The organism is Streptococcus mitis (genome assembly GCF_013305725.1).
Lineage (GTDB): Bacteria > Bacillota > Bacilli > Lactobacillales > Streptococcaceae > Streptococcus > Streptococcus mitis_BO.
Map to the genome: position 1 here is coordinate 971089 of NZ_CP047883.1, position 115343 is coordinate 1086431.

111 protein-coding genes and 11 pseudogenes (2 of these 122 only partly in view) are annotated in these 115343 nt (G+C 36.0%); 100 read left to right on the top strand and 22 right to left on the bottom strand.

Annotated features, from left to right (window positions below):
* Positions 1–2271, top strand: the 3' portion of a protein-coding gene (locus M594_RS04805; RefSeq protein WP_173876110.1) for a VirB4-like conjugal transfer ATPase, CD1110 family. Its footprint begins 87 nt before the window's first position; only the last 2271 of its 2358 coding nucleotides appear in the window; its start codon lies beyond the left edge, outside the window; it ends in the stop codon at positions 2269–2271.
* Positions 2272–2282: 11 nt separating this feature from the next.
* Positions 2283–5096 carry a phage tail tip lysozyme gene (locus M594_RS04810; protein WP_173876111.1) on the top strand — a complete coding sequence of 938 codons (2814 nt, stop codon included), beginning with the start codon at positions 2283–2285 and terminating at the stop codon, positions 5094–5096.
* 34 nt (positions 5097–5130) lie between these two features.
* Here the strand turns inward: M594_RS04810 and M594_RS04815 are convergent, their stop codons facing one another.
* From M594_RS04815 to M594_RS04830, 4 genes are all read right to left on the bottom strand, one after another.
* Entirely contained in the window at positions 5131–5739 is a 609-nt protein-coding gene (locus tag M594_RS04815; RefSeq protein ID WP_173876112.1) for a hypothetical protein, read from the bottom strand.
* Position 5740: 1 nt separating this feature from the next.
* Complete coding sequence (locus tag M594_RS04820) at positions 5741–5905, bottom strand: hypothetical protein (RefSeq protein ID WP_000201399.1); 165 nt, start codon at positions 5903–5905, stop codon at positions 5741–5743.
* 55 nt (positions 5906–5960) lie between these two features.
* Complete coding sequence (locus M594_RS04825) at positions 5961–6224, bottom strand: hypothetical protein (protein ID WP_173876113.1); 264 nt, start codon at positions 6222–6224, stop codon at positions 5961–5963.
* A 653-nt stretch (positions 6225–6877) separates the two neighbouring features.
* Complete coding sequence (locus tag M594_RS04830; RefSeq protein WP_173876114.1) at positions 6878–7384, bottom strand: YbhB/YbcL family Raf kinase inhibitor-like protein; 507 nt, start codon at positions 7382–7384, stop codon at positions 6878–6880.
* A gap of 250 nt (positions 7385–7634) precedes the next feature.
* On the opposite strand from M594_RS04830, the gene M594_RS04835 reads away from it, so the two are divergent.
* The 5 genes and pseudogenes from M594_RS04835 to msr(D) all read left to right on the top strand — a co-directional run bounded on the left by M594_RS04835 (position 7635) and on the right by msr(D) (position 14075).
* Positions 7635–8504, top strand: coding sequence for a LysR family transcriptional regulator (locus M594_RS04835; protein WP_033680329.1), 870 nt, complete (start codon positions 7635–7637; stop codon positions 8502–8504).
* 965 nt (positions 8505–9469) lie between these two features.
* A pseudogene (locus M594_RS04840) lies at positions 9470–9980 on the top strand (group II intron maturase-specific domain-containing protein); the annotation flags it as partial.
* A gap of 738 nt (positions 9981–10718) precedes the next feature.
* The gene (locus M594_RS04845; RefSeq protein ID WP_000873143.1) at positions 10719–10889 is read left to right on the top strand and encodes a hypothetical protein; all 171 of its coding nucleotides are present in this window, start codon (positions 10719–10721) and stop codon (positions 10887–10889) included.
* A gap of 385 nt (positions 10890–11274) precedes the next feature.
* Positions 11275–12492: a macrolide efflux MFS transporter Mef(A) gene (gene mef(A), locus M594_RS04850; protein WP_000417519.1), complete on the top strand. Its 1218-nt coding sequence runs from the start codon at positions 11275–11277 to the stop codon at positions 12490–12492.
* A gap of 119 nt (positions 12493–12611) precedes the next feature.
* Positions 12612–14075 carry an ABC-F type ribosomal protection protein Msr(D) gene (gene msr(D) / locus M594_RS04855; protein ID WP_000420313.1) on the top strand — a complete coding sequence of 488 codons (1464 nt, stop codon included), beginning with the start codon at positions 12612–12614 and terminating at the stop codon, positions 14073–14075.
* A 117-nt stretch (positions 14076–14192) separates the two neighbouring features.
* On the opposite strand, the gene M594_RS04860 is transcribed toward msr(D), so the two are convergent.
* The 4 genes from M594_RS04860 to M594_RS04875 are packed head-to-tail and all read right to left on the bottom strand — an operon-like array spanning position 14193 to position 15437.
* Positions 14193–14492 (bottom strand): DUF5960 family protein, encoded by a 300-nt coding sequence (locus tag M594_RS04860; protein ID WP_001072467.1) that lies wholly within the window; start codon positions 14490–14492, stop codon positions 14193–14195.
* On the bottom strand, positions 14479–14847 hold the full coding sequence (locus tag M594_RS04865; protein WP_000567222.1) for a hypothetical protein: 369 nt from the start codon (positions 14845–14847) through the stop codon (positions 14479–14481). Before M594_RS04865 ends, M594_RS04860 begins: the two co-directional genes overlap by 14 nt.
* A gap of 12 nt (positions 14848–14859) precedes the next feature.
* Positions 14860–15195: a hypothetical protein gene (locus tag M594_RS04870; protein ID WP_000806926.1), complete on the bottom strand. Its 336-nt coding sequence runs from the start codon at positions 15193–15195 to the stop codon at positions 14860–14862.
* On the bottom strand, positions 15192–15437 hold the full coding sequence (locus tag M594_RS04875) for a hypothetical protein (protein ID WP_001813542.1): 246 nt from the start codon (positions 15435–15437) through the stop codon (positions 15192–15194). The genes M594_RS04870 and M594_RS04875 overlap by 4 nt, the downstream gene beginning before the upstream one ends.
* Before the next feature lie 406 nt (positions 15438–15843).
* Here M594_RS04875 and M594_RS04880 point away from each other — a divergent pair.
* The 7 genes and pseudogenes from M594_RS04880 to M594_RS04910 form a co-directional block, all read left to right on the top strand.
* A pseudogene (locus M594_RS04880) lies at positions 15844–16023 on the top strand (hypothetical protein); the annotation flags it as partial.
* A gap of 272 nt (positions 16024–16295) precedes the next feature.
* Complete coding sequence (locus tag M594_RS04885) at positions 16296–16859, top strand: DUF3990 domain-containing protein (protein WP_153209484.1); 564 nt, start codon at positions 16296–16298, stop codon at positions 16857–16859.
* Entirely contained in the window at positions 16856–17068 is a 213-nt protein-coding gene (locus M594_RS04890) for a hypothetical protein (RefSeq protein ID WP_033680325.1), read from the top strand. Before M594_RS04885 ends, M594_RS04890 begins: the two co-directional genes overlap by 4 nt.
* Before the next feature lie 353 nt (positions 17069–17421).
* On the top strand, positions 17422–17832 hold the full coding sequence (locus M594_RS04895) for a thrombospondin type 3 repeat-containing protein (RefSeq protein ID WP_173876115.1): 411 nt from the start codon (positions 17422–17424) through the stop codon (positions 17830–17832).
* A 47-nt stretch (positions 17833–17879) separates the two neighbouring features.
* On the top strand, positions 17880–24116 hold the full coding sequence (locus M594_RS04900; RefSeq protein WP_000452057.1) for a DEAD/DEAH box helicase family protein: 6237 nt from the start codon (positions 17880–17882) through the stop codon (positions 24114–24116).
* Positions 24117–24190: 74 nt separating this feature from the next.
* A complete protein-coding gene (locus tag M594_RS04905) occupies positions 24191–24475 on the top strand; it encodes a DUF5962 family protein (RefSeq protein WP_000969641.1) in 285 nt (94 codons plus the stop codon).
* A gap of 13 nt (positions 24476–24488) precedes the next feature.
* Positions 24489–24785 (top strand): DUF5966 family protein, encoded by a 297-nt coding sequence (locus M594_RS04910; protein WP_000998891.1) that lies wholly within the window; start codon positions 24489–24491, stop codon positions 24783–24785.
* 13 nt (positions 24786–24798) lie between these two features.
* Here the strand turns inward: M594_RS04910 and M594_RS04915 are convergent, their stop codons facing one another.
* Positions 24799–24996 (bottom strand): hypothetical protein, encoded by a 198-nt coding sequence (locus M594_RS04915; RefSeq protein ID WP_004249782.1) that lies wholly within the window; start codon positions 24994–24996, stop codon positions 24799–24801.
* A gap of 159 nt (positions 24997–25155) precedes the next feature.
* Between M594_RS04915 and M594_RS04920 the strand changes: the two genes are divergently transcribed.
* The 9 genes from M594_RS04920 to pezT all read left to right on the top strand — a co-directional run bounded on the left by M594_RS04920 (position 25156) and on the right by pezT (position 30191).
* Positions 25156–25797, top strand: a complete 642-nt coding sequence (locus M594_RS04920) for a hypothetical protein (protein WP_000933082.1) — start codon at positions 25156–25158, stop codon at positions 25795–25797.
* A 9-nt stretch (positions 25798–25806) separates the two neighbouring features.
* The gene (locus tag M594_RS04925; RefSeq protein WP_173876116.1) at positions 25807–26892 is read left to right on the top strand and encodes a toprim domain-containing protein; all 1086 of its coding nucleotides are present in this window, start codon (positions 25807–25809) and stop codon (positions 26890–26892) included.
* Positions 26893–26942: 50 nt separating this feature from the next.
* Positions 26943–27176 (top strand): DUF5965 family protein, encoded by a 234-nt coding sequence (locus M594_RS04930; protein ID WP_000152419.1) that lies wholly within the window; start codon positions 26943–26945, stop codon positions 27174–27176.
* Positions 27173–27556 carry a DUF5945 family protein gene (locus tag M594_RS04935; RefSeq protein WP_000159216.1) on the top strand — a complete coding sequence of 128 codons (384 nt, stop codon included), beginning with the start codon at positions 27173–27175 and terminating at the stop codon, positions 27554–27556. The genes M594_RS04930 and M594_RS04935 overlap by 4 nt, the downstream gene beginning before the upstream one ends.
* Before the next feature lie 40 nt (positions 27557–27596).
* A complete protein-coding gene (locus M594_RS04940) occupies positions 27597–27872 on the top strand; it encodes a hypothetical protein (protein WP_000495442.1) in 276 nt (91 codons plus the stop codon).
* Between the two features lie 81 nt (positions 27873–27953).
* Positions 27954–28586, top strand: a complete 633-nt coding sequence (locus tag M594_RS04945; RefSeq protein WP_000424174.1) for a DUF3990 domain-containing protein — start codon at positions 27954–27956, stop codon at positions 28584–28586.
* Positions 28577–28804, top strand: a complete 228-nt coding sequence (locus M594_RS04950; RefSeq protein ID WP_000301902.1) for a hypothetical protein — start codon at positions 28577–28579, stop codon at positions 28802–28804. Before M594_RS04945 ends, M594_RS04950 begins: the two co-directional genes overlap by 10 nt.
* A gap of 152 nt (positions 28805–28956) precedes the next feature.
* Positions 28957–29433 (top strand): type II toxin-antitoxin system antitoxin PezA, encoded by a 477-nt coding sequence (pezA, locus tag M594_RS04955; RefSeq protein ID WP_000579619.1) that lies wholly within the window; start codon positions 28957–28959, stop codon positions 29431–29433.
* Complete coding sequence (pezT, locus tag M594_RS04960; protein ID WP_173876117.1) at positions 29433–30191, top strand: type II toxin-antitoxin system toxin PezT; 759 nt, start codon at positions 29433–29435, stop codon at positions 30189–30191. The genes pezA and pezT overlap by 1 nt, the downstream gene beginning before the upstream one ends.
* A 395-nt stretch (positions 30192–30586) precedes the next feature.
* Here pezT and M594_RS04965 read toward each other — a convergent pair whose 3' ends face one another.
* The gene (locus M594_RS04965; protein WP_050088029.1) at positions 30587–31483 is read right to left on the bottom strand and encodes a tyrosine-type recombinase/integrase; all 897 of its coding nucleotides are present in this window, start codon (positions 31481–31483) and stop codon (positions 30587–30589) included.
* Between the two features lie 90 nt (positions 31484–31573).
* On the opposite strand from M594_RS04965, the gene M594_RS04970 reads away from it, so the two are divergent.
* The 6 genes and pseudogenes from M594_RS04970 to M594_RS04995 all read left to right on the top strand — a co-directional run bounded on the left by M594_RS04970 (position 31574) and on the right by M594_RS04995 (position 36127).
* Entirely contained in the window at positions 31574–32275 is a 702-nt protein-coding gene (locus M594_RS04970) for a hypothetical protein (RefSeq protein WP_254597242.1), read from the top strand.
* A pseudogene (locus M594_RS04975) lies at positions 32215–32616 on the top strand (C40 family peptidase); the annotation flags it as partial. The gene M594_RS04970 and the pseudogene M594_RS04975, both read left to right, overlap by 61 nt.
* Complete coding sequence (locus M594_RS04980; RefSeq protein ID WP_001224318.1) at positions 32613–33545, top strand: conjugal transfer protein; 933 nt, start codon at positions 32613–32615, stop codon at positions 33543–33545. The pseudogene M594_RS04975 and the gene M594_RS04980, both read left to right, overlap by 4 nt.
* 313 nt (positions 33546–33858) lie before the next feature.
* A pseudogene (locus tag M594_RS10200) lies at positions 33859–33906 on the top strand (hypothetical protein); the annotation flags it as partial.
* Between the two features lie 15 nt (positions 33907–33921).
* Complete coding sequence (gene tet(M) / locus M594_RS04990; RefSeq protein WP_173876118.1) at positions 33922–35841, top strand: tetracycline resistance ribosomal protection protein Tet(M); 1920 nt, start codon at positions 33922–33924, stop codon at positions 35839–35841.
* 118 nt (positions 35842–35959) lie between these two features.
* Complete coding sequence (locus M594_RS04995; RefSeq protein WP_000336323.1) at positions 35960–36127, top strand: cysteine-rich KTR domain-containing protein; 168 nt, start codon at positions 35960–35962, stop codon at positions 36125–36127.
* Between the two features lie 59 nt (positions 36128–36186).
* Here the strand turns inward: M594_RS04995 and M594_RS05000 are convergent, their stop codons facing one another.
* Positions 36187–36540 (bottom strand): helix-turn-helix transcriptional regulator, encoded by a 354-nt coding sequence (locus M594_RS05000; RefSeq protein ID WP_001227347.1) that lies wholly within the window; start codon positions 36538–36540, stop codon positions 36187–36189.
* 504 nt (positions 36541–37044) lie between these two features.
* Between M594_RS05000 and M594_RS05005 the strand changes: the two genes are divergently transcribed.
* Together M594_RS05005 and M594_RS05010 are read left to right on the top strand one after the other, a co-directional pair.
* Positions 37045–37467, top strand: a complete 423-nt coding sequence (locus M594_RS05005) for a sigma-70 family RNA polymerase sigma factor (protein ID WP_000804599.1) — start codon at positions 37045–37047, stop codon at positions 37465–37467.
* Positions 37464–37694 (top strand): helix-turn-helix domain-containing protein, encoded by a 231-nt coding sequence (locus tag M594_RS05010; protein WP_000857133.1) that lies wholly within the window; start codon positions 37464–37466, stop codon positions 37692–37694. Before M594_RS05005 ends, M594_RS05010 begins: the two co-directional genes overlap by 4 nt.
* Positions 37695–37918: 224 nt before the next feature.
* Here the strand turns inward: M594_RS05010 and M594_RS10105 are convergent.
* Positions 37919–38167, bottom strand: a pseudogene (locus M594_RS10105) (hypothetical protein).
* Between M594_RS10105 and M594_RS05015 the strand changes: the two are divergent.
* The 27 genes and pseudogenes from M594_RS05015 (at position 38151) to M594_RS05140 (ending at position 61995) form a co-directional block, all read left to right on the top strand.
* Complete coding sequence (locus M594_RS05015; protein WP_000814512.1) at positions 38151–38354, top strand: excisionase; 204 nt, start codon at positions 38151–38153, stop codon at positions 38352–38354. The pseudogene M594_RS10105 and the gene M594_RS05015 sit on opposite strands and share 17 nt — an antisense overlap.
* A gap of 81 nt (positions 38355–38435) precedes the next feature.
* Positions 38436–39470, top strand: a pseudogene (locus M594_RS05020) (site-specific integrase); the annotation flags it as partial.
* A gap of 225 nt (positions 39471–39695) precedes the next feature.
* Positions 39696–40313 carry a TetR/AcrR family transcriptional regulator gene (locus M594_RS05025; RefSeq protein WP_045611710.1) on the top strand — a complete coding sequence of 206 codons (618 nt, stop codon included), beginning with the start codon at positions 39696–39698 and terminating at the stop codon, positions 40311–40313.
* A 109-nt stretch (positions 40314–40422) separates the two neighbouring features.
* A complete protein-coding gene (locus M594_RS05030) occupies positions 40423–41133 on the top strand; it encodes an ABC transporter ATP-binding protein (RefSeq protein ID WP_173876119.1) in 711 nt (236 codons plus the stop codon).
* On the top strand, positions 41126–42685 hold the full coding sequence (locus tag M594_RS05035; RefSeq protein ID WP_173876120.1) for a hypothetical protein: 1560 nt from the start codon (positions 41126–41128) through the stop codon (positions 42683–42685). The genes M594_RS05030 and M594_RS05035 overlap by 8 nt, the downstream gene beginning before the upstream one ends.
* Before the next feature lie 18 nt (positions 42686–42703).
* On the top strand, positions 42704–42925 hold the full coding sequence (locus M594_RS05040; protein ID WP_173876121.1) for a DUF1648 domain-containing protein: 222 nt from the start codon (positions 42704–42706) through the stop codon (positions 42923–42925).
* Entirely contained in the window at positions 42922–43068 is a 147-nt protein-coding gene (locus M594_RS10110) for a GntR family transcriptional regulator (RefSeq protein WP_254597254.1), read from the top strand. Before M594_RS05040 ends, M594_RS10110 begins: the two co-directional genes overlap by 4 nt.
* Positions 43065–43262, top strand: coding sequence for a hypothetical protein (locus tag M594_RS10115; RefSeq protein WP_254597262.1), 198 nt, complete (start codon positions 43065–43067; stop codon positions 43260–43262). Before M594_RS10110 ends, M594_RS10115 begins: the two co-directional genes overlap by 4 nt.
* Positions 43263–43490: 228 nt before the next feature.
* Positions 43491–44381 carry an aminoglycoside phosphotransferase family protein gene (locus tag M594_RS05050; RefSeq protein WP_173876122.1) on the top strand — a complete coding sequence of 297 codons (891 nt, stop codon included), beginning with the start codon at positions 43491–43493 and terminating at the stop codon, positions 44379–44381.
* Between the two features lie 203 nt (positions 44382–44584).
* Positions 44585–45265 carry an RpiB/LacA/LacB family sugar-phosphate isomerase gene (locus M594_RS05055; protein WP_254597267.1) on the top strand — a complete coding sequence of 227 codons (681 nt, stop codon included), beginning with the start codon at positions 44585–44587 and terminating at the stop codon, positions 45263–45265.
* 203 nt (positions 45266–45468) lie between these two features.
* Entirely contained in the window at positions 45469–46239 is a 771-nt protein-coding gene (locus M594_RS05060; protein WP_173876123.1) for an alpha/beta fold hydrolase, read from the top strand.
* A gap of 47 nt (positions 46240–46286) precedes the next feature.
* A pseudogene (locus M594_RS05065) lies at positions 46287–47128 on the top strand (ADP-ribosylglycohydrolase family protein).
* Positions 47129–47237: 109 nt separating this feature from the next.
* Positions 47238–48119 carry a diacylglycerol/lipid kinase family protein gene (locus tag M594_RS05070; RefSeq protein ID WP_173876124.1) on the top strand — a complete coding sequence of 294 codons (882 nt, stop codon included), beginning with the start codon at positions 47238–47240 and terminating at the stop codon, positions 48117–48119.
* Positions 48120–48182: 63 nt separating this feature from the next.
* The gene (locus M594_RS05075) at positions 48183–48674 is read left to right on the top strand and encodes a phosphoribosylanthranilate isomerase (RefSeq protein WP_125385813.1); all 492 of its coding nucleotides are present in this window, start codon (positions 48183–48185) and stop codon (positions 48672–48674) included.
* Positions 48675–48849: 175 nt separating this feature from the next.
* Positions 48850–50589, top strand: coding sequence for a glycoside hydrolase family 13 protein (locus tag M594_RS05080; protein ID WP_173876744.1), 1740 nt, complete (start codon positions 48850–48852; stop codon positions 50587–50589).
* 85 nt (positions 50590–50674) lie between these two features.
* Positions 50675–51547 carry a DUF4300 family protein gene (locus tag M594_RS05085; protein WP_173876125.1) on the top strand — a complete coding sequence of 291 codons (873 nt, stop codon included), beginning with the start codon at positions 50675–50677 and terminating at the stop codon, positions 51545–51547.
* Positions 51548–51834: 287 nt separating this feature from the next.
* Positions 51835–52146, top strand: a complete 312-nt coding sequence (locus M594_RS05090) for a hypothetical protein (protein WP_173876126.1) — start codon at positions 51835–51837, stop codon at positions 52144–52146.
* A 3-nt stretch (positions 52147–52149) separates the two neighbouring features.
* Positions 52150–52865: pseudogene (locus M594_RS05095) on the top strand (alpha/beta hydrolase).
* A gap of 14 nt (positions 52866–52879) precedes the next feature.
* Positions 52880–52981 (top strand): annotated as a pseudogene (locus M594_RS05100) (type II toxin-antitoxin system death-on-curing family toxin); the annotation flags it as partial.
* Between the two features lie 576 nt (positions 52982–53557).
* Positions 53558–55018, top strand: a complete 1461-nt coding sequence (locus M594_RS05105) for an aminotransferase class I/II-fold pyridoxal phosphate-dependent enzyme (RefSeq protein WP_173876128.1) — start codon at positions 53558–53560, stop codon at positions 55016–55018.
* The gene (speE, locus tag M594_RS05110; protein ID WP_000366713.1) at positions 55019–55879 is read left to right on the top strand and encodes a polyamine aminopropyltransferase; all 861 of its coding nucleotides are present in this window, start codon (positions 55019–55021) and stop codon (positions 55877–55879) included. It begins immediately after the preceding gene.
* Positions 55876–57135, top strand: a complete 1260-nt coding sequence (locus M594_RS05115) for a saccharopine dehydrogenase family protein (protein ID WP_173876129.1) — start codon at positions 55876–55878, stop codon at positions 57133–57135. The genes speE and M594_RS05115 overlap by 4 nt, the downstream gene beginning before the upstream one ends.
* A complete protein-coding gene (nspC, locus tag M594_RS05120) occupies positions 57135–58262 on the top strand; it encodes a carboxynorspermidine decarboxylase (RefSeq protein WP_173876130.1) in 1128 nt (375 codons plus the stop codon). The genes M594_RS05115 and nspC overlap by 1 nt, the downstream gene beginning before the upstream one ends.
* Entirely contained in the window at positions 58259–59344 is a 1086-nt protein-coding gene (aguA, locus tag M594_RS05125) for an agmatine deiminase (RefSeq protein WP_173876131.1), read from the top strand. The genes nspC and aguA overlap by 4 nt, the downstream gene beginning before the upstream one ends.
* 9 nt (positions 59345–59353) lie before the next feature.
* Positions 59354–60229 (top strand): N-carbamoylputrescine amidase, encoded by an 876-nt coding sequence (gene aguB, locus M594_RS05130; protein WP_173876132.1) that lies wholly within the window; start codon positions 59354–59356, stop codon positions 60227–60229.
* Positions 60230–60418: 189 nt separating this feature from the next.
* Positions 60419–61120 (top strand): response regulator transcription factor, encoded by a 702-nt coding sequence (locus M594_RS05135; RefSeq protein WP_084953615.1) that lies wholly within the window; start codon positions 60419–60421, stop codon positions 61118–61120.
* Complete coding sequence (locus M594_RS05140) at positions 61117–61995, top strand: sensor histidine kinase (RefSeq protein ID WP_020902867.1); 879 nt, start codon at positions 61117–61119, stop codon at positions 61993–61995. The genes M594_RS05135 and M594_RS05140 overlap by 4 nt, the downstream gene beginning before the upstream one ends.
* A gap of 39 nt (positions 61996–62034) precedes the next feature.
* On the opposite strand, the gene M594_RS05145 is transcribed toward M594_RS05140, so the two are convergent.
* From M594_RS05145 to M594_RS05155, 3 genes are all read right to left on the bottom strand, one after another.
* Positions 62035–62787, bottom strand: a complete 753-nt coding sequence (locus M594_RS05145; protein WP_084953430.1) for an ABC transporter permease — start codon at positions 62785–62787, stop codon at positions 62035–62037.
* 10 nt (positions 62788–62797) lie between these two features.
* Positions 62798–63706: an ATP-binding cassette domain-containing protein gene (locus tag M594_RS05150; RefSeq protein ID WP_084953432.1), complete on the bottom strand. Its 909-nt coding sequence runs from the start codon at positions 63704–63706 to the stop codon at positions 62798–62800.
* Between the two features lie 141 nt (positions 63707–63847).
* On the bottom strand, positions 63848–64657 hold the full coding sequence (locus M594_RS05155) for a Cof-type HAD-IIB family hydrolase (protein ID WP_173876133.1): 810 nt from the start codon (positions 64655–64657) through the stop codon (positions 63848–63850).
* A 117-nt stretch (positions 64658–64774) separates the two neighbouring features.
* Here M594_RS05155 and rexB point away from each other — a divergent pair, with 117 nt between their 5' ends.
* From rexB to M594_RS05365, 42 genes and pseudogenes are all read left to right on the top strand, one after another.
* Positions 64775–68050: an ATP-dependent nuclease subunit B gene (rexB, locus tag M594_RS05160; protein WP_173876134.1), complete on the top strand. Its 3276-nt coding sequence runs from the start codon at positions 64775–64777 to the stop codon at positions 68048–68050.
* Positions 68047–71697 carry a helicase-exonuclease AddAB subunit AddA gene (gene addA / locus M594_RS05165; protein WP_173876135.1) on the top strand — a complete coding sequence of 1217 codons (3651 nt, stop codon included), beginning with the start codon at positions 68047–68049 and terminating at the stop codon, positions 71695–71697. Before rexB ends, addA begins: the two co-directional genes overlap by 4 nt.
* A 17-nt stretch (positions 71698–71714) precedes the next feature.
* On the top strand, positions 71715–72893 hold the full coding sequence (locus tag M594_RS05170) for a hypothetical protein (protein WP_173876136.1): 1179 nt from the start codon (positions 71715–71717) through the stop codon (positions 72891–72893).
* A 463-nt stretch (positions 72894–73356) separates the two neighbouring features.
* On the top strand, positions 73357–73935 hold the full coding sequence (locus tag M594_RS05175; protein WP_004261232.1) for a sugar transferase: 579 nt from the start codon (positions 73357–73359) through the stop codon (positions 73933–73935).
* Between the two features lie 38 nt (positions 73936–73973).
* Positions 73974–74675 (top strand): YveK family protein, encoded by a 702-nt coding sequence (locus tag M594_RS05180; RefSeq protein ID WP_125451979.1) that lies wholly within the window; start codon positions 73974–73976, stop codon positions 74673–74675.
* Between the two features lie 4 nt (positions 74676–74679).
* A complete protein-coding gene (locus M594_RS05185; RefSeq protein WP_125451981.1) occupies positions 74680–75333 on the top strand; it encodes a CpsD/CapB family tyrosine-protein kinase in 654 nt (217 codons plus the stop codon).
* Positions 75334–75368: 35 nt separating this feature from the next.
* Positions 75369–76469 carry an EpsG family protein gene (locus M594_RS05190; protein ID WP_173876137.1) on the top strand — a complete coding sequence of 367 codons (1101 nt, stop codon included), beginning with the start codon at positions 75369–75371 and terminating at the stop codon, positions 76467–76469.
* 16 nt (positions 76470–76485) lie between these two features.
* Positions 76486–77319 (top strand): glycosyltransferase, encoded by an 834-nt coding sequence (locus M594_RS05195; RefSeq protein ID WP_173876138.1) that lies wholly within the window; start codon positions 76486–76488, stop codon positions 77317–77319.
* Positions 77316–77714, top strand: coding sequence for a glycerol-3-phosphate cytidylyltransferase (gene tagD, locus M594_RS05200; RefSeq protein WP_173876139.1), 399 nt, complete (start codon positions 77316–77318; stop codon positions 77712–77714). The genes M594_RS05195 and tagD overlap by 4 nt, the downstream gene beginning before the upstream one ends.
* Before the next feature lies 1 nt (position 77715).
* The gene (locus tag M594_RS05205) at positions 77716–78795 is read left to right on the top strand and encodes a glycosyltransferase (protein WP_173876140.1); all 1080 of its coding nucleotides are present in this window, start codon (positions 77716–77718) and stop codon (positions 78793–78795) included.
* Positions 78792–79901 (top strand): CDP-glycerol glycerophosphotransferase family protein, encoded by a 1110-nt coding sequence (locus M594_RS05210; protein WP_173876141.1) that lies wholly within the window; start codon positions 78792–78794, stop codon positions 79899–79901. The genes M594_RS05205 and M594_RS05210 overlap by 4 nt, the downstream gene beginning before the upstream one ends.
* A gap of 14 nt (positions 79902–79915) precedes the next feature.
* Entirely contained in the window at positions 79916–80896 is a 981-nt protein-coding gene (locus M594_RS05215; protein WP_173876142.1) for a glycosyltransferase family 2 protein, read from the top strand.
* A gap of 25 nt (positions 80897–80921) precedes the next feature.
* Positions 80922–81929 carry a glycosyltransferase family 2 protein gene (locus tag M594_RS05220; RefSeq protein ID WP_173876143.1) on the top strand — a complete coding sequence of 336 codons (1008 nt, stop codon included), beginning with the start codon at positions 80922–80924 and terminating at the stop codon, positions 81927–81929.
* 55 nt (positions 81930–81984) lie between these two features.
* Complete coding sequence (locus M594_RS05225; protein WP_173876144.1) at positions 81985–82944, top strand: glycosyltransferase family 2 protein; 960 nt, start codon at positions 81985–81987, stop codon at positions 82942–82944.
* A gap of 13 nt (positions 82945–82957) precedes the next feature.
* Positions 82958–83932, top strand: a complete 975-nt coding sequence (locus M594_RS05230) for a glycosyltransferase family 2 protein (protein WP_173876145.1) — start codon at positions 82958–82960, stop codon at positions 83930–83932.
* A 1-nt stretch (position 83933) separates the two neighbouring features.
* Positions 83934–84929, top strand: a complete 996-nt coding sequence (locus M594_RS05235; protein ID WP_173876146.1) for a sugar transferase — start codon at positions 83934–83936, stop codon at positions 84927–84929.
* A gap of 5 nt (positions 84930–84934) precedes the next feature.
* The gene (locus tag M594_RS05240; RefSeq protein ID WP_173876147.1) at positions 84935–85897 is read left to right on the top strand and encodes a capsular polysaccharide synthesis protein; all 963 of its coding nucleotides are present in this window, start codon (positions 84935–84937) and stop codon (positions 85895–85897) included.
* Positions 85898–87463: a lipopolysaccharide biosynthesis protein gene (locus tag M594_RS05245; protein ID WP_173876148.1), complete on the top strand. Its 1566-nt coding sequence runs from the start codon at positions 85898–85900 to the stop codon at positions 87461–87463.
* Positions 87460–88569 carry a glycosyltransferase gene (locus M594_RS05250; RefSeq protein ID WP_173876149.1) on the top strand — a complete coding sequence of 370 codons (1110 nt, stop codon included), beginning with the start codon at positions 87460–87462 and terminating at the stop codon, positions 88567–88569. The genes M594_RS05245 and M594_RS05250 overlap by 4 nt, the downstream gene beginning before the upstream one ends.
* A 641-nt stretch (positions 88570–89210) precedes the next feature.
* Positions 89211–89384: a hypothetical protein gene (locus M594_RS05255; RefSeq protein ID WP_153014420.1), complete on the top strand. Its 174-nt coding sequence runs from the start codon at positions 89211–89213 to the stop codon at positions 89382–89384.
* Entirely contained in the window at positions 89381–90160 is a 780-nt protein-coding gene (locus M594_RS05260; protein WP_173876150.1) for a replication initiator protein A, read from the top strand. Before M594_RS05255 ends, M594_RS05260 begins: the two co-directional genes overlap by 4 nt.
* Positions 90161–90259: 99 nt before the next feature.
* Positions 90260–91618, top strand: coding sequence for a DNA (cytosine-5-)-methyltransferase (dcm, locus tag M594_RS05265; protein ID WP_173876151.1), 1359 nt, complete (start codon positions 90260–90262; stop codon positions 91616–91618).
* On the top strand, positions 91602–92051 hold the full coding sequence (locus M594_RS05270; RefSeq protein WP_042751129.1) for a hypothetical protein: 450 nt from the start codon (positions 91602–91604) through the stop codon (positions 92049–92051). The genes dcm and M594_RS05270 overlap by 17 nt, the downstream gene beginning before the upstream one ends.
* Positions 92044–92424: a hypothetical protein gene (locus M594_RS05275; RefSeq protein ID WP_002933252.1), complete on the top strand. Its 381-nt coding sequence runs from the start codon at positions 92044–92046 to the stop codon at positions 92422–92424. Before M594_RS05270 ends, M594_RS05275 begins: the two co-directional genes overlap by 8 nt.
* Positions 92425–92436: 12 nt before the next feature.
* A complete protein-coding gene (locus tag M594_RS05280; RefSeq protein WP_070481918.1) occupies positions 92437–92670 on the top strand; it encodes a transcriptional regulator in 234 nt (77 codons plus the stop codon).
* 2 nt (positions 92671–92672) lie between these two features.
* Positions 92673–93260 carry a CPBP family intramembrane glutamic endopeptidase gene (locus M594_RS05285; RefSeq protein ID WP_173876152.1) on the top strand — a complete coding sequence of 196 codons (588 nt, stop codon included), beginning with the start codon at positions 92673–92675 and terminating at the stop codon, positions 93258–93260.
* A 359-nt stretch (positions 93261–93619) separates the two neighbouring features.
* The gene (locus M594_RS05290; protein ID WP_173876153.1) at positions 93620–93883 is read left to right on the top strand and encodes a hypothetical protein; all 264 of its coding nucleotides are present in this window, start codon (positions 93620–93622) and stop codon (positions 93881–93883) included.
* Positions 93884–93915: 32 nt separating this feature from the next.
* Complete coding sequence (locus tag M594_RS05295) at positions 93916–94503, top strand: ATP-binding cassette domain-containing protein (protein WP_173876154.1); 588 nt, start codon at positions 93916–93918, stop codon at positions 94501–94503.
* A 3-nt stretch (positions 94504–94506) separates the two neighbouring features.
* Positions 94507–95691, top strand: coding sequence for a hypothetical protein (locus tag M594_RS05300; RefSeq protein ID WP_173876155.1), 1185 nt, complete (start codon positions 94507–94509; stop codon positions 95689–95691).
* A 396-nt stretch (positions 95692–96087) separates the two neighbouring features.
* Entirely contained in the window at positions 96088–96723 is a 636-nt protein-coding gene (locus M594_RS05305; protein ID WP_049544662.1) for a hypothetical protein, read from the top strand.
* 343 nt (positions 96724–97066) lie between these two features.
* Positions 97067–97657 carry a type IV toxin-antitoxin system AbiEi family antitoxin domain-containing protein gene (locus M594_RS05310; protein ID WP_049544663.1) on the top strand — a complete coding sequence of 197 codons (591 nt, stop codon included), beginning with the start codon at positions 97067–97069 and terminating at the stop codon, positions 97655–97657.
* Complete coding sequence (locus tag M594_RS05315; RefSeq protein ID WP_173876156.1) at positions 97657–98493, top strand: nucleotidyl transferase AbiEii/AbiGii toxin family protein; 837 nt, start codon at positions 97657–97659, stop codon at positions 98491–98493. The genes M594_RS05310 and M594_RS05315 overlap by 1 nt, the downstream gene beginning before the upstream one ends.
* A gap of 281 nt (positions 98494–98774) precedes the next feature.
* Complete coding sequence (locus M594_RS05320) at positions 98775–99074, top strand: hypothetical protein (protein ID WP_173876157.1); 300 nt, start codon at positions 98775–98777, stop codon at positions 99072–99074.
* On the top strand, positions 99064–99552 hold the full coding sequence (locus M594_RS05325) for a hypothetical protein (protein WP_004264119.1): 489 nt from the start codon (positions 99064–99066) through the stop codon (positions 99550–99552). The genes M594_RS05320 and M594_RS05325 overlap by 11 nt, the downstream gene beginning before the upstream one ends.
* Positions 99552–100886 (top strand): annotated as a pseudogene (locus tag M594_RS05330) (VirD4-like conjugal transfer protein, CD1115 family); the annotation flags it as partial. The gene M594_RS05325 and the pseudogene M594_RS05330, both read left to right, overlap by 1 nt.
* Before the next feature lie 808 nt (positions 100887–101694).
* Positions 101695–103605 carry a group II intron reverse transcriptase/maturase gene (gene ltrA, locus M594_RS05335; protein ID WP_173876158.1) on the top strand — a complete coding sequence of 637 codons (1911 nt, stop codon included), beginning with the start codon at positions 101695–101697 and terminating at the stop codon, positions 103603–103605.
* 103 nt (positions 103606–103708) lie between these two features.
* A pseudogene (locus M594_RS05340) lies at positions 103709–104248 on the top strand (TraG/TraD/VirD4 family protein); the annotation flags it as partial.
* Between the two features lie 20 nt (positions 104249–104268).
* Positions 104269–104511, top strand: a complete 243-nt coding sequence (locus M594_RS05345) for a hypothetical protein (protein ID WP_000627865.1) — start codon at positions 104269–104271, stop codon at positions 104509–104511.
* A gap of 16 nt (positions 104512–104527) precedes the next feature.
* The gene (locus M594_RS05350; RefSeq protein ID WP_001054256.1) at positions 104528–105382 is read left to right on the top strand and encodes a conjugal transfer protein TrbL; all 855 of its coding nucleotides are present in this window, start codon (positions 104528–104530) and stop codon (positions 105380–105382) included.
* A 53-nt stretch (positions 105383–105435) separates the two neighbouring features.
* Positions 105436–105795 (top strand): PrgI family protein, encoded by a 360-nt coding sequence (locus tag M594_RS05355; RefSeq protein ID WP_001097591.1) that lies wholly within the window; start codon positions 105436–105438, stop codon positions 105793–105795.
* Positions 105746–108103 (top strand): VirB4-like conjugal transfer ATPase, CD1110 family, encoded by a 2358-nt coding sequence (locus M594_RS05360; protein ID WP_173876159.1) that lies wholly within the window; start codon positions 105746–105748, stop codon positions 108101–108103. Before M594_RS05355 ends, M594_RS05360 begins: the two co-directional genes overlap by 50 nt.
* Before the next feature lie 11 nt (positions 108104–108114).
* Positions 108115–110928, top strand: a complete 2814-nt coding sequence (locus M594_RS05365) for a phage tail tip lysozyme (protein WP_173876160.1) — start codon at positions 108115–108117, stop codon at positions 110926–110928.
* Between the two features lie 34 nt (positions 110929–110962).
* Here M594_RS05365 and M594_RS05370 read toward each other — a convergent pair whose 3' ends face one another.
* From M594_RS05370 to M594_RS05400, 7 genes are all read right to left on the bottom strand, one after another.
* Positions 110963–111433 carry a hypothetical protein gene (locus M594_RS05370; protein ID WP_254597114.1) on the bottom strand — a complete coding sequence of 157 codons (471 nt, stop codon included), beginning with the start codon at positions 111431–111433 and terminating at the stop codon, positions 110963–110965.
* Positions 111434–111574: 141 nt separating this feature from the next.
* Entirely contained in the window at positions 111575–111739 is a 165-nt protein-coding gene (locus M594_RS05375) for a hypothetical protein (protein ID WP_000201399.1), read from the bottom strand.
* 55 nt (positions 111740–111794) lie between these two features.
* Complete coding sequence (locus M594_RS05380; RefSeq protein WP_173876161.1) at positions 111795–112004, bottom strand: hypothetical protein; 210 nt, start codon at positions 112002–112004, stop codon at positions 111795–111797.
* A 649-nt stretch (positions 112005–112653) separates the two neighbouring features.
* Positions 112654–113160, bottom strand: coding sequence for a YbhB/YbcL family Raf kinase inhibitor-like protein (locus M594_RS05385; RefSeq protein ID WP_033680331.1), 507 nt, complete (start codon positions 113158–113160; stop codon positions 112654–112656).
* Positions 113150–114253: an MFS transporter gene (locus M594_RS05390; protein WP_173876162.1), complete on the bottom strand. Its 1104-nt coding sequence runs from the start codon at positions 114251–114253 to the stop codon at positions 113150–113152. The genes M594_RS05385 and M594_RS05390 overlap by 11 nt, the downstream gene beginning before the upstream one ends.
* Entirely contained in the window at positions 114243–114893 is a 651-nt protein-coding gene (locus tag M594_RS05395; RefSeq protein WP_173876163.1) for an L-threonylcarbamoyladenylate synthase, read from the bottom strand. Before M594_RS05395 ends, M594_RS05390 begins: the two co-directional genes overlap by 11 nt.
* Positions 114894–114895: 2 nt before the next feature.
* Positions 114896–115343: the 3' end of a LeuA family protein gene (locus M594_RS05400; protein WP_173876164.1), read on the bottom strand. 677 nt of this gene lie beyond the right edge of the window; the window shows 448 of its 1125 coding nt (coding positions 678–1125); its start codon lies off the right edge, out of view — the gene reads right to left on this strand; its stop codon occupies positions 114896–114898.

The window sequence follows — 115343 nt, forward strand, 5'->3', positions numbered from 1 at the left end:
TTACCCTCAACGGCTAATACTCTTTCCTATCAAGCCCTGTATCAAAATGGTCTGATGCAGGTGAAAGAAGATTATTTCTCACAAAGCTATTTACTTGGTGATGTCAATTACCAGACCGTTGGTTTAGAAGATAAGGGCGCAATCATTGAGAAGTATTCTGATTTGATTAACTCCCTAGATGACCAAACCAACTTCCAATTGACCATCTTTAATAAAAGATTGAATTTAGAAAAGTTTAGACAAAGTGTTTTGTATGAGGAAAAAGAAGATGGATATGATACCTATCGTAAAGAATTGAATCGGATGATGAATCAGAATTTAGACAGTGGTGAAAATAATTTTTCAGCTGTGAAACTGATTAGCTTTGGTAGAAAGGATTCTAATCCCAAACAAGCCTATCGTTCCTTGTCCCAAATAGGAGAATATTTCAAGAGTGGTTTCTCAGAAATTGATGCACGATTTGAATCCTTGGCTGGAGAAGAGCGTGTCAACTTGTTGGCCGATATGCTTAGAGGAGAACACCATCTTCCTTTTTCTTACCGTGATTTAACGAGATCTGGTCAGACAACTCGTCACTTCATAGCACCTAATCTCTTAGATTTCAAAAACAAGAATTACCTACAAATCAATGACCGCTTATTGCAGATTGTCTATGTGAGAGACTACGGCATGGAATTAGGGGATCAGTTTATCCGAGACCTCATGCAAGGAGATTTGGAATTGATTGTGAGCCTTCATGCTCAAAGTTCGACCAAGGCAGATGCCATGAAGAAACTACGAACAAAGAAGACCTTAATGGAATCCCAAAAGATTGGGGAACAACAAAAACTTGCCCGTACAGGTATCTATTTAGAAAAAGTAGGCCATGTTTTAGAAAGCAATATAGATGAAGCTGAGGAACTCTTAAAAACCATGACCGAGACAGGAGATAAACTATTTCAAACAGTCTTCTTGATTGGTGTCTTTGGTCAGGATGAAGAAGAACTCAAACAAGCCCTAGACACTATTCAACAAGTGGCCGGCTCAAATGACCTAATGATTGATAAACTTCCATATATGCAAGAAGCAGCCTTTAATAGTTTGCTGCCATTTGGTTGTGATTTTTTAGAGGGAGTATCACGGAGTTTATTAACGTCCAATATAGCAGTGAACTCTCCATGGACTTCAGTAGACTTACAAGACCGTAGTGGGAAATATTACGGTATCAATCAAATCTCAAGCAATATTATTACCATTGACCGAAGTCTATTAAATACACCTTCTGGTCTGATTTTAGGAACATCTGGAGCTGGTAAAGGCATGGCAACCAAGCATGAGATTATCACGACAAAAATCAAAGAATCTGGTGAGAATACAGAAATTATCATCGTGGATCCAGAAGCAGAGTACAGTGTTATTGGACAGGCTTTTGGTGGAGAAATGATTGATATTGCGCCTGATTCCCAAACCTATCTCAATGTTCTTGACTTGTCTGAAGAAAATATGGATGAAGATCCTGTAAAGGTAAAATCAGAATTTCTTTTATCCTTTATCGGCAAGTTATTGGATAGAAAAATGGATGGAAGAGAAAAATCGATTATTGACCGAGTCACCAGACTGACCTATCAGTCATTTAAAGAGCCTTCTTTGGAAGAATGGGTCTTTGTCTTGAGCCAACAACCAGAAGAAGAAGCGCAGAATTTGGCACTTGATATGGAACTGTATGTCGAAGGTTCTCTTGATATTTTTTCTCATAAGACCAATATTCAGACAGGATCTAATTTCTTAATCTATAATGTTAAAAAGTTAGGAGATGAGCTGAAACAAATCGCTCTCATGGTAGTGTTTGATCAGATATGGAATCGTGTCGTTCGGAACCAAAAATTAGGGAAGAAGACCTGGATTTATTTTGATGAAATGCAGCTTCTCTTATTAGATAAATATGCCAGTGATTTCTTCTTTAAATTGTGGAGTCGTGTCAGAAAATATGGAGCTAGTCCGACTGGGATAACTCAAAACGTCGAAACCTTATTGTTAGATCCAAATGGTAGACGGATTATTGCAAATAGTGAATTTATGATTCTCCTCAAGCAAGCAAAAAATGATAGAGAAGAACTGGTTCAACTCTTAGGCTTGTCAAAAGAACTCGAAAAATACCTAATCAATCCAGAAAAAGGGGCAGGACTAATAAAAGCTGGTTCAGTTGTCGTTCCCTTTAAAAATAAGATTCCTCAAGGTACTCAATTGTTTGATATCATGAGTACGGATCCTGATAAAATGGCTTCTAACTAAGGGGAAGGTAAATGAAGGATAAAAGAGAAATCATACGTGCACGAAAGGCATTTAGAAGAAGTCTAAAAGATGAGAAGAAATTCTTGAAACAAGGAAAGAAGGAGGTGAGGAAACAGAAAAAAGATTCCGCTGTACTGGATGAAAAAGCATGGAAAAAAGAGATAAAAGAAAAGCTAGAGGAGATGAGAGAAGCTTCAAAGGAGAGAGTAAAACAAGCAAATGAAGACTACAATCATATTCTTCAAAATAGTCCTCCATCTCTTTTGAATCGCAAAGAATTAAGAGACAGACGATTACCTCATGCTAGGAAACGATTGAAAATAGCTAAGAAGCAATTTAGAGAAGCCAAGGTAGAAGCAAAAGAAGAAAGAAAAGAGAGTCGTAAAGAAAGAAAAACCAATCAAAAATTTCTTTATGGTCAGGAAACAAAAGCAAAATCCAATTTTTTCTTTCAAGGGAAGAGTTTAGAGGAATTAAAAGCTAAGAAAGAAGTCAAGGCCGCAAAAGAGAATCTAAAATCTACTAAACAAGCCTATAAATCTAAAAAAGTCAGTAGGAAAGCCAAAACTTTTCTTTATGTCCTTGGACGTGAAGGAGGAGAGTTAGCTTCAGAAAATGAAGATTTAGAAGGTTATCGCACACTTCAAGAGACAATTAGAAAAGGGAAACGCTACAGTCGGCTTTCTTATAACCTTGGAAAAGCTAGTGTCAAAACAGGACAAGCAACAGGTCGTTTTACCAAGAAAAGACTGACCAACACAAAAGAGCGATACCATCATTTTAAGGATGGGAAAGGATGGAAACTAGCGAAAGATAACCCAAGTTCCTTTAAAAATCGGTTTCGAAAATTAAAGAAACAAGGTCTTACAAGTGTCCGAAATATCTATCAAAAACTAAAAGCAGCCTTTTCCTTCTTTACATTTGCGGCTGGAAATCCTGCAACCTGGATAGTTGGAGGATTAGTCTTTCTTCTATTATTTATGATGAGCTTCTTTTTAGGATTTTCATCTGCTAGTTTGATTCAACAAGATGAATTTGAATTAACAAAAGCTTATACCCACCTAACTTGGGAAGACGCAGAACATACTCGTACAAATGACAAAGGCATTACCTATTACACAAAAGTTGATGATGTGATGGGGTATATGAACTTTAAATTCCATGACTATGAGTTACACAAACCAGTTCACTTATTTAGTTCAGAAACTTACAAGGATTATCTGTCTACTTTGTGGCATGATTTAAACGATGGGGAAGATTTGAAATCCATGCAAGACCTCTATGAAACTCCTAAGTATAAACTCTCGAAAGACGATCAAGAGGAAATAAAGGAACTAAAAGAAGAGGGTGTCTATGCTTCCATGCAGGAATTGGACAATCCATTTGAGGGGAAAAGCAACGAAGATAGTCTAACCATGACTTATCGTTATGGATACTATGATTTAGACGGAAAACCTACCCTTCAGGAGTACATTCTACTAGAAGCGAAGGCTCACCAAAGGATTGTCGCACCAATGGATGGAGTTGTATCTCTAGATGGCGACAATATAATTCTCACTAACGGAAAAGGAGAGAATGAGAGTCGATTGACCTTGTATTCCATTCATAATGGCCGTGCGATTGAGGGGATAAGAGTCCTAACGGGTGATATTATTGGTGAAACACCTGATGATACAGGTTTGAAAGTTTCCTATCAAAAGTATAAGAACAAGAAAGAAAAATTGGTGTATGTCAATCCGCAATTTTATTTTCCAAAAGTCATTCAACTTCAGACTACTATCTTACCAGCTATTGGTCAGTTTGGTGGGGATGAGTTTGAACGAGCAAAACATATTTATGAGTTTTTGAAATCTCAAGGGGCAAGTCCTCAAGCCATTGCGGCAATTTTAGGAAATTGGTCGGTAGAGTCTTCTATTAATCCTAAACGTGCTGAAGGGGATTATTTATCTCCTCCTGTTGGCGCTACCGATTCCTCATGGGATGATGAAGCATGGTTAGCGATTGGAGGTCCAGCTATTTATAGTGGTGCTTATACTAATATTCTTCATAGAGGTTTGGGGTTAGGTCAATGGACAGATACTGCAGATGGTTCAACACGTCATACAGCTTTATTGAATTATGCACATATCAAAAATAAGAAGTGGTATGATTTAGACCTACAACTTGATTTTATGCTTCATGGGGATAGTCCTTACTATCAAAGTTGGTTAAAGGATTTCTTTGGAAATACAGGCAGTGCAGCCAATCTTGCCCAACTCTTCCTCACTTATTGGGAGGGAAATTCTGGTGACAAACTACTGGAAAGACAAACCAGAGCAACGGAATGGTATTACCAAATTGAAAAAGGCTTTAGTCAAACAAATGGAGGACAGGCTAAGAGTGACCCACAATCCCTTGAAGGTGTTCGTGGGGACTTGTATGATCATTCTGTTCCTGGTGGTGGAGATGGTATGGCCTATGCCTATGGACAATGTACATGGGGTGTTGCGGCTCGTATGAACCAGTTAGGATTAAAGCTAAAAGGTAGAAACGGAGAGAAGATTTCAATCATTAATACCATGGGGAATGGTCAGGACTGGGTTGCGACAGCTTCAAGTCTTGGTGGGGAAACAGGCTCTACACCAAGAGCAGGTGCCATTGTTTCTTTTGTAGGAGGTACACATGGCACACCAGCAGACTATGGTCATGTGGCCTTTTTAGAGAAGGTCTATGATGATGGTTCTTTTCTCGTATCTGAAACCAACTATGGTGGCAACCCTAACTATACCTTTCGAAAAATCTCACAAGCAGATAGTGCCATTAGTTTTGCCTATACGGTGAAATAAAAGAATCATGTCATCAGTTTAGGTGACATGATTCTTATTTTTTATAGAGTGACATATTTAATGCCATAGGCTGATAACTTACTTGATGATCGTCTTTAATCAATTGACTGTAAGCAATAAATCCGAACTGTTCATAAAATTGAATGACTTTAGGATGATTGATACTATCTAAAAATATCATCTGGGTTCCTACAATTGCTCGAAATTCTTCAATTTTTTGAAATACAATTTCAAATAACTCTTGTCCTGATAGTTTATTTAGCTTTGTGTTTTTGCCGAATTGACCGATAAGTAACACAGGGAGATAATCAATATTTTTGGGACTTTTCCCTTTTAGGACGAGTTTCTTTTTTAAGGATTTCTCTAAATCAGAAATATCAACAACTTTGAGAGATAAACTAAAGAAACCTAAGATGTTATTTGTTTCAGTTTCTTCAACGATAAAATTACGAGAACGATGTTGTTTTTCAAAATTGGGAGCTTTATCAGATAGATAAGTCAACATCTCTTCATTACCGTTGAAATCAACATTTTCTAAAATGATAGTTTTAAATAGCTCCTGAACTTGTTTCTCAGTTTTATCAGGAGCCAGCACTTGAATATTTTCAAGATATTGCTTAAGTGGTGTTACTTGAATTGTCATCTTACAGATACTTTGAAATGAGTTTATTTTTCGTTGGAGCGGTAGCGTCCTGTGATTCAATAGATTTCAAGACTGCTTGTAGCTTTTTAGATGGTTTATGATTAAGAATTTTTAGAGCATCTTCGTTTGTTAGTTTTATATCACGTGTTAAACTGATTGTAGCCATTTGTTCTACCTCCTGTTTCTACTTAAATTCATTATAGCTTATTTTGAACAAAAGTTCAATCTGAAGATAGTGTATGTTTTCTATAGTGTATAAATCCAAAATAAGTTTTTCTCTTGCATTTGTAGCTCATATTCGTTAGAATAATGGTGTAGATGAGTGGTTGGCTCATGGTCAATCTGATAGTAATCTTGGACATAAGGGCCAAGCGGTGGCGGACACCAGAACGAAATCCGATAGCAATCTTGGACGTAAGGGCCAGGCGGTGGCAGACACCAGAATAAACCGACTGACTAGGTGGCTTACAGGTTCTGTAAGCCATCTTTTTTACTTTACTTTAATAGTAATGTTTTATATTTTAAGGAGAACGAAGTTTTGGCTCGTTCTCTTTTTTGTTGATGATATGCTCCAAACAACCTACACTGTAGAATATTAAGAAAATAGGATACTATAGGTTTAAATTAAATGTATAAGATAAATAGTTGGATTAGTAAAAGTTTCAAGTCTGATAAGAACAATATTACATTTCATACAACTGAATGTATATATTTTATAAGAGAGAGGGTTGCTTGGTTGGGAAAATCATTCAAAATACAGTTATAAGAATTTTAATAAGAATGAAAGTGTGATATTTCTTTTTCAATAATCTTCTAAATGTATTAAAATTAAGCTTCCCACTTATGTATTCTGCTAATAAACTTCAATACATTTCAATAGATTTTCAAAATTTGGTGGGGATTTTTATTATACTTTGTACGAGCTTTTCAATACCCTATCCCAACCTTTAAAATCCCTCAAGTTATTTACTCAAGGGATTTTTTATCTGCTTTTTTCATACTCAAACAGTCAGTCTAACTGTTTGATTTTCTTTGTGACTAACTCCCCTAAAAATAGTAGAATTAGCTACTTTACTGGTTTTACAAGATAATAACAAGACCTAAACGTTTAATTTATTTAGGTTTACCAATCATGACTTTAACATTTTCCAATAAGGTCTAACTCAACCGTACCCAAAGTTAAATCCTTTACTTTATTTAGTAATTCATTAACCCAAAAGCCATTTTTTAGTCCTGTTTTCTCTGATAATGCAAACACTTTTAAAGTATAGTTATGGTCTCGATCAGGTGGAGTCGGTCCAACAAACATTGTATCAATTTCAGAAAAATCACCATCTAAAAATTGACTAGAAAAACTATTTTTACCTTGAATTAATTGACCAATTCGGCTCATATTTTCTTCAATCTGAATACTATCACCATTAACTTTTAAATCAGCAACGCTCCAATGAATCCAAGGAAAAGAGCAAACAGGAATGGCATCATAATCAATAAGAGTAAAAGCGATATATTTAGTACCTTTGGGTAAATTATCAACTTCAAACGCAAAAGAACGAACCGGATTTCCTTGCATTATATCTTCCCTTTTTGCTTCCTTTCCAAACTCCTTTGGTAAAATATTATTAAATGTTGTTTTAATTTTCATTTTTTTCTCCTTTAAGAATTATAAAGCTAAATATACAATAAATAGCTAAAGCGATTAGCGACATACATATTCCCCCTTCAAAATTAAAATTTAAATATAAGAGACCTCCTAACATACCTCAATACCTCACTCCTTATTTTATTAGATATGAGCTCCTATCTGTAATAATATGGTATACTATATCAAGGTATTTTAAAATTTGAAAAAAGTTTAGAAATCATTAAGAAAAAATTTATAAATAGGAGTAACTATGAACTTAGATTGGTATTACACTTTTTTGGTATTATCAAAACATCTCAATTATCGTAAAGCCAGCGAAGAGCTATTTCTTACCGAACCAACGCTACATCAACAAATTAAGAAATTAGAAAAGCACCTCCAAGTTCAACTTTTCGAAACAGTGGGAAGAAACTTGACACTAACTGCTGTTGGAAGAGAATTTATAGAGATTGCTGAAAATCTTATACAAACCTATGAGCAAAGTATTCAAAAGATTAGGCTACAAAATAAAAAACAACAATTTCATATAGAAATAGCCGTATCTCCTTACATTGCCACATACCTTTTACCACAATTTTTACAGGAATTCTTTCAGCGCTATCCAGATATTGATATCTCTGTATCCGTGCTAAATAGCCATATTGAACAAGCTATTGAAACGAATACATTCGATATTGGTATTGATAGAGAAGTTCCATATAGTAAAAAAATCATATCCGAACAAATTTGTGAAGGAAAGATTGCCCTCTTTTATCCTAAAACAACAGTCAAATGCGACGAATTACAATTATTTAAAAACTATAAAATATTATCCGATAACCACCCCGTCTATTGGGAAAATCTAAAAAAAGAAATCATTGAGCTAGTCCCAGAAGCCGATTTCACTACTATCAATGATATTACAGTAACTGCCAAACTAATAGAAATGAATCAAGGCATTTCCTTTCTGCCCCTTTACTTAAAAAAGACTTTTACAGATAAGATTGCTCATCTTGAAACCACTACAGTAACAACCCCCGTTTCTTTTACTTACTTAATGAGCAGAAAAGCTTCTAAAGCTATCACTATTTTCAATAATGCGTTTAAAGACTTTATTTTAAAGGAGCAAAATTCAATTTAAGAATCAAAGGTCACTGATACTATTAGTGATTTTTGATTTACATCTTAATCAATGGATTAATGAATGAAATGGAAAATAGTTAATGAGAATAGTTTCTTAAAAGAATTTAGATTGATCCTTATTTTTATGCGTTTACTTTATACCTGTGATATGATTTTAATCTCTACATTTTTTAGGGAATGCTAATAAAACCTGCTATAATAATGTTGAAGTGCAGTAGTTAATTTTTACTGAACTAAATTATTCCCCTATTTAAAAAATATTGATTCATATTTTTAGAAATTAATAAGTAGATTTAGTTCTGAAAAACCTTGATATTACGCTGTTTTTATTCCAACTGAAACCCATACTTTCCAAATCAGGTCTTAAGAAAGTTCGTAAGGCATCACAATTCTCAAAACGTTAATAAATACGATTATATCAACGTTTCAAAGCACTTAAAAGTTTACCTTATGGGTGCTTTTTTCGGTACTACGGGCATGTCGTACATCTGAGGTGTAAGTCCTCCGTGGGCACCCGCTACCGGTGAACTCAATAGCGATTCCCAAGCCTGACTAACGTGAGGTAGCGGGGAGAGGAAGGGATAGTGAAATCGTGGCTCTACGAACAGGAACGTGATAGTAAGGCGTATATAGCGGATAAGGGGGCCTGAAACTCTAAAGTCCAAAAAGCTAGTCGTAACCTATATGCGTAAATCACGAGAGTAATTGAATTCGGACTAAGATTTATCTTTTTCACTGTAACCTTTTAACGTCCTCATATCTTGTATAAACGAGGAAAGATGTACGACTTATCCCGTGAGGTCTCATGAGTGCTGAAAGCGTAGTAACAACGAATCATGAGAAGTCAGCCGAGCCCATAGTAGTGAGGAAACTTCTGTAATGGAAGTGGAGCGAAGAGGGAATACTCAAACAGTCTGGGGAGAGACAGTTTGAGGTCTGTCGCTAGAAAGAGAAAACGACAGATTGAAAGACAATATGACTAAAACCAAGATTGTGAGATCAAGTAAACTGAAGTATCTAGGTTTTGGGTTCTGGAAATCATCAGATGGTTGGAAAAGTCGCCCCCATCAAGATAGTATTCTTCAATATTAAGCTTAAATTGAAGAAACTAACACAGAGGAAATGGAGTATAGACTTAACAAGACGTATTGAGCAACTGAATTTGTCAATTCGAGGATGGATAAACTATTTCTCATTGGGAAATATGAAAAGTATAGTAACCAGCATAGATGATCGTCTACGAGTGATTGTCTGGAAGCAATGGAAGAAAAAATCTAGACGATTATGGGGATTGCTTAAGTTAGGAGTTCCTAAATGGATAGTAGATAAGGTATCTGGCTGGGGAGAACATTATCAATTAGTAGCTCAGAAGTCAGTTCTCAAACGAGCTATATCAAAACAAATCCTCATCAAACGAGGACTGGTTTCATGCTTGGATTACTACTTAGAACGAAATGATTTAAAAGTTAGTTGAACCGCCGTATGCCGAACGGCACGTACGGTGGTGTGAGAGGGGCTAGAGATTATCCCCTACTCTATCTATTCTTGAAAGAAGTGGAAAGAATTCATGTGATGATAATATGTCAGTCTATACTTGAAATAATGTAATCGTTAAAAAGTGTTAAGACGTTAAATAGTATAATTAGATTTCCGAATACGCATCATGTTGAGGCGGTAAGTTTGCTAGTCAAGGAGTAAAACGACGAAGATTAGCATTTACTTCCGCCCATGCGATAGCTGTCCGTGATTGACAAGTGCTAGCACGCAGACAGAACGGAGATAGCGAACCGCTGAGTGTGTCGCTCTGCTCGTAAAAGCTTAGAAACCTTTGAACGAAAGGGATAATGAAAGCCTTGATTGCAAGGCTTTTTGCTTTATGGTGGGTAAGTATCAGAGTGAGAAAATTTTTGGAATGAGTAGAAGTGATAGCTAGAAATTATCAGTTTCTATTTCCATTTACCCTGTGGGTACGTGTTTGTTTCCATTGACAAGGAGTTTGTGGGAATAGAAATGTACCCACCTTGTTTGAATCAAGTGAAGTGTAGTTGAAGGAAATCTGTTGAAAGCAATACTTCATTTTACCGAATAAGTAATAATTTAGGCAACTTCAAATCGATTAAAAAAAACTATTTTAAAGGTTAAGAGTAGACAAAAATTGTCCACTCTTTTTTGCAAACTCAATTTATCAATAAATGAAATGAGGGAATGTAAAATGAAATATTTTGAGGTTGAGTTAGAAAATCCTGATGAATTTTTAAAACTACAAACAGAAGATTTTGTGAAAGCTAATCGCTTGCTACTAAGGAAGATAATCCAGAGCGTTACAGTCTATGAAGAAAACTTCGTCATATCCTTTAAATCTGGCATCGAATTGGAAGTATGAGTCTCATTCCATAACTTTTATATTGAACATATCATCTTGTTGTGTTATACTATAAATTGATATAAACAAAGATGTAGGAGGAACCGAAACTATGACAGCCTCAATGCGTTTAAGATAAGCTGGCAATAAAAAAAGCAGAATCTATACCCGATGATAGGCTTTTTTGTTGTGCTTATTTATACGATATTGAGCATTCATTAGTTACGGTGAGGATATTGGTTATTTAACTATACCTTTATTTAACTATGTCTTTAATATGAATGTTTCCAAATTGTATGTATGCAGACCAAAAGCCACATTGTGGGGTTTGGCCTGCATTTTTTATTGCCTAGAATGCTATTCAAAATAGAAATTCAAGCAAAATAATATGCAGGAGATAATATAAATGGAAAAATACAACAATTGGAAACGAAAATTTTATGCAATATGGGCAGGGCAAGCAGTATCATTAATCACTAGTGCCATCCTGCAAATGGCGATTATTTTTTACCTTACAGAAAAAACAGGATCTGCGATGGTCTTGTCTATGGCTTCATTAGTAGGTTTTTTACCCTATGCGATTTTGGGACCTGCCATTGGTGTGCTAGTGGATCGTCATGATAGGAAGAAGATAATGATTGGTGCCGATTTAATTATCGCAGCAGCTGGTGCAGTGCTTGCTATTGTTGCATTCTGTATGGAGCTACCTGTCTGGATGATTATGATAGTATTGTTTATCCGTAGCATTGGAACAGCTTTTCATACCCCAGCACTCAATGCGGTTACACCACTTTTAGTACCAGAAGAACAGCTAACGAAATGCGCAGGCTATAGTCAGTCTTTGCAGTCTATAAGCTATATTGTTAGTCCGGCAGTTGCAGCACTCTTATACTCCGTTTGGGATTTAAATGCTATTATTGCCATCGACGTATTGGGTGCTGTGATTGCATCTATTACGGTAGCAATTGTACGTATACCTAAGCTGGGTAATCAAGTGCAAAGTTTAGAACCAAATTTCATAAGGGAGATGAAAGAAGGAGTTGTGGTTCTGAGACAAAACAAAGGATTGTTTGCCTTATTACTCTTAGGAACACTATATACTTTTGTTTATATGCCAATCAATGCACTATTTCCTTTAATAAGCATGGAACACTTTAATGGAACGCCTGTGCATATTTCTATTACGGAAATTTCCTTTGCATTTGGGATGCTAGCAGGAGGCTTATTATTAGGAAGATTAGGGGGCTTCGAAAAGCATGTATTACTAATAACAAGTTCATTTTTTATAATGGGGACCAGTTTAGCCGTTTCGGGAATACTTCCTCCAAATGGATTTGTAATATTCGTAGTTTGCTGTGCAATAATGGGGCTTTCGGTGCCATTTTATAGCGGTGTGCAAACAGCTCTTTTTCAGGAGAAAATTAAGCCTGAATATTTAGGACGTGTATTTTCTTTGATCGGAAGTATCATGTCACTTGCTATGCCAATTGGGTTAATTCTTTCTGGATTCTTTGCTGATAAAATCGGTGTAAATCATTGGTTTTTACTATCAGGTATTTTAATTATTGGCATTGCTATAGTTTGCCAAATGATAACTGAGGTTAGAAAATTAGATTTAAAATAAACAATATTGGAGGAATATTTATGTATCTTATTTTCATGTAACTCTTCCTGCTAAAATCGCAGGGTTTTCCCTGCATACAAGCAAATGAAAGCATGCGATTATAGACAGGAGGAAATGTTATGGAATTAATATTAAAAGCAAAAGACATTCGTGTGGAATTCAAAGGACGCGATGTTTTAGATATAAATGAATTAGAAGTATATGATTATGACCGTATTGGTTTAGTAGGAGCAAATGGTGCTGGAAAAAGCACTTTACTCAGGGTACTTTTAGGAGAATTAACTCCCCCAGGATGTAAAATGAATCGTCTGGGTGAACTTGCCTATATTCCCCAGTTGGACGAAGTAACTCTGCAGGAGGAAAAAGATTTTGCACTTGTAGGCAAGCTAGGTGTTGAGCAATTAAATATACAGACTATGAGCGGTGGTGAAGAAACAAGGCTTAAAATAGCACAGGCCTTATCGGCACAGGTTCATGGTATTTTAGCGGATGAACCTACGAGCCATTTAGACCGTGAAGGAATTGATTTTCTAATAGGACAGCTAAAATATTTTACAGGTGCACTGTTAGTTATTAGCCATGACCGCTATTTTCTTGATGAAATAGTAGATAAAATATGGGAACTGAAAGATGGCAAAATCACTGAGTATTGGGGAAACTATTCTGATTATCTTCGTCAGAAAGAGGAAGAACGTAAGAGCCAAGCTGCAGAATACGAACAATTTATTGCGGAACGTGCCCGATTGGAAAGGGCTGCGGAGGAAAAGCGAAAACAGGCTCGTAAAATAGAACAGAAGGCAAAAGGTTCTTCAAAGAAAAAAAGTACTGAAGACGGAGGGCGTTTAGCTCATCAAAAATCAATAGGAAGTAAGGAAAAAAAGATGTATAATGCTGCTAAAACCCTAGAGCACAGGATTGCGGCCTTAGGAAAAGTAGAAGCTCCGGAAGGCATTCGCAGAATTCGTTTCAGGCAAAGTAAAGCATTGGAGCTCCATAATCCATACCCTATAGTCGGTGCAGAAATTAATAAAGTATTTGGGGATAAGGCTCTGTTTGAAAATGCATCTTTTCAAATTCCGTTAGGAGCAAAAGTGGCGTTAACTGGTGGTAATGGAATCGGAAAAACAACTTTAATCCAAATGATCTTAAACCATGAAGAAGGAATTTCTATTTCGCCTAAGGCAAAAATAGGTTACTTTGCACAGAATGGTTACAAGTACAACAGTAATCAGAATGTTATGGAGTTTATGCAGAAGGATTGTGACTACAATATATCAGAAATTCGTTCAGTGCTAGCATCTATGGGGTTCAAACAGAACGATATTGGAAAAAGTTTATCTGTTTTAAGCGGTGGAGAAATTATAAAATTGTTGCTTGCTAAAATGCTCATGGGTAGATATAACATCCTAATAATGGATGAACCCAGTAACTTCCTTGACATACCAAGTTTAGAGGCTTTGGAAATACTAATGAAGGAGTACACCGGAACTATCGTGTTTATCACCCACGATAAACGATTACTCGAAAATGTAGCAGATGTAGTTTATGAAATTAGAGATAAGAAAATAAATCTGAAACATTAAATTTAAGGTAGTCGCTGGTCAGTATAGTCTGTTCTGGTTGGCGACTCCATTGTTAAAGAGTATAAAGACTTTAGATTTTATGAATATTAAAAATAGGAACAGTCAATTGAACTGCTCCTATTTTTCTGCTAAATATATTGTAGTTTTCTTATATGTATAATGATAGATTAGCGGATTCTCATCTACGGTACTTACTTCAAATATGAAGAAGTGATCGCGGTTATCTCTGGACTTTTCCTTATTGAGGACAAAGTAATTCTTACGTGAAGTCGCCATTGTTTTTAGGATATCATCAGTTAGGAAGGTCAATGGAATATTCATGTTAGAGTAGCGGTAGAAGTCACGTTCAAAATCTTGGTAGCTCTCGCTATAATAGTCCATTTGTAGGTGATTACGCTGAAACTCAAGCTGATTCATAGAGCACCTCCTCGACAAGTTCAATACTAATAATGTCTTTTAATTTCAAATTGATGTGACCTGTTGTAGTTTTTATCAAAATGAAATCTTTGGTCAGACTTGGTATTGTTCCAGTGTAGGAAACACGCTTGTTTTTTTCAATCACTTGAATGCGTGTGCGTAGCTGCCCGGCGTATACTTGACTGAGGAGTAATAATTTCTTCTCTAGTGATAAGTCAGACATGTACGTTACTTTGTTTGTATCATCAGAGAGTGCTGATGCATGTTCAGATAGGAAAAAGCCCATCCATTTTTGCATCTTTGTATCCTGGTACTCTCTTGCTGATTGAAATGGTAAATATGAACGGTCAATCATATCAAATCCTTTCTATGCAGAGGCAAGGGTATTTTTATCAAATTGAATCGTAAAACCTTGAATTCCCCCACCTGTGTAACATTCTTTAAAGCGATTGATTACCTCAGTATAGATTATCACAGATGAGCTTGTTGGCTTAATGCTAAATGTAAATTCCAATGGTAATCGGTTTTCAGATTTAGCATGTACTAGTCGTATCGATATTTCAGTTGTTTTGAGTTTTCTCTGACGAAGTTTTGAAGTTGCTGTTTCAACGATTCCATGTAAAAATCTTTCAAGCATTTCAATATCATTACATCCTTTGCTACGGATTTCTGAAAATTGTACTGTATTTTTTTCTTGTTTCATTTTAATCCCTCCAATCCACCCGCGGAATGACCACCGATAAGTTTACTGCGTTCAATATTTCTGGAACCTTCAGTTAGGACGGTTCCTTTTTGTATGGCTAAAAAACCAAACTGTTCTCTGACAACATCAATAGCTGTCTGAAGTCTATTATCTTTTTCAATTTGTTCTACATCATCAAAGAGTGATAGTAGAGTATAGCTTTCATCTACGAAGCCACTATAAGATACACCAATTTGTCTCACTGCACCAGAGGTGTATTTTTTCGGAATAATACAAGTACATGACTCACCATTGTTTTGGGGAGATTTGCGGGTTCAATTTTATTCTGAGCATTTATAGATTTTTTCATCTCAGTCCTAGAATAGCCAATATGAATAGAAACGACAGTAGTCAATACTAGGGCTACTGTTCCGTTCCACAGTATCATTTAAAAATCATTTTCACACCCTTTCGTCTATTAGTATAGAAGAAAGCTCTCAGCACACGTGGAGTGTGTTGCTCTGCTCGTAAAAGCCTAGAAACCTTGGAACGAAAGGTGTTAAGAAAAGCTTTTTAGGTAAGGCTTTTTCTTATGTGCTGATGAAGTATCAGAGTGAGAATACAAGTTGAGTATCTTGATGTGATAGCCTGATAGGATGTCAATCTATTGTAAGGCAAGCAGATAGGGATTTGTATGATATCACTTTGTGCTTGCTTGCTAAAGAGTTTGATGAGAGTATTGAAGATATGTTTGCGAGGATTGGGATTAAACGTTCTACAGGTTTCTATCGCTTGCCAAAAGCTCGTAATCTGGTGGCAGCACTACTGAGAGAAATTAATCTGAAATAGTGTTTTTACTTGACACCAGTATCGTTTCTAGTCTAATTTAATTAGAAGTAGTCGGAGAGTAATACCGACTCTAAAAAGAAAATACTCATCAGGAGATTCCGTGCCTTACTGGAAGTTTTAAAGGGTTGTCTGCAGGCAATCCTATTTTTTAGTGATAATAACAACTATGTATGAAATTTTATCAAATTGCTACTAATTATTTGAATATGCTCTGTGATGAAATTTATAAAATAGTACGTGCATAAATTATAGTAAAATGATATAATTAATTTATGGAAGAGTTAAGCTTTAGTAATCAATTTAGCAACACAGCTGTTTGGTATCACGGAACGACATCTACTCAGGTTCCATCTTTAAAAGATGGAATAGATGTTTATCATAGTAAACGGAACTGTGATTTTGGTATAGGATTTTATGTGACATCTAAATTTGTTCAGGCTGTTAAATGGGCTCAGCGAAAAACAAAAGATGAACTTCCTTTTAATCCAAACGTAAAGCCTGTTGTTTTAAGTTATCAGTTTCAAGATTCTAATGATGTTGAAACGAAGATTTTTGAAATTGATAAAGAATACTTTCAGTTTGTTTATAAAAATAGATTGGAGTTAGACGCTAAGGCTGGAAGTAATATTCATAATTTTTCAGCAGTATTTGGCCCAGTTCTTGATGGTCAAGTTACTCGTTTGAAAGTCACTTTAGATGACTATTTCAAGGGAGTAAATTCCTTAGAAAAAACCGCTGATATTCTTTTGGGAAAATATCAGGGTGATACACAACTTTGTATATGTGATCAAAAAATTGCAAATAAACTAATCTTAGTTGAGGAGGACACGATATGATTTTGACAAATGAAAAACAAGCTCTTAGAGTTGAGGTAGAACAGTTTTTACGGAAGAATTATCGCATTACTCCTGATACTGTTTCTTCTGTCACAAATGTTGTATTGAAGAATTGGTTTGAAGAGTTGGATAATGGAGGCTCTCATTTGACTTCAGACCTTATCGCTGATAATATCGCGGATATTGCAAAACGTTACTCAGTACATTAATAAGTAATTTGAGTTAGGTTTATCAAATCCAAATCTTTCTTTATATTCTCAAAAACGGTTCATTACCATATTAGGTAATGAACCGTTTTTTGTGTACGACGGGCATGTCGTGCATCTGACGTGTAAGTCCTCCGTGGGCACCCGCGAAAAACGTGGACTGGTTTCGTGTTTGGATTATTACCTTGAACGACATGCGTTAAAAGTTAGTTGAACCGCCGTATGCCGAACGGCACGTACGGTGGTGTGAGAGGGGCTAGAGATTATCCTCTACTCGATTTGTGATACTTCTTTCAAGGAATATTTGGTAGGATTGGTGTGAAAAAAGATTAACTAGGAAAGAAGGAAGTAAGTATATGAAAACCATTTATCAACGTGATTCGGATAGGGATGGACTGACTGATGCTCAAGAATTGGCGCTAGGAACCAATCCTCTTAGCGCAGATTCTGATGGTGATGGACGTTCAGATTTAGTGGAAGTAGAAGAAGGAACCAATCCCTTAGAAAAGGATTTAGAAGACTTAGACCAAACATGTCTAACCGAACCGTCATCAGTATTTATGGAAATGAAACAAAAGATTTCAGATATGATGGAGAGTCACTACAAGGAATTTATACAGGCTCTGATTAGTATTGAAACAGGGATTGAAAACCAACAAGACCTAGAAGACTTATACACTTACTACATGAGAACAGATGCCGTTTCTCTTTTGTCTAGTGATTTAGAAACCAGTCCTCAAGAGGTTGAAATGGAGATAGAGTTGTAGGGGAATCATGTGATTCTCCTATTTTCATATAGATGAAAGGAGCGAGTATGGAAGTAATACAATTATTGGCTATGTTTCGTGGAACAATTCCAAAAGATAGGGAGAAAATGGACCTATTTCTTCGTTATCAAGCGCAACATTTTGATGAGAAATGGCAGGATTTGGTAGAGAGTTTTTTGGCTGAAGAGGGCAAGATAGAAGAGATTCCTCACGTCTATTCTTTTGATCAAGATATTGTTTCTTTCCTAGAGGCCAGTTCTGAAAATCATGACCAAGATTTAGAAAGTTATACAAGAAATTTTGGACAAGCAGGTCTAAGTAAATTATCTCAATTAAGTAGTTGGGAGAAAAACTTGGTGCTAGAAGTCGCAACCTATAACCTTTCCACTCGATTTTACATCCAATCTGAAAAAGAGAAGTTAGAACCATTAAGTGAGCTTGTATTTCATCAGAATCAGGATGTCAATTTAGTCAATGTCTATCGGGTTGCGAATAATCTATCTGACCGTGTTAGTAGAGATATAGAGGAATTTCTGCTAATGGTTGATTCCAAAGAGCTTAAAAAAGAAGTTCTTGAGATTCATTTTGAAGAAAAAGAGGGAGCTGTTCTAGCCTATTTGGGTTCTGAATTAATGGCTACTTTAGATACCGTGACGGATCTTGTCCATCATGAAGAAAACTACACACAACTCCCACTGACACAAAAGCTGAAGATTATTACTCATTTTGATGAAGTAAAGGCTATAAGAGAAAAGTCTAAGCAAGTAGAGGAAGTGGTCTTACCTTTAGATAATATTGACCAGGTAGAAGAAAATGTGGAAGTTCATTCCCTATCTAAAGTAGATAAAATTGTAGAAGAAGCTTTGAGGGAATATCCAATCAGTTCACAAGTAAGTTATAAAGGTCAAGTATTTCAGTTGGTTTCGATTGAAAATGCCCAGTTAAATGACTTAGTTCGCCTAGAGCTATTCAATGATTCCAAGCAGTTATTTGAAGAAAATCCTATCTTATACTTGAACAGTTTGGAAGAGATTGAACAAGTATTGTCTCTCGTAGAACTTGCAAAAGAAGATTCAGAGATTGAGATTGATTCATCAAGAGAAAGTCAGGAAATAGATTTGTTTTCCTATCTGGAAGAAGAAAATGAAAATGAAAATGAAAAGGAAAAAGATAAGGAAACAGAAACGCTTATTTCAGATATAGAAGAGACGGATGTCCCCGTTAAAGATTTTGTTTTTCCAGATGATTTAGAGGACTTTTACCCTAAGACAAATCGAGAAAAAATTGAAACGAATATCGCCGCAATTGAACTTGTTAAAAGATTAGAAAAAGATGGACGACAAGCGAATCCAGAAGAACAAGAGCTACTAGCCAAGTATGTCGGCTGGGGCGGTCTTGCCAATGAATTTTTTGATGAACTCAATCCAAAGTATGAAGCAGAACGTTTAACTCTTAGGAGCTTAGTAAGTAAGTCAGAATACTCCACCATGAAACAAAGTTCCCTCACAGCCTATTATACAGACCCAATGATTATTCGCCAGATTTGGCAAAAATTACTGGATGATGGTTTTGAGGGAGGAAGGATACTAGATCCTTCTATGGGGACTGGGAACTTCTTTGCGGCGATGCCTAGAAGTATACGAGAGAGGTCAGAACTCTATGGAGTTGAATTAGACAGCGTGACAGGCGCAATCGCAAAACAACTCCACCCCAATACCCATATTGAAGTGAGAGGATTTGAAGAAGTTCCCTATCAAAATAATAGTTTTGATTTAGTCTTAACGAATGTTCCGTTTGGAAATTTTCGGATTGCAGATAAAAACTATGATAAACCTTATATGATTCATGATTACTTTGTCAAACACTCACTTGATTTAGTAAGAGATGGAGGACAAGTGTCTATTATCTCATCTATCGGGACAATGGATAAGCGGACAGATAATGTCTTACAAGAAATTAAATCCAACACTCATTTTTTAGGGGGAGTTCGGTTGCCAGATACGGCTTTTAAAAAGATTGCAGGTACTCGAGTGACCACAGACCTCCTCTTCTTTCAAAAGGATCTAGCAAAGAATCTTAATGAAGATGAGCTTGTCTTTAGTGGCTCTATTCCCTTTGAAGAGGATAAGCGTGTCTGGATTAATCCATATTTTGATGGGAAATACAATACACAAGTTTTGGGTGAATATGAGGTACGTAATTTTAATGGAGGAACTCTCAATGTTAAGGGGGTATCAGAAACATTAGCTACTGACATAATGGAAGCTTTAGAGAATGTGGAAGCACCTAAACAAATTGACAATTCTTTGAAAGCACCTGTTTTTATCCAAGAAGAAGTGGATAATTCTATCCCAAGTCGTATACGTGAGGACTTAGCGCTCTATTCTTTTGGATATGAGGGAAATCAAATTTATTATCGAGATACGCATGGTATTCGGAAAAGTTCAAAAGTAGACGAAATTAGTTATTATGTAGACGAGAAGGGAGATTTTAAAGCCTGGGACAGTTCTTTGTCTGAACATAAAATAGACCGATTCGTGCAACTTCATTTGACAGATGAGGAAGCACTAGATGTTTACAAGTCAGAAGAAGCGAGTAAAAGAGGGAAATATAAGGGACTGTTCAAAAAAACTGTCTTTTATGAAAGTCCCTTATCGGATAAGGATATTAGTCGTATTAAGGGCATGGTTGATTTGAGAGAGACCTATCAATCCTTAATTGAAATTCAACGTCATCAAGATTATAGTCGGACAGATTTTCAGGTATTACTTAGTAAACTCAATCGTGACTATGACCGCTTTGTAAGTCAATTTGGATACTTGAATGCCTCAGTTAATCGGAACTTATTTGATAGTGACGATAAGTATTCTTTACTAGCAAGTTTAGAAGATGAATACATTGATTCTAAAGATCAGAAAGTAAAATATAAAAAATCTTTAGCCTTTGAGAAAGCATTGGTTAGACCAGAGAGAGTGATTGCAAGAGTTTCAACGGCTTTAGATGCCTTAAACTCCAGTTTATCGGATGGTAGAGGGGTTGATTTAGACTATATGGTATCAATTTATCCCGAACATAGCCAAGCTGCTATTTTAGATGAGTTAGGTGACCAGATTTTAATAGATCCAGAAAGCTATTTAAGAGGGGAAAGAAAATATCTTTCTAAGAACCAGTTTTTGTCAGGAGATATTCTCAACAAGATAGAAGTAGTTCAACTATTAGTGGAGGAAAACAATCAAGAATGTGACTGGTCTCATGCTTTAGATTTGTTAGAATCTGTTCGTCCTCCACGGATTCATCTGGCAGATATTGAGTTTAAAATAGGGTCACGTTGGATTCCTCAATCCGTTTATGGTAAATTTGCCTTTGAATGTTTTACCAATCGTGAATTTGAATTGTCTTCGCCTGATGTTGAACAAGTCATTGAAGTGAATCCTGTCGATGGCCAGGTTCATTTAAGGACATCATTTGCTTATCGCTATCCAAGTGCCAAAGATAGTAGTCTTGGAGTCAGTGGGTCACGTTATGATACAGGAAGAAAGATTTTTGAGAATTTACTAAATTCAAACCAACCGACGATTACTATGACTGTTACGGAAGGAGAAAAGAAAAAGACTATCACAGATTTGGAAAAAACCTCTGTTCTAAGAGCAAAAGAGCAGCATTTACAAGAGCTCTTTCAAGACTTTGTCTCACGGTATCCAGAAGTCCAACAAGTCATTGAGGAAAGCTACAATCGTCTTTATAATCGAACAGTTAGTCGAGAGTATGACGGTAGCCATCTAGTCATTGATGGCTTGGCACAAAACATCAGTCTTCGTCCTCATCAAGAGAATGCCATTCAAAGAATCGTAGAAGAAAAAAGAGCATTGTTAGCTCATGAGGTAGGTTCAGGAAAGACCTTGACTATGCTTGGTGCTGGGTTTAAATTAAAGGAGTTGGGGATGGTTCATAAGCCATTGTATGTGGTGCCCTCTAGTTTGTCTGCTCAATTTGGCCAAGAAATCATGAAATTTTTCCCTACTAAAAAAGTCTTTGTGACCACTAAGAAAGATTTTGTGAAGGCGAGAAGAAAACAATTTGTATCACGTATTATTACAGGAGATTACGATGCTATTGTCATTGGGGATTCTCAATTTGAAAAAATCCCTGTCAGTAAGGAAAGACAGATGAACTATATAGAGGATAAACTCAATGAACTACGAGAGATTAAAACACATTCTGAAAATAAGTATACCGTTAAAGAAGCAGAACAATCAATAAGTGGTCTAGAGAAACAATTGGAAGAACTCCAACGTTTCAATCGTGATAGTTTTATTGATTTTGAGAACTTAGGAATTGATTTTCTCTTTGTGGATGAAGCACATCACTTTAAAAATATTCGTCCAATTACTGGACTTGGGAATGTAGCAGGTATTACCAATACAACCTCTAAGAAGAACGTGGATATGGAGATGAAGGTTCGACAGATTCAGGAAGAACATGATTTTAAAAATATTGTCTTTGCGACAGGGACACCTGTTTCCAATTCTATTAGTGAGTTGTATACTATGATGAACTATATTCAACCAGATATCTTAAAACGCTATCAAGTTGATTATTTTGACTCTTGGGTAGGTGCTTTTGGAGAAATTCAAAATTCTATGGAATTAGCTCCTACAGGGGATAAGTACCAACCTAAGAAACGATTTAAAAAGTTTGTCAATCTACCTGAGTTGATGAAAATCTATAAAGAAACAGCCGACATTCAAACACAAGATATGTTGGATTTACCTGTTCCAGAAGCTCATATTATCCCTATTGAGAGTGAGTTAACTGAAAACCAGAAACTCTATTTAGAAGAATTAGTTATGAGGTCAGATATGGTCAAATGTGGAACAGTTGATCCGAGCCAGGATAACATGTTAAAAATTACGGGTGAGGCACGAAAACTAGCTATTGATATGCGTTTATTGGACTCTAGTTATAGTCTAGCAGACAATCATAAACTGCTTCAGGTAGTGGATAATGTTGAAAGAATTTATCGTGAGGGAATGGAAAATAAGGCTACTCAGATGATTTTTTCAGATATTGGAACACCTAAGAAAAAGGATAATGGCTTTGATGTCTATTCTGAAATAAAGGCTTTATTAGTTGATAGAGGAATCCCTAGTAAGGAAATTGCCTTTGTACATGATGCCAATAGTGATGAAAAGAAGAATAGTTTGTCTCGAAAGGTCAATGCAGGAGAAGTGCGGATTCTCCTTGCCTCAACTGAAAAAGGAGGAACAGGTTTAAATGTTCAGAGCAAGATGAAAGCAGTTCATCACCTGGATGTCCCCTGGAGACCAAGTGACATTCAGCAACGCAATGGACGGATTATCCGACAAGGAAATGAAAATAAGGAAGTGGATATTTACCACTACATTACCAAAGGTTCGTTTGATAATTATCTATGGGCAACTCAGGAGAACAAACTCCGTTATATTAAGCAGATTATGACTTCTAAGGAGCCAATTCGTGCTGCAGAAGATATTGATGAGCAGACCATGACAGCTTCTGATTTTAAGGCACTAGCAACAGGTAATCCTTATCTTAAATATAAGATGGAACTAGAGAATGATTTGACCCTATTAGAAAATCAAAGACGTGCCTTTCAACGCAGCAAGGATCACTATCGTCATACAATCTCTTACTGTGAAGAAAATATGCCCATTCTTGAGAAACGATTAAGCAAGTATGAAGGCGACATTCAACAGTCTGAAATGTCGAAAGACCAGGCATTTTCTATGACAGTAGGCAAGCAAGCTTTTGAGCAACGAGCTGAAGCAGGTGAATCCCTACACCGTCTTATCCGTCATAATCAAGCTGACAGCAAAGAATTCCGAACCCTAGCAAGCTATCGAGGATTTGACATTAAAATGCTTAGTCTTCCAACAAATCAACCTCTTCCTGAAACCTTCTCTGTTAAGATTGTGGGAGAAAATCAGTATTCTGTCAGTTTAGATTTGTATTCTCCTTTGGGGACAATTCAAAGACTTCAGCATACGATTGATCACATTAAGGAGGACCAAGTGAAAACTCAGAACTTATTGGATGAATTACAGGATAAATTGACTACTGCTAAAGTTGAAATTGAGAAAAATTTTCCAAAGGAAGAGGATTATCAAACTAAAAAGGCCGAATACGATGTACTCTCGCCATTGATTGAAACAGAAACGGATTTAGATATTATTGATCAGGCCTTAAGACAATTCCACGAAAAAGGAAAAGAAAGGCAAGAACAACTTTCTTTTGAATTAGATTAAAAAATAGATACAAATAGCGGACAAGAAAAGAAAAGCGCGGTAAAATAAAGATAGAAAGAAACGAGGTAACGATTATGATGGAAGATACCTATTATCAATTAGAAGAGGCCTTGGTACAGGGATTTCAAACGCCTGAAGAATACCAAGCCTACAAGGAGCTAAAGGAACATTATGAGGAAGTTACTGGGGATTACAGTTTTTCTAAACGAGAACTCACTAGTCAATTGGAAATAGCTCTTCAAAATCATCGAGGTGTGGACTTTGAAGAATATGAAAAAGAGGAGTATTTGGACTTAGTTCAAAAATTAGAAGAGTTTGATTCCTCTCTTGCCACCCATTATCGTCAATTGATTGACTAGAAAGGAGAAAGTCATGAATGATTTACTCCTTATCCCAGTAATTTTTTTAGCAGTAGGAGGAATTCTCATTCTTTTATGGAGACTCTTTCTTATTGCCAGTGGACTTTTCCTTATTGGTTTTATTAGTTTTCTTATTTTCGTGGAGGTCTATGGAATTTATTTGTTCTTTACTGAACCTAGTTTATATTTTGATGATATCAGACAACATGGTTTAACTAGTTTTACGGCTGTGTACCTTTTCATCAATCTGATGTTGGTTCTAGGATTCAGTTGGCACTTCATTAACTCCATAAATAAGGAAAAAATATGAACTTTTTAGATAATCAAAAGACTTTATCTGAATCTAAATTCGGATAAGGTTTTTTATTTGCCTTGATTCTTTCATATACTTCATAGCTAAATTGGAGTAATAATTTATGAAAATCATTATCCTCACTATTATTACTTGTATTTATAGCTTGTTTATGTCGTTCAATATGAGAAAGAGCTCTTCTCAAATTTTCTTCTTTTAATTTGTTCATATTTATATTATAAGCTGAAGACAGCTAATTTTGATATTTTTCTCTGAACTGTACGATTTGGCGCCTGAAATGTAGGAATTACCTTTCGTTGTGATGTGATAAAACTTACAAGTTCTTTTTGTTATTCTTGACCTAGTTTTTATAGAAAGAAGGTCTAAGATGTTAAATAAAGTCAAAACTAAAGCCTTAATTAGTGTTGGAGCAGTAGCCGCAACTAGCTTTATTCTCATGATGGGATATACTGCTGGTCAACATTCTACTGCTAAACAAAGTCGCAAAGAAATCGAATTGGCTGCAGCTAAACTTGTAGAGGACAAACAAGCAGAAGATAAAGCCAGCATTTTGTCATCGGATACTGTAAAAGAATTTTTGACGCAGTACTATACGAAAGAAAAGCTCGGAGAAAATAATACACGTATTCAACCTTATATGACTGAATCGGCTTATTCTCAAGAATTGTCAAGTCAAAATGATGCTATGAACCAAGTGTATAAGGATTATATTTTGGATTATCATTTTGAAAAAGCAGATATCTTTGTCAATCAGACTACGAATCAAGCCATTGCCATGGTCTCTTATAATGTAACCTATGTATCTGATTTAAAGAATGCCAACCAATCAAAGACTAATCAGACAGAAACAAGAACAGTTAAGTTGTCTTATTCGAAACTACCAGGTAAGTTATTGGTCAATCAAGTACAGGTTTGGAAATCTGGGTTAGATGATTTAGATAAGGCAACTCCTAAAACTTTAGAAGAATCATCATCAATACCATCACTGCCAAATACTACGACAAAATGATGATGTTTTATGAATATAGAGGAATGTAAGCAAATTTCAATTCTTGATGTAGCCAATCGTTTAGGTATTTCCTTTAAACAAGTTTCTAGCCGTGTCTATGAACATCCTGAACACGATTCATTCCGAATTTTTTCAACTACCAATACTTTTAAATGGTTTTCAAGAGATATTCAAGGTGATGTTATTGATTTTGTTCGACTTGTTAAGGGAATTTCCTTTAAAGAAGCTCTAGCTTTTCTTTCTGAAGAACCTTTTCAAAAAGAAGCTGTTCAAGAAAAAAGAGAGAGACCATTTTATTATCCTTTAAAGAGAGTAGAAGATTCTAACTGCAGTCTGGCCAGATATTACTTAACAAAATGTAGAGGAATCTCAGAAGAAATCATAGAAAAGATGATTCAACAAGGTTTGATAGCACAAGCTAGTTGGAAAACAAATGAAACTGTTGAACCTGTTATTGTTTTTAAAAGCTTTGATCATCGTCACAAACTGAAGGCAGCAAGTATACAAGGGATTTATAAGAATCACTCTCTTCCTAGAGAGAGGTTAAAAACGATTCTAAAAGGAAGCCATGGACATGTTGGAATATCCTTTGATATTGGTAAACCAAATAGACTGGTCTTTTGTGAATCGTTTATCGACTTGATGAGCTATTACGAACTTCATCAACAAAGCCTATCAGATGTTCGTTTGGTATCTATGGAGGGATTAAAAAGGTCTGTTGTTGCTTATCAAACTTTACGACTGATAGCTGAAGAAAATCAGAAGTTGGAATTTTTAGATACAGTAATACCTTCAAAGTTATTGCCTTTGTTCAATACAATTCGTGATACCACCAGCTATTTTGATAATCATTCTGATTTATTGACACTGGCAGTAGATTGTGATGATGCAGGTAAAGATTTTTCTGATAAGTTATCTAAATCAGGATTTCCTGTTTTACTGGATTTACCTGATAATGAATATGGGAAAGAAAAAAGAGACTGGAACGATATTCTTCGAGAAAAGAAATCAGATTTACAATTGATGTTCGAGAATGCAAAAGAGACATTGAGGAATCAACCAGTAAGACAAACCTCTCAATGTTTAGAATTGTGATAACAAAATCAAGATGTTTTAGCTAATATTAGAATGAAGGAGGATAGTATATGACCATTATTGAACGCTTAGAAGAAAAGGTCACTAGGCAAGAAAGTAAGGTAGCAAGAGAGACAGAAAAACTAGCTGCTTACAAAGAGCAACTGGAGACAGCGATGTTTGCGACGTTCAAAAGGCGTCAAAGCATCAGTCACATGAGTTTTGAAGAAGCTCTTGATCATGCCTTTGGTAAAGAAAGACAATTCGATGATTCTGAATTTAGAAAGGATGAAATGAGTGAATGACAAAAGATTGGAATTTTAATCAACCATTAGAAAGTAAATCAGAAAATCAAGAAGATCCAGATAAAATTGCGGCCTTATTTGGAAATCATCAAGGAGGTAATGATGTAAATTATGAAGCAGCTTTTCAAAAGCGCAAACAAGCACCTGTGACGGAATCAAATTCTAGTTCTAAACCCAAAGTTACAGAGGTTAGAACAGGAAAAGAGACAGATATCACTACAAGTTATCAGCAACATCTTAAAAGACTTATTGCGGATAACAATAGCGATATTCAAAGTAGTCAAAAGAAAATTGAAGAGCTACATACGTTGATTGACACAAAGAATAAAGAAAATAAGAAATTGCAGTCCATTTATGATGCGATTTCCGAATTACACTAAGCAGTCCTGATAGGCTGCTTTTTTTTTTGAGAGGTTATAGATGTTTACAACATTTTTTAAGAAAAATCACGACAATAGTGATGTATTTAAAAAGCTAATTCATAGACTATCTGATATGTCTGTCCAAGATCTTGAAAAAATAGACCGACTGCTAGATATTATTTTCACTCCAGATCAAGAAACCGAACAGCTAAAAACAGAAGCAACTTACAGAGAAGAAACTTTGGACGACACATTAAAGGAAGCTAAGAACCAACTTCATAAAGAACAATTGGAGAAGAATTTAGAGAGATTTAGGAAAAATGGAATGAAATAAATGGTTTTATAAAATTTTCTTTTACTTGCATAAAGTCTTGTGTTATACTTTTAGTATAGACTAGAGAAGGAAGTAAATATTTTGGAGTTGACTACCAAGCAGGAAAAGCAACTAGGTCAGACGCAGTGGTTTCATGCTACATTATTGAGACATTTAGAATCCTTAAAAAAAGGAATCGATGTTAAATTTAATTTAGGAAGTGAGCTAGACTTTGGACCTGGTTTCTATATCACACCTGACTTTGAACAAGCTAGAAAATTTATTAACAAGCAAGTTGAAGTATTAAATCGAAGCACTTCTAATAATAATATTTTTGACTCAGAAGAAGAAGTAGGAATTATAGTAGAATTTCGTATTTCAAATTTTATAGAAATTTTTAAGAACCCTGACTATCATTGTCACTATTTTGCAAAACATAAAAAGTCAGAGTCAGATTTAGATTTTGCGGAATTTGTCGTTCAAAATCGGGAAAATCCAGATGAATTACAACACCATTTTGATTTTATCTATGGTGTTCAGACTGATGACAATCCAACCCAAGCTTTAGCTCGTTTTCGTCAGAATGAAATTACAAAAGAAGAAATGCTTGCTGAGTTTAGAAAACCCTATTCTTTTAAACAATTATCCATTCACAACCAATCTTTTTGTGATATAATGAAAATAGAGAAAGTTTATCAATCAAAGACAGGAGAGGAGTTACAAAAATGGCAGTAGTATCGTTGGAAAATAATATTAAACTATATAGTTCAGAATTATTTCAAGCACTATTAAAAGCCTCTAATTATAAATTGGATGAGCGTATTGCTCAGACTGTTGCAGAAGGCTATGCTCGTAATCTAGATTATTCTGATCCTGAACTGATGCATGTTGGTGTAACTTCGGTTGCTAACAACCTGCTTACAAAAATTAAACAAGAGTATTTTATTGTATAGTATTTTGAAAAGCCACCGAAAAAGGAATTACTCTTTAAGGTGGCTTTTTTAGAAGTAAAGTTTAGGCTAGAAAAACAACAAACAACGCACCAATTTTGGTGCGTTCTGCTTTTTTATGCTATAATGGATTTAGAAAAATAAAGGAGTTTGCCATGATTGGAAAGAACATAAAATCCTTACGTAAAACACATGACTTAACACAACCCGAATTTGCACGGATTGTAGGTATTTCACGAAATAGTCTGAGTCGTTATGAAAATGGAACGAGTTCAGTCTCTACCGAATTAATAGACATCATTTGTCAGAAGTTTAATGTATCTTATGTCGATATTGTAGGAGAAGATAAAATGCTGAATCCTGTTGAAGACTATGAATTGACTTTAAAAATTGAAATTGTGAAAGAAAGAGGTGCTAATCTTTTATCTCGACTCTATCGTTATCAAGATAGTCAGGGAATTAGCATTGATGATGAATCTAATCCTTGGATTTTAATGAGTGATGATCTATCTGACTTGATTCATACGAATATCTATTTAGTAGAAACTTTTGATGAAATAGAGAGATATAGCGGCTATTTGGATGGAATTGAACGTATGTTAGAGATATCTGAAAAACGGATGGTAGCCTAGTGGAAATCCAAGATTATACTGACAGTGAATTCAAACATGCTCTAGCACGGAATCTTCGTTCACTGACAAGAGGAAAAAAGTCCAGTAAGCAACCTATAGCGATTTTGCTCGGAGGGCAAAGTGGTGCCGGTAAGACTACAATTCATCGAATTAAACAGAAAGAATTTCAAGGAAATATTGTTATCATAGATGGAGATAGTTTTCGTTCTCAGCATCCACACTATTTAGAACTTCAGCAAGAATATGGCAAAGACAGTGTTGAATACACCAAATATTTTGCAGGTAAAATGGTAGAGTCTTTAGTAAGAGAATTGAGTCATTTGGGATACAATCTTTTGATAGAGGGAACTTTACGAACTATTGATGTTCCAAAGAAAACAGCACAACTCTTGAAAAGTAGGGGATATGAAATACAATTAGCCTTGATTGCGACAAAGCCTAAGCTGTCCTATCTGAGCACCCTTATCCGATACGAAGAACTGTACGCTATTAACCCAAATCAAGCACGCGCAACTCCAAAAGAACATCATGATTTCATTGTAAATCATCTAGTTGATAATACACGACAATTGGAAGAACTAGCTATCTTTGAAAGAATTCAAATTTACCAACGAGATAGAGGTTGTGTATATGATTCAAGAGAAGATAAAATTTCAGCAGCAGATATTCTTCAAGAGTTACTGTTTGGGGAGTGGAGTCAGGTAGAGAAAGAGATGCTTAAATCTGGAGAAGAAAGATTTAAAGATTTAACTAATTGAAATAGTTGTTAGAACACAAATTTTAAAATATAGTCTACTTATAACTTTTGTTAGTTGTTTAATTAAGGTGGGCGAAAATTTTTTAGAACCAAAAAACGCATAATCTCAGGTGTTGAAAAACTTGAAATTATGCGTTTTCTTGTGGGAAGATTTACTCCATTTTCTTCAGGAATTGAGATTTTGCCCATCTCTTTTTATTATATTTAAGGATATTTGAAAGATATATTTTAGAAAAACAATTATGGAGTTCTTAAATACAGAATATATTATAAATGCTGATTCAAAGTGAAGTTTTATATGTTTTTTGATTTTGTTGAGCATAAAATCTATTAACTAAATTCGAACTACAAAAATTAATTTTAGATGAACTAAACTGTAGGCTTTGGAAAGTTCTCTTATTCGATTTCAGAATGAATCGCTGATACAGGATTAAAAGAACTAAGTATTTCTTTTTGTTTTGAATGAGATACGTGAGTATAGATTTGTGTGATTGATATAGAACTGTGTCCAAGAATTTGTTGAATGTATCGAATATCTACATCATTATCTAGAAGCATTGTCGCAAAGCTATGTCTAAACATATGTGGTGTAATAGTTTTAGATAAGCTATTTTGTTCAACGATTCTCTTTATAACTAAACGTACACTTTGCTCTGACAATGGTTTAAGAGAATGTTTCCCTGGAAACAAGAAATCATTTGATTCATTTCTTGTTTTATTTATATATGTTTCTAATAAATTGAATGTTTTTTGATCTCCTAAAAATAGGATACGTTCTTTCTTACCCTTTCCTATAATATGGAGTGTCTTATTGGAAAGATTAATATCTTTGAGATGAATGTGGCAAAGTTCAGAAATTCTGATGCCTGTTGAAAGTAAAAGTGAAATAATTAGTAGATTTCTTTCAGCGTGTTGTTTTTGATAGTCAGTTTTAGATACAATTACTTTCCGTTCTAAATATATAAAAATGCTTTTCAGAATGTCATACGGAATCGTTTTAGGCAATACTTTTTCAGTTCTAAATTGAAAGCGCAATTGATTGAAGGGATTCTCTTCAATTATGTTCTGGTATTTTAGATAGTTATAAAACACCTTCATACAAGCAATTTTTCTTCTTAATGTATTCGTTTTTATGTTAGATCGTGTCAACTGTTCTATATAGGATTCGACATTATCATAGTCTGAGTTATAAAATTGCATAAGATCATTCTTATAAGCGCGAATCGTGTGCGAACTCAAACGCTTATGAGTTTTGCAATAATCTAAGTAAGTAGAAATAAGTTTATAATCCATAAAAATCTCCTTTATCAATAATCATGCTATTATAAACCTATTTAGGTGCTTTGTATAGCGATAATAAATTGTTATCGATAGGAGAAGTCAGTGTATAAAATTAATAAATTTGAAGGTGAAATCTATCAGAAGTTAAATAAAATTCTTGATTCATATAACCAAGAACAGAATAGCGTAATAAATCTTGCTGCATGTATTAGCTATCCATTCACCGAAGTATTAGAGATTCAAAGTTTCCCTCTCGCTACTCTGCCAACAGAGGGAGCTGTTGAAAAACGCTTTTTTCCTCATTGTACTTCATTGGATAATATTGAAATATATTCAGAAGAATTGTGTCTTCAACTTTTTGATTTAAATCCTGGTGATTATAGAGTTAATGTGCAACCACATTCAGGAACTCAGGCTAACCAAATAGTCTATAATTGTGTTTTAGAAAGTGACGATTATATTTTATCGTTATCTCCAAAAGACGGAGGACATATTTCACACACTTATACAGGCAAAGGTACTGTAAAATATTATCACTTAGATCATGATTTAAATATTGATTATATCGAATTAAAGGAATTATTAGATAAATATAAACCTAAATTGATTATTATTGGTGCTTCATCGTATGGAAATGAATTTAATTATCAACAAATTTATGAAATTATAAAAGAGGTTAGCCCCAATACCCTTATTTTAGCGGATATTTGCCATAGTGTTTTATATATTATGGCAAAGCTACATATCTTGTCACAACAGAGTTTAATGATGATACAGTACAAGCCATCATGGACGAAGCTCTGAAATTTGAAGGCTGGAAGTATGTCTATGGCGGAGCTTCCCCGACTACCTCTTTTGATTGTAGCGGACTGACACAATGGACGTATGGAAAAGCTGGAATCAACTTACCACGAACAGCACAACAGCAATATGATGTAACCCGGCATATCCCATTATTGGAAGCAAAAGCCGGCGATTTGGTTTTCTTTCATTCTACCTATAACGCTGGCTCTTATATTACTCATGTTGGGATATACCTTGGCAATAACCGTATGTTTCATGCAGGCGACCCAATCGGTTATGCCGACTTAACAAGCCCCTACTGGCAACAGCATTTAGTGGGAGCAGGACGAATCAAACAATGAGAAAGGAAGATTTAATGATGAAATTTAGAAAAAATCAGAATAAAGAAAAACAGATACCAAAGGAAAAGAAACCTCGTGTCTATAAGGTCAATCCTCATAAAAAGGTTGTGATTGCCTTGTGGGTACTTTTAGGGCTTAGTTTCAGCTTTGCGATATTCAAGCACTTTACAGCTATAGATACTCATACTATTCACGAAACAACTATCATAGAAAAGGAATACGTTGATACTCATCATGTAGAAAATTTTGTAGAGAACTTTGCGAAAGTCTACTATTCATGGGAGCAATCCGATAAGTCCATTGATAATCGAATGGAAAGTCTAAAAGGCTATCTGACAGATGAACTTCAAGCTCTCAATGTTGATACAGTACGCAAAGATATTCCTGTATCGTCTTCTGTAAGAGGATTTCAGATATGGACGGTAGAGCCAACTGGCGACAATGAGTTTAATGTAACCTACAGTGTAGACCAGCTCATTACAGAGGGAGAAAATACAAAGACCGTCCACTCTGCTTATATAGTGAGTGTCTATGTAGATGGTTCTGGAAATATGGTACTGGTTAAGAATCCGACCATTACCAACATACCTAAGAAATCAAGTTATAAACCAAAAGCCATTGAAAGTGAGGGGACGGTTGATTCCATTACAACCAATGAAATCAATGAGTTTTTAACGACGTTCTTCAAGCTCTATCCTACAGCGACAGCCAGTGAACTTTCCTACTATGTGAATGACGGGATATTAAAACCAATCGGAAAAGAGTACATCTTTCAAGAACTGGTAAATCCTATTCACAATCGTAAGGATAATCAAGTCACGGTATCGCTGACAGTGGAGTATATCGACCAGCAGACCAAAGCAACGCAGGTATCTCAATTTGATTTGGTACTTGAAAAGAACGGGAGTAATTGGAAGATTATAGAATAACAAATATTGGTACATTATTACAGCTATTTTGTAATCACGTACTCTCTTTGATAAAAAATTGGAGATTCCTTGACAAATATGCTCTTACGTGCTATTATTTAAGTATCTATTTAAAAGGAGTTAATAAATATGCGGCAAGGTATTCTTAAATAAACTGTCAATTTGATAGTGGGAACAAATAATTGGATGTCCTTTTTTAGGAGGGCTTAGTTTTTTGTACCCAGTTTAAGAATACCTTTATCATGTGATTCTAAAGTATCCGGAGAATATCTGTATGCTTTGTATGCCTATGGTTATGCATAAAAATCCCAGTGATAAAAGTATTTATCACTGGGATTTTTATGCCCTTTTGGGTTTTTGAATGGAGGAAAATCACATGAAAATTATTAATATTGGAGTTTTAGCTCATGTTGATGCAGGAAAAACTACCTTAACAGAAAGCTTATTATATAACAGTGGAGCGATTACAGAATTAGGAAGCGTGGACAAAGGTACAACGAGGACGGATAATACGCTTTTAGAACGTCAGAGAGGAATTACAATTCAGACAGGAATAACCTCTTTTCAGTGGGAAAATACGAAGGTGAACATCATAGACACGCCAGGACATATGGATTTCTTAGCAGAAGTATATCGTTCATTATCAGTTTTAGATGGGGCAATTCTACTGATTTCTGCAAAAGATGGCGTACAAGCACAAACTCGTATATTATTTCATGCACTTAGGAAAATGGGGATTCCCACAATCTTTTTTATCAATAAGATTGACCAAAATGGAATTGATTTATCAACGGTTTATCAGGATATTAAAGAGAAACTTTCTGCCGAAATTGTAATCAAACAGAAGGTAGAACTGTATCCTAATATGTGTGTGACGAACTTTACCGAATCTGAACAATGGGATACGGTAATAGAGGGAAACGATGACCTTTTAGAGAAATATATGTCCGGTAAATCATTAGAAGCATTGGAACTCGAACAAGAGGAAAGCATAAGATTTCAGAATTGTTCTCTGTTCCCTGTTTATCACGGAAGTGCAAAAAACAATATAGGGATTGATAACCTTATAGAAGTGATTACGAATAAATTTTATTCATCAACACATCGAGGTCAGTCTGAACTTTGCGGAAAAGTTTTCAAAATTGAGTATTCGGAAAAAAGACAGCGTCTTGCATATATACGTCTTTATAGTGGAGTACTACATTTACGAGATTCGGTTAGAATATCGGAAAAGGAAAAAATAAAAATTACAGAAATGTATACTTCAATAAATGGTGAATTATGTAAAATTGATAAGGCTTATTCCGGGGAAATTGTTATTTTGCAAAATGAGTTTTTGAAGTTAAATAGTGTTCTTGGAGATACAAAACTATTGCCACAGAGAAAAAAGATTGAAAATCCGCACCCTCTACTACAAACAACTGTTGAACCGAGTAAACCTGAACAGAGAGAAATGTTGCTTGATGCCCTTTTGGAAATCTCAGATAGTGATCCGCTTCTACGATATTACGTGGATTCTACGACACATGAAATTATACTTTCTTTCTTAGGGAAAGTACAAATGGAAGTGATTAGTGCACTGTTGCAAGAAAAGTATCATGTGGAGATAGAACTAAAAGAGCCTACAGTCATTTATATAGAGAGACCGTTAAAAAATGCAGAATATACCATTCACATCGAAGTGCCGCCAAATCCTTTCTGGGCTTCCATTGGTCTATCTGTAGCACAGCTTCCATTAGGGAGCGGAGTACAGTATGAGAGCTCGGTTTCTCTTGGATACTTAAATCAATCGTTTCAAAATGCAGTTATGGAGGGGATACGCTATGGCTGTGAACAAGGATTGTATGGTTGGAATGTGACGGACTGTAAAATCTGTTTTAAGTATGGCTTATACTATAGCCCTGTTAGTACCCCAGCAGATTTTCGGATGCTTGCTCCTATTGTATTGGAACAAGTCTTAAAAAAAGCTGGAACAGAATTGTTAGAGCCATATCTTAGTTTTAAAATTTATGCGCCACAGGAATATCTTTCACGAGCATACAACGATGCTCCTAAATATTGTGCGAACATCGTAGACACTCAATTGAAAAATAATGAGGTCATTCTTAGTGGAGAAATCCCTGCTCGGTGTATTCAAGAATATCGTAGTGATTTAACTTTCTTTACAAATGGACGTAGTGTTTGTTTAACAGAGTTAAAAGGGTACCATGTTACTACCGGTGAACCTGTTTGCCAGCCCCGTCGTCCAAATAGTCGGATAGATAAAGTACGATATATGTTCAATAAAATAACTTAGTGTATTTTATGTTGTTATATAAATATGGTTTCTTGTTAAATAAGATGAAATATTCTTTAATAAAGATTTGAATTAAAGTGTAAAGGAGGAGATAGTTATTATAAACTACAAGTGGATATTGTGTCCTGTATGTGGAAATAAAACACGATTAAAGATAAGGGAAGATACTGAATTAAAAAAATTCCCCCTCTATTGTCCGAAATGCAGACAAGAAAATTTAATTGAAATAAAGCAGTTCAAAGTAACTGTGATTACAGAGCCAGACGCAAAGACGCAGAGCCGATAAAATGAGATTAATACAATCTCATTTTATCGGCTCTTTCCGTTATGTATGGATTCTTTTAATTAGTCTTCGATGTTTCTTGCTTCGTTGATACCGCTGGCTAAAGATTCCATTAAGGATAGTTCTTTGTCTGTAAAGCTATCCATGTATTTCTCTATCTGTAATCGTCGGGTGCTTTTTACCAAGTTATTAGCAGGTAAGAAAAATTCATCAACGGAAACATGAAGTAACGATACAAGGTCATAAAGAACTTGTATGCTGGGGTGTTGCCCCTTATTTTCAATATTAGTTAAGTAACGTGGGTCAATTTCAATCAATGCTCCCACTTGTTCACGAGTTAAACCTCGTTTCAATCGAGCTTCTTTAATGGCTAAACCAAAGGCTCTAAAATCATATTTATCTTCTTTTTTACGCATAGTAGACCACCTCTATACATTTTACTGTTCCTATTGAATTAGAAACAGGTATAGAAAAACATGTTATATAGTTTATAGGTTCATATTTAATAAAAAGCACTACTAAACGCCAATAAAAAAAACCGTTATATGGTAGTGCTATTTATGCTGTTAAAATATTGTATCTTACTTCCAAATGGCGGTTTGTTGGAGGTCAAAGTCGCCATGAAGTATATCACATACAATCAAGTTCCCCACATTGAGTATTTATCAAAAAAAGTCGTCTATCTGCAATAGATAAGTACGTCCACCAATGTGGTTTTATAAATCATATAGATAGAAAAATAAAAGCATGTAAACAGAGAAATCAATCTGTTTGTGTGCTTTTTTGGTTATTCAGAACTTTTTTACAAAGTTTATTCATCAGTAATGCAACAAATCCCCCTTTCACATTGGGACTAAGAGTGAAAGGAGATAAAAGAGCAAGGCTCACTTCCTTTCCTAGACAGAAAGGGGGTGAGAAACATGAAACCATCTTTTTTTCAGACCACAATAGAAAATCAGTTTGACTATATCTGTAAACGTGCTATGGAAGACGAGCGAAAGAATTATCTGCTTTATCTTTCAAGGATCGCAAAGCGTGAAGTGTCCTTTTCTGATGTTGGCGATTATCTTGTTAGCCAGTTTGCGACAACAGATAACTATTCAACTGACTTTCAGATTTTTACACTCAATGGAATATCAGTTGGTGTTGAAAATGATTTATTGAGTGAAGCATTACGTGAGTTGCCAGACAAGAAACGTGAAATTCTACTGCTGTTTTACTTTATGGACATGAGCGATTCAGAAATTGCAGACCTGTTGAAATTGAACCGTTCTACTGTCTATCGGCATAGAACCAGTGGACTAGCCTTAATCAAAAAGTTTATGGAGGAATTTGAAGAATGAAAACACAATATCCTATGATTCCCTTTCCTCTCATTGTAAAGGCAACAGATGGCGATACAGAAGCGATTAACCAGATTCTACATCATTACAGAGGGTACATAACGAAACGTTCCCTACGACTTATGAAAGATGAATATGGCAATCAAAGTATGGTCGTTGATGAAGTCTTACGTGGAAGAATGGAAACCAGACTGATTACAAAGATTCTGTCATTTGAAATTAAGTAATAACCTCTCTCTTTTCGTGGAAGCGTGCCATACTATTCCACGCTTCCCGAACAGGGAGGTTTGTTATTCCATCAAAGCATATTGAGCTTTCAATGTGTTTTGATAGGCTAACGAGCCATTGTTCTTTGAAAACTGAATAAAAGTAATTGAATACGTTTCGATAAGAAAAGAGCCAACGGAGCTAACCGCCATGACCTATCTTCTAAAGATAGCGAGCGTTTCAGTTAGTGTTCCGAAAAACAATCTTTAGCAGGATTGCCAGCGACGACTTTCTTATCGTGATAATGATACTCCCATACAGTCAATAGTCCGAGCGTTAAAAGCGTCGCAGGCAATGAGTATGGCTACATGAGAACCATGCAGGGGTGGAACTCCCGTGAGCTTTGCTAGAGCTGTTCGATTGCTTGTAAAACAACTTTTATGAAATCCAATAAGTGATTTGGAAAGGAGGATTTTATGAAGCAGACTGACATTCCGATTTGGGAGCGTTATACCCTAACTATTGAAGAAGCGTCAAAATATTTTCGTATTGGCGAAAACAAGCTGCGTCGTTTGGCAGAAGAAAATAAAAATGCAAACTGGCTGATTATGAATGGCAATCGTATTCAGGTTAAACGAAAACAATTTGAAAAAATTATAGATACATTGAACGCAATCTAGCGTAGCCAAAGGGTCTTGTATATGATAAAATAGTATTAAGTCGTATCAGGGCTCTTTCCATAATGGAAAGGAGCAAATGCCATGTCAGAAAAAAGACGTGACAATAAAGGTCGAATTTTAAAGACTGGAGAGAGCCAACGAAAAGACGGAAGATACTTATACAAATATACAGATTCATTTGGAGAACCGCAATTTGTTTACTCGTGGAAACTTGTGGCTACAGACAGAGTACCAGCAGGAAAGCGTGATTGTATCTCACTTAGGGAGAAAATCGCAGAGTTACAGAAAGACATTCATGATGGTATTGATGTTGTAGGAAAGAAAATGACACTCTGCCAGCTTTACGCAAAACAGAACGCTCAAAGACCAAAGGTTAGAAAAAATACTGAAACTGGACGCAAATATCTTATGGATATTTTGAAGAAAGACAAGTTAGGTGCAAGAAGTATTGATAGTATTAAACCATCAGACGCTAAAGAATGGGCGATTAGAATGAGTGAAAATGGTTATGCCTATCAAACCATCAATAACTATAAACGTTCTTTAAAGGCTTCATTCTACATTGCGATACAAGATGATTGTGTTCGGAAGAATCCATTTGACTTTCAACTGAATGCAGTTCTTGATGATGATACTGTCCCTAAGACCGTACTAACAGGAGAACAGGAAGAAAAACTGTTAGCCTTTGCGAAAGCTGATAAAACCTACAGCAAAAATTATGATGAAATTCTGATACTCTTAAAAACAGGTCTTCGTATTTCAGAGTTTGGTGGTTTGACACTTCCAGATTTAGATTTTGAGAATCGTCTTGTCAATATAGACCATCAGCTATTGAGAGATACTGAAATTGGGTACTACATTGAAACACCAAAGACCAAAAGTGGTGAACGTCAAGTTCCTATGGTTGAAGAAGCCTATCAAGCATTTAAGCGAGTGTTAGCGAATCGAAAGAATGATAAGCGTGTTGAGATTGATGGATATAGTGATTTCCTCTTTCTTAATAGAAAGAACTATCCAAAAGTGGCGAGTGACTATAATGGTATGATGAAAGGTCTTGTTAAGAAATACAACAAGTATAATGATGATAAGTTACCACACATCACTCCACGTGGAGTGTGTAAGTTTGTTAGAGAAACGTAGTTAATCCTCAAAAGATTCCCCAAACCTTTTGAGTCCCACAAACGCACCACGTGGAGGCGGTATCACTGCTTGTACGAGCTTAGAAAAAATGTTGACGAAAAATCCTTGGTGTCAAGGATTTTTTTGGTATCCTCAAAAAGGTAATTTTATAATTGACAATTTGTCAGTAGAGTAGTATAATTTATAATCAGGAGGAATAAAATGCGAGATGTAAAAGATCCGGAAATTCGACGGGCTGAGATTATGGATGCTGCTATGCTCCTCTTTATGGAGAAAGGATATGCGAACACAACAACTCAGGATATAGTCGATAAGGTAAATATATCACGAGGTTTGTTATACTATCACTTTAAGAACAAAGAAGATATTCTGTATTGTCTTGTGGAACGTTATTCAGAGAAATTATTGAGAGATATTCATGTGATTGTCAATGATGACGACAAAACTGCTATTGAAAAAATAAGAGCCTTTATAGATGCCACAATAATCTCTACAGATAACGTTTCAGCGGAAGGAACTGAGTTACAAAAGACGGTTGATCTTGAAGAAAATCGTTATATGTTAGATAAGTTATCTCATAAGCTCATTGAAAAACTGACTATATATTTTGAGAGGATAATAAATCAAGGCATCTCAGAAAAAGTATTTTCTGTAAAATATCCATCAGAAACAGCAGAATTTCTGATGACAGCCTATGTTTTTGTTTCAAATAACATAGGTATCATAACTTCAAAGAAAGAACCTGTCAAAGATTACTTGAATGCATTTAAGATAATGCTGGAACAAAATCTAAATACAAAAGGACTCTTTAGCAATTAAAAAAAGATAGAATGTTTGTAAAGAGAACTATGTACCGATAGCTAAATCAAAACAAGCTATCGGTATTATTTCAAAATATAACTGACAAATTGTCAATGGAGAAGAAAATATGTTAGAGATAAAGAATTTTAGTAAAAGTTATGGGGATAAGAAGGTTGTGGATAACCTATCTATTTCAGTACAGCCTGGAGATATTTATGGTTTTATTGGAGCAAATGGTGCGGGAAAAACGTCAACGATAAAGGCAGTTGTCGGTATCCATGATTTTGAAGACGGAAGTATAATTATCAACGGTCATTCTATTAAAGAAGAACCTGTTATTTGTAAAAAAATGATGGCGTATATCCCAGATAATCCAGATTTGTATGAACATATGACAGGACTTCAATATATTAATCTTATTGCTGACTTGTTTGAAATTCCTACAAAAATACGCAGGGAGAGAATCCAAAAATACGGTGATTTATTTGATATGACTGAGCATCTTTCGGGGATTATTTCTTCATATTCACATGGTATGAAGCAACGAACAGCCATTATTTCTGCACTTGTACATTCTCCCAAACTGTTGATTTTAGATGAACCTTTTGTTGGGCTAGATCCCAAAGCAACTTTCCTACTAAAGAAAATTATGCATGAGTGTGTTTCAGATGGAGGTGCTATTTTCTTTTCAACCCATGTATTGGATGTTGCGGAAAAATTATGTAATAAGATTGCCATTATCAAAAATGGAAAGTTAATTGCAAGTGGCAATACAGGAGACGTCAAAGGTGATGAATCATTGGAGGCATTTTTCATGGAGGTGCAGGACAATGAGTAACATTTGGATATTGCTTAAAGCGCAATTGATTAATTTCTTTCCTATTAACGAGATTAGAGATTCAGGAAATAAAAAACAAAGTTCAATGGCTATTGCGAGTTTTGGTATAATAACTCTTTCCTTATTTTGCTTTGTTTATAATATACTAACAGCGAAAACATTGGTATACGTCGGACAGCAGGACTTGATACCGGCATATATGGTCTCTGTATCAAGTTTTTCAATATTATTTTTGACTATCTTTTATTCGAATGGCATTTTATTTGGCAGTCGAGATATGGAAATTCTCCTATCCTTACCTGTTAAAAGTTCGTATATTATCACCAGCAAGTTCATGTTTATGTACTTATTGAATTTTTTAATAGGCTTGATGTTTATGCTTCCAGGTGGAATTGTATGGGGCTTGAACGGAAGTTTAAACCTCCTACAGATTATATTGTATTTTACTTCTATAATTTTTGCCCCTTTGATCCCCATGTGTATAGCGACATGCATGGGAATCGTTATTGTTGTCGCTTCATCTTTTTTTAAAAGAAAAAATGTTATCTCTCTTATTTTTTCATTTGCGATGTTAGGTATAATTGGATATTTTGCATTATCAGCTTTGCAATCAGGTGATGAAAGTAGTATTGGGGTTACTCTGGCTAAGCAAATTATTGGACTGTATCCAATTTCTAGACTATTTATGTCATACTACAATTTTCCAATGTACTATGGGATGGGATTTTATATAGTTCTTTCAATAGTCGTCTTTTATCTATTTGTCAAAATTGCTTCGTTGAAGTATGGACTACTTAATACACTTGCCAATACAAAATCAAGATATGCTAATGGCAAAGTATCTTATGAAAGAAAATCGGTATTTTTTGCTTTGTATCAAAAAGAGCTTGGACGATTTTTAAGTTCTTATATGGCAGTCTTGAATGCTGGGCTTGGAGTGATTCTTTTATGTGTCTTTAGTATATGTTTCCTGTTTAATTCTGTAGAGCAAATAGGAAATTCTGCAGGAATTGAAAATATAAATGAGTATCTTTCAAACTTAGCTCCCGTCTTTATTTCATCTATGCTTTCACTCAGTTGTCCAGCAGCTTCATCTATGTCTTTAGAGGGTAAAAATATTTGGATTTTGAAAAGTTCTCCGGTTGAGGTAAGAATGATTTTAAATGCTAAGATAGCTGTTAATCTTACACTTCATTTGATTGGATATATGATTTCTATATCTGTATTTGTGCTAAAACTAGATATGAATCTCATTCAAGTCACGAACCTAATTATTGTTCCTATATGTTACTCCTTTTTTATAACTGTAATCGGAATTGCATTAAATAAAAAATATCCTAACTATGATTGGGACAGTGAGATGATAGTTGTCAAACAAAGTCTTCCTGTTATTGTAACTGGAATTATTGGTATGATTGCGCTTATTACGCCACTTTTGCTTAATTGGCTGTTTAATCTTCCGATTATATTTGTTTTACAGGTAGTATCAGTAGTTTTATTGATTATTACAATGGGTGTTTATTTAACAATAAGCAAGTCAAATTTTATCTAGTTAAAGGAGAAAAATAAGATGAAAAACAGACTGATAAAAGATATTTTGGTGTTATTAGTAATGCTAGCTATAATAGTTGTTATTTGTAGATTTCTGCCAGAAAAAGTTCCGATTCATTTCAATGCAAAAGGAGAAGCAGATATGTTTGCAAATAAATACTATCTTCTACTAGCTACAGTTATCCCCTATTCTGCATATTGGAAGTTTGTTAGGGAAAGTGATAATAAAAAGATTAAATGAAACACCATCTATATTTACAAATTGCATCAAAATTAAGAACGACGATTTTAAGAGGTGATTATGCACCTGAACAACAAATTCCTTCAATAAGGAGATTAGCAGAAAACGAGAAGTGTATCCGTCAACTGTCCAAAAAACAATGAAAGTTCTCGAAGAACAGAATTTGGTTATTAGCTGTGGAACATTAGGATATTTTGTCATAGCAAGAGAGCAAGAAATAAAGGAGTTAAGATGTCAAGAATCTAACAAGCTAGTGAAAACTTTGTTTGAAAAACTTGGTGAGCTAGGCTTTTCAGAAGATGAGATTGTCAATTTATTTTTTAGAAAAGATGCTTAGAAGAAATTGAATGGAAATTTATTAGGATTATTTGTGAAAGTATAGAAAAGCCTTGATTGTAAGGCTTTTTTTGTGTTTTTGTGATAGAATATAGGTAGTTTAAAATCGACAGCAACTAAGAAGCAGTAAAAATATTATTCATAAAATAATCAAGCTAGCGTAGACGAACTGGATAGGTTACTAGTGAAAACTGCAAAAAGTGTTGTGAAATGAATCGGAGAGTGCTTGATGGATTTTAGTAGTAAGATAGTCATAAATAAAGGCTGGTCAGATGATAAAAAATATTATGTGACAGATCAAAATCAGCAAAAATATTTCTTGCGTGTTTCTGATAAGGAGAAGTTAGATTCTAAAAAATTTGAATTTGATATGATGGAGAAAGTAGCTTCTCTTGGAGTTCCAATGTGTAGACCAATTAGCATAGAACTCTGCGATGACGAAGTACATTCTTTACACGAATGGATAGACGGGAAAGATGCAAGTGAAACCATTTTAACTGTTTCGCAAGAACAACAATACACTTACGGAGTAAAAGCAGGAAATATACTTCGAAAAATTCATTCACTTCCTGTTACAGAAGTTCGTGAAGATTGGGAACCCTTTTTTAATCGTAAAATTGATGAAAAAATCAAAAAATACAAAGAATGCCCCGTTCAATACGAAAATGGTCAGATTTTTATTGATTTTTTAAATGCAAATAGAGAATTATTAAAAGATAGACCTCAGGTTTTTCAACATGGAGATTATCATATCGGGAATTTCATGATTGGTGAAGATCGTAATATTTATGTCATTGACTTTGATCGATTTGACCTTGGAGATCCTTGGGAGGAATTCAATCGTATTGTGTGGTCAGCTCAAGTTTCACCTTCTTTTGCCTCTGGTATGATAGATGGATATTTTGATCATAAGGTTCCAGATTTATTTTGGAAACTTCTTGCTATCTATATTGTAAATAACATAGTTGGTGCTCTTCCATGGTCTGTTCCTTACGGAGTTGAAGAAATATCAGTAATGCAAAATCAAGCTAAGGAAATTTTAGAATGGTATGATGATATGAAGCAAATCATTCCTAGTTGGTATTTGATTGAGAAAAAGTTGAATAATAAAAGAGTTTAAATATCAATTTGAAAAAATGTCAAGATTATTTTTCTCATATTATAACAAATTCAATTCTTTATTAATACCTATCAAGAATTATCTTGAAAATTGGAATGATATTTAGGGGGCAAGTTAATGATTGGGATGTTAAGAGTAAAGAAGTTTAACAAGTTTACAAGTTAGCAAGTAAATTTATTAAGTGACAATTATCAGCTATAAAGTTGAAAAAAGGGAACTATACCAAAGAAAAAGAAATAATTAAATTAGAAGTAGTAGGTGAAATGATGAGAATCGGAGTTATTCAAGCAAGTTCGCAAGCGACTAAAAATCAATTAATCTATGATGCTGTATTAAAGTATGCTCCAAAGAAATCTGAGGTTATAAATTTTGGCTGTACGTTGGAAGAAAATGAAAAATACTCGTATATAGAGATTTCTATTCTTATAGGTATCTTGTTGGCAAGTAGGACAGTTGATTTCGTTGTTACGGGCTGTTCTTCCGGACAAGGAATGATGCTTGCTTGTAATAGTATGCCTGATGTCATTTGCGGGTATGCACCTACACCGAATGATGCCTATTTATTTGCTCAGATTAATAATGGAAATGCGATATCATTACCATTAGGTGAAGATTATACATGGTCAGGTACTGAAAATCTTGAAAGAACAATAGAAGCTCTTTTCTCGGAGCCATTTGGGCAAGGATACCCCAAGAGTGAGGCAGAAAGAAAGGTAAGAGATGCCGAGAAACTTAAAGAAATAAGAAGAATCGGGCAGGTTCAGTTTGAAGAATTCGCAAATGTACTAGATATATCATTGTTTGAATCAATAAAGAGGAAACAGAATGTAATTCAGAATGTAAAGGCGTATGGGAAGAAAGAAATAGCTGATTTAATGAAATGAGTAAATCACAGTTTGTCGGGGTAATACCTTTTAACGATAACCTTATGCTATTGTCAAAAGGTTTATAGACATGTTCCCACATACATGTTCACTTGGCATACATAGTGTTCACTGGTTTTATGTCGAGTGTGTGGTACTGCTTTTAAGAGCTGATTGAACAAGGAAAATTAGCTAGTGAAAGTCCTACAGTAAGGAGTTTAAACATGAAATTCCATGAATTTGGTGATAAGAATTTACCTCCTATCTTACTGATACACGGTGGTGGCAGTTCTTGGTGGAATTATCTTCGTCAAGCACGAATCTTGTCAGAAAAATACCGTGTTATTTTACCTACTTTGAATGGTCACGGCGAGGAATATCAACTTGCTTATGTTTCTACTGAAGATTCTGCATTGGAAATCTTGGACTATATCAAAGCAAACTGTGGTGGGAAATTGTTTGCAATCGGTGGTGTTTCACTTGGTGGTCAAATTGCCATGGAGCTTTTGTCTTTAGACAGTGAAATTGCTAAGAAGGCCATCATAGACGGAAGCCTCTGTATTCCTCAACCAATGTTATCTAAAATCAGCATCTTTCTAGTGTCTCTATTTGGTAAACTGATGTTCAATAAATTCTCTTGCAAACTTCAGTTAAGCATGATGAACAAACTCTATCCTAAACTAGCTTATTCAAAAGAAATAAAAGCTTATTATTTGGAGGATCTACCAAGGACGCCTGTTAAAACATTGGTGACCATTTACAAAAACTATATGGGGCATTACAAGCTGAAAGATATGATTTCTGCTAGCAAGGCTCAGGTTCTGTATATCTATGGTGAAAAAGAATTGAACTGTGTGAAAGAATCAGCGAAATTATTTCATCAGCTACATCCAAATACGATTTTGTATGAAGCAAAGGGCTATAATCACGGCTATTTGTCAGCTTACCTGCCTCAAGAGTGGATTGATTTGGTGGCACCGTTTTTAAAGAGTTAACCATTGGGAATGTTTAATAAATCTGATATGTCACAAGGAGGAATCTTATGCTAGGAGCAATTGTTGGAGATATTGTAGGTTCTGTTTACGAATGGAACAATATCAAAACGAAGGACTTTCCTTTATTTCGGAAGGACTGCTTTTTTACAGATGACACGGTTATGACCTGTGCTGTTGCAGAAGCGATTATGAATGGGGGACAAAAAGACGACTTTATTGATGCCATGAAGAAATATGGAAGGATGTATCCTGATGCTGATTACGGTGCTCGGTTTAATGCATGGCTAAACAGCGATAACCGTGAGCCTTATAATAGCTTTGGGAATGGATCAGCTATGCGTGTTTCTCCATGTGCTTGGATCATGGACTGTGGTTTTTATGCGAGAGCTGGTACGTTGCCATCATCTAGAGGACTTGCGAGTCTTTCTGCAGAGGTAACTCATAATCATCCAGAAGGTATTAAAGGTGCAATGGCTACAGCTGATGCTATCTTTCTGTGTCGTTTTTACTTTGGTGGTCATTGTAGAGAATACGAGCAACCAATTAACGACAATCCTACGGAGTGTAAAAGACGGATTAAGGATTATATAGAGAAGGAATACAGCTACAATCTATCTCAAACTTTAGATGAAATCCGTCCTAACTATCGTTTCAACGAAACATGTCAGGAAACTGTCCCTCAAGCCATTATTGCCTTTCTTGAAAGTAGAGACTTCGAAGATGCGATAAGAAATGCCATCTCACATGGTGGCGACAGTGATACACTGGCAGCATAGCAGAGGCAGCTTATGGTATTCCTGACTGGATAAAGGATAATGCCTATTCTTACTTGGATGAACCCTTAAAGGATGTAGTTAGAAGATGGGAAAATAGAATAAAAGCGTATTAATCTCCAGTACGTCAGATTTCTCTTTTCTGTATTTTCGTAGTATAATAGGGATACGTTTAGTTTCATATAATGAGATATATATTTTTAACGAATATTAAGGAGAACATTAATGAAAAAAGCAATGGTAATTATCAACCCTACTTCTGGTGGCGAAAAGGCTTTGGATTACAAAGAAAAGCTGGAGAATAAAGCAAAAGAATACTTTGAGCACGTGGAAACCAAAATTACCGAAAAGGCGCTGGATGCAACACATTTTGCTGAAGAAGCTTCTCGTGAGCAGTACGATGCAGTGGTTGTTTTCGGTGGGGATGGGACTGTCAATGAAGTCATTTCGGGTATTGCTGAGAGAGACTACATTCCTAAGTTAGGGATTATCCCTGGTGGCACGGGTAACCTCATTACAAAACTGTTGGAAATCAATCAAGACATCGACGGAGCTATTGATGAGCTTGATTTCAATCTCACCAACAAAATCGATATCGGTAAAGCAAATGATAACTATTTTGGTTATATTTTTAGTATCGGTTCACTTCCTGAGGCGATTCACAATGTTGAAATCGAGGACAAGACAAAATTCGGTATTTTAGCCTATGCTGTAAATACCATGAAGTCCGTTATGACAGATCAGGTCTTTAACATTAAGATTGAGACAGAAAATGGAAATTATGTTGGTGAAGCTAGTCATGTTTTGGTTCTCTTGACAAATTACTTCGCTGATAAGAAAATCTTTGAAGAAGACAAAGATGGCTATGCCAACATTTTGATTCTGAAAGATGCGTCTCTATTCTCCAAATTATCCGTTATTCCTGATTTACTAAAAGGAGATGTTGTCGGCAATGATAATATTGAGTATATCAGAGCGCGTAATATTAAGATCTCTTCAGATAGTGAATTGGAATCAGATGTTGACGGCGATAAATCGGATAACCTACCTGTTGAAATCAAAGTCCTAGCTCAACGAGTAGAAGTATTTTCAAAACCGAAAGAGTAGAAATTAAAAATTAGTTTATTATTCACAACGAAATTAAGTTCTATATCAACGATTGGAGGAGGAATGAATTCTCTATTTGATGAATTTCGAACAATTTGTTCTCATTTAAACCAAGTCGGAATCACTCCGACGCTCATGGGGTCTTTGGGGTTTGAATACCGATCAAATGAAGAATGGGGGCCGTCTGACATTGACATTCATGTTCCTGGTGACCCTAGAGGTTGGGAAGCACCTGATCATCTCAGAATTTATGACTGGGACAAGATAATGAAAGTGATGAACCACTTGGGCTATACCTTGGTAGATATTCACGAGCACGAATTCCAAAAAGATGGCGTGAGCGTTGAATTTGGAAGTATCAATTCATTACCAGATTTTGCAGGAGTTTCGGAATCGGATATAGAGCTGATTCATCTCGAAAACATCACTTTTCGCGTTCCAAGTTTAGAACAGTATTTAAGTATTTACAAGGCTTCTTCCCAAGATTCTTATCGAAATAACCACAATAACAATAAGGATTTTAAAAAAATTGAGTGGCTGGAAAGACATTTGTAAATCATCATTTGAAAAGTAGCAAGTTGTAAGACTGGCTGCTTTTTTATTTATAGAACCAAACCACTAGAATCTACGGACAAGCCTTGAAAATAAAATACGAAAGTAGTATACTAGAATCACAATTGTGAAAACGTTTGCGTCGCAAATGCAACCAAGTAAATCAGGAGACAAATTGATGGAATTAAGCGCTATTTTCCATAGGCCTGAGTCGGAGTATGCCTATCTTTATAAGGATAAGAAGCTTCATATTCGGATTCGAACTAAGAAAGATGACATTGAAAGCATCAACTTGCATTATGGGGACCCTTTTATCTTTATGGAGGAGTTTTATCAAGATACAAAGAAAATGGCCAAGATAACTTCTGATGCCATCTTTGATTATTGGCAGGTTGAAGTGTCCGTTGACTTTGCACGTATCCAGTATCTCTTTGAAGTCACGGATACAGAAGGTCAAAGTATTTTGTATGGTGATAAAGGTTGTGTGGAAAATTCTCTAGAAAATTTCCATGCTATTGGGAATGGATTTAAGTTGCCCTATCTTCATGAGATTGATGCATGCAAGGTTCCTGACTGGGTTTCAAATACGGTATGGTATCAGATATTTCCTGAGAGATTTGCCAATGGAAATGCTTTATTAAACCCAGAAGGGTCATTAGACTGGGATTCATCAAGCACACCTAATAGTGATGATTTCTTTGGTGGTGATTTACAGGGGATTATTGACCATCTGGATTACTTGCAAGACTTGGGAATTACTGGACTTTATCTTTGTCCTATCTTTGAATCTACGAGCAATCATAAGTACAATACGACGGATTACTTTGAAATCGACCATCATTTTGGAGACAAGGAAACCTTTCGAGAGCTGGTCGAGCAAGCTCATCAACGTGGTGTGAAAATCATGCTGGATGCTGTATTTAACCATATAGGTTCGCAATCGCCTCAATGGCAAGATGTTGTCAAAAATGGTAAGGAGTCTGCATACAAAGATTGGTTCCATATTCAACAATTCCCAGTGATGACTGAAAAACTAGCCAACAAGAGAGAGTTGCCTTATCATGCTTTTGGTTTCGAGGACTATATGCCTAAGCTAAATACGGCCAATCCAGAGGTCAAGGATTATCTTTTAAAGGTTGCGACTTATTGGATTGAAGAGTTTGATATTGATGCTTGGCGTTTGGATGTGGCTAATGAGATTGATCATCAGTTTTGGAAGGATTTTCGAAAAGCAGTTTTAGCTAAAAGGCCTGATCTTTATATCCTTGGAGAAGTCTGGCATACGTCTCAGCCTTGGCTAAATGGAGATGAGTTCCATGCGGTCATGAATTATCCTTTATCTGATAGCATCAAGGAGTATTTTTTACGAGGTATTAAGAAGACAGACCAATTCATCGATGAAATCAATGGTCAGTCTATGTATTACAAGCAGCAGATTTCAGAGGTTATGTTTAATCTCTTGGATTCGCATGATACAGAGCGAATCTTGTGGACGGCAAATGAAGACGTTCAACTGGTTAAATCAGCCCTAGCCTTTCTCTTTTTACAAAAAGGAACACCCTGCATCTATTACGGAACCGAGTTAGCCTTAACCGGAGGACCAGACCCAGATTGCCGTCGTTGTATGCCTTGGGAACGCGTATCAAGTGACAATGATATGTTGAATTTTATGAAGAAGCTAATCAAGATTCGCAAACACGCGTCAGCAATCATTTCGCAAGGCAAGTACAGCCTAAAAGAAATCAAACAAAATGTAGTTGCCTTGGAATGGACATACGAAGGCCGGGTCCTTAAAGCCATCTTTAATCAATCAAAAGATGATTATCTTTTAGAAAAGGAAGCAGTAGCACTAGCAAGCAATTGCCAAGAACTAGAGAATCAGCTTGTGATTTCTCCAAATGGATTTGTGATTTTCTAAAAAGTAGTGGATGAAGATTATGGTCTTAAGTTCAATTTATATAGTATAATAAGGCTAGTTACTAAACCTGTAAAAGGAGAAAGAGATGAAGAAATCAAGAAAATTAACCACATTAGGAATCTGTTCCTTCTTGTTTTTAGGCTTGGCTGCTTGTCAACAACAAAATACTACTTCTGAAGGGACGAATCAAAGACAAAGTAGTTCAGCGAAAGTTCCATGGAAAGCTTCATACACAAATCTAAACAATCAGGTAAGTACAGAAGAGGTCAAATCTCTCTTATCAGCCCATTTGGATTCAAATAGTGTTGATTCATTTTTTAATCTTGTAAATGATTATAATACCATTGTCGGCTCAACTGGCCTATCAGGAGATTTCACTTCCTTTACTCACACAGAATACGATGTTGAGAAAATTAGCAACCTTTGGAATCAAAAGAAGGGCGATTTCGTTGGTACAAACTGTCGTATCAATAGTTATTGTCTCTTGAAACATAGTATTACAATTCCTAAGTTAGAAAAAAACGATGACTTACTTTTCCTAGATAATGATGCCATTGATAAAGGTCAGGTTTTTGATTCCAAAGACAAAGAAGAGTTTGATGTGCTTTTTTCTAGGGTCAAAACAGAAGCAACTACGGATGTGAAGGTCCATGCTGAGAAGATGGAAAAATTCTTTTCTCAATTTCAATTTAACGACAAAGCTCGAATGCTATCTGTGGTCTTGCACGACAATCTGGATGGTGAGTATCTGTTTGTTGGACACGTTGGTGTTTTAGTGCCTGCTGATGATGGTTTCTTATTTGTAGAGAAATTGACTTTCGAAGAGCCCTACCAAGCGATTAAATTTGCCAGCAAGGAAGATTGCTACAAGTATTTAGGCACCAAGTATGCGGATTACACAGGTGACAGACTGGCTAAGCCTTTCATCATGGATAATGATAAGTGGGTTAAGCTTTGATAGTGGTAAGATATGACAGTAATCCTAGGATATTTATATTTTTGATGAGTTAATCATTAATAGCCAGGAACCACGAAAAAATGAAACATTTATTAGTTATATCCAAAGATACGATATTGATGGGGAAGGCTATCAATCAGAGGTATAGGAAGTGACTGAGGAGGAAGATTCATAATTAAAAATCAGAGTCTTCTTATTAGTATTCCACATATTTCAAAACAGTACATTTGTAGTTTTATATGGATTGGTATATAATTTAACATAGAGAAAATAGGAGGATTAATCGAATGGAATTAAAAGATTTTACAGAAAAAGAACAGGAAATGATTAAGAAGGGGCTTACGACGTCTAAGATTAGTGACAAGGAAACTGCTAAAAAAATTCTTGCACTTATCCCACAAGACTTGATTAAGCGAATCCCATTTTTCGTCAGAAAACACGCTACGACACGTACGATTAAACGCATTTCAATTGAACACCCTGAACTCTACGCTGCAGCTCAAACAAGTGGTGAGATTCCAGAAAAAGAACGCGAAGAATTACGTCAGATTATCACAACTATCTTTGAACAAAAGATGAATAAGCATAGTATTAAGTAGAAAATGAAAAAATATTTTATTGGCGGTTTGGGAAGCAATGTCTATCATAGCAAGGATTTTTTTCAAGAACTAAATTCGCAGATTTATTTTCTAAATCCATATGAAAAGCATCTTCGAGATGAAACAGAATTGAAATCATGGTTTAAAAATGAGATTGTAGAGGAAGAATCTATATGTCTGATAGGTCATTCTCTTGGAGGAGATTTGGCGGTTATCTTGCATCGGAATTTTATGAAGTGACAAAACTGATTCTTTTGGATGGTGGCTATCTAGATTTAGATAAGATTTTACCTTTAGATACAGAGTTAAAGGAAACTAAAAACTATATTGAATCTCAAGTCGTTTCGGACTTAAATCTTCTTATTTCTAAAGAAAAATCCGAAGCAAAGCATTGGTCAGAAAATATGGAGAAAGCCGTAAGACAGTCCTATCACTGGAATGCGGAGTATAATAGATATGAGTTAGCTATAAAATATGAAAATATAGAAGCGATACTCCGCCTACGAAGAAAAATCCAAGCTTTTAAGAGAGAAGTGGGAGATGCTTTGTTTATCAGTCCTCGCTATCCTAATGAAGCTACATGGAGAGAGGAAGCCCTAAAAGAATTGCCAGATTATTTTGATACTATTTTTCTAGAAAACGTTAGCCATGAAGTTTATACTGAAGCACCCAAAGAAATCGCTAGTATGATTAATGAGTGGCTCGCTTATTCTCAATGAGCTACTTGTATTGCTTGAAAAAAAAGCATGTTTTTACCAATGCTAATAAACGAACCGCTTTATTCGTTTTGGTGAAATTTATACAATTAAATGGCTATCGTTTTTCTGTTACCATTAATTAAATAAGCACAAGATTCGTTAAGATACATTTAAAAGAACTAGTGGACTAGTTCTTTTTATATCCGCTTTCACATTATACAACTTATTCAAATCTATATAAAATATTATTTTTCCGAACAAAAATAGATATTTTTTTTAAAAAGTACTTTACAGAGTGTTTGAAGTATGATATAGTAATAAAGCTTAGAAAATGAGATGATGTTTTCTAGCAAATATAAACCCGAGTAAAAAATGCCTACGGACAGGCAGGGTTGAATGCCGAAGCGTGGTTGAAAAGCCACATTATTGATAGGGTTAAAAGCCTACTTTTATAAGTTGATGTTAGGACACTTGTCCTAATTCATAAATTTTTAGTGTGGTGAAAGCACACGTCATCTTGTGAAACGATCAATAAAGTACGTAATATTTGCTACTAGAGAGTTAGGAAACATCGGGAACAGACATACTCAAAAGAAACAAACATAAAAACGTCAGAAGATTGCAGAGCAGGTGAAATCCTGCTCTTTTTTCATGAGTCAACCTTTAGCTCCTTAGTTTTCATAAGGTCCTAAAAATATTGAAAGGAGTATGTCTTGAAAGAGTTAGATCAAAACCAAGCCCCAATTTATGAGGCCTTGGTGAAGTTGCGCAAGAAAAGGATTGTTCCCTTTGATGTTCCAGGTCACAAGCGTGGACGAGGAAATCCAGAACTTGTCGAACTCTTAGGAGAAAAATGTGTAGGCATTGATGTCAATTCGATGAAACCCTTGGATAATCTTGGTCACCCTATTTCGATTATTCGAGATGCGGAGGAATTGGCTGCAGACGCTTTTGGAGCTAGCCATGCTTTTCTAATGATAGGGGGAACAACCTCATCGGTGCAGACTATGATTCTTTCTACCTGCAAGGCTGGAGATAAGATTATTCTGCCACGTAATGTCCATAAATCTGCTATCAATGCGCTGGTTCTATGTGGTGCTATTCCCATCTATATCGAGATGAGTGTGGATCCAAAAATCGGTATTGCTTTGGGGCTTGAAAATGATCGAGTAGCCAAGGCCATAAAGGACCATCCAGATGCCAAGGCCATTTTGATTAACAATCCTACTTACTACGGAATCTGTTCAGACCTAAGGGGATTGACAAAAATGGCTCATGAAGCTGGTATGATGGTTTTAGTAGATGAGGCCCACGGAGCGCATTTGCATTTTACTGATAAACTTCCAATTTCTGCTATGGACGCAGGGGCTGATATGGCAGCAGTCTCCATGCATAAGTCTGGTGGGAGTTTGACACAAAGTTCGCTTCTTTTAATCGGGGAGCAGATGAATCCTGAATACGTTCGTCAGATCATCAACCTGACCCAGTCAACATCCGCCTCTTATTTGTTGATGGCTAGTCTGGATATTTCGCGTCGCAACTTGGCCCTTCGTGGTAAAGAGTCGTTTGAGAAGGTCATTGAGCTATCCGAGTACGCTCGTCGTGAAATCAATGCTATCGGTGGCTACTATGCCTACTCAAAAGAGTTAATAGATGGTGTGTCGGTTTGTGATTTTGACGTGACCAAATTGTCAGTTTACACTCAAGGTATTGGCTTAACAGGTATCGAGGTTTATGACCTCCTACGAGACGAATACGACATTCAGATTGAGTTTGGTGATATTGGCAATATCTTGGCTTATATTTCAATCGGTGACCGTATCCAAGACATTGAACGATTAGTTGGTGCTTTAGCAGATATCAAGAGACTCTATTCACGAGATGGGAAGGACTTGATAGCTGGAGAATATATCCAGCCCGAGTTAGTGCTGTCTCCGCAAGAAGCCTTCTATTCAGAGAGAAAAAGTTTGACCTTGGACGAATCTGTTGGACAAGTCTGTGGGGAATTTGTCATGTGCTATCCTCCAGGAATCCCTATCTTGGCTCCTGGAGAACGCATTACACGTGAAATTGTAGACTATATCCAATTTGCCAAGGAACGTGGTTGCTCCCTCCAAGGGACGGAAGATACCGAGGTCAATCACATCAACGTCATTAAGAGAAAGGAGAACTAGATGGATTTATGGTTTTCTGAAGTTCATACTCCAGATGTCAAATTGTCCCTGAGAACAGCAAAGCAACTCTACGCTGGAAAAAGTGAATGGCAGGATATCGAAGTCTTGGATACGCCAGCTTTTGGAAAGATTTTGATTTTAAATGGGCATGTTTTGTTCTCAGATGCGGATGATTTTGTCTACAACGAAATGACTGTTCACGTTCCAATGGCTGTGCATCCCAATCCCAAGAAAGTCTTGGTTATTGGGGGTGGCGACGGAGGTGTTGCCCAAGTATTGACACTCTATCCTGAGCTGGAACAAATCGATATTGTGGAACCGGATGAGATGTTGGTCGAGGTTTGTCGTGAGTATTTTCCAGATTTTGCTGCAGGGCTAGATGATCCTCGTGTTACCATTTACTACCAAAATGGGCTACGCTTTTTGCGAAACTGCGAAGATGACTACGATATTATCATCAACGATGCGACAGATCCATTTGGCCATACGGAGGGACTCTTTACCAAGGAATTTTACGGCAATAGTTATCGAGCTCTAAAGGAAGATGGTATCATGATCTACCAGCATGGGAGTCCCTTCTTTGACGAGGATGAGTCGGCTTGCCGAAGCATGCACCGCAAGGTCAATCAAGCCTTTCCAATCAGTCGGGTCTATCAGGCCCATATCCCAACTAGCCCAGCTGGCTATTGGTTGTTTGGATTTGCATCGAAAAAATACCACCCTGTCAAAGATTTTGACAAGGAAGGCTGGAAAAAACGCCAGCTTTTCACAGAATACTACACTGCAAACTTACACGTGGGAGCCTTTATGTTACCCAAGTATGTTGAAGACATTTTAGAAGAAGAGGAAGGAAAAAAATGAGTCGTTTATTAGTTATTGGATGTGGGGGAGTTGCCCAAGTTGCTATTTCAAAGATTTGTCAAGATAGCGAAACATTTACAGAGATTATGATTGCTAGCCGTACTATGTCAAAATGCGATGACTTAAAAGCTAAACTGGAAGGCAAAACAAGTACAAAAATTGAGACAGCAGCTCTTGATGCTGACAAGGTAGAAGAAGTGATTGCCCTGATTGAAAGCTACAAACCAGAAGCTGTTTTGAACGTAGCTTTACCATATCAAGATCTAACAATTATGGACGCTTGTTTGGCAACAGGTGTTCACTATATCGATACAGCCAACTACGAAGCAGAAGACACAGAAGACCCTGAATGGCGTGCCATCTATGAGAAACGTTGTAAAGAACTTGGATTTACAGCCTACTTTGATTACTCATGGCAATGGGCTTATCAGGAGAAATTCAAAGAAGCTGGCTTGACCGCCCTTCTTGGTTCTGGTTTTGACCCAGGTGTGACCAGCGTCTTTTCTGCCTATGCTCTCAAACACTATTTTGATGAAATCCACTATATCGACATTTTAGACTGTAATGGTGGTGACCACGGTTATCCATTTGCGACCAACTTTAACCCAGAAATTAATCTCCGTGAGGTTTCTGCTCCAGGTTCTTACTGGGAAGATGGAAAATGGGTCGAAGTTGAAGCCATGTCTATCAAGCGCGAGTACGATTTCCCTCAAGTTGGACAAAAAGACATGTATCTCCTTCACCATGAAGAAATCGAATCATTGGCCAAGAACATTCCAGGTGTTAAACGTATTCGCTTCTTTATGACCTTTGGTCAATCTTATCTAACGCATATGAAATGCTTGGAAAATGTTGGACTCCTTCGTACGGATACCATTAACTTCAATGGACAAGACATCGTTCCGATTCAATTTTTGAAAGCCTTGCTTCCAGATCCAGCCAGCCTTGGGCCACGCACTGTAGGTAAAACCAATATTGGATGTATCTTTACAGGTGTCAAAGACGGCGTTGAAAAGACCATCTACATCTACAATGTCTGCGACCATCAGGAATGTTACGCAGAAGTTGGTTCACAAGCTATTTCTTACACAACTGGTGTTCCAGCCATGATTGGGACAAAATTAGTGATGAATGGTACTTGGAAACAACCTGGAGTCTATAACCTTGAAGAATTGGATCCAGATCCATTCATGGAAGCTTTGAATAAATACGGCTTGCCTTGGGTTGTGGTTGAAAATCCGCAAATGGTGGACTAATGAAGTTAGAACAAGTACCCACACCAGCCTATGTCATTGATTTAGCCAAGTTAGAAGCCAACTGCCGTATTTTACAGCAAGTTCAAGAAGAAGCAGGTTGCAAGGTTTTGCTTGCCCAAAAGGCTTATTCCCTCTATAAAACCTATCCCTTGATTAGCCAGCATCTGTCGGGTACAACGGCTAGTGGTCTCTATGAAGCCAAGCTAGCTAGAGAAGAATTTCCGGGTGAAGTCCATGTTTTTGCGCCAGCTTTCAAGGATGCGGACTTGGAGGAATTGCTTGAGATAACGGACCATATCGTCTTTAACTCGGAGAGACAGTTGCGTAAACATGGGGTCCGTTGTCGGGAGGCTGGTGTCAGTGTTGGTTTGCGACTCAACCCTCAGTGTTCAACTCAAGGAGATCACGCGCTCTATGACCCTTGTGCACCAGGTTCTCGTTTTGGAGTCACTCTAGACAAGATTCCGAGTGATTTATTAGATTTGGTGGATGGGCTTCATTTTCACACCCTTTGCGAGCAGGGAGCAGATGATTTAGAGACAACTTTGAAAGCAGTAGAAGAGCAGTTTGGTTCCTATTTGCATCAAGTTAAATGGCTCAATATGGGCGGCGGACACCACATCACAAGAGAAAACTATGATCTGGATTTGCTGATTTCAGAAATCAAGCGTATCCGAGAAACTTACGATCTTGAAATCTATATCGAGCCGGGTGAAGCCATTGCGCTCAATGCGGGTTATCTAGCAACTGAGGTATTAGATATTGTCGAAAACGGTATGGAAATCTTGGTTTTAGATGCCTCTGCGACTTGCCATATGCCTGACGTACTTGAGATGCCCTATCGTCCACCTTTGAGAAATGGCTTTGAGGCACAGGAAAAAGCCCATACCTACAGACTTTCTTCTAATACCTGTCTGACGGGCGATGTAATTGGTGATTACAGCTTTGAAAATCCAGTTCAAATCGGTGATAGACTTTATTTTGAAGACATGGCTATTTACTCATTTGTTAAAAATAATACCTTTAACGGTATTGGATTGCCAAGTCTCTATCTCATGGACGATCAGGGTGACTGTAGCTTAGTCAAAGCCTTCGGATATCAAGATTTTAAAGGGAGATTATCATGATGGACAGTCCAAAAAAATTAGGCTATCGCATGCCAGCAGAGTACGAACCCCATCACGGAACCTTGATGATCTGGCCTACAAGACCAGGATCATGGCCTTTTCAAGGTAAAGCTGCTAAAAGAGCATTTAGCCAGATTATCAAAACCATAGCAGAAGGGGAAAGAGTCTATCTTTTGGTGGAGCAAGATCACTTAGCTGAAGCCCAAGACTACCTTGGAGATAGCGTTGTTTATTTAGACATTCCCAGCAATGATGCCTGGGCGCGTGATACAGGTCCGACTATTCTTGTCAATGATGAAGGCCAGAAATTAGCCGTGGATTGCTCTTTCAATGCTTGGGGTGGAGCTGTAGATGGTCTCTACCAAGACTATGAAGATGATAATCAAGTAGCCAGTCGTTTTGCTGGGGCCTTGGAAATGCCTGTTTACGATGCCAAACCTTTTGTCCTAGAAGGAGGCGCAATCCACAGCGATGGTCAGGGAACCATTCTCGTAACTGAAAGTTGCTTGCTTAGTTCTGGTCGCAATCCTCATCTTAGTAAGGAAGAAATCGAAAATACCTTATTAGAGTGCCTTGGAGCTGAAAAAGTTATTTGGCTTCCTTATGGTATTTATCAGGACGAAACCAATGAACACGTTGACAATGTTGCAGCCTTCGTTGGTCCTGCTGAGCTTGTTTTGGCTTGGACAGACGACAAAAGCGATCCTCAATATGCCATGTCAAAAGCAGATCTCGAACTCTTAGAGCAAGAGACAGATGCAAAAGGTCGTCACTTCACCATTCATAAATTGCCTATCCCTGCAGTTCGACAAGTTGTGACAGAAGAAGATCTTCCTGGTTATTCCTACGAAGAAGGAGAAGAAGAGCGATACGCAGGTGAACGACTAGCAGCTTCCTATGTAAACTTTTATATCGCTAACAAGGCTGTCTTGGTTCCACAGTTTGATGATGTAAACGACCAAGTGGCCTTAGATATCCTCAGTAAGTGTTTCCCAGATCGTAAAGTTGTCGGAATTCCAGCCAGAGATATTCTCTTAGGTGGTGGCAATATCCACTGTATCACCCAACAAATCCCAGAATAGGAGAAAAAGATGAGAAATGTAAAAGTTTCAGCCATTCAGATGCAATGCGCTAAGGATGTGGCAACAAATATCCAAACCGCAGAGCGCTTAGTACGTCAGGCTACAGAACAAGGCGCACAAATCATTCTCTTACCAGAGTTGTTTGAACGTCCTTATTTTTGTCAGGAACGTCAGTATGACTACTACCAGCATGCCCAGTCGGTGACAGAAAATACTGCCATTCAGCATTTTAAGGTGATTGCTAAGGAACTACAAGTTGTTTTACCGATCAGTTTCTATGAAAAAGATGGCAATGTCTTGTATAACTCAATTGCTGTCATTGATGCAGATGGGGAAGTGCTGGGCGTTTATCGGAAGACCCACATACCAGATGATCATTATTATCAAGAAAAGTTTTATTTCACGCCTGGTAACACTGGTTTCAAGGTCTGGGATACTCGCTATGCTAAGATTGGGGTCGGTATCTGTTGGGATCAATGGTTCCCTGAAACAGCGCGCTGTCTTGCGTTAAATGGTGCTGAATTGCTCTTTTATCCTACAGCTATCGGTTCAGAGCCAATTTTGGATACAGATAGTTGTGGCCATTGGCAACGTACCATGCAAGGACACGCAGCAGCAAATATTGTTCCAGTTATTGCAGCCAATCGTTATGGATTAGAAGAAGTCACTCCAAATGAGGAAAATGGTGGACAAAGTTCCAGTCTTGACTTCTACGGTTCATCCTTTATAACGGATGAAACAGGAGCTATTCTAGAGCAAGCTGAAAGACAAGGAGAAGCTGTTCTGTTAGCAACTTATGACCTAGACAAGGGAGCAAGCGAACGCCTAAACTGGGGCTTGTTTCGTGATAGAAGACCCGAAATGTATCAACGTATTACGGACTAGTAGGGGAGAAATAAGAGATTCATTCTGCTAGATTAGTTTTCACTAGCAACTATAAGATACTAGGTCATCTAGCAAGTGGATTTTATATTTTAACCCTCTAAGGCTTTCTCGCGCTTTGATGCGAGGAGCTTTTCTGTTTAAGATTTATCAATAAAACATGCTATAATAGTTGCAGAAAGGTTGGTATTTATGGCTAGGATATTGGTTATTGAAGACAATAGTGACATTCAAGAGATTTTGCGAACACTTCTTACTGAGGAGCATGAGGTGATTCAAGCCTTTTCCGGTACAGAAGGAATCATGCGTTTTGACCAAGGTGGGATTGACCTCGTTTTGCTAGATATCATGCTTCCTGGGAAAAATGGGGATCAGGTTTTAAAAGCCATCAGGGAACAAAGTCAAACTCCAGTCATTATGCTAACAGCTTTGAGCGATAAGAAGTTAATCAGTCAATACCTCTTAGACGGTGCCAATGATTACATAGTCAAACCTTTTGATTTGGACGAAGTCTTTGCAAGAGTTACTGTTCAGTTACGTCAAAGTGCAGAAAAACAGCCTGCAGAAATTGTAAAAACTGAAAATCTGCCACAAAACTTGAAAAATATCCAGTTTGATGCCGAAAGTTTTGAAATCAAAAATAGTCAGGAAACGATTCGTCTTGCTAAGAAAGAATGCTTGATTCTCCAAACTCTCCTCAAACATCCTAAGAAAATTTTCACCAAGGAAGAACTTTATGAATTGGTCTGGGAGGATAGCTACCTACCTGGAGATAATACTCTCAATACGCATTTGAGTAATCTTCGAAAAAAATTAAACCAGCTTGACCCAAATCAAGAATATATTGAAACCATCTGGGGAGTTGGGGTAAGATTAAAAGGAGACAAGCAATGACCTACATGATAATTTTTGTCCTACTAGTACTCCTAATTATTTTATCGATTGCATTGATTCGCTACCATCTAGCACTTAAAAACTTGAGTCAACAGATTGAAGACAAGATTCTCACAGGTAGTATGAAAAGAGTCGGAGTCAGCATTTTTTCCAAACATTTTTTACATCTCTACCAGCAAATTGAAAATCTATTTCAGGAAGTAGAACAATCTCGATTGGTGATGAAAAGGGAAAAACAGACTCTGGATATGGCCATCAGCAATATCGCCCATGATATTCGAACACCTTTGACTATCGCTTCAGGTTACACCCAACAATTGATAAAGTCTCCTGAAAACAAAGCAGAAACCTTACAAAAAATCGCCCAGCATCTTGATTTAGTTTCCAAACGTTTGGAGGCTCTCCTAGAATACCGTCGTTTGATGGAAGGAGCTGTCAAACCGAAACTGGAAGAAGTGGACCTTTCAGCTTTTATCACCAAAAAAACTCTGACTTATTATGATGTTTTTCAGGCGGCAAATATCACGCTTGATTTTAAGGTTGAAGCTGGTTTAAAAATGATGACTGATGAAGACTTACTGGATCGAATTTTACAAAATCTGCTTGGGAATGTCCTCAAACATGGCAAGGAAGAAGCGCGTCTGTCTTTGCGAAAAGAAAAGGAACAGCTTGTCTTAGAGATTGCAAACCTTGTTAAACAGCCCATCAAAAAAATAGAAAATCTCAGCAACCGTTTTTATTCTGAAAATCTATCAGACACCGAAGAATCCTCTGGTTTAGGCCTTTATATTACTGAAGAATTATGTCATCTTCTCGGTGCAGAGATGAAACTAAGCACAGATGGGCAGTGGTTATCGGTTTTTATTCACTTTTAACGAAATAAACCTCCTCTGTAGGCTAGAGGAGGTCATTTTTTATAAACTTTTCTTTTTGAAAACTGCCAGTCCACTTAGATTAAAAATTACAATAACAGCTAAGGTAACTATAAGTGTATAGAAAATGGATTCACTATTAGCAGTCATAGCATAGAAAAACTGCAATGATAAATATGGCAAAATTTTGATACTTGGGAAGATGAGCATTGGCATAGAAAGGATGATAGAGCTAATCAGATATCCAATAAATACTGCAAGATAAGAATGACTAACATAGAGGATGAAGGAAACAATGGAAAGCCAAGCAAGGAGGCAAAGGAATTGAAGGAAAATGGTTACCAGTAGATTGCCAATAAAGCCATCAGGCATAGTTCCAAATCCATTTAAGATTGTTGCTGGAATAAAGGCAATCACAAGGCTGATGATGACTTGTAAAAGTGCAATACAAGCCAATACAAAGGCTTTCGCTAGAAAAAACTCGGTACGAGAGACACCCACTGTTAAATTATTTTTATAGAGTTTGCCGATTAAATCAACTCCAAGAACGAGGCAGGCTAGGATGATGCAGAGAAAAACGAGGTTTGAACCTTGACTAGATGCGTTGATCAGGGCTTGTACACCGTCCCAACCATGGGTTGGAATGTCTGGCTCTTCTGTCTGGATTGCCATTAGATGGCCAGTAGCTCCAAAAATAGCCCCCATTAACATGAGTACAAAGAGAATGAACTCTGTAATCCAGAATCCTTTGGAACGGAAAAGACGGTAAAAGTCTGCTTGAATGGTATGTATCATGATTTTCCTCCTATTGGACCAATTGAGTGAAGTATTCTTCTAGGTTTTGACGGGCATAGTAAATCTCGTCAATGGCAACATCTGCCAAGGTTAATTCCTTGAGAATCTGTTTGACATCTTGTTCCTGACCAAAGATATGGATTTCATTTTCTGGATTAACAACCTTGAACTGGAGCTGGATTTGTTCTTTCAATACTTGACAAGCTTTCTCTTGGTCGGCTGTCTTAAGCACAATATAATCCTCACTTAGTGTTTCAAATTCAGCTTTGCTGATTTCACGGATAATCTTGCCTTGATCTAAAATACCAAAACGATTAGCTACGAGGTAGAGTTCTGACAAGATATGGCTAGAGATGAGAATGGTTATTCCTTTTTCTTGATTGAGTCGTTGAATCATTAGTCGAAATTCTTTGATACCGATTGGGTCGAGACCGTTGATAGGTTCATCTAGGATCAGGAAGTCTGGTTTGGATAGGAGGGCAATGGCAATACCAAGTCTTTGTTTCATTCCTAGCGAGAAATCACGAAAGACTTTCTTACCTGTATCTGGCAAACCTACATAATCCAGCGTTTCTCTAATGACTTGATCAGCATTTGGAATATGACGAATCATACAGTAATATTTCAGATTTTGGTAGGCTGTTAAGTGATTATGGGCTACAGGTGATTCGATTACTGAACCTACTCGAGATAGAGCCTTGGTCCACTCATTTTCCGTTTGGCTAGAGAAGAGGGAAACAGTTCCCTTATCCGCAAATAGTAGTTGCGTAATGATTTTTATCAAGGTGGTTTTCCCAGCTCCGTTCTTCCCGATAAGTCCATAAATATCTCCCTCTCTTATCGTTAGATGAAGATCCTGAAGAATAGCTTGTTTGTCAAAGTTTTTGGACAATCCATGAATGTCAAGTACTGTTTTCATGATTCTCTCCTTTTGATTTATTTTGTTAACTTTAGTATAAAGCATAGAAATCAAAGAAAGCTCAAGGATTTCTAAAGAGTTTCTAAAGTTTTAGGAATTCTTAAATAGCAAAACCCAGTTGACACGAACTGGGCTTCTTGATTATAAAATATATTTCTCAATGGCACGCGCAACGCCGTCTTCTTCGTTGCTTGCTGTAACGTCATCAGCTAGGGATTTGACATAATCGCTGGCATTTCCCATTGCAATCCCAAGGCCTGCAAACTGGAGCATTTCGATATCGTTATTGGCATCACCCATGGCCATAATTTCTGATGGTTCAATCTGCAAAATCTCAGCTAGTCGAGAAAGAGCGGTAGCCTTTGTCGTTCCCAGTGGCATAGCTTCATAAATGACAGGCTGTGAACGAACTCCACTAAATCGTTTGCAAAGCTCCCCAGCAAAACGCTGCTCAAAATCATCTGTTTGCTCTTTTGTACCCAAAAACATACCTTGGAACATACGGTACTTACCACTGGTAGCTTCCTCAAGAGAAATTTCAGTCAGGTCTGAAAAGACTAGCTTAGCATCATTTTCAATGACTTGATTTGGCTTGCCACCGAGGACAAAATAGTGTTCCTCATCAAAAAGAGTCAACTGGACGTCACTTTTTTCTGCTAGGTCATAGAGGTATTCGATATCAGCTGGACTAAGTTCTTGCCAGTCAACTAGCCCCCAGTCACTGGTCTGGTGAGTTGAACAACCGTTGTTAACAATCACATACTCATTCTGGAGGTCAAGCCCCAGTTTTTTATAGTAGGGGAGGACACCGAAAAGGGGGCGGCCCGTACAAAGTACCAGTTTGACACCTTTTTCAATAGCTTGGTGAATAGCAGTAATATGAGCTTGTGGGATTTCCTTGGCTTCATTGAGGAGGGTTCCGTCCATATCCAAGGCTAGTAGTTTAATCATAAGACTTCCTTCTTTATCTTTTGGTATTATTATAGCATATTTTGGAGGAAAGGAGGAGGAATCTTCGGGCTAATCATGGTATAATAAAAGGTAATGAAAAATTCCAACGAGGCTGAGATGAAATTACTTTATACTGATATTCGGACTTCTTTGACTGAAATTCTAACCAGAGAGGCGGAGGAGCTAGTTGCTGTGGGCAAGCGGGTCTTCTACATCGCTCCCAACTCTCTTTCTTTTGAAAAGGAACGTGCCGTGCTGGAATGCTTGTCCCAGCAGGCTTCTTTTGCGATTACTGTCACGCGCTTTGCGCAGATGGCTCGTTATCTGATTTTAAATGATTTGCCTGCCAAGACTAGTCTAGATGACATCGGTCTTGGGATGGCCTTTTACAAATGCCTGGCCGAACTTGATCCTAAGGATTTACGTGTTTATGGAGCTATCAAGCAGGATCCCCAATTTATCCAGCAGTTGATTGAGCTTTACCACGAGATGACCAAAGCTCAGATGAGTTTTTTGGACTTGGAGAGTTTGACGGATGAGGACAAGAGGGCCGATTTACTCTTGATTTTTGAGAAGGTAACGGCCTATCTAAATCAAGGACAATTAGCTCAGGGAAGTCAGTTATCCCACTTGATTGAGGCTATTGAGAATGACAAAGTTAGTAGTGATTTTACTCAAATCGCCTTGGTTATTGATGGATTTACCCGTTTTTCTGCTGAGGAAGAGCGAATTGTGGACTTACTTCATGGCAAGGGTGTTGAGATTGTCATTGGAGCCTATGCTAGTAAGAAAGCCTATACCAGCCCATTCGCTGAAGGCAATCTCTATCAAGCCAGTGTGGAGTTTCTCCATCATTTAGCTGCTAAATACCAAACGCCTGCTCAGGACTGTTCTCAAACTCATGAGAAGATGGATAGCTTTGACAAGGCCTCTCGTTTGTTGGAGTCTTCTTATGACTTTTCAGAACTCGCTTTGGATGTCGATGAGAAGGATCGTGAAAACTTACAAATCTGGTCTTGTTTGACGCAAAAGGAGGAGTTGGAGCTAGTAGCCCGTAACATTCGTCAGAAATTGCATGAGAACTCAGACCTGAGCTACAAGCATTTTCGGATTCTCTTGGGGGATGTAGCTTCTTACCAGTTATCGCTGAAAACCATTTTTGCCCAGTATCAGATTCCTTTCTATCTTGGTAGAAGCGAATCCATGGCGCACCATCCCTTGACTCAGTTTGTAGAGTCTATTTTGGCTTTAAAACGCTATCGTTTCCGTCAGGAGGATTTGATAAACCTTCTTAGAACAGGTCTGTATACCGATCTTAATCAGGCTGATATTGATGCTTTTGAACAATATATCCGCTATCTTGGTATCAATGGCTTGCCAGCCTTTCAGCAATCCTTCACCAAATCCCACCATGGAAAATTTAATTTGGAACGTTTAAATGCTCTTCGTCTGCAGATTGTAGCGCCTCTTGAGACCCTCTTTGTCAGTCGAAAACAAAAGGCTGAAAATCTCTTGCAAAAGTGGAATTCTTTTCTAAAAGAAGGAGCGGTGACCAAGCAGTTGCAAGACTTAACAGCCACCATGGAAGCCCTAGAGCAGGAAAGACAAGCCGAAGTTTGGAAGGCTTTCTGCCATGTTTTAGAACAATTTGCAACTGTTTTTGCTGGTTCACAGGTTAGTCTGGAAGACTTCCTAGCCTTGCTCAATTCTGGAATGAGTTTATCTCAGTATCGCACTATTCCAGCAACAGTGGACACCGTTCTGGTGCAGAGTTACGATTTGATTGCGCCCTTAACATCTGACTTTGTCTATGCCATTGGGCTGACTCAGGACAATTTACCAAAAATTGCGCAAAACACCAGTCTTTTGACAGACGAAGAAAGACAGAGCCTAAACCAAGCGACAGAAGATGGGGCGCAATTGCTGATTGCTAGCAGTGAAAATCTCAAGAAAAATCGCTACACTATGCTTTCCTTGGTCAATTCTGCTCGTAAGCAGTTGGTCTTGTCGGCTCCAAGCCTTTTTAACGAAAGTGAAAGCAAGGAATCAGCTTATCTTCAAGAGCTAGTCCATTTTGGATTTAGCAGGAAAGAGAAGAGGATGAATCACAAAGGGCTGTCTAAGGAAGATATGGGGTCATATCACAGTCTTTTGTCCAGTCTAGTTGCCTATCACCAGCAGAGCGAGACGAGTGAGAATGAGCAAGATTTGACCTTTATCAAGGTTCTAGCGCGTGTCATGGGTAAAAAACTAGACCAGCAAGGTTTGGAAAATCCAGCCCTGCCAACCAGCCCGAGTAGCAAGCCCTTGACCAAGGATACCTTGCAAGCTCTCTATCCTGCAGAACAGGAATTTTACCTGTCTACGTCTGGTTTAACAGAGTTTTACCGTAACCAATACAGTTATTTCCTCCGTTATGTTCTAGGCTTACAGGAAGAATTGCGCCTACGTCCAGATGCACGTAGTCACGGAAATTTCTTGCACCGTATTTTTGAACGTGCCTTGCAGTTGCCTGACGAAGATTCCTTTGACAAACGTCTAGAACAGGCTATCCAAGAAACCAGTCAAGAACGGGAATTTGAGGCTATTTATCAGGAAAGTTTGGAAGCCCAGTTTACCAAAGAAGTTTTGCTTGATGTTGCACGGACGACTGGTCACATTCTCCGCCATAATCCAGCCATCGAAACCATCAAAGAAGAAGCAAATTTCGGTGGGAAAGAGCAAGCCTTTATTCAATTGGATAATGGGCGCAGTGTCTTTGTACGAGGTAAGGTTGACCGCATTGATCGATTGAAAGCTGATGGGGCGATAGGAGTAGTAGACTACAAGTCTAGTCTAACTCAGTTCCAGTTTCCTCATTTCTTTAATGGGCTCAATTCCCAGTTGCCAACCTATCTAGCTGCCCTAAAAAGAGAAGGGGAGGAGAACTTTTTCGGTGCTATGTACTTGGAAATGGCTGAGCCTGTTCAATCTCTGATGGCCGTTAAAAGTCTGGCAGGTGCAGTAGTAGAAGCCAGCAAGTCTATGAAATACCAAGGACTCTTTTTAGAAAAAGAAAGCAGTCATTTGGGCGAATTTTACAATAAAAACAAAGCTAATCAGCTGACGGATGAGGAATTCCAGCTCCTACTGGACTACAATGCCCATCTTTACAAGAAAGCAGCAGAGAAGATTTTAGCAGGCCAGTTCGCCATCAATCCTTATACTGAAAATGGTAGAAGTATTGCCCCATACGTCCAGCAACATCAGGCCATTACAGGCTTTGAAGCCAATTACCACTTAGGCCAAGCCCGTTTCCTAGAAAAATTGGATTTAGCTGATGGTAAACGTCTGGTCGGAGAAAAACTTAAGCAAGCATGGTTTGAAAAAATAAGAGAGGAGTTGAATCGATGAAGCCTATTCCCTTTTTAACTGAGGAGGAAATTCAAAAACTGCAAGATGCAGAAGCAAATTCGAGCAAGGAACAAAAGAAAACTGCTGAGCAAATTGAAGCCATCTACACTTCTGGTCAGAATATCCTTGTCTCAGCGTCGGCTGGTTCTGGGAAAACCTTTGTTATGGCAGAGCGCATTCTGGACCAATTGGCGCGTGGTGTCGAAATTTCTCAACTCTTTATCTCAACATTTACAGTTAAGGCAGCCACTGAGCTTAAGGAACGTTTGGAGAAAAAAATCAGCCAACAAATCCAAGAAAGTAGCGATGTTGACCTCAAACAACACTTGGGTCGCCAGTTGGCAGACCTACCCAACGCTGCCATCGGAACCATGGACTCTTTCACACAAAAATTCCTTGGTAAACATGGCTATCTGATTGATATTGCACCTAATTTCCGTATTTTACAAAACCAAAGCGAGCAACTCCTTCTTAAAAACGAAGTCTTTCATGAGGTCTTTGAAGCCCATTATCAAGGTAAACAGAAAGAAAAGTTTAGTCATTTGCTGAAAAATTTTGCAGGGCGTGGCAAGGACGAACGGGGGCTGCGCCAGCAAGTCTATAAAATTTATGACTTCCTCCAATCCACCAGTAATCCTCAAAAGTGGCTGAGTGAATCTTTCTTAAAAGGATTTGAAAAAGCCGATTTTAGCAGTGAAAAAGAAAAACTGACTGAGCAAATCCAGCAAGCCCTTGGGGATTTGGAAAGTTTTTTCCGTTATCATCTGGATAATGATGCCAAGAAATTTGCAAAGGCTGCTTATCTAGAAAATGTTCAGTTGATTCTAGACGAAATTAGCTCCTTGAATCAGGAGTCCGATAGTCAGGCTTATCAAGCAGTGCTTGCGCGTGTCGTCGCAATTTCGAAAGAGAAAAACGGTCGGGCCCTGACAAATGCCAGTCGTAAGGCTGATTTGAAGCCACTGGCCGATGCCTACAATGAAGAAAGAAAGACCCAGTTTGCTAAACTAGGACAACTGTCAGACCAGATAACCATTCTCGACTATCAAGAACGTTATCATGGAGATACCTGGGAACTAGCTAAGACCTTCCAATCTTTCATGAGTGATTTTGTAGAGACCTATCGTGAACGTAAGCGCCAGGAAAATGCTTTTGAATTCGCTGATATTAGTCATTACACCATTGAGATTTTAGAGAAATTCCCGCAAGTTCGTGAGGCTTATCAGGAACGCTTCCATGAAGTCATGGTCGATGAGTATCAGGATACCAACCATATTCAAGAACGGATGCTAGAATTGCTGTCTAATGGTCACAATCGCTTTATGGTAGGGGATATCAAGCAGTCCATTTATCGTTTCCGTCAGGCAGATCCGCAGATTTTCAATGAGAAATTCCAACGCTATGCGCAAAATCCACAAAAAGGTAAGCTGATTCTCCTTAAAGAAAATTTCCGTAGTAGTTCAGAAGTGATATCAGCAACCAATGATGTTTTTGAACGCCTTATGGACCAAGAGGTCGGCGAAATCAACTATGATAACATGCACCAGCTTGTTTTTGCCAATACCAAACTGACTCCTAATCCAGACAACAAGGCAGAATTTCTCATCTACGATAAGGACGACACAAGTGAGGAAGAAGAGGGGCAGGCAGAAACGAAACTAACAGGCGAAATGCGCCTGGTTATCAAGGAAATCCTTAAACTACATAAGGAACAAGGTGTTTCCTTTAAAGAAATCGCCCTTCTGACCTCCAGTCGCAGTCGTAATGACCAGATCCTTCTCGCCCTGTCTGAGTACGGAATTCCTGTCAAAACTGACGGAGAGCAAAACAATTATCTTCAATCCCTAGAAGTGCAAGTCATGCTAGACACCCTTCGTGTCATTCACAATCCTCTTCAAGACTATGCCTTGGTTGCCCTTATGAAGTCTCCTATGTTTGGCTTTGATGAGGACGAGTTAGCACGTTTTTCCCTTCAGAAAGCAGAGGATAAAGTCCACGAAAATCTCTATGAGAAACTAGTAAATGCTCAAAAACAGGTAAGTAGCCAAAAAGTCTTGATTCACTCAGCTCTAGCTGAGAAACTAAAGCAATTCATGGATATCTTGGCCTCTTGGCGCTTGTACGCCAAAACCCACTCCCTCTATGACTTGATTTGGAAGATTTACAATGACCGTTTTTATTATGATTATGTTGGAGCTTTGCCAAATGGTCCTGCTAGACAGGCCAATCTCTATGCCCTAGCACTGCGTGCTGATCAATTTGAAAAGAGCAATTTCAAGGGTTTGTCGCGTTTTATTGGTATGATTGATCAGGTTTTAGAAGCCCAGCACGATTTGGCAAGCGTGGCTGTCGCACCGCCAAAAGATGCAATAGAGCTCATGACCATTCACAAGAGTAAAGGGCTGGAGTTTCCTTACGTCTTTATCCTCAATATGGATCAAGACTTTAATAAGCAAGACAGCATGTCAGAGGTCATTCTCAGTCGTCAGAATGGTATTGGTGTCAAATATATTGCCAAAATGGAGACAGGAGCAGTGGAAGATCACTATCCTAAAACTATCAAACTCTCCATTCCTAGCTTGACCTATAGGCAGAATGAAGAGGAATTACAGCTAGCAAGCTATTCAGAGCAAATGCGTCTGCTGTATGTTGCCATGACGAGGGCTGAGAAAAAACTCTATCTTGTCGGTAAGGGTTCTCGTGAAAAGCTGGAAGCCAAGGAATATCCAGCAGCTAAAAATGGAAAACTAAATAGCAACACTAGACTTCAAGCCAAGAATTTCCAAGATTGGATGTGGGCTATCAGTAAAGTATTTGCCAAGGATCATCTCAACTTTAGCTATCGTTTTGTTGGTGAAGATCAGCTGACTAAAGAAGCTATCGGAGAATTGGAAACCAAAAGTCCTCTCCAAGATAGCTCTCAAGCAGATAACCGTCAGTCAGAAACCATCAAAGAAGCCCTTGAAATGCTAAAAGAGGTGGAAGTTTATAATACTCTTCACCGCGCAGCTATTAAACTGCCAAGTGTTCAAACCCCAAGTCAAATCAAGAAATTCTACGAACCAGTTATGGATATGGAGGGTGTCGAGATTGCTAGTAAAGCCCAGTCAGTGGACAAGAAAATCAGCTTTGATTTACCAGATTTTTCAAGCAAAGAAAAGGTAACAGGAGCTGAGATTGGTAGTGCTACCCACGAACTCATGCAGAGAATTGACCTCAGTCAGCGACCAACACTTGCTAGCCTGACAGAAACTCTCAAACAAGTTCAAACCAGCCCAGCTGTCAGAGACAAGATTAATCTTTCGAAAATTCTTGCATTCTTTGACACAGCACTTGGTCAGGAAATTCTTGCTAATGCCAACCATCTTTATCGAGAGCAACCTTTCTCCATGCTCAAACGAGACCAAAAGAGTCAGGAAGATTTCGTTGTCCGTGGTATCCTTGATGGCTATCTACTTTACGAAGACAAAATAGTTCTGTTCGACTATAAGACAGACCGCTATAATGAACCAAGTCAACTCATAGACCGTTATCGTAGTCAGTTAGCCCTATATGGAGAAGCTTTATCTCGAGCCTATTCGATTGAAAATATTGAAAAATACTTGATTTTACTCGGTAAAGACGAGGTTCAAGTTGTAAAAGTATAATCTAGAAAGGAGACCTCATGACACTTCCAGTTAGAAAATCCCTGCATGATGCGGTGTTACAGGTTTCAAAAGCTGATACTTGGGAACAAGCTACCAAGGAATGGAATGAAGTTTCCTTGATTTTTAATGGTATTGGCCGTAGCAATTGTGTCTGTGGAAATGCCATCAAGTACGCTTACGAACTCTTTAACGGTGTCACAGGTCAACGACTCTTTCCGATTGGTAGCGATTGTGTTCGTCATTTTCATCGATTAAACCTCGACCAGCAATTAGAAGAGGAAGAAAAATTGCTCAGAAAGGTTGAAAATCTGACCAGAAAAGCCCAGAAAAAGGAAAAAATCAAGGTCAATAAAAGTGACTTTGACGAGCGTCTTCTAAAGTGGCTCTGGGAAAAAGGTGTTTTTAAACCCAATCGTGGCAATCAGTTCTCACCTGAGAAAGACTACCAGCTCTTCCTAGAAGTCTTTCAAGGAGGAAGTTGGACCAAGGCAGAACCCAAGAAGAAAGCTCGGATGGAAGAAGTCCTTGAAAAATGCATCAAACCCTTTTTACTTGGCAAATCAGATGACCAACTCTACCTTGTCAAGCTAGGAAAGGAAAAAATTGACTACGAACAAGAACTCCGTATCCAGGCAGAGAAAGAGCGCAAGAAGAGGGATAAAATCGCCAAGCAGTATGCAGACAATCTAGTCCTAGCCATGGGCCCAGCAGAGCGAGCCTATCAAGATTACTTTGGCTTTACAGAGACCTTGACTCAAGAAGAACGCAAGTGGGAGAAAATTCTTTTTGGTAAAAATCGAACAGAACGGGCTATCAAGGCCAAACAATACCAAAAAGAGTTGGAAAAAGACCAACGAATTGCAGCTCAGAATCCAATTGAAAGAAAACAGAAGCAGACATGGCTTCTCAATTCCTATTTTCGTGAGCTTCCTGAAGAAAAATCCCGATTTGCCCGGCTCTTATTAGAATATCGAAAAAGCGGAGAAGTTCCCTTTTCAACCGAATATCTGTCAGATCATCTGCTCGACTTTTTCTATAAAATGAAAGCTTTTGAGTTTGAAATCGCACCAGAACAAGTTCGAGATTTTCTAAAAGAAAGCCTCCAGGCAGAACATCTCTCCTCAGCACAGGAAAGCTGGATAGAAGGGATTCTCATCAACTGTATTAAACCATTTTTAGAACGATTATTGATATAAGTAACACCTACCGTGGAAATTCCATGGTAGGTGTTAGTTTTAATAGTCAGTATCATTATCATTCTCTACAGATTTATTCGAAAACAAAATACGCTTATTTATATATTCTATATTAAACTAGATAACTTTTAAAATATTATAAGAATAACTAGCTTATTTTTAGTTTTCGTAGTATAATAACACTAGGAAAATAAACTGTATAAACTAATATTTACAGGTTGTTCAAAACGCTTATATATGTGTTTTGAAAAAAATAATTATTGTTTTACTTTTCACGCTTTAAGGTTGAGAATTTTCTCATTTTATGATATATTAAAATTCGCTTTATACATAACGAGTATATATATTTATATTGATTCTGTATTTTCTGGTTTTAGTTAACACACACATATATATATATATATATATATTAACATTGCTAGACGCACTTTTATATTTATGTGTATTATCAAGGAGAAAGATGATGAACTATAGAAGAGCCAAGAGAATAATCGGTCTTCTGATTTCTATATTATTATTAATTTTAATAATCCCAATTTGTCTCATTGCTTGCTTCTTTATTGTCATCGAATCAAGCGGAAACCCCATTTACATGCAAGAAAGAGTTGGTTTAAATGGACAAAAATTCATAATGTACAAACTACGTTCCATGTATTTAGATGCCGAGAAGAACGGATATCAATGGGCGGAAAAAAATGATCCACGGATAACGAAGATTGGACGTTTTATACGCAGAACTCGAATTGATGAATTTCCACAAATTATTAATATTATTAAAGGCGAGATGTCTATTATCGGTCCTCGACCAGAAAGACCAGAATTTGTTAACGAATTTTTAAAATATATTCCTGATTTTAATGAGCGATTGGCTGTTCGTCCAGGAATTACAGGCTGGGCTCAGGTAAATGGTGGCTATGAATTATCTCCAAAAGAAAAATTAGGATATGATGTTTACTATATCAGACATGAAAGTATTAAATTAGATTTCCTTATTTTACTAAAAACAATTAAAGTTATTTTTAATGGACATGGATTTAGATAATTCAGATAGGGAAGAAAAGTAAAGGACAAAAATAAAAGATGAGTATTTTCAATAAAAATATCAACAGAATTTTTACTTTAATTAAAAGTAAATTTCTGTTTCTAATCCTTTTTACATTAATAGGGACGACAGCAGTTGGTCTATATACTGTTTTTATCATTTCTCCTATATACAGTGTCTCCTCTAAGCTCATAATGAAGAACACTTCAAGCCAAACAAATGGTCAGAATAATGATACACAAACAATTGAAGCCATAAATCTCTTTCAAAGACAAGCTAAGACTTATTTAGAAATAGCAGATCTTCCTCCAGTAAAAGAAGATACCAATAAAGCATTAGGTTTGTCTCCGGATGAAATTGCTAAAATCAAATCGGTTAAATTAACAAATGACACAGGTTCTCAGTTGGTCACAGTAACAGTAAGAGCGCTAGATAGAGATTTAGGGGAGCGTTATATAAAAGAGTATGTAACTCAATACAAAAAATTTACAGCAGATCGATTAGGACGTGATAATTTATCAGTTGTTATAGAAGCTTTAGGAAGTAACAATCCAGTTTATCCTATTTTATGGAAAAATCTTCTTGTATCTATTCTAGTATTTTCTTTCATAGGATTTAATATCATCTTTATTAAGTATGTATTGAGTGACTCGATTGATTCTTATGAAGATTTGGAAGAGCTTGTTGGGAAACCTGTCCTTGGCATGATTCCAACTATAGAGAAAAAGAAGAGAGGTTAGTACCATGCATATAGAAGTTATCCATAATAGCAAATCTCTTGTAGCTGAGTCCTTTAGAACTTTAAGAAGTAATCTTCAGTTCTCAGAATTCGGAAAAAATATCAAATTGATTGTCGTTACAAGTGCCAATCCTAACGAAGGAAAGAGTGAAGTCAGTATCAATCTTGCTGCCTCTTTGGCTCAACAAGGGAAAAAAGTGATTATCATAGATGCAGATATGCGTAAACCAACCCAACATAAATTAACAGAGCTAAACAACACTGTAGGATTAAGCACCTTTCTATTAAAAAGGTCAGGTGTAGATTCCATTAATCATTTGACGATAAATGATGTGAATTTAGATGTACTGACTTCAGGACCTGTTCCGCCTAATCCTTCTGAGATGTTAGCTAGTTCTTCTATGGATGAAACACTTAAAGCATTTGAGGATTTTTATGACTATGTCATTATCGATACACCTCCCTTGCTAGCAGCAACGGATGCTCAAATTTTAGCAAGTATTGCTGACGCCACACTTCTAGTCGTAGATACAAAAAAATCAAAACGTCGACAGATCACTGAAGCAAAACGTAGATTAGATAATGTTGGAGCTAGACTACTTGGTGTGATAATGAATAAAATAGATTCACATAAAGACACCTATTATTACTATTATTAAAATAACTATTTGAAAGGCTAAGGATAAAGAAAAAAATGGCAATCTATCTTTTAATGTTCGTTTATATCTCTTTCCTTGCCTTTTTCTCATTAAAATATGAGGATAAAGAACAAGAGTTAAGATTTCTTGTTCTTCCGACTTTCTTCTTTTTTTTAATCATTGCAGGTTTTCGTACTTCTAGCGTCGGAGGAGATTTAGGAACCTATATCCATATTTTTGAATCGAATCATTTACAACTTCCAGACTTATCACATTTCTTTAGTTCTCGATTTGAAATTGGTTATTTAGTAAGTAATATTTTTCTAAGAAACTTTAGTGATCACTATCCCTTTTTATTATTTGCCTATGCCTTTATAACTTTAGTTGCCTGGTTTTTTGTGCTTTATAAGCATTCTAAAAATGTTTACATGAGTTTATTGATTTACCTCAGCTCATTAGGACTCTTTTTTTATTCCTTATCAAATATCAGACAAGGTCTGGCGATTGCTTTAAGTTTTTTAGGATTTCATTACTTAGTAAAAAATAAGAAGGTTTTAGCATCGATATTTATCCTACTAACTCCCTTATTTCATACATCTGGTATCGTATGCCTCTTGTTTTTCCCCCTTAAAAAAATCGTTTTAAATAAAAGAATATACCAATTTGTGTTCCTTGTATTTCTTATTCTCTTTCCTTTCATCAAACAAATTGCCACTACCTTTATTTCTTTCTTTCCTCAGTATACTTCCTATCTGGAATCATCATGGTTTTTGGAAAGCAATAAATGGGCACCCGTATTTTTAACAATTTGGTATGGTCTAGTTCTGGTCTTTGGAGAAGTAGTGATTAGAAAACAGAAATTATCGACTGAAGAAGAATTTATAAGAAGTCTATTTTTTATCTCCTTTTTATTTACCGCGTCAACTTTGCAAACAAGTCTTTTTGGCAGATTTGCACACTATTTTACCCCCTTTATTTGCCTATATATCCCCATGATTTTATCTAAAATAGGTGAAAAAAAAGTTCAGTGGATTTTATTTTATTTGGTGATATTGGTTTATGCTTCAATCTTTCTAGTCATTGTTTACTTTAAAGCTGACTGGTACCATGTCGTTCCCTACCGTTCAGTTATTGTAGATTGGTTATTTGGAAATTAGGTTTAGGAGTTATAAAATGAAATTTTCAGTTTTAACTACAGTCTATAAAAAAGAGACTCCTAGAAATTTAAGGAAAAGTTTACTAAGCTCTTACCATCAGACCATTAAACCGACAGAAATCATTTTAGTTTGTGATGGTGCATTGACAGAAGAGTTAGATAGAGAAATCGAAAAGTTGCAGAGAGAAATCCCCATTTTAAAGGTTTTCCATTTACCTGAAAACTTAGGCTCTGGACCAGCTTCCCTCTTTGGAGTTAATCAATGTCAAGCAGAATTCATTGCAAGAATGGACAGTGATGACTATTCTCTAGAAACAAGGTTTGAGAAGCAAGTAGCAGCCTTTGAAAAAAATCCCAATCTCATCATGGTTGGTTCCAATATCCTAGAGAAAAATACAGAATTTACCGCCTTAAAGAAAGTACCAGAAACTACAGCCGAAATTCGTCAATATTCGAAAATGAGAAATCCCTTTAATAATCCATCGAGTATGATGAAAAAAGAGTATATCTTGAAGGCTGGCAATTATCGTAAATTCCGTTACCTAGAGGATTATGACCTCACAATGAGATTATTACACGATAATCCAACTAAGGATTTTTTGAATATCCAGGAACCTTTAGTAGTCATGCAGACAAATGATTCAAGCTATCTGCGGAGGGGCGGTTTCCTGTATGTAAAGACTGACTTTATGCTCCAATTAGATTTTTATCGCAGAAGAGATATTACTTTAGTAGAATTTCTTAGAAATATTTTCCTTCGTAATGCGATTCGAATTCTTCCGAATTCAATTAGGAAATGGGTCTATAAGAAAAAAATGAGAGAAGATGTAGAGGTGGTTAGGAAGATATGAAAAGAGTCATTACATACGGAACATTTGATTTATTGCATTACGGTCATATTAATCTTTTAAAAAGGGCAAAATCCTTAGGAGATTATCTCATAGTTGGACTTTCTACCAATGAGTTCAATAGACTGGAAAAAAATAAAGAATGTTATTTTGATTACGAGAAAAGAAAATCTCTATTAGAGGCTATCAGATATGTGGATCTCGTTATACCAGAAGAAAATTGGGATCAAAAAATCTCAGACATAGAAAAGTATCATGCTGATGTGTTTGTCATTGGAGATGATTGGCAGGGAAAATTTGATTATTTAAGTGATTTTGGAATAGAGGTTGTTTACCTATCACGAACAAAAGAAATTTCAACAACTAAGATAAAGAATGATTTGAATCAAGGGAACTAGGATGAAATATCAGGTCATACATGTAACAGGTGGTGTAAGGAATACCATGAGTGGGGTACAAAGTTTTATCAAAAACCATATCCTAACTGATGATCAAGAGTTTGAATATATGGTAGGTGAGTCAAATGGAGACTCTCATTTCCCATTTAATCAATACCTAGATGAAAAAGAAATTAAACGAATTGTATTTCCTGCCCTAAAGATTTCTAAACTATTTGCCTATGCGAGAGAGTGCCGACAATTTTATGAAACGAATAAAATTGACATTCTCCATGTCCATAATCCTATAACCGCTTTTATACATAATTACTATGCTCGAAAAAATGGTGTTCCAGTTAGGATTTACCACAATCATAGTAGCCAATTTTCAGACACTTGGTTAAAAAGTATTCGCAATCGATTTTTGGTCTTTTTAGCTTTGAAAAATGCGACCCATCGTATCTCTTGTGGCCAATTAGCTGGACTTAAGATATTTGGAAAGAAATCATTTCAAATCCTCCCAAATGCTATTGCCATCAATAAGTATCGGTTTTCTCCAACTTTTAGAGAAGAAATTCGAAAAGAGTTTCATATAGCTGAACATCAAAAAGTAGTTGGGATGATTGGTATCTTAAATCCTTTCAAAAATCAGAGTTTTTTGATTGAAATTGCTAAAGAATTGCCTGATGTTACTTTTTTCTTTGTTGGTGAAGGACCAGATCGTTCAATTTTAGAAGGAAAAAGTAAGAAATTGAAGAATATTATCTTTACAGGAAAAAGAGATGATGTTCATAAATTTTATTCAGCCTTTGATATTTTTGCCTTTCCTTCTTTGTATGAAGGTTTCCCAATCGTGCTGGTAGAAGCTCAGTGTTCCGGAGTCAATATTATCATGAATGAAACGATTGATCCGACAACTCAGATAGTTGGTGAACTCTGTACAGCTATGCCTCTAGATAAGGATAAATGGGTAAACTATATCGAAAAGGCGCCTATCAATGAGAAACAACGACAGCTAAATGAACACCTAAAGCCGTTTGACATTGAAGAAAATGTTCAAAATTTAAAAGAAATTTATAAGCAAGGTTTAAAAAGAGAATGATTAACTATTTAAAACCCTTACTTTTTAAAGTAAGTGATTTTACTTATAAAATAAATAAAATGATTCCCAAGAAAAGGAACAGAATTGTTCTCTATTCTAATTGGGGGTTTAGAGATAATCTTAGAACCCTCTATCACTATTTAGTGGATAATAACTATCAGGAAACTTATGAAATTATTTGTGCTTCAAATGATTTTTATCATTTAGAAAAAGAACATGATGTAAAGTATGTTTCTATTTATCGAGGTTTCTTTTATTTTTTAACATCTAAATATTTTTTCTATTCATTTGGCAAGTATCCCATCAAACCTACTCCAAACCAGATGGTTGTCAACTTGTGGCATGGAATGCCCTTGAAAAAAATTGGGAATCTTGAAGTTGGCATGGAAAAGATTGACTATAATTTCTTTACAAAATTAGTCTCCTCTTCAGAATTATTTACTCCAATCATGAAAGCTGCTTTTAATGCTAAAGATGAGCAGATGCTTCTTGTTGGAAATATTCGAAATGATGAGCTCTTTAAAGAGAAAAAAGAGAAGAAAATCATTTGGATGCCAACTTATCGTAATTCTAAAAATTATCATGACAGCCAAGCAGCATTGATATTTTCTTTAGAAGAAGAGGATTTTCAAAACATTGAAGAACTACTCTCAAACTATGGGTATCAACTTTATATTAAACTTCACCCTCTTGAGGAATCTCAGTTAAAATTTGAAATGAATTATTCGACCATTCATCTATTGTCAGAAGATATCATTAGTGAGCGGTATGGAACTTTATATACCTTTTTGGGCACAACCAGTGCATTAATTACAGATTATTCTTCAGTATTTTTAGATTATTATTTATTAAATAGACCAGTAGCATTTACTATTAATGATTACGAAGAATATAAGGACAAACGTGGTTTTGTATTTGAAGATGTTAAGAGTCTTATGGTTGGGAGTGTCATTCGTGATTCACACGATTTATTAGAGTTCCTAGAGAGTGTCATGAAATCTGAAGATACTTATATTGACGAACGAAAAAAAGTCAATAATAGAGTCAATGCTATTCAAAAAGATTTTACAAAGACACTTTTGGATGAAATTGGATTAGAGAAATAAGGTTAGGATAAAGAATGATTAGTGTAATCGTACCCGTTTATAATGTAGAAACTTATCTGGAAGAATGTTTAGACAGCATTCAAAACCAAACCTATACAGACCTTGAAGTCATTTTAGTCAATGATGGTTCAACAGATGGATCAAAAGCTATTTGTGAGCGTTATTGCCAAACAGATAAGCGTTTCCGATTAATCAATCAAAGCAACCAAGGCCAAAGTGTTGCACGAAATACAGGTGTAACAGCTTCAAGAGGCGAATTCATTGCATTTGTTGATAGTGATGACATGATCCTAGCGAATTATTTAGAAACCTTAATGCAACATATGGGCGAAGACGTAGATATTGTAGAAAGTCAGTTCACCGTACATAAAAAGGATTTCTTGGCAGAAAATTCTCAAGATATCAAGATCATTTTTGAGGGAAATTCTGAAGAAGCAGTGAAGGTAGTCCCTAACCATCTACTAAGTGTCAATCCAGTCACAAAGCTCTATAGAAGAGCTATTGTCGAATCTGTCCCCTACCTAGAAGAGCTCATTTTTGAAGATATTTATAGTGGCATTGGTATGCTTAAATATATACGAAATATTATTAAAATCGATTATGTAGGGTATTATTACCGTCAACATTCATCTAGTACGATGCATAGAACATTTACAGAGAAAAATCTAGATGTGTTTACAGTAAGTGACCAATTGATTGACTTGTATTCTGATAGGGAAGAACTTCTTCCTTATATTGGTAAATACCTAGTTCATGTAGCAACCATGCATTATCAAGACTATATTCAAAAAGGAAATCCATATGCAGAAGTCTATAATCAGAAATTGGCCGACTATGTAACTATCACCAAGAAAAATCCAGACTTAGCTAGATCGTCACGTTTGATTAAGCTCTATAATGTTTGCCCAAAATATTATAATTCAATTGTATTCCCACTCTATTACGCAATTTGGAAATTCAAAAATGGCATTAAAGAAGTAAAGCTAGATGAATAAACATAAATGAGAAGGAAATTATTTTATGATTAGCGTTATCGTGCCCGTTTATAATGTGGAAGAATATTTAGAAGAATGTCTAGAAAGTATTCAACATCAAACTTATACAGATATTGAAGTCATCTTAGTAAACGATGGTTCAACGGACACCTCAAAAGAGATTTGCGAACGATTTTGCCAGATAGATAGTCGCTTTAGATTGATTAATCAAGAAAACCAAGGACAAAGTGTCGCGAGAAATCGTGGTGTCGAAGAATCAGTTGGACAATATATTATGTTTGTGGATAGCGATGATGTGATCAATACAAGCGTGTTAGAAGTATTACTTCCTTACATGAAGATGGATGTAGATATCGTAGAATGTAGAATGACAAGAAATAAAGAAGAGTTCTTTCTTAATAGAACTTCTACAATTGCATTCGAAGGAAATGCTAAAAAAGCAATTCTTAATTGTATTGCGTTTAAAGAAGTGAAGTTTTGTGCTTTTACGAAATTATATAGAAGAGAAATTGTTGAAAAAGTTCCATTTTTAGAAGGTTATATTTATGAAGATGTCTTTACAGGAATAAATTATTTAAAACATATTCGAAAAATAGTAATTGTTGATTATATCGGTTATTACTATCGTGTTCGTCCCAATAGTACTATGACAAAATCCTTTAATGAAAAAGATTTAGATATTTTTAAAGTGGGAAATCAGTTAATAGATTCTTTTAAAAATGATGAAGATATGCTTCCTTATATTGGATATTTTATGTTTTATATAGGTCATGGACACTATTTAAAAGATGGGATAAATAAGGAGAATCCATATGTCGATTTATATGAAGATTTTATTCGAAACGCTGCTTTTATAGCAAAGCAATCCAAGGAAGTTGTCCAGAAATATCGTTTATTGCGACTGTACTTACTTGCTCCAAAATATTATACAACGATTACTCATCCCATTTATACAAGTATACAAAAGATTTGGATATCTACTAAAAAAGTAATGAATCATCTAAATGATAAATTACATATAGGAAAAAATTGATTGCCTGAATATATAGGGTAATACACTAAATTTTAAAGGAGATGTCAGAATAAAAATGATTAGCATTATCGTCCCCGTTTATAATGTGGAAGAATACTTGGAAGAATGTATAGAGAGTATAAGGCAGCAAACTTTCACAGATTTTGAAGTTATTTTAGTCAATGATGGATCTACTGATTACTCAAAAGAAATTTGTGAGAAATATTGTAGGAAAGATTCTCGTTTTCGCTTAATAAATCAGGAAAACCAAGGACAGAGTATTGCAAGAAATAGAGGCGTTGCTGAGTCTACAGGAGAATTCATCGTTTTTATTGATAGTGACGATATAGTAAAGTTTGATTTGTTGACACAATTAAAGAAGTATATGTCTGACGGAATTGATATTGTAGAATGTAATAGAACCGAAGATATTCAATATTTAAATTTAGAAAAAAAAGTAATTGATGTTAAAGAATTGGATTCAAATGAAGCGTTATATGAATGTTTTAATCATGGAGTAAGTTGGAGCCCAGTCGCAAAACTTTATCGTCGTGAAATAGTGGAGAAAGTTCCGTTTTTAGAAAATTTAATTTATGAAGATTTTTATACTGGAATCGTATCTTTAAAATATATTCATAAAATGAGAAAAATTGACTATATTGGTTATTATTATCGATATCATACTTCTAGTACAATGAATCAGACATATTCAGAAAAGAATCTTGATATTTTTAAAGTTGGCAAAAAATTATTAGAGGAATTTAGAGAAGATAATTGGTTACCTTATGTAGGGAATATGTTATTTTTAGTCGGTATTGGACATTTTAAAAAGTATAACATAAGAGTTGGACATCCATATTATCAGTTATATGTTGATGCAATTGATAACTATTTTGAAATAGCTAAGAAATCATCAGATATTTTCAATTCTAGTAAATTATTAAGATGGTATAGCTATTCACCAAAATATTTTTTAAGTTTATATTATCCGTTGTATTTAAGATATTTAGACATTCGAAAAAAATGGAAAATTTAATAGGAGCCTATTTATGATTAGTGTCATTGTACCTGTTTATAATGTTGAAGAGTATCTGGAAGAATGTTTAGATAGTATTCAATGTCAAACTTATAGCAATATTGAAGTAATACTTGTTAACGATGGTTCTACGGATCATTCACAAGAAATTTGTGAGAGATATTGTAAACAAGATCCTCGCTTTCGCTTAATCAATCAAGCAAATAAAGGATTAAGTGGCGCTCGTAATCGTGGTATGACTGAATCTAAAGGCGAATCTATCACTTTTGTAGACAGCGATGATGTTCTTAAAGACGATATGTTGGAGCAATTATTAAAGCACATGACTTCAGAAGAAATGGACATCGTAGAATGTTGGTATACAAATGATAAAAAAGAAATAGAAATCCCTTCTCCCGAGAATGTCAAAATTATTTTTCAAGGAAATGCTAAAGAAGCTTTAGTCTCTTTATGTGAAGATAATATTGTCCGTTTGAATGCAGTCGCTAAACTGTTTAGAAGAGAAGTGATTCTCAATTTTCCATTTTTAGAAGGTCTATTTTATGAAGATGTGTATGGAGGAATGGGAATCTTAAAACATATTCATAAAATAGTGAAAATTGATTATACAGGATATTATTATCGCGTGCGTTCTGGTAGTATTATGAATCGCGAATTTAGTTTGAAAAATTTGGATTTGTTTACTATTTGTGATAAAGTGGAGCAACTATATGAAGGAAATGCTGACTCACTTCCATACGTACAGCGTCGCTTATTTCATTTAGTATTGATGCATGTTGTCGACTATCGTATATTTGAGGGAAATCCCTATCAAGAAAAATATGTGGAATATTTGAATCGATACGCTAAAAGTTCAAGTCGCTCATTTTTAATGAAAGCCTATCGATTATTCCCTAAAAAGATTGTCTTTATTTCAAGAGTTGTTGGAGCCATTCAATGGAGATTTGAAAAATATATTGTAAAAAGATTTTGGAGAGGGTTGAAGTAGTATGAATTATTACTTAAAAGAATTTTACGCAGAAGCCAAACATGCAGGATCTAAGGCAAGATTAGATGCTGAAAAAATAATGGTAGAAGCAGGATATCAACCTTTTTCCCTAAATAATGATTCAAATCCCATCACTTTGACAAAAAATGATGTGTTAGTTCTTCAATTTCCGTTATTATGGCATACCTTAAAAAAACAAATTTTTACGAGATTTTTGAAAAATAGAACATTCAAAGCTTATTTGCTGATTCACGATATCGAGTCCCTGAGAAATAAAAAAATCAAGTCATTTACAGATTTCAAATATTCCATTATCCATTTTTTACAAAATAAAACAGTCCTTGAAAAAGTCGATGGTATTATCGCCCATAACGAAAAGATGAAAGCAGAACTTGTGCGATTAGGAATACCGGAAGAGAAGATTGTTTCCTTAGAGATATTTGACTATTTGATTCCACATTATAAAGAGAAGAAAGCTTATGAAAAAGAAACTATTTTGTTAGCTGGAAATTTCGATATTCGGAAAACAAAATACGCAAGACAATTACCTGAAAAACCAGATTTTTCTATTTATGGCATTAACTTTGAAGAGGAGAATCTTCCTCACAACGTTCATTATCAAGGTGCTTTTTCTCCTGATGAACTCCCTAATCGCTTACATGGCGGCTTTGGGTTAGTCTGGGACGGAGATAGTCCTCATACTTGTAGTGGGATGTATGGAGAGTATTTAAAGATGAATAACCCACATAAAGCTTCTCTATATTTAGCATCTGGTTTTCCGATTATTGTATGGAGCCAATCTGCCTTGGCTGATTTTGTACGGAAAAATCAATGTGGAATCATTGTTGATTCATTATTTGAAATTGCAGATTGTTTAAACTCGATTGATGAAGAAGATTATCAAGAATTGATTAAAAATAGTAAAATAGTAGGAGAGAAACTTCTTAACGGATATTTTCTAAAAACAGCTTTAGAAAAATGTGAAAGGAATTTGTAGAGTTTATGAAACTACAAATCTTACAAAAAAAAATGACTCGCTATCGTCAAATTTTAAAATATTATGGCCTTAAACTAACATGTGTTTACTTTTTTGCACAAAAATCTGACAAGATGTTTTATGATTTTCGTAGAAAGATTCTTTTGGATTTTGTATTAAAATTAAGAAAAGAAGCACAACTAGTTGATTCGAGTAATGAAAAAGAGGAAGAAACAACAGAATTTCCGAAAATAATTTGGACAATGTGGCAACAGGGAGAAGCTCAAATGCCTGAGACGGTCCAGGCTTCAATGAAGACCATAAAAGACTTCGCCAAAAGAAATGACTGTGAATTCTACTTGTTGACGGATGAAAATCTGGCGGATTTCATCAATATTCCAAGAAACATCACCGAAAAATACAAGAAAAAAGAATTATCAGCTGCGCATTATTCCGATATTATTCGTTTTAGTCTCTTATACCAATACGGTGGAATATGGATGGATGCAACCTTATTTGTATCTCCATACGCCACGATAAAAATGTTTGAATGGGACTTTTTTAGTTTGAATCATCCACCGACATATCCTGAGCAAATGGAGCGAACGATTGGTGATTTTAAATGGTCAGGTTTTTTCCTGGCAGGACAAAAAGGAGGATCTCATTTCAAACATATTCGGGATTTATATCTTTACTATGTTCGTAAATACCCAGTTTTTATTCATTACCTGATGATGGATTATTTTATTTTGTCCGAATATGAATCAAATCATGAATTTAAAGAATTAGTGGATAGATTACCTATTCTAGCACCAGCTGAGCGTGTTTGGTTTTTAAGAGGCCATGTCCATGATCTTTTTGATGAAAAAGAATGGGAAGAAGTGTTGAAAACAACACCGATTTTGAAAACGACTTATAAAATCAAGAAAGAAGAAGTTCTTCCAGAGAGTTATCTCGATCAACTTTTACAAGGAAAATTAAAGGAATAGATGAAATACACGAAAAAAAGTAGAACCGAATTTGCCACCTTAAATACAAGTATAGCTCTTGCATTGCAACCTTTTCAAGTCCTTCTTGGCTTTATCAATCGAACTATTTTTATCAATTTACTTGGGGTAACCTATCTAGGATTAAACAATTATTTGTCTAGCTTAGTTTCTATCCTGTCTTTGGCAGAATTAGGGGTTGCTGGAGCCATGAGCTATGCACTATATGGACCCTTAGACAGAGAAGAACATGGAAAAATCAATGCCTTTATGATTCTTTTCAAAAAATTATATAGAATCATTGGCTTTTCTATTTTTATACTGGGTGCTATACTTTCTTTATTTCTTCCTTATATGATAAAGGATTATACGGTAAATAGTGAATTATATTTGATTTTTTTCCTCTTTGTATTTAATTCTGCTTCAAGCTATTTTTTCTCCTATAAACGAACCTTACTTTATGTCGATCAGCGTAATTATATGATGACTTTGATTGACTTTGGATTAAATACGCTTCGTGTATGCTTGCAAATCGGAATTTTATTCTTTACAAAAAATTATATCTTTTATCTATTGATCAGTATCATCATGAATTTTATAGGGAATATCATCATGTCGGGGATTGTAGATAGATTGTATGGTTACTTGTTTAAGAATGACATAACACCCATTAATCAGGAGGAAAAAGAAAAATTTATCCGAAATATCAAAGGAAATATAGTCGGTAGTATTGGAGAAACGATTGTTTTTCAAACAGACAGTATTCTAATGGCAAGTTTTGTCAGCTTAGCAGCTATAGGTATTTATGGGAATTATACCTATGTTTTAGGATTTCTTTCACTGATTTTAAATACTGTGATTAATTCAGTTGTTTCTTCCGTAGGTAACTTAGTCCATTCGGAATCTACGACAGTAGCAGATATGGTTAAATTCCTAAAAAAATTCCAGTTTATTACTTTTAGCCTGATTTATTTTGCTAGCTTAGGTTATTTAATGTTCATTCATCCATTTATGACTATCTGGTTAGGTGAGAGTTTTTCATTTAATTATACGATTGAGATTTTGATCGTCCTTCATTTTTTCCTAACTTTTTATAGAAGACCGATTCTAACGTTGATTTCAGTTTATGGCTTAAGTTATGAGCAAAATAAAAAAACCCTTGCAGAAATTATATTAAATATAATTCTTTCACTGTACTTTTTAGCGATTTTAGATTTAGGGGTATCTGGAATTTTATTGGGTACAATTTGTTCAACAGTCTTGGCCTGTACATGGTATGAACCATATAGCGCCTTTAAGTATGGATTGAAAGCTTCCTCTAAGGACTTTTTTAAAACATTGTTACAAGATTTCACTGTCGCAGGGATGAGCTTCCTACTTTTGAGTTTGCTGGATAACTTAGTCTTAACTCAGCTAGATTTCATTTTCGGTTTGATCATCAAAATCGTCCTTTATTTGACAGTATTGGGTAGTTACGTTTTCCTATTTAGAAATCATGAAGGTGGTAAACAAATTATACTAATGATTCAAAAAGTATTAAAGTTAAAAAATAAGGTGGTAAAAATATGAAACGAATATTAGTTTGTGGTTTAGTTCCAGATATCGGTGGACTAGAAAAAATTGTGGTAGATTTTTATAATCATATCGATACCTCTGAATTTGAACTGGAATTTTTACTACAAGGTTCTGAAGATGTTGAATTTAGTGAACATTTTAAAAAGCTTTGCCACAATCCTCTCGTCGTTCATAGAATCCCTAAGTTAAGACCTCATATGAAACAGGCATTAAAGGAATGGGATAGTTTCTTTAAGAAGAATGCTCATCGTTATGATATTTTATGGTCCAATCAAAATGGTCTGACTCATCTAGAATTTTTAAAATTAGCAAAGAAATACGGAATCGAAAAAAGAATTGTTCATGGACATTGTGCAACAGCAGATAAATTTTACCGCTTTGTTCATCCAGTCAATCGTCTTTTTGTCGGCAAATATGCGACCGATTTTTGGGCCTGCGGAACAGAAGCGTTAAACCATTTTTATCATGGTCAAGAGAGAAAAAAAGCCTTAGTGATTCATAATGCCATTGAGGTAGAAAAGTTTTTATATAATCAAGAAATGCAAGCCCAACTTCGAAAGGAATATCATATTCCAGAAGATTGTTTAGTCGTAGGACAAGTTTCTCGCCTATATGAAAAACAAAAAAATCAAAGTTTCTGTGTTAAGGTTTTTTCTGAAATCGTCAAAAAAGAACCCAATTCTCGCTTAGTATTTATCGGAAGAGGAGATACTTCTTTTTTAGAAAATGTGGCAAAAGAATATGGAGTAGCAGACAAAGTCATCTTTACAGGCTTGACCACTAATGTCGGAAAAATGCTAAATCTTCTAGATGTTTTCTTTTTTCCATCTAATTTTGAGGGATTACCGATTGTACTCATTGAAGCGCAAGCCAATGGATTACCTGTTGTAACAGCAAAGCATTTACCAGACGCAAGGATACTAAATAACTATGATAACAGTCTGTCTTTGAATGATTCTCTTGAAGAATGGGCAGATAAGATTTTGTCTGTCAGAGATCATCGAGAGCTTGATACACCAAAGGTGAAGCAGCTGATAGTTGAAAACGGGTACGAGATTGAATCAGCAACTAGACAGTTGGAGAAGTTGTTTGTAGAGTGATAAAAAGTTGATGGAGAGGACAAGAATGTCTTCTCTAATTTTATTTCTATCAGACCATTATCCGGTAGTTTCATAAATAAAATTAGGTATGTTTTAATAGTACTTCTAAATGATATTTCATAAAAATATATTTTGATTATTTTATCAGATGATTAATTAACTTAATTGAATGCAATACGACTAAGTTTATATTTAATAATCTCATGGATTAGAGATAGGTATTCGCTGAAAGTTAATATATTAAAAATGAGATTGCATTCAATTTTCCTTAATAAAATAGCTTTTCTAGACAAAAGCTTATGCAAAAAAGAATAATTTATGATAGAATAGAGGATAAGAAAGAAAACGTTTTTACAATTTTTTTCAATCCTAAGGAGATATATTATGGCTACTATTCAATGGTTGGTCTAGAAGATTTAAAATAATAAAACATTGTGAAGTAGAATAAATGCTTAAAACCCTTGAATTCCAAGGGTTTTTGTTATTTTAGATTTTAATTTTTCACATTGTTATAAGTGCTTAATTAAGCAATAATCATCAATAAAAACATTTTTTTGGTGTTGAGTTTGGTGTTCAAATATTTGTTATGTTACGGAAAGGAATTTCACAATCTTTCCGTTTTTTTATTTTCTGGAGGAAAAATGACAAAAGAATTACAATCATCACGCTATATTGTCATTTCATTTTTAGTACGTGAAATGGGAATAGATATTGTTGAAGCCATCTCACTTATGGCTGAATTAGAAAAAAGTGGCTTGGTTCGATTGGAATCAAGTGGAGATTTAATACTCAAAGAACTTGGAGGGACGCTATGAAACGCATTACCGCAAATCAATACCAAACTTCAGAACGGTATTATAAATTACCTAAAATTCTTTTTGAGGATGAGAAATATATTGATATGAAACTAGAAGTAAAGGTGGCTTATTCTATTTTAAAAGATCGTTTAGAATTATCTCTCAGTCGTGGTTGGATAGATGAAGAAGGAGCAGTCTATTTAGTATTTTCTAATTCTAAACTGATGAAGCTATTAGGTTGTTCGAAGTCGAAATTACTGACAATCAAAAAAATTCTTAAAGAATATGACTTAATTGATGAAGTCCAACAGTCTTCAAGTGAGAAAGGAAGACTAGCTAATAAGATTTATTTAGGGGAATTATCTTCTACCCCAGTAGCTAATTCAAACAGGCCTAGTGTTAAAAAAAGACTAGGGCAGGATGAAAATGATACGGCCCCCGTCTCACATTTAGCCCCTAGTGAGACTGAAGTTAGTGAGACTAAATATAGTGAGACTGAATCTTTATTTATTGAGGATGAGGAGGATAGGAATACTCAACCTATCTTGAAAAGAAAAGTAGAAAAAGTCACAAAATATGATCGAGATTATATTTGGGGATTGGTACAAGATCAATTTAGACGAGAAGGTTTTTCTGAAACAGCCAGTGAAATTGCTATGACTGATTTTGAGAGAATCTATCAGTATGCTCTAGATAATGTTCGCTTTGTTAGACGAGCGGAAGTTTTGGCTGAATTTGTGTTTAATGGCCTGTATTCTGTTTGGAATAACCGTGTTAGAAAAGGAGGTGGTTAAAATGTCGCCAATCGAGTGGATATTAGTTATGCTCATTTTCATTTCAAGTGGTGTGATACTTTGGACATTGATAGTCGATCAGGAAGGGGGGATAAAGAAATGAGATTTATTGATTTATTTTCAGGTATCGGTGGCTTTAGACTTGGAATGGAAAGTGTCGGACACGAGTGTATTGGATTTTGTGAGATTGATAAATTTGCTAGGAAATCTTATAAGTCCATTTTTCGAACAGAAGGAGAAATAGAATTTCATGACATACGAGATGTTTCAGATGACGAATTTAAAAAACTTAGAGGGAAAGTCGATGTCATCTGTGGGGGATTCCCTTGTCAAGCATTTTCAATCGCAGGAAGACGATTGGGATTTGAAGATACTAGAGGAACTTTATTCTTTGAAATTGCTCGAGCGACCAAACAAATCCAACCACGTTTTCTTTTTCTTGAAAATGTTAAAGGCCTACTCAATCACGATAAGGGACGGACGTTCACCACAATCCTTACCACACTTGATGAGTTGGGGTTTGATGTTGAGTGGCAGGTGCTTAACAGTAAGGATTTTGGCGTTCCCCAAAACAGAGAGAGGGTGTTTATTATCGGACATTCTAGAAAGAAAGGTACCAGACTCCTATTTCCTTTCAGACGAGAAGGTCAAGCAACTAACCCTGAGATTTTGAAAGCACTAGGGAATTTAAATCCATCAAGAAGTGGAATGAGTGGTAAAGTCTATTATTCAGAAGGTCTTGCGCCAACCTTAGTTCGTGAAAAAGGAGAAGGATTTAAAGTTGCGATTCCTTGTATGACACCAGACAGATTAGAAAAGAGACAAAATGGTAGACGTTTCAAGGATAATCAAGAGCCAATGTTTACTTTAAATACTCAGGATCGCCATGGTATTGTCGTTGTTGGAGATTTACCAACTAGCTTTAAGGAAACTGGTCGCGTCTATGGAAGTGAGGGGCTATCTCCAACACTGACTACGATGCAAGGTGGAGATAAAATCCCCAAAATACTGATTCCAGAACCAATCCAATTTCTAAAAGTCCGAGAGGCAACGAAAAAAGGATATGCTCAAGCAGAAATAGGAGATTCAATCAATTTGGAAAGACCAGGTTCTCAGTATCGTCGTGGTAGAGTTGGCAAAGGTATAGCGAATACGTTAACAACTAGTGGTCAAATGGGAGTAGTAGTGGCTAGCTATGAAGGAGAAGATAAGCAAGTTTACCATGTTGCTGGTATTTTAATAAATGGACAATTTTACCGTCTGAGGATACGACGAATCACTCCTAAAGAGTGTTTTCGCTTGCAGGGGTTTCCTGATTGGGCTTTTGAAGCTGCTAGAAAAGTCTCTAGTAATAGTCAGCTTTATAAACAAGCTGGTAATAGTGTAACCGTTCCTGTGATTGCCGCAATCGCAAAGAAATTAAAAGAAATAGAGGAAAAAGATGAAAGCGTTAAATAAAGAGTCAATACTATATTGTGATGAATTAGAAACAGAATTACATGATGCAGAAATGATGCAGTTGGATGAACAAATATTTTTGATGCCCAATTATCCATGTGAGTTTGAAGTGAAATTTTTAGATTATTACCATAAAAAACACAATTACCCACTATTTTATGAATCCTATCTTCAAAACATTATGGAATTCCTTGAAAGTCAGGATATAAAGAACGGAGCCGATGCCTTTGTGGATGATAATCATAATCTTGTTTTTGTTTTATATGGGCAAGGCTATCGAGCCGAGGGAAAAGAGGGAATACTTACAACCCAAGTAACTGTAAAAGCTTATGATGAAGACAAGAAATCAGTTAACTTCTCAAATTTATTAGATTCCTTAATCGTTTCAGAATATCAAATGGAACCGAATCTTTGGGAGGTCTCCCATGATTGATCTCTATCTAAGTAAAAATAGCCATAGAAATCAACTTCTTTTAGACTTCTTTCAAAACTATGGCATTGAGGTATCTTGTCATTCAGTTTCTGAAATGACAAAGGACAAATTAATTGAGATGATGAGCTATTCTTCAGATTGTTTTGAGTTTTTATCTCCAAATTTATTACGATTTAAGAATCGAGATAACCTAAAATTAACAGATTTCATCGAAATGATATTAAAAAATCCTGAACTAACCATCAGACTTCCTCTTGCGGTTTCAAATAAGCGAGTTTATCCAAATCTGAATCTGGAGGAGGCTAGAGCTTTATTACCAAGAGATACGAAACAATTGATTTACATGGCACAAACACATTATTTATCTAACTAAAGGAGAAGCAATATGGCTGAACGATTTTGGGAGAACTTGTCCATTATTTTGGCTGAAAGAAATATTAGCTGGATTGAGTTAACCAGAAAAATGTTTGCGGGAGAGTATCACTATCCAAGTGAATTGAACCGTTTGTATCAAAAGATACGCCACTACAAGATGGAACAACGAATGCCTCAAAGTCCATGGGTAGAGAGGATTGTGCAGGTATTAGATTTAGATTATGAAGATTTATTTCGGAGGTAACTATGAAAAGAATAATTCCAGTTTATATATTCCAACAAGTAAATGTCCTATTGGTATCTCTATACTTACTGAAATTTCTTTGTATCGGTGAGTTAACTATACTAGAGATTCTCTATGGTGCGTCACTCATTTCTTTTTTATGGATGTATGGTCAACGCAAACAAGCTCATAAGGTCAATATGAAATCTAGGATGAAATGGCTTGGTATTGGATTCATTAGCCTACTGATTATAAGTCTATGTTTTAGCCTAATCCATGCTCAAGGAACCACGAATCAAGCAAACTTAATTGGACTTCAACATCAAGTTCCTTGGTTTTCATTTTTATTGTTCTTAATCAATGCGAGTATGGTTGAAGAATTTCTGTATCGAGAAATTATATGGTATTTGGTGAGAAAATTAGATATTCGAGTTGCGTTGACGAGTGTTTTATTTGCCTTAGTACATCATCCAGGAACCATTCTAGCTTGGTGTTTATATGTTTCATTGGGAATGTTTTTAGGGATGGTACGCTATAAATCGGACTTATGGGGCAGTATGGGTCTACATTTGGTGTGGAACCTACTAGTTTATAGTTTGCTGCTTTTTTAAAATAGGTGACCTGATTTTTAGGTAACTTCTAAAACTAACTTCCAGTTTCCCACACCCTAGCCTTTAGTATGAGAAAAACGCGTGAAATCAGTGGAAATTCGTCTTAGACAAACTTCCACTGGTTTTCTTTTTCTTGATATATAAGGGTTCAAAAGCGAAAAGACTCAGAAAAAAGTGCACGACACATAGCCCTAAAACAGAGTCGTCTTAGAGTAAATTCGAGTTGTTAGCGTTTAGTGTGAGATTTTTCGGAACAAAAAAACTATTGCATAACAAATAAAAAAACTATTGCATAACAAATAAAAAAATGATATAATTAAAGCGCTTTCGAAAGTAAATATATTAGTGAGGTGGAAGCCATGAAAAAATCAGCAAAAGTTGTTTTATTAGCTAGTTTGTTATCTGTTGGTCTTTTTCAGTCCAGTGTATCTGCTAAGACAGTTCTTAAAAGTTATCGCTATGATTGGAATACCTACTATAAGTCTAGTATGAATTACCATGCACATTACTATAAAGTCATTCCGGAATGGTCTCGTTATTATAGCTATTCTGAGTATATAGTTGGCGGAGGCTGGAACTACGATCGTTATGAGGTAGTAAACCATTACAGAGGAGGCTATTAATCCTTAAAGAATGATAAAAAGGAGGGCAAGATATGTTGCAGCTTACTCATGTGACCTTAAAAACGCGACAAGTCATCTTACAAGATGTTGATTTTACATTTGAAAAGGGCAGTATTTATGGCGTTCTTGCTATCAATGGCTCTGGAAAGACGACCCTGTTCCGCGCCATTAGCAATTTAATTCCTATAAGTAGTGGAAATATCGCAGTCCCTCCTTCTTTATTTTATTATGAGAGCGTTGAATGGCTGGATGGAAACTTAAGTGGGATGGACTACCTTCGCCTTATAAAAAATATCTGGAAGTCAGATCTAAACTTGGGGGATGAAATTGATTACTGGGAAATGCCTGACTATATCAGCCTTCCCATTCGCAAGTATTCCTTAGGCATGAAGCAACGCTTGGTGATTGCCATGTATTTCCTGAGTCAGGCGAAATGCTGGCTTATGGATGAGATTACAAATGGCTTAGATGAGTATTATCGACAGAAGTTTTTTGATAGACTGGCACAAATCGATAGACAAGAGCAGCTGGTTCTTTTAAGTTCCCACTATAAGGAAGAGTTGGTTGATGTCTGCGATAGAGTAGTAACCATTCATCAGGGTCAGATAGAAGAGGTTTAGTTTATGAAAGATGTTGGTCTGTTTTTATTGAAAAAAGTTTTCAAAAGTCGCTTAAACTGGATTATCTTAGCTTTATTTGTATCTGTACTCGGTGTTACCTTTTATTTCAATAGTCGGACTGCAAACTCAGTCAGCTTGGAGAGCGAGTTGGAAACTCGTCTTGTAGACCGTGAGAGAGTCATCAATGAATATAAAGAGAAACTCTCTCAAATATCTGACACCAGCTCGGAGGAATACCAAATTGCTAAAAGTGATTTAGAATCGCAAAAAAATCTTTTGACGCTAAAGACAGAAATTCTGACTTTATTAAAAGAAGGGCGCTGGAAAGAAGCCTACTATTTGCAGTGGCAAGATGAAGAGAAGAATTATGAAAAGATATCAAATACCCCGACTTCTAGCTCTGAACTAAAAATGGGGGCTGACCGCCAGCGAAAGATTTACCAAGCCCTATATCCCTTGAACATAAAAGCGCACAATTTAGATTATCCGACCCACGGGATTGATCAGATTGTCTGGATTTTAGAGGCTATTATCCCAACCTTGTTTGTGATTGCTATTATTTTTATGCTAACGCAACTATTTGCAGAAAGATATCAAAATCATCTGGACATAGCTCAGTTATATCCTTTTTCAAAAGTGGCATTTGCCATGTCCTCTCTTGGAGTTGGAGTGGGTTATGTAACTGTGCTGTTTATCGGAATCAGTGGATTTTCTTTTCTAGTGGGAAGTCTGATAAGTGGTTTTGGACAGTTAGATTATCCCTACCCGATTTATAACTTAACGAATCAAGAGGTAACTATTGGAAAGATACAGGATGTGTTATTTCCTAGCTTGTTCTTAGCTTTCTTAGCCTTTATCGTCATTGTGGAAGTTGTGTATTTGATTGCTTACTTTTTCAAGCAAAAAATGCCTGTACTCTTTCTTTCACTCATTGGGATTGTTGGCTTATTGTTTGGCATCCAAACAATTCAGCCTCTTCAAAGGATTGCACATCTGATTCCCTTTACTTACTTACGTTCAGTGGAGATTTTGTCTGGAAGATTACCTAAGCAAATTGATAATGTCAATCTAAATTGGGACATGGGGCTAGTTTTACTTCCTTGCCTGATTATCCTTTTGTTAGTGGGGATTCTATTTATCGAAAGATGGGGAAGTTCACATAAAAAAGAAGTTTTTAATAGATCCTAGCTTTCCTATAGGGAAAGTAAGGAAAAACTAACATAGAGAGGGAATCAACTTGATTCTCTCTTTTTGATTCGAAAACCAAGCCAAAATACAAACACAAACTTTTCAAAAAAAGGACCTGATTTATTTAGATATTCATAATGAATGTAATTGTTGACAAATATGGACTAATTGCGTATAATGAAGGTAGTTAAATGATATAATTACTTGTGGGCTAGTGGATATGGTCTGCACCCGCCTGTGGGCTCCGCTCTCAGTTCAAACTGTTTGTTGAGAAAAAGAATAGCAGGACTGCCTACCCTTGAGGAACAGATAGGGCATATCTAGCGTGAGGTGAAACTCAATACGTGGGAGAGAAGGAAGCAGGAGCTTCCTTCTCTTTTTTAGGAGAAAATTCAAATGACTTATACTTTGGAATGGCTAAAGACTTTTGATGGAAAGATTGATATTGTCAATGTTAAGATGGATTGCTTGGCCAATACTATTGAGAAAAATGTTTCTCAGTACAAATATATTTATCAGACAAATATGGAGAACTGTCCTAAAATTATTCTATCAGTTCCAAATTCCTCCATTCCTCATCTTTTAGGATTATCTAGAGAACATCATGTTAATTTACCAACTAATAATGCAGGGAGTATTTTTGAAGGATTAAAAGATGATTGGACATTGGAACGCCTGAATAAAGCTGATAATGGTTGGTTCAACGAAAATAAATTCAAAATAGTTGGAACCTTGTTGCTTTATCAAATGTTACATGTAATGGAGTGTAAATTCTATACAACTGATGGCATTTTGAATAGAAGAGTTGGTAGCCGATTTAGAAGAGATCATATTTATTTTGTAGTCTTTAAATTAAGTAATGGTATTAGTTATACAGTAGAACTATCACGTGAACAAGGAAATCAATACTTTCCAAGAAGCCTTAAAATCAATGATACCTCCGTTACAGATTGTAGAGAAATAGAGCTTAGACTTATTAATAAGATTCGATTTAAGCCAGTTAAGGCAAGAAAGGTGAAATGGCCATCATGATTTAAAAATTGAAATCATGGTTACATCACTATTCTTTTCTTAACCAATGTGAGTATTGTTGAAGAATTTCTGTATCGAGAAATTTTATGAAAGTTAATCATATCAGAGTTTCTTTGACAAGCATTTTATCTTGCTGTTTGTATGTTTTTACTAGAAATATTTCTAGGGCTTCATTTGGAGTAGAACCTATTAGTCCATGGCTTACTTCTTCTTTATAATAGGTGGTCTGGCTTACTTATAGATTCAGTTTGAAATAAAAAACTAAATGAATTGATTTTAAAGAAATAAAATGCTAACATATGTAGAAGGTGTTAGCATTTTATTTCTAAGAAGGGAGAATGGTATGGTTGATAAAAGAGAGAAACTGATGAACTCTTTTAATCAGTATGGTTTTTTAACTTTTAAACAAGTAATAGATGAAAATTTACACTACAAAACCTTATTAAAAATGGTTACAGAAGGAAAAATCGATGCTGAAGAAAAAGGGTTATATCGCTTACCTGATATTTATTTAGATGAGTGGTTTGTCCTTCAGCATCGATTTCCAAAGGGAATCTTTTCTTTGGAGACAGCACTTTGGTTACATGGTTTATCTTTAACTATCCCTTTTAACATGACGATGAGTTTTCCTTATGGTACGAATACCAAAAACATTAAGGAAGCAGATATATGTCCTATTATTTTACGCTCTCACTATAGTGAAGGAATTATTGAAATAGAGCGCCTTCCTGGTCAATTTATTAAAGTTTATGAAGTTGAACGAGTTTTGGTTGAATGTCTAAGACCAGTTCATAAGGTGGATCTTCAAATTATTGCACCAGCGTTTAAAAAATATTTTCAACAAAATAAAATTCATTTACACAAATTATTTTATTATGCCCAGCTATTTAAAGTAACTGATAAGTTACAATCTTATACGGAGGTACTATCTTAATGTTTTCAAATGCGAATAGCTTTAAAGCAAAAATCAAAAACATTTCAAAAGATAAGGGAATTCCAGCTCAACAAGTACAACAACATTATTTAATTGAGCAAGTGTTAAAGCTGATTTCTACTAGTTCTTATAGAGATTCCTTCATTGTAAAAGGAGGGTATCTAATAGGTCAAATGATTGGACTAGATAAGCGAACCACAATGGATTTAGATGTCACTCTGAAGGGAACCGAAATGAGCAGAGAAAATTTGATTCATATCTTTGAAGAGATTCTTTGTTCTAAAACTGATGGATTTTCATTTTCAGTAGATAAGCTAGAGCCTATTCGCCAAGATGATGAATATGGAGGATTTTCATTAAAATTAAATGCAACTTTTGATACATTAAAGGAGGTTGTTTTTATTGATATTACTACTGGTGATAAAATCACACCAAGAGAAATTACTTATTCAATGACTTCTATCTTTACTAATGAAAGCATCAAGATATGGACATATAATCTAGAGACTGTACTTGCTGAAAAGTTAGAAACGATCATTAGTAGGGGATTAGCTTCGACACGCCCACGTGATCGATATGATCTTTTCACCTTGTATAAACTTAGAAAAGAAGAGATTAATCTTAAAGTATTAAAAAATGCACTTGAAAATACGGCAGAAAAACGTAAAAGTAAAGATACTATTTATAATTGGGAAGAACAAGTGAGAGGAATTGAAATTTCTGATTATCAGAAAGAGCTATGGATTCGTTATCAACGCCAATTTAAGTATGCTAAAGATATCTCATTTGATAACTCTGTTCAGGTTATTAAGGAAATTATGCAACAAATATTTTAGTACAAAAGCAACTCATTCGTAAATCAGTGAGTTGCTTTTGTATTCCAATAACCTCAAAAATGTGATAAAAATTTCAACTACTCTTATCTATAATAAAGCTACCTGTTCTTTGAAAATTGAATTCACTCCGTCTTGATTAGCGTGCCTGTGTAAGTAGGGACTGAGAGTATTTCCCTGTGAAGGGCAACTGGCACAAGACGTGTGTGAGAATTTTCTAACAGACACGGAGTTTATCGTTACCAGACTCAAACGATGCGACAAACTAGATAAAGGAGTTAATCATGAAGGTAGTAAACTTGTATGATTTGAAACAAATGGGAAATAAAGGTGGTTGTACCATCCAATTGATTCATCACTTTCCTTTTGGTATGGGCTTAGGACATCTCAAAAAAGACTACATTGAATTTAAACGTATTGGTATCTTTGATGGGAAAGCAGTAGAAGTAACTCTTCGAGAACCTTATTCGAGAGATCTACTGCAGGTTGTCAAGTCAATTAAGCAACGTCAGAAATTGATAGCTTATCGTTATAAAGAAGGAAAGCTGCTATTTGTGAAGAAGGAGGCATCAGATGTCCTCTGAACAACAGGAACGAATGGCAGTTCAATATGCAGAGCGTAGTCTTTTATTTACTGTAAAAAGTCTCTTAAAGATTCTAGAATGGTCTAGACGTCAGGCCTTAGCACAGGATTCCGCCTATAAGATAGGGGTGCAGAAATTAGAAGAATTGCTACAATCTCCTTATTCGATTGATACGATTAATCTGAAAAAAGATTTCTTAGACAAACCAATTGATATAGAGAAATTTAAAGCTTTTTTAGAAAAAGAAGAGATTCCTTTAGCCATCGCTTGGCAAGGGGATTCTCTACATTTCTACACGAAAGACCGTTCGATTCTGGACAATCATTTAGACCATCTGTTAGAAAAAATGGTTAATGATCCGGAGAAATTAGCTGATTTTACTATGGATCAGTCATTAGACGATGCAATTGATGAGGCTAAATCCCAAATAACCTTTAGACAAGAAGGGGCCGTCAAACAGAAAGAGATGGTGAGATGATGTACAGTGGAAAGAAATTCCTACTATTCTCACTGTTAGGCATCTTACTAGGCTATGTCTTTCATCGTTTGACGCTTTTGTATGATTCCTATACTGGAAATACATTAGATAAATGGACTCATCTTCTGATGGAAGGTCAAGATGAAGTTCTTCAGTCGCCATGGAATATTTCTTTTACTGGAAAATCAAGTGCTTTTTTTCTACTAGGCTTTGTGACGATGTTGCTGGTTTATCTCTATCTAGAGACTGGTAAAAAACAATACCGAGAAGGGGTAGAATACGGGAGCGCCCGTTTTGGAACTCTAAAAGAAAAGAAGTTTTTTTACGGTAAGGAATTTTCTCATGATACGATCTTAGCACAAGATGTTCGTTTGACATTATTAGATAAAAAACCACCTCAATATGATAGAAATAAGAATATTGCGGTGATCGGAGGTTCAGGAAGTGGGAAGACATTTCGCTTTGTGAAACCCAATCTGATTCAGATGAATAGTTCTAATATTGTAGTGGATCCTAAAGATCACTTAGCTGAGAAGACAGGCAAACTCTTTTTAGAACATGGCTACCAAGTAAAGGTGTTAGATCTAGTTAATATGAAGAACTCAGATGGCTTCAATCCTTTTCGCTATATAGAGACAGAAAATGATTTGAATCGCATGCTGACGGTTTATTTCAATAACACCAAAGGCTCTGGATCCCGTAGTGATCCATTTTGGGATGAAGCTTCTATGACTTTGGTACGAGCTTTAGCCTCCTACTTGGTCGATTTCTATAACCCACCTAAAACAAGAGAACAGCTCATTGAAGAAAGTCGTTTGAATCAAACAGAATACCAAAACTTGTTGAAACGTCAAAAAAAAGAAGTGGAAGAGCGAAAAAAACGAGGGCGTTATCCAAGTTTTGCGGAAATCTCAAAACTCATTAAACACTTATCCAAGGGTGAAAACCAAGAAAAAAGTGTCTTAGAAATTCTATTTGAAAATTATGCTAAAAAGTATGGGACTGAAAATTTTACCATGCGAAATTGGGCAGATTTCCAAAATTATAAGGATAAGACTCTGGATTCTGTTATAGCTGTAACCACTGCTAAATTTGCCCTCTTCAATATTCAAAGTGTCATGGATTTGACCAAAAGAGATACCCTTGATATGAAGACATGGGGCCAGGAAAAATCAATGGTTTACTTAGTTATCCCAGATAACGATAGTACCTTTCGCTTTCTTTCAGCCCTCTTTTTTTCAACCGTATTTCAAACCCTAACAAGACAAGCAGATATTGATTTTAAGGGTCAATTGCCTCTTCATGTGAGAGTCTATTTAGATGAGTTCGCAAATAGTGTGACACGTTCTACGCCCAAAGCGGTAGGAATAACCGACAAAAGCGTAGCCTAAAGTCACAAACAATTTAATAATGTGGTTTTAGAGAACTGCATAACTGAAATCTCAAATGATGGGGTAACGCCCTGAAGGGGATTCGCTAATACTCCGAATAGCGTTGGTCGGATACAGACGACTAAGGTTATAAGCTCGGGGAAGTCGTGCGAAGCACACCCTAAAGTAGAAATACTAGGAAAGATACCTAGAGGTAGGTGTTGTGTGTGACAGTGCGGGCGGGGTTATCATATGGTTAGAATGACCAAATAAGTGGTCTGACAAAATTCCGAATGTACAGCTCTAAACGAATGGCTGGTAGAAATACCAGTGTACTAATGGGTACGCAAGTGGGGTAAAGTAAAAGTTGTTAGTATGAAATACCCTCTGTGTTTACAGGACACAGGTATCTTAAGAAAAGTCTTGAAGATAATACTTGCAGGGCTAAAGGAATGACCTAAGTGGTAACAATCCTAAGTTATGTGGAACGTGGAAAGCAACCAATACGGGAGCTGACTGTAACAGCGACAAAGTACCGTAGTTGTATCGAAAATGAAAAGTCTGAAAGAACCTTTTCTACAATAAGTGCATTTATGGTTGTGAGAGTAGTGGCACAGTACCGTTGAAGCCGTGATAATAAGCGGTGGAGGGATAGCCACAAGCCGATACTGAATTTTCTTTCATGTCTATATAGTAATCACCAAAAGGAGATTTTCATAGCTGTCGTGGTGCGACTAAGAAAAAATCATTCTCCGATAGGGAGTTGGTTACTATGGCAAAACGAATTGTAAATAAAGCAGAACGAAATGCAGAAAGGTATGATGCTAAAGAAATAGGATATCAGCTTTATGAAGATAGCCTAAAAGGGAAGAGATTTGATAGACTTATGCCAATAATTGTCTCTGACCAAAACATCATACTTGCATATCGAAATATCTGCAAGAATAACGGGAGTAAAACTCCTGGTACAGATGGTAAAACGATTGTAGAAATACAGAAATTACCTATCAAAATGGTCATAAAAACCATCAGAAACAAGTTAAACTATTATCAACCAAAGAAAGTCAGACGAGTAGAAATCCCGAAAGATAATGGAAAGACAAGACCTCTTGGAATTCCGAGTATTTGGGACAGACTGATACAACAGTGTGTCTTACAGGTTTTAGAGCCAATCTGTGAAGCTAAGTTTCACGAAAGAAACAATGGTTTCAGACCGTATAGGTCTACACAGAACGCAATAGCACAGTGCTATAAAATGGCACAAATACAAAATCTTCACTTTGTTGTAGATGTGGATATTACAGGCTTCTTTGATAATATTGACCACTCAAAACTTATCCGTCAGTTATGGGGATTGGGAGTACAGGACAGAAAGCTGATTATGATAATCAAGCAAATGTTAAAAGCAGATATTCTGTTCAAAGATATAGTCATCACACCAGAAACAGGCACACCTCAAGGTGGCATTCTATCTCCGCTACTAGCTAATGTAGTACTGAATGAACTGGACTGGTGGGTTGCTAATCAGTGGGAAATGTTCAAAATCAAAGAGGGAAGTACAGGCTACGAGTTTACAAAGGTTGATAACGAGGGAAACATACTCACAATAGATCGAACGCAGAAATGGAACAAGCTCAGAGCAAAAACCGACTTGAAAGAAATGTATATCATAAGATATGCGGATGATTTTAAAATATTCTGTAGAGATTATGTGACAGCGGTTAAGGTAATGGGTGCGACAAAGTTATGGTTAGCTGAAAATCTTCACTTGAAGACAAGTGATGAAAAATCAGGAATTACCAACCTTAGAAAGAACTACACGACTTTTCTTGGAATAAAATTCAAGGTAGTACCAAAAGGGAATAAATGGATTATTCGTTCCCATATGGCAGATAAGAGTAAAGCAAAGGTTATCAGTAAACTGGGTTCTGTTTGGAAGGATATTAAGAATCCAAGCAAACAAAGTGAATTAGATAAAAATATAAGTCTTTACAACGCTACGGTAATGGGAATGCACAATTATTACTGTATGGCAACGCTTGTATCAGCTGATTTTGCGGAAATAGCCTTTAAGGTTACAGGGAAAAGCAACGGAATGAATCATAACAAACGATGCTTTCCCATAGAGAAACAAGGTGAAATTACAAGTAAATACATCTTGGATAAGTACGGAAAGTCCAAACAATGTAGATGGATAAATGGTCGTATGATTGTTCCTGTCGGATATGTATCTTATGAATATCCAAAATATAAAAGACGTGAAGTCAACAAATATGTGAGGAAATACTCAGACGCTGAAAACTGTATCAGCTTTGAGGTTATGAAGTACATGATGGAAAATGCTCATCTCTATCCTACATTAGAAATGGCAGATAATGCTCTTTCAAGGTATATAGCACAAAGAGGCAAATGTGCTGTTACTCATAATGCTTTGACCATTGTGGATATGGTCTGTGAACACATCAAGCCTTGCAAAGGAGAAAGAAACGATACTTACAGGAATTTAATTATTCTCTCAAAAGAAGTATCGGATTTGGTAGGAGCAGAAAATAGCAATAAAGTAAGTAAGATACTTAAAAACCTACCATTGACCAATGAAATGCAAGAGAAAATCAATAAGCTTCGTGAACACAGGGAGCTAGAAATGATACAATTCAATGACTATATAGGCACTAAAAAGTAAGATTTAGTCGGTGGAACGCCGTGTGATGGGAAACTATCACGCACGGTGTGGAGCGGGGGAAAAGCCCGAGGTGGTAACACCAGAGGCTTACCTATCGCTATTCGGAGAAATCCCAGATTTTGCTGAACAAACCTCAACAGTCCGTTCTCGGAATATGAGTCTCGTTCCTATTCTTCAAAATATTGCCCAACTTCAAGGGCTCTATAAAGAAAAAGAAGCTTGGAAAACCATTCTTGGGAACTGTGATAGCTTAGTCTACTTAGGTGGGAATGATGAAGATACCTTTAAATTTATGAGTGGCTTACTCGGTAAACAAACCATTGATGTTCGAAATACGAGTCGTTCCTTTGGCCAGACAGGTTCAGGATCCCTTTCTCATCAAAAGATTGCTCGTGATTTAATGACACCTGATGAAGTCGGAAATATGAAACGGCATGAATGCTTGGTTCGAATTGCTAATATGCCAGTCTTTAAAAGCAAAAAATACAATTCAACCAAGCATCCAAACTGGAAGTACCTAGCCAATCAAGAAACCGATGAACGGTGGTGGAACTATCAAATCAATCCTTTGAATCAAAGACAAGAAAATCATCTTGAAGGCCTTAGAATTCGAGATTTAACTTTTGAATCTAGTTTAAAATAAAAATAGAAAAGAGGAAATAGATGATTACGCATTTTAAAGGTTTTGTTTATGGAGTAGACGCAAGTGCTATGTTTGCACAAGCTATGTCTTTGTTACAGAAGGGATTGATTGCAGTTGGTGCCTTTCTCGTTGTTGTGGGAATTGTCAATCTTGCAACCAACATTAAAGATGGTGGACCAGGTGTTCGGAATGCCATTCTTGAAATTGTCGGTGGAGTTATGGTCGGGGCTGCTGGAGCCTTTGTAACCCAGATTTCAATTTAGGAGGATAAACAATGACATGAATCTTAGTTTAGTCTCACCCTTTGTTTACCTTGCATCTGAAAAAATATCAGCTGAAAATTTATTTGAAGGATTTAATGTGGATTTACAATCTACGGTAGATCTGATTAAATCCCTATCTAGCTACAATCCAACAGTTTGGACTTACATGTCTAGTATTACTAAAAGTGTCATGCAACCTCTTGGAGTTGCGATTTTATCAGTTGTTCTCATCTTAGAATTTTCGAAGATGGCAAAGAAAATTGCTAACTCTGGTGGAGCGATGACCTTTGAAGCATTAGCGCCGATGTTGATTAGTTATATTATGGTTGCAGTTGTAATTACCAACACTACCGTCATTGTAGAAGCCATCATTGGGATTGCGAGTCATGCCATTGAACAAGTGGCCTCGATTGTGGCTCACGGTGGGGCAAAGTATGATACAATCTCTGGATTAAAAGGGTCAGGATTTATTGGCCGGATGATTGTGGGCTTTTTCGCCCTCCTCATTTGGCTAGTTCGGATAGTAAGTGCAGCCATGGTCAATCTTTTGGTATCTATTCGATTTATTCAACTCTACCTTATGATCCCATTTGCCCCTCTTACGATTCCAACATTTTTAAGTGATGAGTGGAAGTCTATTGGTATTGGCTATTTAAAAAATATTATGGTCTATGCGGTACAAGGGGTTCTTATTTTTCTGATTGTTTCTCTTGTTCCTTTGTTTGAATCTGCTGGGAAAATAGCTGTTTCAAATGGTGCAGGAGTCCTGCAATCTCTTGCGATTATGTTTGGTAGTTTAATACAAGCTATCTTACTGATTATTGCCCTCGTTGGTTCTCAACGTACGGCTCGCTCAATCTTAGGTATGTAATTAGATAAAGGCTAAGAAGTGATTGCTTCTTAGCCTTTTTAGAAAGGAAAGTCATGAATACACGTGTCTTTAAAGACATCTCAAAATACCAACACAGGGCTTGGTTAGGTTTCACTACAAGACAAATCATCTTTGTTTTACCAGCCTTTATTGTCACAATTATTGTTTTGGGCTTGAATCTCTTTTTCTGGCAATTTGGAGATTGGTTTGTTTACGGTTTTGTGTTTGCCTTTACCATCCCCCTCATGCTTTTTGGAGTCTATAAACCCAATGATTTATATTTTGAACATTATTTGAAATACCGTCTACATTTTGAATTAACGGTTCCCCTACGCACAATTACAGGAAAGAAAGGATCTGAACATGAAAAGAAAATCAAATACATTAAAGAAACAAAAAACTTCAATGACTAATAAAAAGGAAAAAGTTAAAGATAAAAAAGAGGAAGTGTTACCATCAACGGCTAATACTCTTTCCTATCAAGCCCTGTATCAAAATGGTCTGATGCAGGTGAAAGAAGATTATTTCTCACAAAGCTATTTACTTGGTGATGTCAATTACCAGACTGTTGGTTTAGAAGACAAGGGGGCAATCATTGAGAAGTATTCTGATTTGATTAACTCACTAGATGACCAAACTAACTTCCAATTGACTATCTTTAATAAAAGATTGAATTTAGAAAAGTTTAGACAAAGTGTTTTGTATGAGGAAAAAGAAGATGGATATGATACCTATCGTAAAGAATTGAATCGGATGATGAATCAGAATTTAGACAGTGGCGAAAATAATTTCTCAGCTGTGAAACTGATTACCTTTGGTAGAAAGGATTCTAATCCCAAACAAGCCTATCGTTCCTTGTCTCAAATTGGAGAATATTTCAAGAGTGGTTTTTCAGAAATTGATGCTCGCTTTGAATCCTTGGCTGGAGAAAACCGTGTGAACTTGTTGGCAGATATGCTTAGAGGAGAACACCATCTTCCTTTTTCTTACCGTGATTTAACGAGATCGGGTCAGACAACTCGTCACTTTATAGCTCCTAATCTCTTAGATTTCAAAAACAAGAATTACCTACAAATCAATGACCGATTATTGCAGATTGTCTATGTGAGAGACTACGGTATGGAATTAGGAGATCAGTTTATCCGAGACCTCATGCAAGGAGATTTGGAATTGATTGTGAGCCTCCATGCTCAAAGTTCGACCAAGGCAGATGCCATGAAGAAACTACGAACAAAGAAGACCTTGATGGAATCCCAAAAGATTGGGGAACAACAAAAACTAGCTCGTACAGGTATCTATTTGGAAAAAGTAGGTCATGTATTAGAAAGCAATATCGATGAAGCTGAGGAACTCTTAAAAACCATGACAGAGACAGGAGATAAACTATTTCAAACAGTCTTCTTGATTGGTGTTTTTGGTCAGGATGAAGAAGAACTCAAACAAGCACTAGACACTATTCAACAAGTGGCCGGCTCAAATGACCTAATGATAGATAAACTTCCATATATGCAAGAAGCAGCCTTTAATAGTTTGCTGCCATTTGGTTGTGATTTTTTAGAGGGAGTATCACGGAGTTTATTAACATCTAATGTAGCAGTGAACTCTCCATGGACTTCAGTAGACTTACAAGACCGTAGTGGGAAATATTACGGTATCAATCAAATCTCAAGCAATATTATTACCATTGATCGTAGCCTATTAAATACACCGTCTGGTCTGATTTTAGGGACATCTGGAGCTGGGAAAGGGATGGCAACCAAGCATGAAATTATCACGACCAAAATCAAGGAATCTGGTGAAAATACTGAAATTATCATCGTGGATCCAGAAGCAGAATACAGTGTCATTGGACGAGCTTTTGGGGGAGAAATGATTGATATTGCGCCCGATTCCCAAACCTATCTCAATGTCCTTGACTTGTCTGAAGAAAATATGGATGAAGATCCTGTAAAGGTAAAATCAGAATTTCTTTTATCCTTTATCGGCAAGTTATTGGATAGAAAAATGGATGGAAGAGAAAAATCGATTATTGACCGAGTTACCAGACTCACCTATCAGTCATTTAAAGAGCCTTCTTTGGAAGAATGGGTCTTTGTCTTGAGCCAACAACCAGAAGAAGAAGCGCAGAATTTGGCACTTGATATGGAACTGTATGTCGAAGGTTCTCTTGATATTTTTTCTCATAAGACCAATATTCAGACAGGATCTAATTTCTTAATCTATAATGTTAAAAAGTTAGGAGATGAGTTGAAACAAATTGCTCTTATGGTTGTTTTTGATCAGATATGGAATCGTGTCGTTCGGAATCAAAAATTAGGGAAGAAGACCTGGATTTATTTTGATGAAATGCAGCTTCTCTTATTAGATAAATATGCCAGTGATTTCTTCTTTAAATTGTGGAGTCGTGTCAGAAAATATGGAGCCAGTCCGACTGGAATAACTCAAAATGTCGAAACCTTATTGTTAGATCCAAATGGTAGACGGATTATTGCCAATAGTGAATTTATGATTCTCCTCAAGCAAGCAAAAAATGACCGGGAAGAACTGGTTCAACTCTTAGGCTTGTCAAAAGAACTCGAAAAATACCTAGTCAATCCAGAAAAAGGAGCAGGACTAATAAAAGCAGGTTCAGTTGTTGTTCCCTTCAAAAATAAGATTCCTCAAGGTACTCAATTGTTTGATATTATGAGTACGGATCCTGATAAAATGGCTTCTAATTAAGGGGAAGTGGAATGAAGGATAAAAGAGAAATTATACGTGCCCGAAAGGCATTTAGAAGAAGTTTAAAAGATGAGAAGAAATTCTTGAAACAAGGAAAGAAGGAGGTGAAGAAACAGAAAAAAGATTCCGCTGTACTGGATGAAAAAGCATGGAAAAAAGAGATAAAAGAAAAGCTAGAGGAGATGAGAGAAGCTTCAAAGGAGAGAGTAAAACAAGCAAATGAAGACTACAATCATATTCTTCAAAATAGTCCTCCATCTCTTTTGAATCGAAAAGAATTAAGAGACAGACGGTTGCCTCATGCTAGGAAACGATTGAAAATAGCCAAGAAGCAATTTAGAGAAGCCAAGGTAGAAGCAAAAGAAGAAAGAAAAGAGAGTCGTAAAGAAAGAAAAACCAATCAAAAATTTCTCTACGGTCAGGAATCGAAACAAAAATCTAATTTTTTCTTTCAAGGGAAGAGTTTAGAAGAATTAAAAGCTAAGAAAGAAGTCAAGGCCGCCAAAGAGAATCTAAAATCTACTAAACAAGCCTATAAGTCCAAAAAAGTCAGTAGGAAAGCCAAAACTTTTCTTTATGTTCTTGGACGTGAAGGAGGAGAGTTAGCTTCAGAAAATGAAGATTTAGAAGGTTATCGCACACTTCAAGAGACCATTAGAAAAGGGAAACGCTACAGTCGGCTTTCTTATAACCTTGGAAAAGCTAGTGTCAAAACAGGACAAGCAACAGGTCGTTTTACCAAGAAAAGACTGACCAACACAAAAGAGCGATACCATCATTTTAAGGCTGGAAAAGGATGGAAACTAGCGAAAGATAATCCAAGTTCCTTTAAAAATCGGTTTCGAAAGTTAAAGAATCAAGGTCTTACTAGTGTCCGAAATATCTATCAAAAACTAAAAGCAGCCTTTTCCTTCTTTACATTTGCGGCTGGAAATCCTGCAACCTGGATAGTTGGAGGAATAGTCTTTCTTCTTTTACTTATGATGAGCTTCTTTTTAGGATTTTCATCTGCTAGTTTGATTCAACAAGATGAATTTGAATTAACAAAAGCTTATACCCACCTGACTTGGGAAGATGCAGAACATACTCGCACAAATGACAAAGGAATTACTTATTACACAAAAGTTGATGATGTGATGGGGTATATGAACTTTAAATTCCATGACTATGAGTTACACAAACCAGTTCACTTATTTAGTTCCGAAACTTACAAGGATTATCTGTCTACTTTGTGGCATGATTTAAACGATGGGGAAGATTTGAAATCCATGCAAGACCTTTATGAAACTCCTAAGTATAAACTCTCGAAAGACGATCAAGAGGAAATGAAGGAACTAAAAGAAGAAGGTGTCTATGCTTCCATGCAGGAATTGGACAATCCGTTTGAGGGACAAAGCAACGAAGATAGTTTAACCATGACTTATCGTTATGGATACTATGATTTAGACGGAAAACCTACTCTTCAGGAGTACATTCTACTAGAAGCGAAGGCTCACCAAACGATTGTCGCACCAATGGATGGAGTTGTATCTCTAGATGGAGATGATGTTATTCTCACTAACGGAAAAGGAGAGAATGAGAGTCGATTGACCTTGTATTCTATTCATAATGGCCGTGCGATTGAGGGAACAAGGGTCTTAACTGGTGATGTTATTGGTGAGACACCAGACGATACAGGTTTGAAAGTTTCCTATCAAAAGTATAAGAACAAGAAAGAAAAATTGGTGTATGTCAATCCGCAATTTTATTTTCCAAAAGTCATTCAACTTCAGACAACTATCTTACCTGCCATTGGTCAGTTTGGTGGGGATGAGTTTGAACGAGCAAAACATATTTATGAGTTTTTGAAATCTCAAGGGGCAAGTCCCCAAGCCATTGCGGCTATTTTAGGAAATTGGTCGGTAGAATCTTCTATCAAACCTAAACGAGCTGAAGGGGATTATTTATCTCCTCCAGTTGGCGCTACCGATTCCTCATGGGATGATGAAAGCTGGTTAGCGATAGGAGGGCCAGCCATTTATAGTGGTGCTTATCCTAATATCCTTCATAGAGGTTTGGGGTTAGGTCAATGGACGGATACCGCAGATGGGTCAACACGTCATACAGCTTTGTTAAATTATGCACGCACCCAAAATAAGAAATGGTATGATTTAGACCTCCAACTTGATTTTATGCTTCATGGGGATAGTCCTTACTATCAAAGTTGGTTAAAGGATTTCTTTAAAAATACGGGTAGTGCAGCCAATCTCGCCCAACTCTTCCTTACCTATTGGGAGGGAAATTCTGGTGACAAACTACTGGAAAGACAAACTAGAGCAACGGAATGGTATTATCAAATTGAAAAAGGCTTTAGTCAAACAAATGGAGGACAGGCAAAAAGTGACCCACAATCCCTTGAAGGGGTTCGTGGGGACTTGTATGATCATTCTGTTCCTGGTGGTGGAGATGGTATGGCCTATGCCTATGGACAATGTACATGGGGTGTTGCGGCTCGTATGAACCAGTTAGGATTAAAGCTAAAAGGTAGAAACGGAGAGAAGATTTCAATCATTAATACCATGGGAAATGGTCAGGACTGGGTTGCGACAGCTTCAAGTCTTGGTGGAGAAACGGGCTCTACACCAAGAGCAGGTGCCATTGTTTCTTTTGTAGGAGGTACACATGGCACACCAGCTATCTACGGTCATGTGGCTTTTGTCGAGAAGGTCTATGATGATGGTTCTTTCCTTGTGTCTGAAACTAACTATGGTGGCAACCCTAACTATACCTTTAGAAAAATCTCTCAAGCAGATAGTGCCATTAGTTTTGCCTATACAACGAAATAAAAAAATCATGTCATCAGTTTAGGTGACATGATTCTTATTTTTTATAGAGTGACATATTTAATGCCATAGGCTGATAACTTACTTGATGATCGTCTTTAATCAATTGACTGTAAGCAACAAATCCGAACTGTTCATAAAATTGAATGACTTTAGGATGATTGATACTATCTAAAAATACCATCTGAGTTCCTACAATTGCTCGAAATTCTTCAATTTTTTGAATTACAATTTCAAATAACTCTTGTCCTGATAATTTATTTAGCTTTGTGTTTTTGCCGAATTGACCGATAAGTAACACAGGGAGATAATCAATATTTTTGGGACTTTTCCCTTTTAGGACGAGTTTCTTTTTTAAGGATTTCTCTAAATCAGAAATATCAACAACTTTGAGAGATAAACTAAAGAATCCTAAGATGTTATTTGTTTCAGTTTCTTCAACGATAAAATTACGAGAACGATGTTGTTTTTCAAAATTGGGAGCTTTATCAGATAGATAAGTCAACATCTCTTCATTACCGTTGAAATCAACATTTTCTAAAATGATAGTTTTAAATAGAGCTCCTGAACTTGTTTCTCAGTTTTATCAGGAGCCAGCACTTGAATATTTTCAAGATATTGCTTAAGTGGTGTTACTTGAATTGTCATCTTACAGATACTTTGAAATGAGTTTATTTTTCGTTGGAGCGGTAGCGTCTTGTGATTCAATAGATTTCAAGACTGCTTGTAGCTTTTTAGATGGTTTATGATTAAGAATTTTTAGAGCATCTTCGTTTGTTAGTTTTATATCACGTGTTAAACTGATTGTAGCCATTTGTTCTACCTCCTGTTTCTACTTAAATTCATTATAGCTTATTTTGAACAAAAGTTCAATCTGAAGATAGTGTATGTTTTCTATAGTGTATAAATCCAAAATAAGTTTTTCTCTTGCATTTGTAGCTCATATTCGTTAGAATAATGGTGTAGATGAGTGGTTGGCTCATGGTCAATCTGATAGTAATCTTGGACATAAGGGCCAAGCGGTGGCGGACACCAGAATAAACCGACTGACTAGGTGGCTTACAGGTTCTGTAAGCCATCTTTTTTACTTTAATAGTAATGTTTTATATTTTAAGGAGAACGAAGTTTTGGCTCGTTCTCTTTTTTGTTGATGATATGCTCCAAACAACCTACACTGTAGAATATTAAGTAAATAGGATACTATAGGTTTAAATTAAATGTATAAGATAAATAGTTGGATTAGTAAAAGTTTCAAGTCTGATAAGAACAATATTACATTTCATACAACTGAACGTATATATTTTATAAGAGAGAGGGATGCTTGGTTTGGGAAAATCATTCAAAATACAGTTATAAGAATTTTAATAAGAATGAAAGTGTGATATTTCTTTTTCAATAATCTTCTAAATGTATTAAAATTAAGCTTTCCACTTATGTATTCTGCTAATAAACTTCAATACATTTCAATAGATTTTCAAATTTTGGTGGGGATTTTTATTATACTTTGTACGAGCTTTTCAATACTCTATCCCAACCTTTAAAATCCCTCAAGTTATTTACTCAAGGGATTTTTTATCTGCTTTTTTCATACTCAAACAGTCAGTCTAACTGTTTGATTTTCTTTGTGACTAACTCCCCTAAAAATAGTAGATTTAGCTACTTTACTGGTTTTACAAGATAATAACAAGACCTAAACGTTTAATTTATTTAGGTTTACCAATTATGACTTTAACATTTTCCAATAAGGTCTAACTCAACCGTACCCAAAGTTAAATCCTTTACTTTATTTAGTAATTCATTAACCCAAAAGCCATTTTTAAGTCCTGTTTTCTCTGATAATGCAAACACTTTTAAAGTATAGTTATGGTCTCGATCAGGTGGAGTCGGTCCAACAAACATTGTATCAATTTCAGAAAAATCACCATCTAAAAATTGACTAGAAAAACTATTTTTACCTTGAATTAATTGACCAATTCGGCTCATATTTTCTTCAATCTGAATACTATCACCATTAACTTTTAAATCAGCAACGCTCCAATGAATCCAAGGAAAAGAGCAAACAGGAATGGCATCATAATCAATAAGAGTAAAAGCGATATATTCAGTACCTTTGGGTAAATTATCAACTTCAAACGCAAAAGAACGAACCGGATTTCCTTGCATTATATCTTCCCTTTTTGCTTCCTTTCCAAACTCCTTTGGTAAAATATTATTAAATGTTGTTTTAATTTTCATTTTTTTCTCCTTTAAGAATTATAAAGCTAAATATACAATAAATAGCTAAAGCGATTAGCGACATACATATTACCCCTTCAAAATTAAAATTTAAATATAAGAGACCTCCTAACATAAGAAATATGATATTAAAACAAGCATAATACACTTCTGCAATTTTCAGAACAATAGACAATTTGCTATTACTCTCTTTTAACATTTTAATAGTCTGAGGTCTAGTAATTCCAGATGATAGCCCCAATAAAACCATACCTAAACAAATACAAATAATATTGTTGGTAAGAAATAATAGCAAAGATGGGAACAATAGTACGGAAGAAAAGTATCTATTCTTATTAACAAAAAATTTCGAGGAGATATTTCCCATCAAAGTGTATGAAGCCAATATTAAGACAAAATATTGAGTTGAAATATGCAGATCTGTAAAAAAATAAAATGGTAAAAATCCTGTAAATAGTCCTAGGATGATTCCTCTTAGGAAAACATAATGACCAACCCAATATTTTTCAAAATTCGTCAAATGATATTTAGTAGTATTTCTAAATTCACGTTGCTCTTTCTTATAATCTAGAGGTACTAATAAAGAAAGTAATATTGTATTAATAATCGTGGCAATAATCGTGGCATAAATCGGATAATTAGGATTTAGTTTATAAAGAGTCCCCCCAATAATTCCAGAAAATAATAATGAGATGAACATATAGCCATTTGTTCTATTTTGAAAATCAGTTGCTTCAGAATCTAAGAAGTACTGGATAAGATTAGTATCCTCACCAGCTCCAATAGAATAGCTTGCTCCTAAGCATAGTTGAGCAATAACAATTAAAATTGTACTATCAGATAAACTTAATAACCCTAATCCAATTAATTTGACAACTTCACTCAGAATTAATAATCTCTTTGATGGAATATTGCTAATGTACCTTTTAATAAAAGTAGAACTTACAAACGTTCCTATTCCATAACAAGACATCAATAATTCTATACCTATAATTGAGTATCCTTTTGAATATAAAATTATTAATAAAAAGGGTAAATAGAAATATGCCCTTGATAAAATCCGATAGAATATTATTCCCAACTTATTTTTCAATTACATATCCCTCCTTTTGTAATACATTTTGGATTTCTTTTTTGCTAATATCTCCCTCCCTCAAAATAGTGACAGTTCCAATATCATTAACTTTTATTATAGTACTTGATTTAGTAGCCAATGATTCTACATTTGATTTTAACAAATAATCAACTTTATCTCCCATATGTTCATCAGCGACCTCCTCTGTGATAAGTAGGTCATCAGCTGTTCCAGAGATATTAGCTGAGGTAATTGCAACTACTCCTCCTAAATATTCTACAAATTCTCTAAAAACTTCATTTTGAACACATCCCAAGGAAATTGTGGAACTATCATTTATTGCATAATGAAATGGACTAATATTTTCTACCACTATATTTAGTGCTCCTGGCCAAAACTCATCGACCAATAATTTCATTAAATTTGTTTGTGAAGTCTTACCATATTTTTCCCAATCATTAGGATTGGACATGAAAATAGAGAGAGGCTTATTTTTAGGCCGAATTTTATATTCAAAAATTCGGTTAACAGCCATCCTATTATCTGGAAGACAACACAAATTATAGTTAGTATCTGTTGGAACTATGATGGGATATCCAGCGTTTAATTTAGATTTGAGAATTTCTAAATTCTCCTGATTTAATTCTAAAATTTTCACTATTAACCTCTTTCTAATTTAAACAATTCTAAACAATCTTCTGGACTAAGCTTATCAGTAATTTTACTCAATTTTCTATAAAAACTTATTAGTTCATCAATATTTACATCACCTCCTACTAACGATTCAAAATATCTATATAAAACCTTTTTACTAGATATTCCACTAATTGTATAATTAGTGGAATTAGGAATTCCTAATTCATTCGGCAATAAATACTGGTACATTTCAATATTTTTCATAGTTCCATCTTGATGAATTCCTGATTCATGTACAAAGACATTCTTCCCTATTATTGGTTTAGTGGGTGCTACATCATACTCTAAAATATCACTTATCTTTATAGACAGTTGATATACAGTCTGCAAATCAAAGTCAATTTCATCAAACTTCTTCTTTTGTAAAATAGCAATCACCTCATCTAAAGATGTATTACCAGCACGTTCCCCA

What these genes read in the sequence shown, in the direction of transcription:
- M594_RS05295 (WP_173876154.1), top strand. Translation starts at nt 93,916, where the DNA reads ATGTTGCAGCTTACTCATGTGACCTTAAAAACGCGACAAGTCATCTTA.
- M594_RS04825 (WP_173876113.1), bottom strand. Translation starts at nt 6,224, where the DNA reads ATGGCTTACAGAACCTGTAAGCCACCTAGTCAGTCGGTTTATTCTGGT.
- M594_RS05245 (WP_173876148.1), top strand. Translation starts at nt 85,898, where the DNA reads ATGAAATACACGAAAAAAAGTAGAACCGAATTTGCCACCTTAAATACA.
- nspC (WP_173876130.1), top strand. Translation starts at nt 57,135, where the DNA reads ATGAAGTTAGAACAAGTACCCACACCAGCCTATGTCATTGATTTAGCC.
- M594_RS04900 (WP_000452057.1), top strand. Translation starts at nt 17,880, where the DNA reads ATGGAAGTAATACAATTATTGGCTATGTTTCGTGGAACAATTCCAAAA.
- M594_RS05040 (WP_173876121.1), top strand. Translation starts at nt 42,704, where the DNA reads ATGAAAAACAGACTGATAAAAGATATTTTGGTGTTATTAGTAATGCTA.
- M594_RS04965 (WP_050088029.1), bottom strand. Translation starts at nt 31,483, where the DNA reads ATGGATTATAAACTTATTTCTACTTACTTAGATTATTGCAAAACTCAT.
- M594_RS10115 (WP_254597262.1), top strand. Translation starts at nt 43,065, where the DNA reads ATGAAAGTTCTCGAAGAACAGAATTTGGTTATTAGCTGTGGAACATTA.
- M594_RS05155 (WP_173876133.1), bottom strand. Translation starts at nt 64,657, where the DNA reads ATGATTAAACTACTAGCCTTGGATATGGACGGAACCCTCCTCAATGAA.
- M594_RS05350 (WP_001054256.1), top strand. Translation starts at nt 104,528, where the DNA reads ATGAATCTTAGTTTAGTCTCACCCTTTGTTTACCTTGCATCTGAAAAA.
- M594_RS05090 (WP_173876126.1), top strand. Translation starts at nt 51,835, where the DNA reads ATGGAATTAAAAGATTTTACAGAAAAAGAACAGGAAATGATTAAGAAG.
- M594_RS05145 (WP_084953430.1), bottom strand. Translation starts at nt 62,787, where the DNA reads ATGATACATACCATTCAAGCAGACTTTTACCGTCTTTTCCGTTCCAAA.
- M594_RS05170 (WP_173876136.1), top strand. Translation starts at nt 71,715, where the DNA reads ATGACACTTCCAGTTAGAAAATCCCTGCATGATGCGGTGTTACAGGTT.
- M594_RS05140 (WP_020902867.1), top strand. Translation starts at nt 61,117, where the DNA reads ATGACCTACATGATAATTTTTGTCCTACTAGTACTCCTAATTATTTTA.
- M594_RS04890 (WP_033680325.1), top strand. Translation starts at nt 16,856, where the DNA reads ATGATTTTGACAAATGAAAAACAAGCTCTTAGAGTTGAGGTAGAACAG.
- M594_RS05080 (WP_173876744.1), top strand. Translation starts at nt 48,850, where the DNA reads ATGGAATTAAGCGCTATTTTCCATAGGCCTGAGTCGGAGTATGCCTAT.
- addA (WP_173876135.1), top strand. Translation starts at nt 68,047, where the DNA reads ATGAAGCCTATTCCCTTTTTAACTGAGGAGGAAATTCAAAAACTGCAA.
- M594_RS05195 (WP_173876138.1), top strand. Translation starts at nt 76,486, where the DNA reads ATGAAATTTTCAGTTTTAACTACAGTCTATAAAAAAGAGACTCCTAGA.
- M594_RS05010 (WP_000857133.1), top strand. Translation starts at nt 37,464, where the DNA reads ATGAAAACACAATATCCTATGATTCCCTTTCCTCTCATTGTAAAGGCA.
- M594_RS05230 (WP_173876145.1), top strand. Translation starts at nt 82,958, where the DNA reads ATGATTAGTGTCATTGTACCTGTTTATAATGTTGAAGAGTATCTGGAA.
- M594_RS05300 (WP_173876155.1), top strand. Translation starts at nt 94,507, where the DNA reads ATGAAAGATGTTGGTCTGTTTTTATTGAAAAAAGTTTTCAAAAGTCGC.
- M594_RS05385 (WP_033680331.1), bottom strand. Translation starts at nt 113,160, where the DNA reads ATGAAAATTAAAACAACATTTAATAATATTTTACCAAAGGAGTTTGGA.
- dcm (WP_173876151.1), top strand. Translation starts at nt 90,260, where the DNA reads ATGAGATTTATTGATTTATTTTCAGGTATCGGTGGCTTTAGACTTGGA.
- M594_RS04820 (WP_000201399.1), bottom strand. Translation starts at nt 5,905, where the DNA reads ATGGCTACAATCAGTTTAACACGTGATATAAAACTAACAAACGAAGAT.
- speE (WP_000366713.1), top strand. Translation starts at nt 55,019, where the DNA reads ATGGATTTATGGTTTTCTGAAGTTCATACTCCAGATGTCAAATTGTCC.
- M594_RS05280 (WP_070481918.1), top strand. Translation starts at nt 92,437, where the DNA reads ATGGCTGAACGATTTTGGGAGAACTTGTCCATTATTTTGGCTGAAAGA.
- M594_RS05305 (WP_049544662.1), top strand. Translation starts at nt 96,088, where the DNA reads ATGACTTATACTTTGGAATGGCTAAAGACTTTTGATGGAAAGATTGAT.
- M594_RS04870 (WP_000806926.1), bottom strand. Translation starts at nt 15,195, where the DNA reads ATGAAACAAGAAAAAAATACAGTACAATTTTCAGAAATCCGTAGCAAA.
- M594_RS05360 (WP_173876159.1), top strand. Translation starts at nt 105,746, where the DNA reads ATGAAAAGAAAATCAAATACATTAAAGAAACAAAAAACTTCAATGACT.
- M594_RS04935 (WP_000159216.1), top strand. Translation starts at nt 27,173, where the DNA reads ATGACAAAAGATTGGAATTTTAATCAACCATTAGAAAGTAAATCAGAA.
- M594_RS05210 (WP_173876141.1), top strand. Translation starts at nt 78,792, where the DNA reads ATGATTAACTATTTAAAACCCTTACTTTTTAAAGTAAGTGATTTTACT.
- M594_RS04910 (WP_000998891.1), top strand. Translation starts at nt 24,489, where the DNA reads ATGAATGATTTACTCCTTATCCCAGTAATTTTTTTAGCAGTAGGAGGA.
- M594_RS04860 (WP_001072467.1), bottom strand. Translation starts at nt 14,492, where the DNA reads ATGAATCAGCTTGAGTTTCAGCGTAATCACCTACAAATGGACTATTAT.
- M594_RS05310 (WP_049544663.1), top strand. Translation starts at nt 97,067, where the DNA reads ATGGTTGATAAAAGAGAGAAACTGATGAACTCTTTTAATCAGTATGGT.
- M594_RS04895 (WP_173876115.1), top strand. Translation starts at nt 17,422, where the DNA reads ATGAAAACCATTTATCAACGTGATTCGGATAGGGATGGACTGACTGAT.
- M594_RS04925 (WP_173876116.1), top strand. Translation starts at nt 25,807, where the DNA reads ATGAATATAGAGGAATGTAAGCAAATTTCAATTCTTGATGTAGCCAAT.
- M594_RS04930 (WP_000152419.1), top strand. Translation starts at nt 26,943, where the DNA reads ATGACCATTATTGAACGCTTAGAAGAAAAGGTCACTAGGCAAGAAAGT.
- rexB (WP_173876134.1), top strand. Translation starts at nt 64,775, where the DNA reads ATGAAATTACTTTATACTGATATTCGGACTTCTTTGACTGAAATTCTA.
- M594_RS05380 (WP_173876161.1), bottom strand. Translation starts at nt 112,004, where the DNA reads ATGGCTTACAGAACCTGTAAGCCACCTAGTCAGTCGGTTTATTCTGGT.
- M594_RS04885 (WP_153209484.1), top strand. Translation starts at nt 16,296, where the DNA reads ATGGAAGAGTTAAGCTTTAGTAATCAATTTAGCAACACAGCTGTTTGG.
- M594_RS05225 (WP_173876144.1), top strand. Translation starts at nt 81,985, where the DNA reads ATGATTAGCATTATCGTCCCCGTTTATAATGTGGAAGAATACTTGGAA.
- M594_RS05255 (WP_153014420.1), top strand. Translation starts at nt 89,211, where the DNA reads ATGACAAAAGAATTACAATCATCACGCTATATTGTCATTTCATTTTTA.
- M594_RS05085 (WP_173876125.1), top strand. Translation starts at nt 50,675, where the DNA reads ATGAAGAAATCAAGAAAATTAACCACATTAGGAATCTGTTCCTTCTTG.
- M594_RS04980 (WP_001224318.1), top strand. Translation starts at nt 32,613, where the DNA reads ATGAGAAAGGAAGATTTAATGATGAAATTTAGAAAAAATCAGAATAAA.
- M594_RS05370 (WP_254597114.1), bottom strand. Translation starts at nt 111,433, where the DNA reads ATGTTGACTTATCTATCTGATAAAGCTCCCAATTTTGAAAAACAACAT.
- M594_RS05070 (WP_173876124.1), top strand. Translation starts at nt 47,238, where the DNA reads ATGAAAAAAGCAATGGTAATTATCAACCCTACTTCTGGTGGCGAAAAG.
- ltrA (WP_173876158.1), top strand. Translation starts at nt 101,695, where the DNA reads ATGGCAAAACGAATTGTAAATAAAGCAGAACGAAATGCAGAAAGGTAT.
- M594_RS05190 (WP_173876137.1), top strand. Translation starts at nt 75,369, where the DNA reads ATGGCAATCTATCTTTTAATGTTCGTTTATATCTCTTTCCTTGCCTTT.
- M594_RS04815 (WP_173876112.1), bottom strand. Translation starts at nt 5,739, where the DNA reads ATGACAATTCAAGTAACACCACTTAAGCAATATCTTGAAAATATTCAA.
- M594_RS05000 (WP_001227347.1), bottom strand. Translation starts at nt 36,540, where the DNA reads ATGCGTAAAAAAGAAGATAAATATGATTTTAGAGCCTTTGGTTTAGCC.
- M594_RS05320 (WP_173876157.1), top strand. Translation starts at nt 98,775, where the DNA reads ATGAAGGTAGTAAACTTGTATGATTTGAAACAAATGGGAAATAAAGGT.
- M594_RS05015 (WP_000814512.1), top strand. Translation starts at nt 38,151, where the DNA reads ATGAAGCAGACTGACATTCCGATTTGGGAGCGTTATACCCTAACTATT.
- M594_RS05175 (WP_004261232.1), top strand. Translation starts at nt 73,357, where the DNA reads ATGAACTATAGAAGAGCCAAGAGAATAATCGGTCTTCTGATTTCTATA.
- tagD (WP_173876139.1), top strand. Translation starts at nt 77,316, where the DNA reads ATGAAAAGAGTCATTACATACGGAACATTTGATTTATTGCATTACGGT.
- M594_RS05345 (WP_000627865.1), top strand. Translation starts at nt 104,269, where the DNA reads ATGATTACGCATTTTAAAGGTTTTGTTTATGGAGTAGACGCAAGTGCT.
- M594_RS04950 (WP_000301902.1), top strand. Translation starts at nt 28,577, where the DNA reads ATGGCAGTAGTATCGTTGGAAAATAATATTAAACTATATAGTTCAGAA.
- M594_RS05215 (WP_173876142.1), top strand. Translation starts at nt 79,916, where the DNA reads ATGATTAGTGTAATCGTACCCGTTTATAATGTAGAAACTTATCTGGAA.
- M594_RS05185 (WP_125451981.1), top strand. Translation starts at nt 74,680, where the DNA reads ATGCATATAGAAGTTATCCATAATAGCAAATCTCTTGTAGCTGAGTCC.
- M594_RS05355 (WP_001097591.1), top strand. Translation starts at nt 105,436, where the DNA reads ATGAATACACGTGTCTTTAAAGACATCTCAAAATACCAACACAGGGCT.
- M594_RS05260 (WP_173876150.1), top strand. Translation starts at nt 89,381, where the DNA reads ATGAAACGCATTACCGCAAATCAATACCAAACTTCAGAACGGTATTAT.
- M594_RS05285 (WP_173876152.1), top strand. Translation starts at nt 92,673, where the DNA reads ATGAAAAGAATAATTCCAGTTTATATATTCCAACAAGTAAATGTCCTA.
- M594_RS05270 (WP_042751129.1), top strand. Translation starts at nt 91,602, where the DNA reads ATGAAAGCGTTAAATAAAGAGTCAATACTATATTGTGATGAATTAGAA.
- M594_RS05050 (WP_173876122.1), top strand. Translation starts at nt 43,491, where the DNA reads ATGGATTTTAGTAGTAAGATAGTCATAAATAAAGGCTGGTCAGATGAT.
- M594_RS05060 (WP_173876123.1), top strand. Translation starts at nt 45,469, where the DNA reads ATGAAATTCCATGAATTTGGTGATAAGAATTTACCTCCTATCTTACTG.
- M594_RS05150 (WP_084953432.1), bottom strand. Translation starts at nt 63,706, where the DNA reads ATGAAAACAGTACTTGACATTCATGGATTGTCCAAAAACTTTGACAAA.
- M594_RS05235 (WP_173876146.1), top strand. Translation starts at nt 83,934, where the DNA reads ATGAATTATTACTTAAAAGAATTTTACGCAGAAGCCAAACATGCAGGA.
- aguA (WP_173876131.1), top strand. Translation starts at nt 58,259, where the DNA reads ATGATGGACAGTCCAAAAAAATTAGGCTATCGCATGCCAGCAGAGTAC.
- M594_RS04845 (WP_000873143.1), top strand. Translation starts at nt 10,719, where the DNA reads ATGAAATATTTTGAGGTTGAGTTAGAAAATCCTGATGAATTTTTAAAA.
- M594_RS05220 (WP_173876143.1), top strand. Translation starts at nt 80,922, where the DNA reads ATGATTAGCGTTATCGTGCCCGTTTATAATGTGGAAGAATATTTAGAA.
- M594_RS04830 (WP_173876114.1), bottom strand. Translation starts at nt 7,384, where the DNA reads ATGAAAATTAAAACAACATTTAATAATATTTTACCAAAGGAGTTTGGA.
- M594_RS05250 (WP_173876149.1), top strand. Translation starts at nt 87,460, where the DNA reads ATGAAACGAATATTAGTTTGTGGTTTAGTTCCAGATATCGGTGGACTA.
- M594_RS05075 (WP_125385813.1), top strand. Translation starts at nt 48,183, where the DNA reads ATGAATTCTCTATTTGATGAATTTCGAACAATTTGTTCTCATTTAAAC.
- M594_RS05115 (WP_173876129.1), top strand. Translation starts at nt 55,876, where the DNA reads ATGAGTCGTTTATTAGTTATTGGATGTGGGGGAGTTGCCCAAGTTGCT.
- M594_RS04940 (WP_000495442.1), top strand. Translation starts at nt 27,597, where the DNA reads ATGTTTACAACATTTTTTAAGAAAAATCACGACAATAGTGATGTATTT.
- M594_RS05005 (WP_000804599.1), top strand. Translation starts at nt 37,045, where the DNA reads ATGAAACCATCTTTTTTTCAGACCACAATAGAAAATCAGTTTGACTAT.
- M594_RS04810 (WP_173876111.1), top strand. Translation starts at nt 2,283, where the DNA reads ATGAAGGATAAAAGAGAAATCATACGTGCACGAAAGGCATTTAGAAGA.
- M594_RS04915 (WP_004249782.1), bottom strand. Translation starts at nt 24,996, where the DNA reads ATGAACAAATTAAAAGAAGAAAATTTGAGAAGAGCTCTTTCTCATATT.
- M594_RS04835 (WP_033680329.1), top strand. Translation starts at nt 7,635, where the DNA reads ATGAACTTAGATTGGTATTACACTTTTTTGGTATTATCAAAACATCTC.
- M594_RS05240 (WP_173876147.1), top strand. Translation starts at nt 84,935, where the DNA reads ATGAAACTACAAATCTTACAAAAAAAAATGACTCGCTATCGTCAAATT.
- M594_RS10110 (WP_254597254.1), top strand. Translation starts at nt 42,922, where the DNA reads ATGAAACACCATCTATATTTACAAATTGCATCAAAATTAAGAACGACG.
- M594_RS05180 (WP_125451979.1), top strand. Translation starts at nt 73,974, where the DNA reads ATGAGTATTTTCAATAAAAATATCAACAGAATTTTTACTTTAATTAAA.
- M594_RS04865 (WP_000567222.1), bottom strand. Translation starts at nt 14,847, where the DNA reads ATGATTGACCGTTCATATTTACCATTTCAATCAGCAAGAGAGTACCAG.
- M594_RS05275 (WP_002933252.1), top strand. Translation starts at nt 92,044, where the DNA reads ATGATTGATCTCTATCTAAGTAAAAATAGCCATAGAAATCAACTTCTT.
- M594_RS04905 (WP_000969641.1), top strand. Translation starts at nt 24,191, where the DNA reads ATGATGGAAGATACCTATTATCAATTAGAAGAGGCCTTGGTACAGGGA.
- M594_RS05290 (WP_173876153.1), top strand. Translation starts at nt 93,620, where the DNA reads ATGAAAAAATCAGCAAAAGTTGTTTTATTAGCTAGTTTGTTATCTGTT.
- M594_RS05025 (WP_045611710.1), top strand. Translation starts at nt 39,696, where the DNA reads ATGCGAGATGTAAAAGATCCGGAAATTCGACGGGCTGAGATTATGGAT.
- M594_RS05375 (WP_000201399.1), bottom strand. Translation starts at nt 111,739, where the DNA reads ATGGCTACAATCAGTTTAACACGTGATATAAAACTAACAAACGAAGAT.
- aguB (WP_173876132.1), top strand. Translation starts at nt 59,354, where the DNA reads ATGAGAAATGTAAAAGTTTCAGCCATTCAGATGCAATGCGCTAAGGAT.
- M594_RS04920 (WP_000933082.1), top strand. Translation starts at nt 25,156, where the DNA reads ATGTTAAATAAAGTCAAAACTAAAGCCTTAATTAGTGTTGGAGCAGTA.
- M594_RS05365 (WP_173876160.1), top strand. Translation starts at nt 108,115, where the DNA reads ATGAAGGATAAAAGAGAAATTATACGTGCCCGAAAGGCATTTAGAAGA.
- M594_RS05135 (WP_084953615.1), top strand. Translation starts at nt 60,419, where the DNA reads ATGGCTAGGATATTGGTTATTGAAGACAATAGTGACATTCAAGAGATT.
- M594_RS05325 (WP_004264119.1), top strand. Translation starts at nt 99,064, where the DNA reads ATGTCCTCTGAACAACAGGAACGAATGGCAGTTCAATATGCAGAGCGT.
- M594_RS05315 (WP_173876156.1), top strand. Translation starts at nt 97,657, where the DNA reads ATGTTTTCAAATGCGAATAGCTTTAAAGCAAAAATCAAAAACATTTCA.
- M594_RS05030 (WP_173876119.1), top strand. Translation starts at nt 40,423, where the DNA reads ATGTTAGAGATAAAGAATTTTAGTAAAAGTTATGGGGATAAGAAGGTT.
- pezA (WP_000579619.1), top strand. Translation starts at nt 28,957, where the DNA reads ATGATTGGAAAGAACATAAAATCCTTACGTAAAACACATGACTTAACA.
- M594_RS05205 (WP_173876140.1), top strand. Translation starts at nt 77,716, where the DNA reads ATGAAATATCAGGTCATACATGTAACAGGTGGTGTAAGGAATACCATG.
- M594_RS05035 (WP_173876120.1), top strand. Translation starts at nt 41,126, where the DNA reads ATGAGTAACATTTGGATATTGCTTAAAGCGCAATTGATTAATTTCTTT.